This window comes from Mycobacterium sp. TY815, assembly GCF_030755135.1.
Lineage (GTDB): Bacteria > Actinomycetota > Actinomycetes > Mycobacteriales > Mycobacteriaceae > Mycobacterium.
Window position 1 is genome coordinate 3,275,590 of sequence record NZ_JAUFRX010000001.1, and the last position, 113,506, is coordinate 3,389,095.

Here is a 113,506-nt window from a genome sequence, read left to right on the forward strand (position 1 = left end):
CGGCGGTACCGACGCTCGGCACGGGCCAGCATTGTCTCCGAGATCTCGACACCATGGACCAGGCCCTCCCGGCCGACACTGTCGAGCAGGAACCTCAGCCCGACCCCACCGCCGAAACCGACGTCCGCCACCTCAGTTGCCGGCCGAGGCTGGAGCGCCTGCACCGCGGCGTTCACAAAGGCCCGGTTGCCACGGTTGAGGAGCATGCCGACGAACCGCCCGTGCAGCCCACTCGGGTGACCGAGCTGCTTAGCGATGCCTGCCATGACGGCGTCCCGGACAGCCATCTACCGAACGTACCGCCACGGTCACGACAGTTCGAGCCCGCGCCATGGGCTTTCCCGCAGCTTGCCAACACCTGACGCAATTACTAGGATATGCAAGTATCCTCCAGACCTGACCTTGGGACAACCATGACCACGCAGATTCCGCATTTCATCGACGGGCAGCGCACCACCGGCTCGTCCACCCGCTCCGCCGACGTCCTCAACCCGAGCACCGGCGAGGTGCAGGCCACCGTCCCGATGGCCAGCCAGGCCGACATCGATGCCGCGGTCGCTTCGGCCGCAGAGGCCCAAAAGGGCTGGGCTGCTTGGAATCCGCAGCGCCGCGCGCGCGTGCTGATGAAGTTCGTCGACCTGGTCAACAAGAACATCGACGAGCTCGCCGAGCTGCTGTCCCTGGAGCACGGCAAGACGCTACCGGACGCACGAGGCGACATCCAGCGCGGCATCGAGGTGATCGAGTTCTGCATCGGCATCCCGCACCTGCTCAAGGGCGACTACACCGAGGGCGCGGGGCCCGGCATCGACGTCTACTCGCTGCGCCAGCCGCTGGGCGTGGTAGCGGGCATCACCCCGTTCAACTTCCCGGCCATGATCCCGCTGTGGAAGGCCGGGCCTGCCCTGGCTTGCGGGAATGCCTTCGTACTCAAGCCGAGCGAGCGCGACCCCTCGGTTCCGGTGCGCCTCGCTGAGTTGTTCCTCGAGGCGGGCCTGCCGCCCGGGGTCTTCCAGGTGGTGCACGGCGACAAGGAAGCGGTCGACGCGATCCTGCATCACCCTGACATCCAGGCGGTGGGCTTCGTCGGCAGTTCCGACATCGCTCAGTACATCTACAGCCATTCAGCCGCCACCGGAAAGCGTTCCCAGTGCTTCGGCGGCGCCAAGAACCACATGATCGTCATGCCGGACGCCGACCTCGATCAGGCCGTCGACGCACTGATCGGCGCCGGTTACGGCAGCGCCGGCGAGCGCTGCATGGCCATCAGCGTCGCCGTCCCGGTCGGCGAGCAGACCGCAGACCGGTTGCGCGCCAGGCTGGTCGAGCGAATCAACGGCCTGCGCGTCGGACACAGCCTGGACCCGAAGGCCGACTACGGCCCGTTGGTCACCGAGGCCGCACTCAACCGGGTACGTGACTACATCGGCCAGGGCGTGGAAGCCGGTGCCGAACTGGTCATCGACGGACGCGAACGCGCCAGCGACGACTTGACTTTCGGCGACGCCAATCTCGAAGGCGGTTTCTTCATCGGACCGACGTTGTTCGATCATGTCACTCCGGACATGTCGATCTACACCGACGAGATCTTCGGGCCCGTGCTGTGCATCGTCCGCGCCCACGATTACGAAGAGGCACTGCGGTTGCCGTCCGAGCACGAGTACGGCAACGGCGTGGCGGTCTTCACCCGTGACGGCGACACCGCGCGCGACTTCGTCGCCCGGGTGCAGGTCGGCATGGTCGGCGTCAACGTGCCGATTCCGGTTCCGGTGGCCTATCACACCTTCGGCGGCTGGAAGCGGTCCGGTTTCGGCGACCTCAACCAGCACGGTACGGCGTCGATCCAGTTCTACACCAAGGTCAAGACCGTCACCTCCCGCTGGCCCTCCGGCATCAAAGACGGTGCCGAATTCGTCATCCCCACAATGAATTAGCGACATGTTTACCCTCAACGACGAAGAACGGGTGATCACCGAGACGGCGGCAGCCTTCGCCGACAAGCGGATGGCGCCCTACGCACTGGAATGGGATGCCACCAAGCACTTCCCCACCGACGTGCTGCGCGAAGCCGCCGAGCTCGGGATGGCGGCGATCTACTGCCGCGACGACGTCGGCGGCAGCGGACTGCGCCGCCTCGACGGGGTGCGCATCTTCGAGCAGCTGGCTATCGCCGACCCGGTCACCGCGGCGTTCCTGTCCATCCACAACATGTGCGCCTGGATGATCGACCGCTACGGCACCGACGAGCAACGCAAGGCGTGGGTGCCGCGGCTGGCGAGCATGGACGTCATCGCCAGCTACTGCCTCACGGAGCCCGGCGCGGGCTCCGACGCCAGCGCGTTGAGCACGCGGGCAGTGAAGAACGGCTCGGATTACGTGCTCGACGGGGTCAAGCAGTTCATCTCCGGCGCCGGGGCATCCGACGTCTACGTCGTGATGGCGCGGACGGGCAGCGAGGGCCCGCGCGGCATCTCCGCCTTTGTCATCGAAAAGGACACGGCGGGGCTGAGTTTCGGCGCGCTCGAGGAGAAGATGGGTTGGCATGCCCAACCCACCGCGCAGGTGATCCTGGACGGCGTGCGGGTGCCGGCGGACGCCATGCTGGGCGGGACCGACGGCGAGGGCACCGGATTCGGCATCGCGATGAACGGCCTCAACGGCGGACGGCTCAACATCGCCGCCTGCTCGCTGGGGGGCGCCCAGTCCGCCTTCGCCAAGGCGGGCGGCTACGTCCGCGACCGTCAGGCATTCGGCTCCGCCCTGCTCGACGAACCCACCATCCGGTTCACCCTGGCCGACATGGCCACCGGACTGGAGACATCGCGAATGATGTTGTGGCGGGCGGCAAGTGCGCTCGATGAAGATGCCGCCGACAAAGTCGAGTTGTGCGCGATGGCCAAGCGCTACGTCACCGACACGTGCTTCGAGGTGGCCGACAAAGCGCTCCAGCTGCACGGCGGCTACGGCTATCTGCGCGAGTATGGTCTGGAAAAGATCGTCCGCGACCTGCGGGTGCATCGGATCCTGGAAGGGACCAACGAAATCATGCGGGTGGTCGTCGGCCGAGCCGAGGCCGCGCGCTTCCGGGCCAGCGCCTAGAAGGGCACTATGACAACACGTCTCGCGATCGCGTTCTTGGGGCTCGGCAACATGGGCGGGCCCATGGCGGCGAATCTTCTTGGCGCGGGCCATCTCGTGCGCGGCTACGATCCGGTACCCGCAGCCGCCGCCGCAGCGGCCGACAAGGGCGTGACCCTGTTCGACACCGCACCCGAAGCGGTAGCCGACGCAGACGTCGTCATCACGATGCTGCCCAGCGGCGAGGTGGTCAAACGTTGCTACGCCCAGGTGCTGCCGGCCGCACGCCACGGGGCGCTGTTCATCGACAGCTCCACCATCTCCGTCAACGATGCCCGCGAGGCGCACGCGCTGGCCGGGTCGCACGGAATGCAGCAACTCGACGCACCGGTCTCCGGTGGGGTGAAGGGCGCGACGGCCGGCACGCTGGCGTTCATGGTCGGCGGTGAATCCGACGCCCTGGAACGTGCCCGCCCGGTGCTGGAACCCATGGCGGGCAAGGTCATTCACTGCGGAGCCGCCGGCGCCGGCCAGGCCGCCAAGGTCTGCAACAACATGGTGCTGGCGGTAGAGCAGATCGCGATCGGCGAGGCGTTCGTCCTGGCCGAGAAGCTCGGCCTGTCGGCGCAGTCGCTCTTCGACGTCATCACCGGGGCAACCGGCAACTGCTGGGCGGTGCACACCAATTGCCCGGTGCCAGGCCCGGTTCCGACATCACCGGCCAACAACGATTTCAAGCCCGGCTTCGCGACGGCTTTGATGAACAAGGACCTGGGCCTGGCCATGGACGCGGTGGCCTCCACCGGTTCGGCTGCTCCGCTGGGCACCCACGCCGCCGAGATCTACGCTCGATTCGCCACCGACCACGCCGACAAGGACTTCAGCGCGGTCATCGAAATGCTGCGCAACGGCTGAGTCAGAAGTCACCGGCGTTGCGGCGCAACGTCTCGATGGACGACACCAACGCGCTGGACTCGGAAGCGTCCATACCGATATCGGCGAACACCTGCTCGTTGAGGGTCACAGTGGCATCCTCGACCGTCGAGCGGCCCAGTTCGGTGATCTCCACCAGCGTGGTGCGCCCGTCGGTGGGGTGCGGCGCCCGCCGTACCAGTCCATCGGATTCCAGCCGCCGGATCGCATGCGTGACGCTGGTGACGTGCACCTGCAGGCGATCCGATGCCTTGGTGATCGGCAGCGACCCGGTCCGGCTGAACGCGAGCAAGCGCAGCAACTCGTAGCGGGAGAAGCTCAGATCGTAGGGACGCAGCGCGGTCTCGACGCGGGCCAGCAGGATCTGGTGCGCGCGCATCACTGACGTCACCGCGACCATGCCCTGCGAGACATCGCCCCATCCGGCGCGTTCCCAGTTGGTTCGCGCCACGGCGATCGGATCGCGCTTGTGAGAGTCGGCCACGCCCTTTCTTACCGCACCGGGCAAGCTAGATCGAACGCTCGAGCAGAACTTGGCCGCTGTCGGCGGCGACCACCCGCACCGAGGCGATCTGATCCATCGGCGTCGAGATGCTGCCCGCCGGGGTGGCCATATGGCCGGGTTCGGCCACCCAGGTCGCCAGCCGGGTCTGGCTGCCGTCTCGACCCACCACCACCATGGCCAGCGTGTCGTGATGGGCATCCGGCGGAGCCAGGCAGAAGCACTGCAGGTTGATGAAGGTGCCCCAGTGCTCGTTGGACAGTGACACCGTCGAGGTCAGCATCTTGGTGCCCACCTGCGCCATCGGCTGCGCCGCGACGGCCACCGGCTGCGACTGCGTCCCGACATAGGTGTTGACCCCCACCAACACACCGATACCCAGTACGACGGCCGCCGCAGCGGAGGCCAGCCAGGTCAGCCGGGTACGGCGACGGCGCCAGCGCACCGCCTCCAGCAATGACGGCACTAGCTCCGGTGTCCTCGGCGCCGGACCGGGCTCGTTGATCGCGACCACGTCTTCGCGGCTCAGCTGCGACAGCAGCGCCGGTACCCCGCTGAGTTCGGCGACGGCTTCGCGGCACGACGCGCAATCCGCCAGATGCGTTTCGAATTCCCGCCGTTCGGCAGCCGACAGCGACCCCAGCACATAGGCGGCATCCCACGTCGCGTAGCGGTGCGGGTCGCCGGGCTGATCGTGTCTCACCTGTCCCGTCATGTCATCCACCTCCTGTCACGCTCAAGCTTGGGGAGCCGCGTCATCGCGTGACTCCCAGTTCCTGCAGAGTGAGCCGCAGCGCGCGCACGGCATAGTGCAGGCGCGACTTCACGGTTCCCTCTGCGATTTTCAAATCTGCCGCAATCTGGGCGGTGGTCCAGCCACGGTAGTACGACCGCTCGATCACGGCGCGGTGCTCGACCGACAGCTGGGCCATCGCCTCGGCGATCAGCAGCCGGTCCAGCGCCGCATTGACCTCGTCCGGCGTGGACTGTTCCGGCGTGCCCTCTTCGTCGGTCGAGCCGACGACGTTGCGGTACCGGGCGCTGCGGCGATCGTCGATGATCATGTTGCGGGCAACGGTGAACAACCATGCCCGCGCCGAGCGCTCGGTATCGCCGATGACCTCCGGATGCTGCCAGGCCCGCAGCAGCGTCTCCTGGACGACGTCCTCGGCTTGACTGGCGTCTCCGGTCAATCGCAACGCATACCGCCACAACACCGCAGCGTGTTCGTCATAGAGCGCTTTCATCAGAGCGGCCTCAGCAGCCCCGGTGCCGGCCACACGAGCCACCTGATCACCTCCCGCTACTCACACGAGTCAAGAAGGCGGTTAGTTCAAAAGCGTAAGAACACGCGGGCCATCTTCTGTCACGGCCACGGTGTGCTCCCAGTGCGCGGCGCGGGAGCCGTCGACGGTGGTGACCGTCCACTTGTCGTCGAGGACGACGGTCTTTCCAGTTCCCAGCGTCAGCATCGGCTCGATGGCCAGCACCGAGCCCACCGCCAGCGCGGGACCCCGGCCGGGCGCTCCCTCGTTGGGCAGGAAAGGATCCATGTGCATCTGCCGGCCGATACCGTGGCCGCCGTAACCTTCGACGATGCCGAATGCGCGGTCGTAGCGGGCCGCGGCGGCATGGGTACCGGTTTCGATGGCATGCGCGACGTCGGTCAGCCGGTTACCGACGACCATCGCGGCGATTCCGGCCTCCAGCGATTCCCTGGTCGCCTGCGACAACGCCGCGTCGGCGGGGATCAGGTCGCCGACGCCGAATGTGACTGCCGCGTCGCCGTGCCAGCCGTCCAGCACCGCCCCGCAGTCGATCGACACCAGGTCGCCCGGTACCAGAACCTCGGCAGCGGACGGGATGCCATGCACGACACGGTCATTCACGGACGAACAGATAGACGCCGGGTAGCCGTGGTAGCCGAGGAACGACGGGATGGCGCCGGCTTCGCGTATCACCGACTCGGCGATCTCGTCGAGACTCAGCGTGGAGACACCCGCTACCGCAGCCGCTTGAACGGCCTTCAGCGCGGCGGCGACAACAGCGCCGGCCGCGGCCATCGCATCGAGCTCACCGGCGGTCCGCTGCGGTACCACTTTGCGGCCCCGCAGCCGTGCCAGGGCGCCCACGATTACTTGCCGAGAGCTTGGAGCGCGCGGGCGAACACCTCATCCAAGCTACCGACGGCGTCGACAGTCTTCAGCTCGTCGCTGTAGTAGTCCAACAACGGGGCGGTCTCTTCCCGGTACACCTTCATCCGGTTGCGGATGACCTCTTCGGTGTCGTCGGCGCGGCCACGGCCCGTCAGCCGGGTCAGCAGCTCGTCCTCGGAGACCCGGAATTCCACCACCGCGTCGATGTCGGTGCCGCGGCGCTCCAGCATCTCGTGCAGCGCCTTGGCCTGTTCCACCGATCGCGGGTACCCGTCGAGGATGAAGCCGTTCGCGGCGTCCGGGTCATTGAGCCGGTCGTCGACGAGTTCGTTGGTCAGCGAGGAAGGCACCAGGTCGCCGGCGTCCAGATAACGCTTGGCCTCGACGCCGAGCTTGGTGCCTTCTTGGATATTGCTGCGGAACAGTTCGCCGGTCGAGATGTGCGGAATCCCCAGCTTTTCGGCCAGCTTCTCTGCTTGCGTCCCCTTGCCCGCCCCAGGCGGTCCCAGCAATACCACTCTCACTTGAGGAACCCTTCATAGTTGCGCTGCATGAGCTGACTCTCGATCTGTTTGACCGTATCCAACCCGACGCCAATCATGATCAGAACCGCGGTACCCCCGAAGGGTAGATTCTGTATCCCACCGCTGTTGCCGATCTGCAGGAACAGGTTGGGCAGCACGGAGATGACACCGAGGTAGATCGAGCCGGGCAGGGTGATCCGGCTCAGCACAAAGCGCAGATAATCGGCGGTCGGGCGCCCGGGACGAATGCCGGGAATGAAGCCGCCGAATTTCTTCATTTCATCGGCACGCTCATCGGGATTGAACGTGATCGACACGTAGAAGTACGTGAAGAAGATGATCAACCCAAAATAGATGCTGATGTACACCGGGCTACTCGGGTCGGAAAGGTAGCTTCCGACGAATTTGTCCCACCAACTGTGACCGCCACCGCCACTGCCACTGCGGACCAGCTGGGTGATCAGATTCGGAATGTAAATCAGCGAGGACGCGAAGATGACCGGGATGACGCCGGCCTGGTTGACCTTCAGCGGAAGATAGGTCGAGGTGCCGCCATACATCCGCCGGCCCACCATCCGCTTGGCGTACTGGACCGGGATGCGCCGCTGGCCCTGCTCGACGAACACCACGCCGACGATGATGACCAGCGCGGCCGCACAGACGGCCGCGAAGATCATGCCACCCCGGCTCTGCAGGATCTGATTGCCCTCGGCGGGAATGCGGGCGGCGATGCCGACGAAGATCAGCAGCGACATGCCGTTGCCGATACCGCGCTCGGTGATCAGCTCGCCCATCCACATCACCAGTGCGGCGCCGGCCGTCATCACCAACACGATGACGATCTCGGAGAAGATGGTCTGGTTGGCCAGGATGTCCAGGGAGCAGCCCTGCAGCAGCCCGCCGTTGGCGGCCAGCGCCACGATGCTGGTGGCCTGCAGGACGGCCAGCGCGATCGCCAGGTAACGCGTGTACTGCGTCATCTTGGCCTGCCCGGCCTGGCCTTCCTTGCGCAGCTCTTCAAAACGCGGGATCACCACGGTGAGCAGCTGCACGATGATGCTCGCGGTGATGTAGGGCATCACCCCCACCGCGAAGACGGTGAGCTTCAGTAGCGCTCCGCCGGAGAACAGGTTGATCAGCGAGTAGATCTGACCGGCCTGGCCACCACTGGCTTCCTTGATGCACTGCTGCACGTTGGGGAAGTTCACGCCGGGTGAGGGCAGCGCGGCGCCGACGCGGTAGAGAACGACGATGCTCAGCGTGAAGAGGATCTTCCGTCTCAGGTCGGCTGTCCGCAGCGATGAGATGAAAGCCGAAAGCACTCTTCCTCCTGCGCAGCCGAACTCTGGTCGCGGCATGCCAACCGGGACTGGCCGGCTGGTTCCAATGTCTGACGTTGTCTAGGTCTGATACTTCCTGGGTTCATCCCGCGTCACGTGCCCAACACCAGCAGGCCAGGACGTACGGCCTGCAAGATCCAAGCGCGTCAAACCGTGTACGAGACTAACAGCTGGTGCGCGCCGGTCCGTCCAGGGTGGCCTCCGCTTACCGAAGCGCGCCGGTTTCCGCGTGACGACGATGCACGGCGCAGCCGTGCGGAGGAGTCGCGCAATCCAGCTTCCGCGTGACGACGATGCACGGCGCAGCCGTGCGGAGGAGTCGCGCAATCCAGCTTCCGCGTGACGACGATGCACAGCGCAGCCGTGCGGAGGAGTCGCGCAATCCGACCGAAGCGTACAGTCTGGGTAGTTCGTTATATTTGCTAAGTATCAGATCGCACTTCGGGAGCAGGTAGATGACCCAGACGGGCAGCGCACGATATGAGGGCGACACCTGGGACCTGGCGTCCAGCGTCGGTCTGACGGCCACCATGGTCGCGGCGGCGCGTGCCGTGGCAGCCAGGGATCCGCACGGTGCAGGGGCGGTGGCCTCGGACTCGTTCGCCGAGCCGCTGGTGCGCGCGGTGGGCGTCGACTTCTTCTCCCGGCTGGCCAGCGGCGAGCTGGAACTGGCCGAACTGGACGAAGAAACGGCGACCGGCACGGTCCACTTCGCCAACGCGATGGCCGTGCGAACCCGGTTCTTCGACGACTTCTTCACCTCGGCCACGCAGGCCGGCATCCGGCAGGCCGTCATCCTGGCCGCGGGCCTGGACTCGCGTGCCTACCGGTTGCCCTGGCCGCCGGGCACCACCGTGTTCGAAGTCGATCAGCCCCAGGTGATCGAGTTCAAAACCGCGACGTTGTCCGGCCTGGGCGCGCAACCGACCGCGGACCGGCGCACGGTGGCGGTCGACCTGCGCGAGGACTGGCCGGCGGCGTTGCGTGCGGCCGGCTTCGACCCTTCGCAACGCACCGCATGGATTGCCGAGGGGTTGCTGGGCTACCTGCCCGCGGACGCCCAGGATCGGCTGCTGGATCAGATCGGTGCGCTCAGCATCCCGGGAAGCCGATTCGCGACCGAGGGGCTGTTGGACATCAACAAGCTCAATCAGGACGAACTGCGCAGCCGGATGAAGCGTCAGAACGAGCGGTGGAGCCGTCACGGTCTCGACTTCGACATGGCCGCGCTGGTGTATTTCGACGATCGCACCGACGCCGGCACCTATCTGTCCGCTCAGGGCTGGCAGACCACCAGCATGCGTAACTCGGAATTGTTCGCCAAGCACGGTTTGGAGCCGGCCTCCGGCGACGATGCCCCGTTCGGCGAGGTGGTCTACCTCAGCGCGGAGCGGCTTGCGGAAGGAACGGGCCATGGCGAGCACTGAGCGATCCGCCGGGGACACCTGGGACCTGGCCTCGAGCGTGGGCGCAACGGCCACGATGGTCGCGGCCGCCCGCGCGGTGGCTTCCGCGCAGGACAACCCGATCATCAACGACCCCTTCGCGGCGCCACTGGTCCGGGCGGTGGGCCTGGATTTCTTCACCCGTCTGGTCGACGGCGACCTGCCGATAGAGCAGTCGCTGCCGGACGCGGCCGACGGACGTGACCTCCAGTTCGAGACAGACTCGATCGCGGTCCGTACCCGCTTCTTCGACGACTTCTTCCTCGACGCGACCCGCGTCGGGGTGCGGCAGGCCGTGATCCTGGCCGCCGGCCTCGATGCCCGCGCCTACCGGCTGTCCTGGCCGCGCGCCACCGTCGTGTACGAGGTCGACCAGCCCGAGGTCATCGCTTTCAAGAACTCCGCGATGACGGCGCTGGGCGCCACACCCTCGGCGCACCGCAAGGCGGTCAGCATCGACCTGCGCGACGACTGGCCGGAAGCCTTGCGTAACAATGGATTCGACCCCACCAAGGCGACCGCCTGGAGTGCCGAAGGTCTGCTGATGTACCTCCCGCCGGAAGCTCAGGACCGGCTCTTCGACAACATCACCGCGCTCAGCGGACCAGGTAGCCGGATTGCCACCGAATACCACCCGGACTCGGGCGTGCCGATGAGTCAGCGTGCCCAGCAGTTCAATCAGCGCTGGGCCAACCTCGGCTGCGACATCAACCTGTCGAACCTGTTCTACGACGGTGAACGCAACAACGTCGTGGACTATCTGGACGCGCACGGCTGGACGGTGACCACCCGGCCGCGGCGGGAGTTCTACACCGACTACGGGCGCGTCTTCCCCGACGACCCCGATTCGGCCACGATGCGCAACATCGTCACGGTTATCGCGACGCGCTGAAGCCGTAGAGGTCGAAGCCGTGCGGCAGCGGCTTCGCCGGATTCAGCCGATCCCCCGACAGACTGGTGGCGCCGGCGTCGATCAAGTGGGCCAGCACCGTCTGACCCAGGAAAATCGACAGGTCCGCCCCGGGACAGACCTGCGGTCCGTGGCTGAAGAAGTTGTATGACCAGTCGCTGCCCGCATCTCCGCTGACCCACTCGCCCGGTGAGAACCGGTCGGCGTATGGAATGCGCTGCCGGTTGCGGTGATTGAAGACGTTGTAGATCAGCACCTGGGTTCCCTCGGGCAGCACGGCACCGCTGGGGAACTCGACGTCCCGGGCGGTGACCCGGCCGAACAACTGGGTGGTGGGCCACAACCGCATCGTTTCGAACAGGCACCCTGCCAGATACTCCAGCGAGGCGATGCCGGTGGCCGAGCCGATGTCCGCATCGGCCATCTCAACCTTGACCTCACGCAGCTGCTCGTCATGGCTCGCCAGCACGCCGAGCGTACGGAAAGTGTTGGCCGCCAGGGTGTCTCCCATTGCGAACATCCAGTGCACCAGCTGGCCGGCCGGGGCGGAGCCGGGGTCCGGCGCCTGCGGGATCAGTGCGGCCAGACTGCCTTCCGCGGGACTGTCGAGATAGCCCGCTATCCGTGCGATGAACTCGTCGTACTGGGGCGCCGGCTCATCGGGCATTTTATTGCCGGCCGACATCATCTCGCTGAGCGTCTCGGTGAGTGCCTCATCGTCGGCCGCGGGATCGCCGAAAAGCACCCGCCGGGTCATCCGTTGAAAAGCCTTGTTCGCCGCCGGCCAGTCGATCTTGTCGCCGGCCAGCTCCCGTGCGGTCTGGGCTGCGACATCGACGAACGGCTGCGCCAGCCGGTGTACCGGTTTGCCGGTATCCAGCACTGCTTCGGCGAAATTGCGCCGCTGCTGCCACTCCTGCCCCCGCGAGAGGGTCAGGGCCTCAGGCTGAAACGCCTTCATCCCCTTACGTTTCGCCTCCGGGTCGGAAGCGAACGGGTCCGGGGAGCCGCCCAGCACGAAGTGCAGATCGTCGGGATGGTGCACCAGCAGGGCCTCGTCCTTGGCGACTCGCACGTAGAACGGCGCCGGGCCGTAGCTCCGCACCATGCCCTCCACCAGCCGGTAGCCGAGGTAGTCGGCCCCGACGGTGGAGGCGACCCGGCTGGGCAGCTGCCGCTTGTTGAACAGCCCCAGCACAACATTGGGAACCGCGACCTGGGCCGTGAACCTGATGCCTTCCAGTGTCGATGCGTGCTTGAAATCCTCACCCACGGATCAGGACCCCCACGGAATGTAGGCACGGACGGTGTCGGCGAGCTGCACCACTCGGCGCTTCTTTCCCTCGGCCGGCGCACCCAGCTTGGGCCACGGCGCGAACACCCGCTCCACGTCGCCGATCACCGTCTCGAGCTCCGGATAATGGCGCAGCAGAACGTCTTTCATCGTGGTGTGGTTCACCCAGTCATAGCCGATTTGGGTGTACACCTCGGGCCGGAAGTCCTTGGTGAAGAACCGGTCGCTCTTCAGCCGCCGCGACGCCATCAGGATGAAGATGCGGAACGCGGTGTCGGAGAAGCCGAAGCCCTTAGGCGGCTGCTCGGCCTGCATGCCGATCTGCAAATCCACCGCATCGACGTCGCCGTTGTAGACCTCGTTGATCTCTTTGGCCCACTGCTTGTTCGGAGTGATGTCGTCGATGGTCTTGCGCCTGGGCATCCGCAGCGCTTCCCGGAAGTCGTTGTAGCGGGGCACCCCCCGTTCCCGGTCGCGCACGATGTCCAGCGTCGCGAGGTCGGTGATCTGGCCGTCTACCCGGGTCAGCTGCCGTAACGCGTTCGGATAGTTGTGCAGGCACACCGCTCCCGCGCTGGCCAAACCGAACGAATACCACATGTCGCCGAATTCCATCCGGTCCATGAAGTCGCGGGTGAAACGTCCCTGCAGTTCCGTGAATTCGCGCTTCTCCAGGTGCTCTCCGGATGCCAGCGAGAAGAAGTTCCAGTCGTCGGGGATCAGCGGGTGCATGCGGTAGACCGAGACGAATTCCTCGGTCAGGGAGAACGGCGCGGAGTGGTGATCGGTGGGCGAGCCGATGATGCCCGACAACGCTTCGCTGTCTCCGACCCGACCGATGCGGTCACGGAACGTCTCACCCAGGGCGCCGTACCAGTTGGCATTCATGCCGATCTGCAGTGCGGGGTGGCGCAATACGCACGTGGTCCATTCGACCGTGTGGATCTTGGCGATCAGCGCGGAGACCACCAGGACTCCGAGTTCGAAGAGGCGCTGGTCGTCGAAACTGGGGTAGGCCTTCTTCAGGGCGTCGCACACGGCGTTGTGCTCGCGGGCAAAGAGGGTGTGCAGGATGCCCACCCCGACCCACCAGTTCTCCCGCATGCCGGTGAGGTCGATCCCGGGGATGTCACTCTTGGGCAGCCGGCCGTCATCGCCGACCTTGATCTTGCCGTCGACGAAGGTTCGCACCTCGGCCTGGCGTTCCTTGCCGCTGCCATAGATCTGCGATCCGTCCCACCAATGCGTTTCGACGTTGTTGAACACCGGCGCCGGGCAGCCGTCGATGATCTCTCCGCGCGGCGGGATGGTGCAGCGGATCCGCATCGGATCCTCGGGGAACTCGTCACCCTTGCGCAGTGGTATATCGATTGTCTTGTCCGCCAGTCCATCGCCGTGGAAGAACCAGTTGTGGTTTTCGAACTGCAGCCACGCGGCGGCCAATGCGTTGATGATTCCCGCGGGCTTGAATTCGTCGCGCGCCATCAGCCGCCGGCTGATGAGCCGCGGGTCCGGGTCGAGCAATCGCTTGGTGTGGGTGACAGTGTTCGCCAGCGGAACATTGCGGCCGAAACCTGTTCCCTTTGCCCCCATCCACGGTTCGGAGAGGTCGTTCCACGTGCCGTCCGGGGTGCGGGCCCGCTTGACTTCCTCGGTCGCTTCTCCGAGATCATCTTTGGGACGGATTCCATCACCCTCGAACAGGTTGTGGTCGCGCAGATCATTGCGTAGGCCGGCCAGCGCCTTGAGCTGCAGAACCAGCGAGGGATGCTCATACCACTGACGACTCACCTGATCCACCGTTCTGTAGAGTTTGCCGCGGCCCATTGAAAACGCACAGAAAACACAAGTGGCATAACGGATTTGGCGCCGATCGGGCATCTGGGCTCAACCGATGGCACATAACCCCCCGCCAGTGGGCTGGGACGGTAACACGGACGGCTCGATCTTAAGCGCGTGTGACGAGCGTGTAAAGGACCTGGAAAAAGACCCCGCGCGGCGTCAGCCGCAGCGGGGTCTTTGTCCAGCCGGAAATTACTCGGGATTCGCGGCGGGCGCCCGGACCACCATCGGCACCGCCGGGAAGGCCCAGGCCATCTCCGAGCGCGACTTACGCAGCGCCGCGGTGCCGTAACCCTTCTTGCGGTGCTCCGGGTGGATCCAGATCCGCACGTTCACCTCACCGTGCAGGAGTTCGCCGAACACCATGCCGACCTTCTCTCCGGAATCGACGGCCACGAACCAGACCGCCTCTTCGTCGTGCAGGCGCTTGAGCGCCTTGCTGATTTCGTCGTCGATGCTGCCGGCGGGAGCGCCGGATCCATCACCGGCAGCCTTGATCTCTTCGGTACGGGTGGTGAAGATGTCGCGGTCCTGGGCAGCGGCGAAGGGCCGCAACTCGAGGGTCTCCCCCGAACTTGCCGGCCGCTCGCTGAGGGTGAAGCTCAGTTGCTTGTTCAGGTCGTCGAGCTCCGCGAGGATCTTCGCGCGCGCGTCCTGGGTCAGTTGATCGAACGACATACTCATCACGGCTTCGGCAGCAAGATGAGAGGTACCGAGCAATTGCACGATCGCCTCGACGGCGGCGGGCTTGTTCTTGGCCTCGACTATGGCATCGGCGACCTCATGCCGGCGTTCCAACGCGGCAAGCAAAGCGTCTGCGATCTCTCGACGGGCTGCGGTCTGGTCGTGGTCAGTCATTGCACTAGCGTAGAACGACAGAGCACTCACCGCGCCACCAGGCGGAGCCCAATTAGGGCGACCCGCAGCCCCCGGCCCACGCCCGCGCTTGCGATCGCGGCTAAGCCAATCTGGAGCCACTCAGCTCCAAGAAGCGGCGGTACCGATCCTTGGTCGGCCCCACCCACGCGGAGCGGGGTTCGACGACCCGCTCCACCGCGGCCCAGCGGGACGCGTCGGTGATCACCGATTCCAGTCCCACCGCCATCCGGGCGAGGAAGGCGGCGCCCAGTGCCGCCCCCTCGGCCACCGCAGACACCTCCACGGGCCGCCCGGTCGCATCTGCGATGGCCTGCATCCAGGGCTGCACGCGGGTTCCGCCGCCGGAGGCGACGATGCGGCGCACCGGCGCACCGCTCAGCTCGAGGATCTGCCGTACGACGAAACCCGACGCTTCGTAGGCCGCCCGCCGCACCGACGCGGCGTCCTGGGTGAGGTCCACACCATGTAGCGCCGCACGCCGGTCCGGATCGTGGAACGGCGTGCGTTCACCGCGGATGTAGGGCAACCACACCGGCACCCGCCTCGGGTCGGCGCCCAGCGGATCCGCTTGCGCGACAACACGATCCACCCAGCCCAGGAACATACCGCCGGCGTTGCTGGCCCCACCGATCTGACTCTTGCCGACCGCGGTGTGCGGGATCGTCCACAACCCGGGCACCTGCCGGGCCTCGGCAACGGTGATCCACACAATCAGGGTGGTGCCACACAAGACCAGGACGTCGCCCTCGTGATCCGCTCCCGCGACGATCTGTTCGCACAGGGCGTCGATCGCGCCGGTGGCCAGCACCGCCGACGAACCGCGGACCTGCCCGACCGGTCTCCCGAACGTCTCGACCCGCGGCATCTGGTCGACGGTGGCGCCACGGTCGGCGAGGGCGGCCGCATTCCAGCCCGCGCCGTCGAACAGCGGGAGCGAGGTGATCGCGGTGGCGAAGTCGATCACCGCCTCCCCTGCCAGCGCGTGATTGGCGACGGCCGGCGCCGGCCAGTAACCGGCCGCACCCGGCGCCTCGGCCGCCGTCCACCGCAGGAACTCGGCGGCCTCGCCGACCGCGGGCACCGGCTGCTCGGCGGCGTCGGGTACCCGGCCGCGACTGTCGCCGTACAACAGCCCCGGCGTGATGGGACTGCCTTCGGAGTCGACGGCCGTCAACGACGGCACCATCGACGACACGGCCACCGCTTTGGCATCCGGCCGGTTCAACCGGCCGAGGGCGGTGACGGGTCCCTCGCGCCACGCCTCTTCGGCGTTGTGTTCCAGCCGGTCGGGGGCCGGCACCAGCAGCTGATGCGGAATCCGCGCCCGCGCGTGCACCCGGCCGCTCTCGTCGACCGCGACCGCCTTGGCCGCCGTAGTGCCGACGTCGATGCCGATTGTGACGTCTTCACGTGACACGGGCGCCACGGTACGCCAGCATGGAGTTTCGTGACGTCCCGACCACGCGCCCTGGTGACGGCCCCACTCCGCGGCCCGGGTTTCGCCAAGATCCGCCACCTGGCCGACGTGGTCTACGACCCCTGGATCGACCAGAGCCCGCTGCGCATCTACAACGCCGAGCAACTGGCCGACCGGATCAGCACGGAATCGGCCGAGATTGTTGTGGTGGAAAGTGATTCGGTCAAGGGCCCGGTGTTCGAGCTGGGGCTGCGTGCCGTTGCGGCCACTCGCGGCGACCCCAACAACGTCGACGTCGCCGCGGCCACGGCGGCCGGCATCCCGGTGCTGAACACCCCGGCCCGCAACGCCGACGCGGTCGCCGAGATGACCGTCGCCTTGCTGCTGGCCGCCACCCGGCGCCTGGTGGCGGCCGACGCGGATGTCCGCAGCGGCAACATCTTTCGCGATGGCACCATCCCGTATCAGCGGTTCCGCGGCTGGGAGATCGCCGGACTCACCGCCGGGCTGGTGGGACTGGGCGCGGTCGGCCGGGCAACCCAGTGGCGGCTGGCCGGCCTGGGCCTGCGGGTCATCGCACACGACCCCTACTGTGCCGACGCCCACCACACCCTCGAGCAGTTGCTGGCCGAATCCGACGTCGTCTCCCTGCACGCACCGGTCACCGACGACACCGTCGGGATGATCGGGTCCGAACAGTTCGCCGCCATGCGTGACGGCGTCGTGTTCCTCAATTCCGCACGGGCCCAGCTGCACGACGTCGACGCCCTCGTCGACGCACTGCGGACCGGCAAGGTGGCCGCCGCCGGCCTGGACCATTTCGCCGGCGAATGGCTGCCCACCGACCACCCGCTGACCGCGATGCCCAATGTCGTGCTCACCCCGCATATCGGCGGCGCCACGTGGAACACTGAGGCGCGGCAGGCACAGCTGGTTGCCGACGACCTGGAGGCGCTGCTGTCCGGCGGGAGGCCCGCCCATATCGTCAACCCGGAGGTGCTGGGCTCATGAAATTCGTTGAGAATGCTGAAGACGCCGTGCTGGCGGCCGCCAAGGACATGCTGCGTCGTGGTCTGGTGGAGGGTACCGCGGGCAACATCTCCGCCCGGCGCTCCGACGGCAACCTGGTGATCACGCCGTCGTCCGTCGACTACGCCGACATGGCCCTCGACGACCTGGTGCTGGTCGATCCGGACGGCGCCGTACTGCGGGCCAGGGACGGCCGCATGCCCTCGACCGAGATGCAGCTGCACCTGGCGTGCTACCAGGCGTTCGACGACATCGGCAGCGTCATCCACAGCCACCCGGTGTGGGCCACCATGTTCGCCGTCGCGCACCAGCCCATCCCGGCCTGCATCGACGAGTTCGCGGTGTACTGCGGCGGCGACGTGCGCTGCGCCGAATACGCCGCGTCCGGTACCCCCGACGTCGGTGCCAACGCGGTCAAGGCGCTGGAAGGGCGGGGGGCCGCGCTGATCGCCAACCACGGCCTGGTGGCGGTGGGACCACGGCCGGACAAGGCCATGCATATCACCGCGCTGGTCGAGCGCACAGCGCAGATCGCTTGGGGCGCAAAGGCCCTCGGTGGATACGTGCCGGTTCCCGAGGAAGTGAACCGGAACTTCGCCGGTGTCTACACCTACCTGCGCGGCCGGTGAGAGCCCGCGCCGACTGTGAAGTTTTCCACGCGACACGCGGCGGACACGTCGGGTAATTCACGCTCGGCGAGGAGGACGTAATGGATGCCGTCGAGCTGGGACGCGCCAGACTGACCCGGGTACTGGAGCTGCGCTTCGACCTGCCGACCCGGGTCTTCCCGCACACCCCGGCAGCCGGATGGCGCGACAACGCGGACCTGTTGGCACCGGACTTCTTCGATCCGGGCACCGATCAGTTGCATATCGCGATCCAGAGCTGGGTGATCGAAGTCGACGGACTGACCGTCGTCGTGGATACCGGCGTCGGCAACGACCGGACGCGCCCGCAGATGCCGCCGCTGGACCAGCTGAACACCGGTTACCTCGCGGCGCTGCAATCGGCCGGCGTCGACCGCAATGCCGTCGACGTGGTGGTCAACACCCACGTCCACTCCGATCACGTCGGGTGGAACACCATGCTGCACCACGACGCGTGGTTGCCGACGTTCCCGAACGCCCGGTACCTGGTGCCGCAGGCTGACTACCGCCACTTCCACCCCGACGGGGCAGCGGCACAACAGGATCCGCGCGCCGAGGAGGAAGCGCTGCAACAGCTCGGTAACCGGCTGGTGTTCGAGGACAGCGTCCTGCCGGTGGATGCGCAAATCGTCCAATGGTCAGACGACTACGAGATCAGCCCTGCCCTGCGATTACGCCCCGCGCCCGGGCACACCCCCGGCTCCTCGGTGCTGTGGCTCGACGCGGGCCGGCCTGCGGTCTTCGTCGGCGATCTGACCCACAACCCGATACAGGTGCGCCGCCCCGACGACCCCTGCGCCTTCGACATCGACCAGGCCGCCGCTGCGGTCACCCGCCGCCGGATCTTCGCCGAAGCCGCCGCGGCCGGGGCGGCCGTCGTACCCGCGCACTACCCGGGTCACGGAGGAGCGACGCTGCGCGCTGTGGACGACCGATTCGAGGTCGATCGCTGGCTGGACATCGAGCCGATCTAGCGCAGGGTCACCGGCACTGATTCGTACACGGTCATGTTGTTGGCCAGGTGCGGCAGCCGCAGCCTGGGTTCGCCGAGTTCGATCGTGTTGGTAGGCAACAGAATTTCGTCGAGGGCCGCCCTGACCTCGGCGCGGGCCAGCATTGCACCCAGACAGTGGTGGGCACCGCCACCACCAAAAGACTGATGCGGGTTGGGATCACGGCGGACGTCAAAGCGGTAGGGGTCGGCGAAGACGTCCTCATCGCGGTTCGCCGACCGCAGCATGGTGACCACGCGGGCACCCTCGGGAATCAGGGTGTCGCCCAGCGTCACATCCTTCGTCGCCCCGCGTACCCAGAAGATGATGGGCGTGGAGTAGCGGATCACCTCTTCCACCGCGGTGGCGCGTGCCTGCGGATCGTTCCGGTACAACGCGATCTGGTCTGGGTTGGCGACGAACGCCCGGATGCCGTCGCACAACGCGTTGCGTGTGGTGTCAGCGCCGGCCAGGCCGAGGATGAAGAAGAAAATCTCCAGCTCATTGGCCGGCAGCAGGAAGCTCTCCCCCGAATCCGCGGTGATCTCGGTGGTGCACAGCGCACTCCAGATGTCATCCACGGGATGGTCACGCTTGTGGGTGGTCAGCTCACTGGCGTACTGGAACAACTCCAGGAAGGGCATCAGGTCGTCACCGTCGGGAACCGACATCTGCCCGCCCGCGGTCTTCAACACTTTGTCGATGAGTGCGAACACACGCGGCCGGTCGGCTTCGGGAATCCCGACGATATCGCCGATTACCGAAATCGGAAGTCCCGCAGCAAGATCTACGAATTCGCCGCCACCGTCGCGTAACAATGCGCCGGCCATCGCCTTGGCGCGGGCGCGAATGCCGTCCTCCAATTTCGCCACGGCCCGCGGCGTGAAGGCACGGGTGATCACCCTGCGGCGGATGGTGTGATCCGGCGGATCCAGACTCACGATGGCCGGGTACGCGTCGAACAGGGGCACATCCTGAATCAGTGGCCCGCGAGTTGCCGTGAACGATTCATAATCGCGATGCACACGGGCGACGTCGGCATGCCTGGTGCAGACCCAGAATTCCCGGCCTACCGCGGATTTGACGTCATCGGTGAGTTTCTGGTGGAAGACCGGCGTACGGGTCCGCAACTGCTCAAACAGCTCGTCGGGGAACTCCGAAGCCCACAACCCGGGCTCGGCCAAGTCGACCGCGGTGTCCGTCACGATCCCCCCTGTATCTCGTTGCGCAGGCCGCTGAGGATCAGGCGCAGGCCATAGGAGAACTTCTCATCGCTGGGCCCGTCGTCGGTGCGGCGCAGGTGCTCAAGCTGCACCGAGCCCAACAGGTGGACATACAACGCAGCGTGCGCCGCCTCGAAATGCTCGGCGCGCAAACTCGATTCATGCAGGATGCGGCGAGTGGCACGATCCATCTCGGTCGCCGCCGCGGTGTGCGGGTGTCCCTGCAGCAGGCCGGCGATCCCCGGAACCTCGACGAGCACCTGCCACGCGTTCATATAGAGCGCGACCAGTCGGGATTCCCAGTCGCCGTGCAGTGGCACCACGATCTGCGCCAGTACCGATTCGATCAGCAGATCGAGCAGTTCGGACTTGTCGCGCACGTGGTAGTACACCGACGACGGCCGGGTGCCTGCTTCGGCCGCCAGCTCCCGCATCGTCACCTTATGCACACCGACTCGCTTGGCCAACTGCCACAGGTGCTTGGTGAGGTGGTCACGATCCAGTGCGCCGTAACGCAGTACCGGCGCGTCCATTCCTGCCCCCGTTTCGAACAACGTTCTGATTAGAACAGTGTTCGAGTCGGGCTGTCAACGGTTACCGTGGGGCATGCGGCGCGTGGTGCAATGGTCGACCGGCAATATCGGCAAGCGGGCACTGGGCATCCTGCTCGAGCGCGACGACTTCGACGTCGTGGGAGTCCATGCATTCGGCGGGGACAAAGTGGGTTGCGACGCCGGGACCCTGGCCGACCGAGAACCCTTGGGGCTGAACGCGACCGACGACGTCGACGCACTGCTGGATCTGGCCCCGGACTGCGTCAACTATATGCCGCGGGTCATCGACTTCGAGCTGGTGGCCAGGATGCTCCGCCAGGGGATCAACGTCGTCACGACGGGAGATTTCCTGACCGGCACCCACCACCCGGCCGAGCGTGCGGCGCTCGAGACGGCGGCCCGGGCCGGCGGTGCCACGTTTCTCGGCACCGGTTTCGAGCCCGGATTCATCAACGTGGTGGCCGGCTTCCTCACCGGTGCATGCCGCCGGGTGCACAGCGTCAAGCTGGTGGAGACGCTGGACTGCACCACTTATCCGGTGCGGGACGCCTGGCGGGTGCTGGGTTTCGGCAAGCCCCCCCGCCAGCGGATTGTGCCGATCGACCCCGCCGCCCAACGCTTCGGCCTGGGTTACTTCGAAACGCTGGACATGGTGGCCGCCATGCTGGGCGCCGAGCTCGAGGCCAAAGAGGCGTTCGTGGAGAACGCGGTGGCCAAAGAGGATGTGGAACTCGGCTGGATCACCTACGAAGCCGGCACCGTCGCCGGTCAGCGCCGAACCTACCGCGGGCTACGCAATGGAAAGACGGTGGTCGAACTGGCCATCTGCTGGACCATGAGCAGTGACGGGCTCGATCCGCAATGGAACGATCCCGAAGGCTTCAGCATCGTGATCGACGGGCAGCCATTCGTCGACGCGACGATCCGCTTCGGACGTGCCGGGCAGGACGCGATGACCGTGTTGATGGACAGCACCGCCGTGGCGGCCGTCAACGCCATCCCGTTCGTCTGCGACGCCGCCCCCGGCGTCATCACGCCGATTGACCTGCCTGTCACCGGATCCTACGGGGCCCTGGGCTAACCCCCGTTGGGGCCGCCCTGCGCCCAGCCCCTGTGCCCAGCCCCGGTGCCGCCGACTGTGAATCTCAAGACGCGACACGCCCGTATCGCGTCGGGCATTTCACAACCGGTGCGCGTGGCCGGCACGCCACTGACGGGGCGAGCCGCCGTGCGCCCTGCTGAAGAGCCGGCTGAAGTATCCGGCGTCCGCTATGCCGACACGCCTGGCGACCTCGCCAACGGGGAGATCGGTCTCGGCCAACAGGTCACGCGCTTCGGCCATGCGCCGCTCGATGATCCACTCCTGCACCGTCCGTCCGGTGCGACGGCGGACGACCGTCGTCAGGTGACCCGGCGTCATGCCGACTTCGCCGGCCACATCGCGCAGCGACAGCGGTTCGCCGATCCGGCGGTCGATCACAGCGAAGACATCGGCCAACAACGGTTCGCCGCTGCGCCGCAGATCGCCGACGATGTCGCCGGCCACGCGGGCAAGTTCGATCAGCAGCAGCGTCAGGTGCGCGAGTGCGGCCTGTCGATAGCTTTCCTGACGCCCGGTCACTTCGCTTTCGATGGACCGGATCGTGCCTTCCCACAGTGTCTTACGATCGTCGCGCACCTGCAGGCGCAGCACCCCGCCGCTTTCTCCGTGCAGGAACGGAAACAGCAGCGGATGTGTCCGCCAAGCCGGCCAGGGCGATCGCCCGTCCTCGCCGAGGGCAACCGGATCGAAGAAGACCGCGATCCCATCCCCGACCGGAAAAACCTGCTTCGGGTCCAGCACCTTTCCCGGGGCGGCCACATAGACCACGGCCGCCGCCGGCACGTACCAGAGCGCGGGGAAGTCGTGGATATGCGGCCGGCCTTCAGCGAACTCGTGATAGCGAACCACCGACACGGGGGGTATCTCGGGGTCGGTCCGGTAACCGTAGACCGGCACGCCATCACGGTGCCGGCGGAGCCGGGTGGCTTGGGTCATACTGCCAAAGATAATCCAAGTTGAGGCAATGATCACCCAATCATGCTGTCGAACAACGCGTAAATATGGTCCTTATGACCAATCATCATCCAAATGATTTTCTGCCTGCGACCGGTCACCAGGCGCTGCTGCCCGCATATGACCTAATGTCCCGCTTGCTGGGCTTCACCAGCGTCTATCAACGGCTTATCGAGCAGGCCGAACTCGCCGACGGACAGCGCGTACTGGAAATCGGTTGCGGCACCGGGAATGTCATCATCAAAGCCAAGCGATCTCGGCCTGGGATCGACGCGGTCGGGTCCGATCCCGACCCCCGGATCCTCGACCGGGCACAGCGAAAGGCAGCCGGTCTGACCGGAATTCGGTTCGATGCCGCCTATGCGCAGCGTTTGCCCTACGCCGATGGCGAGTTCGACCGGGTGCTGTCGTCGATGATGCTTCACCACGTTGGCGCAGACGCCAAAGCCGCTGTGGCCGCCGAGGCGTTCCGCGTGCTGCGGCCGGGTGGACGCCTGCACCTCGTCGACATCGCCGGCGGCGCGCACACTCACCACGGTCTGCTTGCACGACTGGTAAAGCGAAATCCACATTTCAGTGACAACATCGGCGACGCGATTCCGCGGCTGCTGAACGAGGCCGGGTTCGAATGCAGAGAGGTTGCCCGGCAGACGCAGCGTGCGGTCGGACAGCTCGCGTACTACCAGGCCATCCGCCCTGCCTAGGCGCCTCGCGCATCCGGCGCTGATCGATCGCCACCTTCGGTGTCACACCGTGGGCGAGTGCCCTCACCGTTGCGCCATGCCGGCAATGAATGCGTCGAGATCGGTGTTCTTGGCATCGACCACCGCCTTGAGGTCGGGCAGGTAGTGCTCGAATCGATCACTGTCGATGGCAGCAATGATGCCCTCGGCAACCTCTTCCGGCGTGACCTTGGGGCCGCTGTACTCGGGCGGTTCATTGTCGGGCTGGTCCCAGATCTCGGTGTCCACCGGGCCGGGCTGGATCAACTTCACCGACACCCCGGTGCCCGCCAAGTCGATGGCCATCGCCTCGCTCCAGCCGCAGAGGGCGAATTTGCTCGCGCAGTAGGCGGATTCAGCGGCGATGCCGAGCCGTCCGGCGACGCTCGACACATTGATGATGGTGCCTGCCCGTCTGGCAAGCATGCGCGGCAACAGAGCCAGTGTCAGCCGCATCGGAGCGAGGAAGTTGACCTGCATGACGCTCTCGACCTCGACCGGCTTGAGCGCGGTCACCCTGCGCCGCTTGGGGATTGCGGCATTGTTGACCAGTACGTCGATGCCGCCCATGGCGTGCCAGGCTTGCAGCGCGAGCCTACTGGCGGTAATGCCGTCGGCGAGATCGGCGACCCACATCATCGAATCCGGTGAGCCGCGAAGGCAGTCAGCCAGGACCTCCGTCAGCCGGTCTTCACGGCGCGCCACCACCCCCACCACTGCGCCCCGGGAGGCCAGTGCCCTGGCCAGAGCCGCGCCGATTCCCGATGAAGCCCCCGTGATGAGCACGCGTTTGCCGTCCACCTTGTCATTTAACAAAGTCGGGTTACTCATCGCTTCAGCGTGCCTTAATTAGACCGTCAAATGGTACCGATTCGGTCCAACTTTCCGGGGGTGGAAATGCCACAGATCGAAGCGGCGTTGTATACACGGCACTAACCCCGACAGATAGGACAGGCATGCCACGGGCTGACGACGACAATTGGGATCTCGCGTCGAGTGTCGGCGCCACCGCGACCATGGTCGCCGCGGGGCGCGCGATGGTGACCATGGCCCCTGACGGCTTGATCAAGGATCCGTTTGCCGAACCACTGGTGCGGGCGGTCGGCGTCGACTTCTTCGTCAAGATGATGGACGGCGAACTCGACCCCGCGGCGTTCGAGAACATCACACCCGAACGTGTCCAGGCGATGATCGACGGAATGGGCGTGCGCACCAAGTACTTCGACGAATACTTCGCCGACGCCACCGGTTCCGGTATCAGGCAGGTCGTGATCCTGGCGTCCGGACTCGACGCGCGCGCCTATCGGCTGCCCTGGCCGGACGGCACAGTGATCTACGAGATCGACCAGCCTCAGGTCATCGAGTTCAAGACCACGGCGCTGGCCGACGTCGGGGCCGAGCCGACCGCGACTCGGCGCACCGTCGCGATCGACCTGCGCGGCGACTGGCCCACCGCGCTCAAGCAGGCCGGCCTGGATACCAGCCAGCCCACCGCGTGGCTGGCCGAAGGGCTGCTGATCTACCTTCCCCCCGAAGCCCAGGACCGGCTGTTCGACAACATCACCTCTCTCAGTGCCCCCGGCAGCACCGTCGCGACCGAATTCGTACCCGGCATCGTCGATTTCGACGTGGAGAAGGCGTCGGAGATGTCCGGCCGATTCCGAGACCACGGCGTCGACATCGACATGGGCTCGCTGGTCTATTCCGGTGCCCGCAATCACGCCGTCGACTACCTGCGCGACAAGGGCTGGAAGGCCGACGGGGTGACGCGGACCGAACTGTTCACCCAGCGCGGGCTGCGCATTCCCGGCCCCGAAGACGATGACCCGCTGGGCGAGATCGTCTACATCAGCGGCCGCTTCGAAAGCTAGCGGCGCACGCTCAGAAGCGCGCCTGGCCCAACCACTGCACGCGGGCACCGGTCACCGTCTGCTCGACGTGGTCGACGATTCCGGCCACCGAGCGGGTGAGCAGCGCGCCGACGGCTTCGGACAGCGAAGCAGCGCCCGGTTGTGACGACGCCCGCGGCCGCAGCATGTCCAGCAGCGACGAGCCGGGGTAACTCAACACGCGCACCTCGGTGTCCGGGTCCAGCCCGGCCAGCACCTTGGCGCGGCGCACCGCGGCGCGGAAACCACCGAGCTCGTCGACCAGACCGCGCTCAAGCGCGTCGGCGCCCGTCCAAACCCGCCCGCGCGCAACGATATCCACGTCCTTGGTGGTCATGTTGCGGCCGTCGGCGACACGCTGCACGAAGTCGGTGTAGAACAGGTCGGCGTCGGCCTCCTGCCTGGCCTGCTGCTCCGGCGTGAACGGGGTGTCGATCGACCAGGCATCGGCGTTGGCGTTGGTGCGGACCGTGTCCGAGGCCACCCCCAACCGGTCTTTGAGGTCGCGCACCACCAACTTCCCGGTGATGACCCCGATGGAACCGGTGATCGTGCCCGGGTTGGCGACGATCGCGTCGGCAGCCATCGAGACGTAGTAACCGCCGGACGCGGCTACCGAGCCCATCGACGCCACGACCGGCTTGCCGCGCTCGCGAGCTCGTTTCACCTCCCGCCAGATGGTCTCCGATGCCGTGACCGAGCCGCCGGGACTGTCCACCCGGACCACGATCGCCGACACCGAATCGTCGGCGGCGACCTCGCGCAGTGCCGCCGCGATGGTGTCCCCGCCGGCATTCGACGGACCGAGAGGCAGGCCCTGCGGACCGCCCCGGCCGTTGACGATCGTTCCTTCGACGGTGACCACAGCGATGGTGGGCTTCGCCCGGCGCCCAGGAATTGCGGGCACCGGCGGTGCCAGACGCGGCCGGGCCGCACCCGCATAGCGCGCCAGATACATCCGCGGCGGCTTCTCCTCGGCGTCGACGTCACCGTTCGACGAACCGTCCCCGACGCCGACCAACTCCGCCACGCGGGAGTATGCCTCGTCCCGGAATCCGATCCGATCGACCAGCCCGGAAGCCAGCGCGTCGTCGCGCATCAGCGGCGCGCGGTCGGCCATGGCGTCGAGCGACTCAACGGCGATCTTGCGTGATTCGGCCACCGCCTGCCACACCTGACTCTGCAGGCTCTCGAGCATGCGGGTGACCGCCTCGCGGTGCGCATCGGTGAAGCCGTCTTCGGTGAAAAGGTTTGCCGCAGATTTGTATTCGCCGCGGGCTACGAACTGAGCCTCGATGCCCGCCTTGTCCAGCGCATCGCGCAGAAACATCGCATTGGCCGCGAAACCGATCAGCCCGACTCCCCCGGACGGCTGCATCCAGATCTCCCGGAACGCCGACGCCAGGTAGTAGGACAGCGTGCCCGGGTAGGTTTCCGCCCATGCCACGGACGGCTTGACGGCGCTGAACGCCGCAATGGCGTCGCGCAGTTCCTGGACCGCCCCGATCGGCGAGGGCGGCAGCTGCACCCGGGCGATCATCCCCGCCACCCGCGGGTCCTCGGCGGCGCGGTGAATCGCGGCGACCGTCTCCCGTAGCGACATCTGACGGCCGCCGCCGGTGATGATGGTGAACGGGTCGAAGCCGGTGGACTCCGGTGGCGTGCTGCGCAGGCTCAACTCCAGCACGCAACCATTCGGCACGCCGTGGTGGCGAGCGGTGTCCACCCGGTCGAAAAGGGCACGGACTTCGCCGGCGCCGGGCAGCGTAGGTAAAAACGCGAACATCTTTGAAGCCTACCGATCGGCGCCGGCCCGGCCCGTACGGTGGAGCCCGTGAGGTACTCCATCGCTATCCCTCAACTCGTTCCGGGCGACTTCGACGCCGAAGGGCTGCGCTCCTATCTGGCCCGCGCCGAGCAACTGGGGTTCGAGGGTGGCTGGGTGCTCGAACAGATCATCGGCGCCTCACCGCTGCTGGCTCCGCTGGAACTGCTGGCGTATGCGGCGGCGTGTACGACGCGACTGCGCCTGGGCGTCGCGGTGCTGGTGACGTCGCTGCATGATCCGTTGCAGCTCGCTTCGTCGATCACCGCGGTCGACCGCCTCAGCCACGGCCGGCTCGACATCGGGGTCGCACCCGGTGGCGGCCGCCGCAAGTTCGCCGCCTTCGGCGTCGAAACCGATTCCTACATAAGCTATTTCACCGAAGGCCTGCAGCTCATGAAAGCGGCGTGGTCCGACGAGCCGCGGGTGACGTTCCACGGCAGGTTCCGCGATGTCGACGACCTGCCCATCCAGCCCAAGCCGGTCCAGCGGCCCCACCCGCCGCTGTGGTTCGGCGGCACCGCACCCAAGGCGCTGGCCCGGGCGGTCCGGCACGGCGACGCCTTCCTCGGCGCCGGTTCGTCATCCACGTCGGACTTCGCCCAGGCGGTGCAAACCGTGCGTCGCGAACTCGCCGAACAACAGAAGGACCCGGCGGGCTTCACCATCGGCAAGCGCGTGTACCTGATGGTCGACGACGACGCCGACCGTGCCCGCGAGCGGGTGCTGGCCGGGTTGCGTCGCATCTACGGGAGCATGGCCGGGATCGAGACGGTCCCGGTCTACGGCACACCGTCCGATGTCGTCCGCGGACTCCGCGAAGTGATGTACGCGGGCGCGCAGATGCTGCTGTTCAATCCCGTCGGCGAAAATGTCGCGGAGGACCGGGAGCAGATGGATCGCCTTGCCGCGCAGGTCATTCCGCGGTTGAGTTAGGTTGCGCGAGCTGGGGGCACCGCCCGCTTGCGGCGGAACGTAAAAGCTCCCGACACGCCGGGCGTGCGGGAGCTTTTACGTCTGCTCGCGGTATGAAAGCTCGCGGTGTTACAGCTCGGTGGCGCTGCCGCCGGCAGCGGTGATCTTCTCCCGAGCGCTGCCACTGAACTTGTGCGCGGTCACATCGACGTTGACGGTCAGCTTGCCGTCGCCGAGCACCTTGACCAACACGTTCTTGCGAACCGCGCCCTTGGCCACCAACTCGTCGATACCGACCGCGCCGCCCTCGGGGAACAGCCGGTTGATGTCGCCGACGTTGACCACCTGGTACTCGGTGCGGAACCGGTTGCGGAAGCCCTTCAGCTTGGGCAGCCGCATGTGGATGGGCATCTGCCCACCCTCGAAGGTCGACGGGACGTTCTTACGGGCCTTGGTGCCCTTGGTGCCGCGGCCCGCGGTCTTACCCTTGGAACCCTCACCGCGGCCGACTCGGGTGCGCGCGGTCTTCGACCCGGGCGCAGGCCGCAGGTCGTGCAGCTTGATGGTCACTTGGCCTCCTCCACCTCAACCAGGTGGCTCACCACGGAAATCAATCCACGCGTCTGCGCGTTGTCTTCGCGGATCACCGAGTGGCGAATCTTGCGCAGACCCAGCGTGCGCAGGCTCTCGCGCTGCTTCCAGCGCGCACCGATGGTGCTGCGCACCTGGGTGATCTTCAACTGACTCATTGTGCTGTTCCCTCTCGCGCTGCCCCCGCATTCAAGCTAGCGGCCAGCGCGTCACTTTCGCGGCGGGCCTTGAGCATCCCGGCCGGAGCGACGTCCTCGATGGGCAGGCCGCGCCGAGCGGCGACCTCTTCGGGACGCTGCAGCATCTTCAGCGCGGTCACGGTCGCATGCACCACGTTGATCGCGTTGTCGCTACCCAGCGACTTCGCCAGGATGTCGTGCACGCCAGCGCATTCCAGCACCGCGCGGGCCGCACCACCGGCGATCACACCGGTACCCGGGCTGGCCGGGCGCAACAGCACGACGCCGGCTGCGGCCTCGCCCTGGACCGGGTGCGTGATGGTCCCGCGGATCAGCGGCACCCGGAAGAAACCCTTGCGGGCCTCCTCGACGCCCTTGGCGATCGCGGCGGGAACCTCTTTGGCCTTGCCGTAGCCGACGCCGACCATGCCGTTGCCGTCGCCCACGATGACCAGGGCGGTGAAGCTGAATCGCCGACCACCCTTGACCACCTTGGAGACACGGTTGATCGCGACGACCCGCTCCAGGTAGTTGCTCTTGTCGCCGTCGCGATCGCGGTCGCGTCCGCCCCGGCCACCGCCGTCGCGGCGGCCCCGTCCGTCACGCGAGTCGCGGCCGCCGTCACGGCTGTCGGGGCCCTGACCCCCAGCGGATTGTTCCGCCATTATGCGGTCCTTCCGTTCATCGGGCTGCTGCTGCTCATCAGAATTGCAATCCGTTCTCGCGGGCAGCATCGGCCAATGCCGCAATCCGTCCACCGTAGGTGTAGCCGCCGCGGTCGAAAACCACGGAGTCGATGCCGGCAGCCTTGGCCCGCTCGGCGATCAACTGACCGACCCGCACGCTACGGGCTTTCTTGTCCCCATCCAGACCCCGCACGTCGGCTTCGATCGACGAAGCCGCGGCCACTGTGGTGCCAGTCAGGTCGTTCACCAACTGCACGTGAATGTGCCGTGATGACCGGTTGACCACCAGCCGGGGCCGCTCCGCGGTGCCGGAGATCTTCTTGCGCAACCGTGCGTGCCGGCGCAACCGCGAGACCCGGCGGGTCGCGGATACGCTCTGCCCCACGGGCTTTTGCGCTTCAACCTGTGTCTGCGCCATGACTACTTACCTGTCTTTCCGACCTTGCGGCGGATCTGCTCACCCTCGTAGCGCACGCCCTTGCCCTTGTACGGGTCGGGACGGCGCAGACGGCGGATGTTCGCCGAGATTTGGCCGACCTTCTGCTTGTCAATCCCAGAGACCGTGAACTTCGTCGGAGCCTGTACGGCGAACGTGATGCCGTCCGGCGCCTCGATCACCACCGGGTGGCTGTAGCCGAGTGCGAACTCCAGGTTGCTGCCCTTGAGCTGCACGCGGTAGCCCACGCCGTAGATCTCCATCTTGGTGGTGTAGCCCTCCGTCACGCCCGTGACGAGATTCGCCACCAGGGTGCGGGACAGCCCGTGCAGCGAGCGGTTGCGCCGCTCATCGTCCGGGCGGCTGACCACGATTGCGCCGTCGTCGTTGCGCGCCACCGTAATCGGTTCGGCGACAGTCAATTCCAGGGTGCCCTTGGGTCCCTTGACCGAGACGTTCTGGCCCTCGATGGTTACGTCGACTCCCGCGGGAATCGGAACCGGTTGCTTACCAATACGCGACATCGTCTAACCCCTCACCATACGTACGCGAGGACTTCGCCGCCCACGCCTTGTCTGGCTGCCTGACGGTCGGTGAGCAGACCCGAAGACGTCGAAATGATCGCGACGCCAAGGCCTCCCAGCACCCGCGGCAGGTTGGTGGACTTTGCGTACACCCGCAGGCCCGGCTTGGACACCCGCTTCAGACCGGCGATGCTGCGCTCGCGGCTGGGGCCGTACTTGAGCTGGACGACCAGCGACTTGCCGACGCGGGCATCCTCGGTGCGGAAGTCGGTGATGTAGCCCTCGCTCTTGAGGATCTGGGCGATGTTGGCCTTGATCTTGGAGTGCGGCAGGGTCACTTCGTCGTGGTACGCCGAGTTGGCGTTACGCAGACGTGTCAGGAAGTCTGCGATTGGGTCAGTCATAGTCATTGGGCGCTACTCCTCACCAACTGCTCTTCTGCACGCCGGGCAATTCGCCCGCATGCGCCATCTCGCGCAAGCAGATCCTGCACAGCCCGAACTTGCGGAAAACCGCACGCGGACGGCCGCATTTGCTGCAGCGTGTGTAGCCGCGCACCGCGAACTTGGGCTTGCGGTTGGCTTTGTTGACCAGTGCCTTCTTCGCCATCTGCTCAGTTCTCCTTGAAGGGAAAGCCGAGGGCCCGCAACAGCGCTCGTCCTTCGTCGTCGTTAGTCGCCGAGGTGACGACGCTGATGTCCATGCCGCGGACCCGGTCGATCTTGTCCACGTCGATCTCGTGGAACACCGACTGCTCGGCGAGGCCGAAGGTGTAGTTGCCGACACCGTCGAACTGCTTGGGCGACAAGCCGCGGAAGTCACGGATACGGGGCAGCGCGATCGAGGTGAGCCGGTCGAGGAACTCCCACATCCGGTCGCCACGCAGGGTGACCCGGGCGCCGATCGGCATGCCTTCGCGCAACTTGAACTGCGCGATGGACTTGCGCGCCTTACGGATCTCCGGCTTCTGGCCGGTGATCAGCGACAGGTCGTTGACGGCGCCGTTGATCAGCTTGGCGTCACGGGCCGCCTCACCGACGCCCATGTTGACGACGACCTTGGTCACCGTCGGGATCTGCATGACGTTGGCGTAGCCGAACTGCTTGTGCAGCGCGTCCCGAATCTCGTTGCGATAACGCTCTTTTAGACGCGGCAGCGTCTTCTCTGCAGTTGTCATCGTCAGATGTCCTTGCCGTTGCGCTTGGAGATGCGGACCCGCTTGCCGGTCTCCTCATCCACGCGGTAGCCGATGCGGGTGGGCTTGCCGTCGGAGTCGACCACCATCACGTTCGACACGTGAATCGGAGCTTCCTGGGTGACGATGCCACCCGAGCGCGCGCCGCGCTGGTTGGTCGAGACCGCGGTGTGCTTCTTGATCCGGTTGACGCCTTCGACCAGCACCCGGTTGCGATCCGGGTAGGCCTGAATGACCTTGCCCTTGGCACCCTTGTCCTTGCCGGCGATGACCAGCACGGTGTCGCCTTTGTGGACCTTCACCTACAACACCTCCGGGGCGAGCGAGATGATCTTCATGAACTTCTTCTCCCGCAGCTCGCGACCGACCGGTCCGAAGATGCGGGTGCCGCGCGGGTCGTTGTCGGGCTTGATGATCACCGCGGCGTTCTCATCGAACTTGATGTAGCTGCCGTCCGGGCGCCTGCGCTCCTTGACGGTGCGCACCACGACGGCCTTCACGACGTCACCCCGTTTGACGTTGCCGCCGGGGATGGCGTCTTTCACCGTGGCGACGATGATGTCGCCGATGCCGGCATAGCGTCGCGACGAGCCGCCGAGCACGCGGATGCACAAGATCTCCTTGGCGCCGGTGTTGTCGGCGACCTTCAGCCGCGATTCTTGCTGAATCACTCGATCTCCTGACCTGGTGGACGTGTGCGCGGCAGGCTAGGACATGCTTTTTGAGCACCTGACGTGCGCGGTCTTGAAAAACGGTTGTCACCGAAGGGCACGCGGGGCCAGTCTGCACCGGCCGAGGTCTGCCCAAGGCAACCCCTAGAGTCTAGGGGACGGTCCGCTCAGCACCAAATTGCCGCAGACCGCCCGCTGCCGCCGGCGAGTATTTTTGGTCGTATGCGGCTGCGGGGGACCTATTCGGGTTACAGCATCGGCTGCGCGTTGACCTGGGCAGTGGTGCTGACTGTTGTGGCGCTGGCCTACCCCGACCGCCTGTATACCTTCCTGATCTTCGCCGGCGGCTGGCTCATCGGATGGATCTCGGCGACGATCGCCCGATCGGTTTATCCGCCGGCGAAAACCAGGCACTGACTGCCCCGCGCCCTAGTCCCCCTGCCGGTGCCAGGCCAGGATGTAGAGGATCAACGCGGTCGCGAGGCCGATCAGCACCCAGATGACCACGGCCTGGTCCACCCAGGAACCGGCGGGCGGGGAACCGGGCAGGATGTTGCGCAACGGCACCACCGCGAACAGCATCGCGGCGTACCAGGTGGAAAACGGCGGCAGGAACTTGCGCCGGCCGGTCAGCATCTGGATGGCCACGAACAGGGCCAGCGTCGGAAGCGCTACCAGCACCAGGCAGATTCCCAGATCAAAGACCAGTGGCCCCTTGGCGCGCTTGATGGTGATGATCACGTTGTCGGGGCGGTTTGGATCGTGGCTGTCGCGCCCGACCCGGGTCGCCGACACGTCCCAGCCTTCCAGCACGCCGGTCACCTCCACCCGGGCCGGCTTGTACTGACGGCCGTCGCCGGCTCCGACGAGCACGTCAGCCTGGATCGTGTCGGTCGTGTAGGTGTCGAACGGCCAGTCGCCAGGCTCGCCGTGCGCCGGAATGGTGGTCGCCACCTGCGCCGGCGACTTCCCCACCGGGTACTGCAGATCACCCAGGTCGTTCTGCGGGAAAAAGCGCACCGAGGTATCGGTGTTCAACACGTTCAACCGCGGGTCGATCATCGAATCATCGGGTTTGACAAGTACTTTCACGTCCAGACGATGTTCGACGGCGTGCAGTTGCTCGATGCGCACCAAAACCACACTGTTGTCCGTGGTCGTCATGTCGGGCTCCGGCAGCGGTCCGGGCGAGGTGGCCAGCAGGTGGTAGCCGAACAGCGACAGCAGGTAGACGACGACAACGCTCACGACGACGGAGACGTCGAGTACCAGGTGGCGGCGGCGCCCCCTGAGGGCGGCGTCCTCGGGGCTGTGCGCGGGCAACGCGAATGTCTTGGCGATGTCGAACTCCGAATCCGGGCCGAACTCGGAATCCGCGTCTTCGGGCCGAGTCCCCGCCGATGCGAGTTCCCTGTGCACTGTCACTGCGGCAGATTAGCAACAGATTTGTTTGCTAGCAGCCTTTGATACAACGTGCTACACGGCCGTAACATAACCCTTCACCTGGGTTAACACAGCAGCAAAAGGTGCGCCATTAAGGACTTTATGCCCTTGCTCGTCGGCCCTCAGACCCGGTCTCGATACCACGCCACGATGTAGATCACCATGGCGGCGGCCAATCCCAGCAACACCCAGATCACCAACCCTTGGTCGATCCAGGCACCCGTCGGCGGCGAGCCGGGCAGGAAGTTGCGCAACGGCACCACCGCGAACAGCATTGCCGCGTACCAGGTGCCGAACGGCGGCAGGAACGGCCGCCGGCGCGTCACCATCTGGATGGCGACGAACAACGCCACCGCCGGAAGCGTGATGAGCACCAGGCAGATACCGATGTCGAAGATCCGCTGCGCCCTGGTCCGCTTCAGCGTGATGACGACGTCGTTGGGGCTGTCTTCAACCCGGGCCACGTCGATGTCGAAACCGTCCGCCGATCCGTCCACCTCGATCTTGGCGGCTTCGTAGTGGCGGTCGTCGCCGGCACCGACCAGCCACTCCGCCCGGATCGGGTCGGTGGTGTAGGTGTCCAACGGCCAGTTGCGCGGCTCACCGCGCGCCTCGATGGTGGTGTTTTTGGGTTCGGGCGCAGTGTCGAGGTCGTAGGTCACCTCCCCCATGTCGTCCTGCAGGGGGAAGCGCACCGCGGTGCCGGTAGTGAGTCGGCCGGTCTTCTTGTTGACGATCGCTTCGTTCGGCTTGAGCACCAGCGTCACGTCGAGCAGGTTGTCTTTGTTGCGCAGGTTGTCGATGTGCACCTTCACCACGGTGTCCTTGGGGGATCGCAGGTCCACTTTGGGCAGCGGGTGCGGCGCCAGCCACTGATAGTTCAGGAGGGTGAAGGTGTAGAACGCGACGAAGCCGATGAGAATCGACGAGTCGAGCAGCAGGTGCTTTCGCACCGACATGTGTTTGCGTTCGGGAGCTTCCGACTCAGGCGTGGCAGCGTCGGGAGACACGAAGTCAGATGGTAGATCAGTCTCCCTGCCGGACCCAAGCGACGATGTACAGGCTCATCGCGGTCACCAGCGCGATCAGCACCCACTGCACGATGGCCTGGTCGATCCACGAGCCCGGTGGCGGAGCGCCCGGAAGGATGTTGCGCAGCGGGACGATGGCGAACAGGTTTGCGGCGTACCAGGTTGCGAACGGCGGCAAAAACTTCCTCCTGCCCAGAGCCATCGGGACGGCCACCAGCAGGGCCAGGGTGGGCAGCGCGATGAGCACCAGGCAGATGCCCAGGTCGAAGATCAGCGGGCCCTTGGCCCTTTTGAAAGTGATGACGACGTTTCCGTTGTCCATGGCGCGTGAGGTGGGAAGCGCGGCGGGATCATGCACGCGGTTGACGCTGATCTCCCACCCATCGAGCGATCCGGTCACCTCCACGCGGGCAGGCACCTTCTTCAGGTTGTCACCGGGGCCCACGAACGCGTCGGCGGCAATCGGTTCGGTGCGGTAGGAGTCGAAAGGCCAGTTGCCGGGATCGCCGTGGGCTTCCACGGTGGTGATCAGCTGTGCCGGCGCCTTGCCCTTCGGGTAGTGCAGGTCGCCCAGGTCGCTGGTGGGATACAGCCGCACCGCGACGTCGGTGCCCAGCACGTCGAAGCGGTTGTCGTACGACGAAATGCTCGGATAGACAAGCACAGCCACGGTCAGCCGGTTGGCTACCGGCTTCAGCTCCTCGAGGCGCAGCTGCACGATCGTGGCATCGCCACCACCCTGGCTGAGGTCCAGCGGCGGCAGCGGCCCCTCTGACCTCTGCAGGAAGTGAACGCCGACCAGCGAGAGGACATAGAAGATGACGATGACCGTCAGGATGATGATGCCCACCAGGATGCGGGGCTTCTGCTGCTTCCTGCCCGCCGGCTTCTTCTTCTTCTTGGGCGGCTTCTCCGCTGCCGGGGTGGGTTTCTCCGGCGTAGGGGTGGGTGGGGCTTCGGTGGTCACTACGCACCTCCGCTCACCACGCCGCCTCCGTCGAGGCGCAGTCAGATGCTAGCGAACTCACCGAACCCCCGCGCCTCGACTGAATTACGTTCACCCGCAATACATCTGGCGGCAATCCAGGGGCCGGATCCGCTGCCCGCCGCGGCACGCCAGACGTTCATCCAGAGCGGGCTATCGGTTCACCGGGCGTTTGCCTGTAGGCCTATTCCGGCAGTTGTAAATGTCAGTGTGCTCCGACCGTCTGCCGTCAGCCTGCTGGCCACGGGTGCGCTGGTGCTCTCAGCCTGCACCACCGCGCAGGCCACTCTCCCCTACGTCAGCGGGGCCAAGGTGGACTGCGGCGGTAAGCAGACGCTGCTCGCCAGCGGCTCCACCGCACAGGCCCATGCAATGACACGGTTCGTCGATGCCTACCACAAGGCCTGCACCCAACAGACGCTCAACTACAACGCCATCGGCTCCGGCGCCGGGATCAACGAATTCCTCTCCGGCAAGACCGATTTGGCCGGCTCGGACACGCCCCTGTCAGGTGACCAGTACGCCGCCGCCAAAGAGCGGTGCGGCGGGGCCGATGCCTGGAACCTTCCCGTCGTGTTCGGCCCCATGGCCATAACGTACAACCTGGCCAACGTGGACACCCTGGTGCTCGACGGACCCACCCTCGCCAGAATTTTCAACGGCACCATCACGCGCTGGGACGACCCCGCGCTCACCGCGCTGAACGCGTCGATGCCGGCCGAAGACATCCGCGTCGTCTACCGCAGCGACGCGTCCGGCACCACCGACAACTTCCAGTCCTATCTGAACGCCGCGTCGGCCGGCGCGTGGAAACAAGGCACCGGCAAGGCATTCAACGGCGGCATCGGCATCGGCGCCGTCGGCAACAAGGGCACGGCGGAGTTGGTCAAGACCACCGAGGGTGCGATCAGCTACAACGAATTGTCCTTCGCGCTCGAACAAGGTCTCTACGCCGCAGAGATCAAGACACCCGCCAGCCGCCGGTCGCTGCGGCCGGTGCGGATCGGCACCGACACCGTCGGGAAGACCATCAGCGGGGCCAAGATCGTCGGCGAGGGCAATAATCTTGTGCTCGACATCTCGTCGTTCTACAACCCGGCCCAACCGGACGTATACCCGATCGTGCTGGCCACCTACGAGATCGTCTGCTCCAGGTACCCCACAGCCGATGTCGCACTCGCGGTCAAAGCGTTCCTGCAGGCCGCGATCGGGCCGGGTCAGGTCGACCTGAACAGGGTCGGCTACATCCCGCTGCCGCCCGGATTCCAGGCCAGGGTGTCCGAGGCCGTCGACGCGATCGGCGCGGTGGGCGGCTCGCTGCAGGCGGAGTGAAGTCCCGGGGCGGACCTCAGTCCGACTGTTTTCGATAGGCCAGGATGAACAGCGTCATCGCGACGATCAGTGCGAGCAGCACCCACAGCGTGATGGCCTGGTCGACCCATGACCCTTCCGGCGGCTTCCCGGGGAAGATATTTCGCAATGGCACCACCGCGAACAGCATGGCGGCGAACCACGACACGAACGGTGGCAGAAACTTCTTCTTGCCCAACGCCATCGGGATGGACACCCACAGCGCCAGGGCGGGCAGGGCGAGCAGTACCAGCACGATGCCGACGTCGAAGATCAGCGTGCTCTTGGACCGGTGCAAGGTGATGATCACGTTGTCGGGCCGCGGGGAGCTCTGAGTGGATTCACCGACCCGTCGCACGGTCACGTCCCAGCCGCCCACCGATCCGATCACCTCGACGCGCGCGTCCTCGACCGAGCGGTTCTCCCCAGTCCCGCCGAAGACCTGCGCGGAGATGGTGCCGGTGCTGTAGGAGTCGAAGGGCCAGTTGGCCGGATCGCCTTCCGCGTCCAGGTAGGTGGCCTGTTGCGCCGGCGACTTGCCGACCGGGTACTGCAGGTCGCCCAGGTCGTTCTCCGGATACATCCGGACAGTCAGATCCTGGGTCAACACGTGGAACTTCTTGTCGAACTTCGAATCCTCCGGAACGACAAGCACACTCACCTTGAGGCGGTTGTTGACCGTGTCCAGCTCCTCGACCTTGACCTGCACCACGGTGTCGTCGGTGGTGCCGAAGTCCGGCTCGGGAAGTCCTTCGGCCGAGGTGGCCAGCAGGTGCACACCGACCAGCGAGAGCACGTAGACCACAACCACGGCCAGAATCACGCCGAGGTCGATCAGAATGCGCCTGCCCCGCGAGGAAGACTTCGGCGGCGGCGATGCCGGCGCCGACGGGGTGGGCGGTGCCGGGGGTGCGGGCGGCGGGGCCTGGTGGCTCATCGGTCGCGGCCTTTCGGTGACAACACGGGCGAGGTCGGTGAAACTCGTCACACACTAACCGGCGACCAGGCACCGAGCGACACATACACGCATTTGTTCAGTGCGACTTTGAATCCAACACGCACCGGAAGCCGATATGGGTGGTTGCGGTGTCCTGCGATTGCGGCGATCGCGCGGCGGGCCGGTAGCGGTGGCAGTACTCCGGCGCACACAGGTGCGATCCGCCTTTGAGGGTCTGGCTGACTGTCGGATCGGCCGGACCGGTCGGCGTGCAACAGGACTTGGGCGGCTGCGAGATTCGGTGGTGTGCGCTGAACTCGGTCGTCGTCCACTCCCAGACGTTGCCGATCATGTCGACCAGGCCGAAGCCGTTGGCCGGGAACGTCCCCACCGGCGAGGTGCCGATCCAGCCCAGCGCACCGTCGTTGCGATACGGGAACCTGCCCTGCCAGGTGTTGGCCATCAGCCGGCCACCGGGCTTCTCTTCGTCCCCCCATGCGTAAGTCCCCGTCGCTCCGGCGCGGGCCGCGTACTCCCATTCGGCCTCGGTCGGCAGCCGCCGTCCGGCCCAGCGGGCGTAGGCTGCCGCATCGGGATAGGCCACCTGCACGACGGGATGCTCAGGCCGGTCAAGTACATCACTGCCTGCCCCGAACGGCCGGCGCCAGCAGGCTTCCGGAGCCCAGTCCCACCACTGCCGCCAGTCGCGCAGATCGACCGGACCCGCCGTCGGCCGGAACACCATCGCCCCCGGAACCAGGTCCGCCGGGTTGGCGCCGGGATACAGCGCCGGGTCCAGCGCCTGCTCCGCCACCGTCACATAGCCTGTGGCGTCTACGAATTCGGCGAATTGCGCATTGGTCACCGGGTGACGCTCCACCGCGAACGGGGCCACGGTCACGGTGTGGATCGGCGCTTCCTCGGGATAGAAGCTCGTCGACCCCATCCGGAAGGACCCGCCCGGAAGTTCAACCAGCTCCGTCAGCACCACCTCAGGGTATGACGACCGCGAAGTCCTGGGTCAAACTGGACCTCGCCTCCTTGAAACCGGGCGTGCCCACGTGCGCTTGCACATGGATGGTCACCAAATATTGCCTGGTGTTGGTCCAGATGTGGGTGACCCGATCGGCGAAGTCGATTCCGCCGGAGGGCCCTTGCAGTGTGCCGGTGAGTTGCTGACTGCTGTAGCCACAGAACGGCGAACCGGTTATCGAGAACTTCAGCCGCGGCAGGGCACCGCCGGCCGTCGCCGTGTGGCGCAGGAACGCGCTTTCGGGCGTCAGGTCGGTGGCCGCGATGGTCACCGTCGCCGACAGGGTGTCGGGACCGCTCGCCGTCAGTGCCGTGTCACCAGCGCCGGGAGCTGAAGTCCAGCCGCGCGGCACGCTGATCGTGATCCGGGGCGCCTCCGGGTCGGACACCGTCGCCACGGTGGGCTCGCCGTCGCCGGTCGGTGCGACGACGCAGGCCGCGTCGTCCGGCGGTATGCGGTCGGGGTGGGTCGGCGCGATGCCGGGCACCGGTTCGGCTGGGTCCGGATGCGGTGGCGCGGCCCCCGAGCCTCCGCCGTGGGTTTGGCAACCGGTCAGCGCACCCAGCAGGCAAACCAGGGCCACCAGCCGTCTCGCCGACATCTCAGTCGCGCGAAAAGGCAAGCGCAAGATCCTTTTCCACGTCTTCGTAGGGCCGGCCCGACAGGTCGATGGTCACCTCGGCGACGCTGGCCCCGGTGAGCACGAACGGCGCCTTGTACTTGCTGGACACCGCCGAGCCGCCGTTGCGGCCCACCGTGATACCGGCACCGGCCAGCCCGAACGTTCCGGGATGGGTGACGACGTCGGGAAGCGTGCCGACGGGGTGTTCGTCGAAATACAGCGTCACGGTGCCGATCGGCGTATGGCTGTCGGCGACGGTGCCGGTCCGCTCGTAGCGGACACCGAACAGGTGCCGGCCCAACGGAATCGGGCCGTTGGACTGGATCTGCTGGTGGCGTTCGCCGAGGAAGTTGTACACGTATTGCAGGCGGCCGTCCTGGATGAACAGTACGTGCCCGCCGTGCGCTCCGCCCTGTTTGTAGAGCACTCCTTCGGCCCCGGTGGTGTCCACCGTCACGTCGGCCAGCACGGCGAAGGAGCGGCCACGGATCTCCGCGGCGGCGCCGATGCCGACGTCAGCGCAATCGGGGTAGTAGACGTAACTGTCCCGCTCGCCCACCAGGTAGGGCCGCGACCGCATCATGGTTTCCATGATGTTGAGGTCCGACAGCGGCAGTCCGTTGTACTTCTCGGCCTCGGAATACCACAGCGCCTTGAGTTCCTCGAGCTTCTCCGGCTGCTCGGCGGCCAGGTCGTGGCACTGACTGCGGTCGGCTTCGATGTGGAACAGCTCCCAGCGGTCGGCGTCGAAGTGCGACCAGCCGGCCGGGGTGGCGGCGTGGACGGTGTTGGCGAACCATCCCTCATGCCAGATCCCGCGGGTGCCCAGCATCGTGTAGAACTGGGTCTTCTTACCGGTGTCCGCGCGCGAATCATCAAGGGCCGCCTTGAAACTCACTCCGTCCAGCGGCTTCTGCGGAATGCCTTTGACGGTATCCGGCGGCGTCATGCCCAGCAGGTCGTAGACGGTCGGCGTGATGTCGCTGACGTTGACGTAGTTGTCCCGGACCTCGCCGTGCGCGGCGATGCCGTTGGGCCAGGAGATGATTGCGGTGTCCGCGATCCCACCCTCGTGCGAGGCGTAGCGCTTGAACAGCTTGTAGGGCGTGTTGAAGGCCATCGCCCACCCGATCGGGTAGTGGTTGTAGGTCTGCGGTCCGCCGAGCTGATCGAAGAGCTTCATGCTCTCCTCGACGCTGTCGATGTAGCCGTTGAAGAACTTGCCTTCGTTGACCGATCCGTTCGGGCCGCCTTCGCCGCTGGCCCCGTTGTCGGAAATCACCACGATGATGGTGTTGTCGAGCTGGCCGGACTCTTCCAGGTAGTCGAGGATCCGCCCGATCTGCGCATCGGTGTAGCTGAGGAAGCCGGCGAACACCTCGGCCATCCGGCTGAACAACTTTTTCTCTTCGTCGTTCAGGGAATCCCAGGGCCGCACCGTGTCCTGCAGCGGCCACTGCTCGCCGTTGGGCCCCTTGACGTCGAGGTAGGGGTTGATCGGCGACAACTCGGTGTCGGGCGGCACGATGCCCATCGCCTTCTGCTTTTCCAGCGCGATCTCGCGGTACTTCTCGTAGCCCATGTCGAACACACCGTCGTATTTGTCGGCCCATTCGGTGAAGACGTGGTGCGGCGCGTGACCGGCGCCGGGGCAGACGTAGCTGAACCACGGTTTGTCGGGCGCGATCACCTTGGCGTCGCGGATGAACTGAATCGTCTTGTCCGCGAGGTCTTTCGACAGGTGATAGCCCTCCTCCGGGGTGGCAGGCGGGTTCACCGGATGGTTGTCGTACATCAGGTCGGGGTACCACTGGTCGGTCTCGCCGCCCATGAAACCGTAGAAGCGCTCGAAGCCGCGCGAAGTCGGCCAGTGCCGTTTGGTGGCGGCCATGCTGGACTCCTCCAGCGGCGTCAAGTGCCACTTACCCACGCAGTAGGTGTTGTAGCCGTGCTCGGCAAGCACCTCGGAGAGCAATGCGGTATCGGCCGGGATACGCCCGTTGCAGTTGGGGAAGCCGTCGGTGAACTCTTCGATAGTGGCCATGCCGACGGTGGTGGCGTTGCGGCCGGTGAGCAGCGACGCGCGGGTCGGGGAGCACAGGGCAGTCGTGTGGAACTGCGACAGGCGCACGCCGCGCTCGGCGATCCGCGTCATCGCCGGCATCTCCACCAGTCCGCCGAAGCAGTCCCAGGTCGCGATCCCGGTGTCGTCCCATACCAGGTACAGGATGTTGGGCGCATTCTCGGGCGCGGTCGGCGCCGCGTAGGGGCCCCAGTCCGGTTCCGAATCACGAATGTCCAGCTCGATCTTGCCCTGGAATTGACTCGACTGCCCCGTCATATACCGCCAGCCTTACCGTTGTATTGACCACCCGAACGACCGAGGACATTACACGCGCTAGGTAGTAATCGGCTGAGATTCTGCGGGCATCTCCCGGGGTTGGCGTCAGTGCATCCGGACCATCAAACTGCTCAGCCCGTTGCGCCGGTTGCTGCCGACCCACTGCGGCGGCGCTACCACCTCGATGCCCTCGAACCGCGGCAACAGTTCCTCGAAGAACACCCGCAGCTCCAGGCGGGCCAGGGTGGCGCCCAGGCAATAGTGCACGCCCTGCCCGAACCCCAGATGCGGATTGGGCTTTCGGGTGATGTCGAATTCGTCGGCCCGGTCGAACACCCTGGGGTCGCGGTTGGCCGAGGCATCCCAGACCAGTACCTTCTGGCCCGCCTCGATGCGGTGCCCGGCGAGGGTGACGTCACGAGTGGCGGTGCGCCGCTTGGACGGTGACGGAGTCGTCCATCGCACGAATTCCTCGATCGCCGTGGGCAACATGCTGATGTCGTGGCGAAGCCGGCGCCATTGATCGGGCTGTTCGGCCAGGGCGAGCAGGCTGACGGAGGTGACGCTGCGGGTGGTGTCACTGCCCGCGCTGAACAGCTGATGAAAGAACAGATACACCTCTTCGTCCGACATGAACGGCCTGCCGTCGACGGTGGCGTTGGCCACGATCGACAACATGTCGTCGGCCGGCTCGGCCCGCTTGCGCGCGATCAGCTCACGCCCGTATTCGTCGCGCCGGGACTGTGCGTCGGTGCCGTAGATCCATGAGACGAACTCCGTACGGGAGCCGCGGAAGTTCAGGCCGGCCTCGATCTCTTCGAACAGCCAGTGCCGGTCGACCTCGGGCACCCCGAGCAGAATGCAGATCATCTGCGTGGGCAGTTCGGCTGCGACGTCGACGCCGAAGTCGAATACCTCGCCAGGTTTGATCTGATCGAACAACCGGCGCGCCCGGCGACGCAGGTCGTCCTCGATCCGGCCGATCACCCGGGGCCCCAGACCGGAGCTGACCGACCGCCGGATAGCGCCGTGCCGCGGGTCGTCCATCATGTTGATCAGCCGGCCGGACACCGGGAAGTCTTGCAGCAAGGTGCCGCCGAACGGCCGCTTACCGCCGGTCTCTGACGAGTACGTCGTCGAATCACGCAGCACGGCAATGGTTTCGGCGTACGTTGCGACCGACCAGAAGCCTTCGTCATCGGGCGTGTGCTCGGTGGGCTCATGCCAGAACACCGGCGCCTCACGGCGATGGGACTCGAAGATGTCATACGGGAAGCCGTCGGCGAAGTTGTCCGGGTCGGTGAGGTCCACACCGAGCAGGCTGGGCGTTGAGCAGATTGTCATGCAGATCCGTTCGGGCTCGGGCCGAAGCTACCGATGACCCCGACGTGCGCAGGCACCGCCGGGGTCGGTAGCAACCAACTCGGCGTCTCTACTCGCAGACGTCGGTCGCGCTGTAAATCGGCGCCGTGTAGACGATCTCGTGCTCGCCGAACAACATCTCGTGGGACATAACTTCTCCTTCAATTCGCTGGTTGAATCGTGCAATTCGAAACTAACGATTCAACTCCGCCGGCGATGTCCCCTGATGAGCCGTGGATGGGGTGGTTTCTGCTGTCCCCCGATCGGTGGACGGGTTCTACACCCCGCCCGCGAAATGCTGTGTGAGAGAAGCAAAAACCCCCGTTTCGCCGCTGAAACGGGGGCTTGTGCGTCTGCTCGCGAGAGCTACTTGGCCTTCTCGAGGATCTCGACGAGGCGCCAGCGCTTGGTCGCCGAGAGCGGCCGTGTCTCCATCAGCGAGACGCGGTCGCCGATGCCGGCGATGCTGTTCTCGTCGTGGGCCTTGACCTTCTTCGTCGTCCGAATGATCTTGCCGTACAACGGGTGCCGCACACGGTCCTCGAGCTCGACAACGATGGTCTTCTGCATCTTGTCGCTCACCACGTAGCCGATGCGGGTCTTGCGACGACCGCGCGGCTTGGGGTTGGCCGGAGTGTGCTTGGGGCCCTTGTCTTTTGCGGGGGCGTCCGCTTTGGGAGCCGCTTTCTTCGCCTCTGCCATCACGATTCCTTACCGTCAGACCCATCGGGGCCGCTAGCCAGACCCAGTTCTCGTTCCCGCAGCACCGTGTAGACGCGCGCGATCTCCTGACGCACCGTGCGGAGCCGGCGGTTGTTGCTCAGCTGGCCGGTCGCCATTTGGAAGCGCAGGTTGAACAGCTCTTCCTTCGATTCGCGGACCCGCTCCTGCAGCTCCTCGTCGGTGAGCTCGCGCAGTTCGCCAGGGGAAATTCCCACTGCCATCAGAACTGCTCCTCTCGGGTAACAATGCGTGCCTTGATCGGCAGCTTGTGGATCGCTCGGGTGAGCGCCGCACGGGCGATCTGCTCGTTCGGGTAGCTCAGCTCGAACAGCACTCGTCCGGGCTTGACGTTCACCACCCACCACTCCGGCGAACCCTTACCCGAACCCATTCGGGTCTCGGCGGGCTTCTTGGTCAGCGGCCGGTCGGGGAAGATGTTGATCCACACCTTGCCGCCACGCTTGATGTGCCGGTTGATGGCGATACGAGCGGACTCGATCTGCCGGTTGGTGACGTAGGCGTGTTCGAGCGCCTGGATGCCGTAGTCGCCGAAGTTTACCGCGGTGCCGCCACTGGCGATACCGCGCTGGCGCGGGTGGTGCTGCTTGCGGTGTTTAACCTTGCGGGGAATCAACATGATTCAGCTCTCCGTGCTCTGCGCTTCTGCGGGTGCCGCAGTTCCGGCGTCGGCCGGAGCCGCGGCTTCGTCGCCGCCGGCTGCCCGGCCCGCGTCGGTACCGGTCGCCGTGGTGCCCGAGGCGCCGCTGCGGCGCGGACGGGTGCCCGACGGCCGCTCACGCCGCGGACGGTCGGCGGCCGGCGCGGCAGCGGCCAATTCGCGCTTGCCTCCGACGATGTCGCCCTTGTAAATCCAGACCTTCACGCCGATCCGGCCGAAGGTGGTCTTGGCCTCGTACAGGCCGTAGTCGATGTCCGCCCGCAGGGTGTGCAGCGGAACGCGACCTTCGCGGTAGAACTCCGAGCGACTCATCTCAGCGCCGCCGAGACGGCCCGAGCACTGCACCCGGATGCCCTTGACGTTGGGCTGGCGCATGGCCGACTGAATGGCCTTGCGCATCGCCCGGCGGAACGCCACCCGGTTGCTGAGCTGCTCTGCGACGCCCTGAGCCACCAATTGTGCTTGCGACTCCGGGTTTTTCACCTCGAGGATGTTCAGCTGGACCTGCTTCTTGGTCAGCTTCTCCAGGTCGGCGCGGATGCGGTCAGCCTCGGTGCCACGGCGGCCGATGACGATGCCCGGCCGTGCGGTGTGGATGTCGACCCGGACCCGGTCGCGGGTCCGCTCGATCTCCACGTCGGCGATGCCGGCCCGCTCCAGACCCGACGACAGCAGCCTCCGGATCGCCACATCCTCCTTGACGTACTCGGAGTACTGCTTGTCGGCGTACCAGCGGGACTTCCAGTCGGTGGTGATGCCCAGGCGGAAGCCGTGCGGATTGATCTTCTGGCCCACTAGTCTGAGCCTCCCTTCGCTTCAGAAGCCTCAGCAGTCTTTGCGGGTGCCTTCTTGGCGGGCGCTTTGGCCGCCGCTTTCTTGGCGGGTGCCTTGGCGGCGGCCTTACTGCCCTCGGCCCGCCGGGTGCGCGACGACTTCGAGGAACGCTCGTCCTTGCTCGGCCGGCTCTCGACGATCACCGTGATGTGGCTGGTGCGCCGCCGGATCCGGAACGCACGGCCCTGCGCGCGGGGGCGGATCCGCTTGGCGGTCGGGCCCTCGTCGGCATACACCGTGGCCACCACCAGGGTGGTGGGGTCCAGACCGTTGTTGTTCTGCGCGTTGGCCGCGGCACTGGCGATCACCTTGGCCACGGGCTCGCTGGCCGCTTGCGGCGCCCAGCGCAGGATGTCGAGGGCGTCAGCCACCGAACGGCCACGCACCAGGTTGATGACGCGGCGCGCTTTCGTGGGCGACACCCGCACGAACCGCGCCACCGCGGTCGCCGACGGATATTCAGTGGTAGTACTCATCGCCGCTTACTCTTCCGGTCGTCCTTGATGTGTCCCTTGAAGGTGCGGGTGGGCGCGAACTCCCCCAGCTTGTGACCCACCATCGATTCGGTGACGAACACCGGCACGTGCTTGCGGCCGTCGTGCACCGCGAACGTGTGGCCGATGAAGTCCGGAATGATGGTCGACCGTCGCGACCAGGTCTTGATGACCTGCTTGGTGTTCTTCTCGTTCTGCACGTCGACCTTCTTGAGCAGATGGTCGTCGACGAACGGACCCTTCTTCAGGCTGCGTGGCATGGTTGGTTACTCCTACCGGCCGTGCTTCTTGCCGGTACGCCGGCGTCGGACAATGAGCTTGTTACTGGCTTTGTTCGGATTGCGGGTACGGCCCTCGGGCTTGCCCCACGGGCTGACGGGGTGACGACCACCGGAGGTCTTACCCTCACCACCACCGTGCGGGTGGTCGACCGGGTTCATCACCACACCACGGACGGAGGGGCGCTTGCCCTTCCACCGCATACGACCGGCCTTGCCCCAGTTGATGTTCGCCTGCTCGGCGTTACCCACCTCGCCGACCGTCGCGCGGCAGCGGACGTCGACTCGGCGGATCTCACCGCTGGGCATGCGCAACGAGGCGTAGGTGGCTTCCTTGCCTAGCAACTGGATGCTCGAGCCGGCCGAACGCGCCAGCTTGGCACCGCCGCCGGGCCGCAACTCCACCGCGTGCACCAAGGTGCCGGCCGGGATGTTGCGCAACGGCAGGTTGTTGCCGGGCTTGATGTCGGCGTTGGCGCCCGACTCGACGATGTCGCCCTGCGAGAGACCGTTCGGCGCAATGATGTAGCGCTTGTCCCCGTCCAGAAAGTGCAGCAGCGCAATCCGGGCGGTGCGGTTCGGGTCGTACTCGATGTGCGCGACCTTGGCGTTGACGCCGTCCTTGTCGTTGCGACGGAAGTCGATCACCCGGTAGGCGCGCTTGTGGCCGCCACCCTGGTGACGGGTGGTGATCCGCCCGTGCGCGTTACGGCCGCCCTTGCTGTGCAGCGGGCGAACCAGCGACTTCTCCGGAGTCGATCGGGTGATCTCGGAGAAATCCGACACGCTGGCGCCGCGACGACCCGGGGTCGTCGGCTTGTACTTGCGAATTGCCATGTCTAATCAGATCTTTCTCTCGCGCTCGGCCCTAGGCCGGGGCTCCGAACAGGTCAATCTGCTTGCTGCCCGGTGCCAGGGTGACGATGGCGCGCTTGGTGCTCTTGCGCGTCCCGTAACCGGACCGGGTGCGCTTGCGCTTGCCCTGCCGATTCGCGGTGTTCACCGAGGCGACCTTGACGGCGAAGATCTTCTCGATAGCGATCTTGATCTGCGTCTTGTTCGAGTCGGGGTGCACCACGAACGTGTACACGTTGTTGTCCAGCAGCCCGTAGGACTTCTCGGAGATGACCGGCGCCAGGATGATGTCGCGGGGGTCAGCGATGGTCGCCATCAGGCCGAAACCTCCTCGGAAGACGCCGCATTGGCGGTGTTGGCGGTATTGCTCGCGATGTAGGCGTTCAGCGCCTCGACGCTGAACACCACGTCGTCGGCGCGCAGCACGTCATAGGTGTTCAGCTGGTCCGGCGGCAGGATATGCACACCGGGCAGGTTGCGCACACTCTTCACGCCGGCCTCGTCGGCCCGGCCGACGACCACCAGAACCTGCTTGCGATCGGTCAGGGTGCCCAGAAACGCCTTGGCGCTCTTGGTCGACGGGGTCTGCCCCTCCACCAGCTCGGTGACCGCGTGGATGCGTCCGTTGCGGGCCCGGTCCGACAGCGCCCCGCGCAGCGCGGCGGCGATCATCTTCTTGGGCGTGCGCTGGCTGTAGTCGCGCGGCTTGGGACCGTGCACCACGCCACCACCGGTGAACTGCGGGGCCCGGGTCGAACCCTGGCGGGCCCGGCCGGTTCCCTTCTGCCGGTACGGCTTGCGGCCTCCACCGCTGACATCACCGCGGGTCTTCGTCGAGTGCGTACCCTGACGTGCCGCGGCGCGTTGCGCCGTGACCACCTGGTGCATCAGTGCGATGTTGGCCGGTGCGTCGAACAGCTCGGCGGGCAGCTCGATCGAGCCGTCGACCTTGCCTGCCGGCGTCTTCACGTCAATCTTGAGAGTCATTACTTCTCACCTCGCTTGATCGCGGTGCGGACCACGACCAGTCCACCGGTGCGGCCGGGGACCGCGCCCTTGATCAACAGCACGCCGTTGGCGGCGTCGACCTTGTGCACCACCAGGTTCTGCACGGTCACCCGGTCGTTACCCATCCGGCCGGACATCCGAGTGCCCTTGAACACCCTTGCCGGAGTGGCACATCCGCCGATGGAACCCGGGCGGCGGTGCACTGCCTGGGCGCCGTGGCTGGCGCCCTGCCCGCGGAAACCGTGCCGCTTCATCGTCCCGGCGAAGCCCTTGCCCTTGGAGGTGCCGGTGACGTCGACGTAGGCGCCGTCGGCGAAGATCTCCGCCGTCAGCTCCTGGCCGACCTCGTACTCGGCCGCCGCCTCCGCGTCGTCCAGCCGCAACTCCGCCAGGTGCCGGCGCGGGTTGACACCCGCGGCCGCGTACTGGCCGGTGACCGGCTTGTTGACCTTGCGTGGGCTGATTTCGCCGTAAGCCAGTTGCACGGCGCTGTATCCGTCACGCTCCGGGGTACGCACGCGGGTCACCACGTTCGGCCCGGCCTTGACGACAGTCACCGGCACGACTCTGTTGTTCTCGTCGAATACCTGCGTCATGCCCAGCTTGGTACCCAGAATGCCTTTTCTCGCCATTGCTGCCCAAGCTCCTACTGGATGTTGACGTCGACGCTGGCCGGAAGATCGATGCGCATCAATGCGTCAACGGTCTTCGGCGTCGGGTCGAGGATGTCGATCAGACGCTTGTGTGTACGCATCTCGAAGTGCTCCCGCGAGTCCTTGTACTTATGCGGAGAGCGGATGACGCAGTACACATTCTTTTCCGTCGGCAGCGGCACCGGTCCTACGACGCTGGCCCCGGTACGGACGACGGTCTCGACGATCTTGCGCGCCGACGCGTCAATAGCCTCATGGTCGTAGGCCTTGAGCCTGATGCGGATCTTTTGTCCCGCCACGCTTCTCCTACCTCTTCTCCCACACTGTCAGCCCGTGATCGGACTTCGAGCCTCGAACTGTGAGTCCTGTATCGGACCCGGTGCCCCCCGGCGCGCGGATCGACCACCCTCGCCGAGGGCCGATCTAGCGTTGCGCCGGATACTGCGCCGCTGTTTACCTGTCGTGGTTCAACCGCTCCCCGCGGTCGGGTGTGTCACCCGCACGCAGCCTTGTAGGCGGCCGAAATAGTCGCGCTCCAAGGTGGGGACCGGACGCGCCCATGGTGGGCGCTGGTCGTATGCCCGGCCAGGGGTAAACCTGGCGCAAGGCAACCTGAACAGTATGCCTCAGATCACCGCGTCGGCCAAATCCCGGGTCGTGAACGCCGGCCGGCCTGCGGTGCAGCGCCCCCGGTCTGCGCCGGACGGTCCAGACCCGTCGCCGCCAGCGACCCTACCAGCGCTTTTCCCTGCCGCTCCCCGGTCTTCTGACAGCACCGGCAGGCGGGCGTAGGCTGCCAGGCCGTGACGGGACCGAATCCGGGAGAACCTGACGCCGCCCAACCCATGATCGACTGGATCAACGGCGCACCACCGGCCGAATTGGCCGCTGAACTCATGGCAGCCTTCGGTCCCGACGCACCCAGGCGTGTTCCGGCCCTCGCGTTGTCCGACTTCAGCGAGTGGATGTTCCGCGGCTTCCCGCCCCTCAGGGGTCTGATCAGGCCGGCCCGTCCGGTGCGGGAAGCGCTGTTGGAAGCCATTCAGCTGTTGGAGCATTCGGAACTGGCGTACGTCCGATGGATCCTCGAGAACGAATTCCAGTGGAGCGCCACCCGCCTGGGCCTGGCAACACTCGAGGAAGGCAAGGCCGCGGTGCGGCAGCGGATCAGGGACCGGACCGGCCTGTAGTGCCGGGGCTCACGCCCCAGTCGATTCGATGTCCGGGCCCGGGCCCGCGCCGCGCCGGCACTGGACTTCGAGGAAACCGTCGACCGCGGCGCGCGCCGTCTCGCGGTAGTCGAAGTCAGGCAATGTGCTCAGCCGGCCCAGCACCAGTGGTCCGATCAACAGGGCGATGGCGCTGGACCGGTCCACCTCACCCAGTTCGGCAGCGTGCGGGCCGTCGAACAGAGCGTCGAACGGGGCGGCGTACTGCTGGGCGATGCGCTCACGCAGGCCGGTGATCGCGTTCTGCGCGCCCAGTGAACGGCCGGGCGCGGGCAGCTGCTGCAGGTCGGGGCCCAGCGCCAGCCACGCCATCGCAGTCAGCACCGCGGGGGCTTCGGCGATGAGGTCGGCCTGTGCCAGCACGAGGGCCAGCAGCCGGTCGCGCAGCGATCCTTCGGCCGGAGGCATCGGCGCGGCCGGGATGAGACTGCTGAATGTTGCTGCGAGCAAATCATTTCCGCTGGGGAAATGGCGGTAGAGGGTGGCCCGGGCGACATTGGCGGCACGCGTCACCGCGTCGACGGTCACCGCGCTGGGTCCCCCGCTGCGCAGCAATGCCGCGGCGGCTTCCAGCAAACGGGCCCGCGACCGTGCCGGACGGGGGTCCCGGTAACTGCCCTCAGAGATTGTGATGCACCTCCGTGTTTGGAAACGAGATCAATGGTCTACCTACGAGACCATTAGTCTCGGTCACTACTTCGCCACCAAGAGGGGGCGCCGCACATGGTCCAGACCCTAGTCCGAACCGACGAGCGCAGGAACGAAGCCGGTCCCAGTACCCGGGCGCAGCGCTGGACGCTGACCGTCGCGTGCCTGGGCGTCTCCTTGGTGGTCGCCTCGATGACGGCGCTGAACACCGCCCTCGGGGACATTGCCGTCGCCACCTCGGCCACGCAGACGCAACTGACGTGGGTCGTCGACGGATACACCGTGGCGCTGGCCTGCCTGTTGCTGCCCGCCGGCGCCGTCGGTGACCGGTATGGCCGCCGGGGCGCGCTGCTCGCGGGCTTGACGATCTTCTCGCTGGCCTCGATCGCGCCGGCGCTGCTGCACTCCCCGACCCAGATCATCGCCGGACGCGCCCTGGCCGGTGTGGGCGCCGCGTTCGTCATGCCGGCCACGCTGTCGCTGCTGACGGTGGCCTATCCAAAAGAGCAGCGGCTCAGGGCAGTTGGCATCTGGGCCGGCACCGCGGGATCCGGCGGGGTGGTCGGCATGCTCGGTTCCGGCCTGCTGCTCCGGTTCTGGGAATGGCATGCCATCTTCTGGTCGCTGGGTGCGGGCGGTCTGGTGATCTTCGCTATGGCATGCACGATCTCGTCCTCCCGCGACGACGACGCACCCCGCGTCGACTGGTGGGGCGCGGCACTGATCGGCGCGGCCGTCGCGATCGGAGTGTTCGCGATCCTGCAAGCGCCGACACGGGGCTGGGACGACATCCAGGTATGGGGCGGGCTCATGCTCGGGACGGCCATCGCCGCGCTGTTCGCCGTGGTCGAATTCCGCAAACGGCACCCGCTTCTGGACGTACGCCTGTTCGGCGACGCGAGTTTCGCGACCGGGGTGGCAACCATCGTGGTGCTGTTCGGGGGCACCTTCGGCTTCTTCTTTCTCGCCATGCAGTACGTCCAGCAGATCATGGGGTACTCGCCCCTGATGACCGCGGTGGCGCTCGGGCCGTTCATGGTGCCGCTCGGTATCTGCTCGGCGCTGTCGTGGTGGTACGTACCGAAACTGGGTCTGCGTCTGGTCTTGTTCCTGGGCACGCTGATGATGGCGGTGGGCTTCCTGTGCATGCTCGTACTCGACCTGCACTCGTCCTACCTCGATTTCGCCTGGCCCACGCTGATCCTGAGCACCGGCATCGGTTTGTGCACGGCCCCCACGACGTCGGCGATCATGGCTGCCGTTCCGGACGAGAAGCAGGGGGTGGCCTCTGCCGTGAACGACACCGCGCGCGAACTGGGCGGGGCCCTGGGCATCGCCGTGGCCGGCTCGATACTCGCCGGGCGCTACAGCCGCGAGTTGCTGCCCACCCTGACGGCGTTCCCCGAACCGGTGCGCGGGCCGGCCGCGGATTCACTGGCGACGGCCGTCGAGGTAGCCAAAAAGCTTGGGCCTCAGGGTGATTCTTTGGCGGCGCTGAGTCAGCGGGCTTTCCTGGACGCCATGCACGCGTCGACGGTCACCATGGCTGTCATCGTCGCCGTGACCGCCGTGCTGATCGGGTTCTGGGCTCCCGGGCGCGACGGGCGCCAACTGCGGCTGGCTCGGCGAATCCGGGCCGGCCGCACACGGGCCGGATCCCGCTGAGCGAAAACGCCGCGGCCGGCGCCCGGTAGGGCTACCATGCAGAAAGGGGGAAGGTCGTAACGGGCGTCGAACACGATCCATCCTTGGCTGGGGGGCCATATGTCGTATGTAATCGCTGCGCCGGAGTACGTGGCCGCGGCAGCAACGGATCTGGCGAACATCGGCTCAGCGATCAGTGACGCCAACGCCGCGGCCGTACTTCCCACCACGGGTGCGTTCCTCCCCGCGGGCACCGACGCGGTGTCGACGGAACTCGCGGCGCTGTTCGGTGCACACGCCGAGGCTTTCCAGGCGCTCAGCGCGCAGGCGGCGGCCTTTCACGACCAGTTCGTGCAGCTGATGAATCTGGGCTCCCAGTCCTACGCGGTCACCGAGGCGGCGAACGTGTCGGCCGTTCAGACCGAGGCCGTCAACGTGCCGCAGCAGACGCTCGGACGCTCGGTCCTGAGCGACAGTGTCCATGCGGTGCCGGCGGCCGCGGTGGCGGCGCAGACGATGGCCATCGGTTCGGCGGCAGCAGCCGCACCGGTGAGCTCGGCGATGGCGCCGGCGGTAACCCCGGTGGGATCGGTGGGGGCGGCAGTAGCGGCGGGGGCGGTGCGCCCGGCGGGTCCGGCGACCCGTCCAGCCTCGCCGGCCGTGAGCCACGCACAGCCCGTCGACATCGAGGAGACGGCGACGGTGTCGGCACTGCCGGCGCCGCTGGCCGCACGGGCGGTACCGGCAGCCGCGCTGACGCCCGCTCCGGTGGCTCGCGTGCAGGAAGCCGGGGAAGCCGCCCCGGCGTCGAGCTGATCGGGCACCCGCTCACCGGACGAAGTCGGCCGCGCGGTGGCCGAGCATGACGATGGTGGCGTGCGGTCCGCGACTGGGGATCACCGGCAAGATCGATCCGTCTATTACCCAGAGGTTTTCGAAACCCATTACACGACACTTGTTGTCCACCACTGCATCCTGATCACCTACTGCACCCATCGGAGCACTGCCACACAGATGTTGTGATGTCGACCAGACCGCAGGACCTGTTGCGCTGCCGCAGAATTCACGAGCCAGCTCGCTTCCGGCACGCAGGTCCGCGACGTCGTCCGGCTCACTGTCATAGCGATGCTCGATGCGCGGCGGCGTGTCGGGATCCGCAGACATCAGGGAGATACGCCCCCGCGATCGGGGGCGCATCAGCGCCACACCGATGTGCGGCCAATCCTTATGTCCGGCAGTGCCATCGCCGGTCATAGCTACGAATCCCCCTGTGTATGGCCGTATCTCGATGCCATCGGCGGTGCTGAGCACCACCTCCAGCACCGGATGGTCCGACGCCACTTCCCAGCTGGTCGGCATCACCCATTCCGGATGATCGCTGCACCGCAACCCAACCGGAAGTGCCGCAGCAACTTTCACGCCGACGGTGCGCAGCATTGTGGGATCGCCGATGCCCGAGAGCATCAAAAGATGTGCTGATCGAATTGCGCCTGCGCTCAGTATGATTCGGTCTGCCGTGAGCTCCACCGGGCCATCCGGCCCCACCGCCTGCACACCTAGGGCGGTGGCGCCGTCCAGGCGGAGCCGCATCACCCGGGTTCGGGCGAGCAGCCTCAGATTGGGGCGCTGCAGCGCGGGCAACAGGAATGCCGCCCCGGAGCCGGTACGGACTCCCTCGACGATGTTGAGCGGCACGGCGCCCACCCCCGCGGGCAGTTCGGGTCCGACGTCGTTGAGGTCGGTGACCCAGCTGAAGCCTGCCCGGCTGCTGGCGGCGACAAAGGCTTCGGTGACGCCGGTCAGGTCGCGCGTGCGACGCACCGGGATCCGACCGGTAGCGCCGTGCGCGGGGGTGGCGAAGTCGAGATCGGTCTCGATGGCCCGGAAGTGGTCGAGCACGTCGGCCCATGCCCATCCGGGGATCGCCATGCGCTCGAAGTCGCCCGGCAACCCCCGGCAGAAGTAGCCGCCGTTGACGGCGCCGGACCCTCCGACAGTGCTGCCGCGCACCAACGACACCTGCCGGGCGGGATGGTCGGTGAGCGTGCTGAGGTAACGCTCGGCCAACGGGCTGCCGGCACCGATCGGCAGCTGCAGACCGTTGCGGGTTCGCGCCAGCAGGTCGGCGTCGGCCAGTCCGGGACCTGCTTCCAGCACCGTGACAGTGCGGCTGGGATCGACGGAAAGGCGTTCGGCGACAACCGAACCGGCACTCCCGGCACCGACGATCAGCACATCGCTGTGCGGGGCGGCTGCGGACAAGGTGGCGGTTACGTCCGGATCTGTGGCTTGAGCGCGCCGATGTTGCGTTCGCGCAGCACTCCGTACCACAGGCCGATTCCGTAGGCCAGGTCGTCGATGCGCTTGAGCAGCAGGAAGGTCAGCAATCCGATCGGTTCGGCGTCCTCGCCGACGGCGTCCCGGCGGCGCAACCAGTCGGCCACCCCGTCCACGATCGCCGCGACCACCACGACGTGCCGGCAGTGCCGTGACAGCATCGCCGCCAGCAGGGCCACCGGCCAGTAGTGCCGGCAGATCGCCGATGCCAATTGCAGCGCCGCCGACCACAGTCCCCGGGTGGCGATCACGACCACGTCCCACAGGGAGGTCTCGACGGGTGAGTCGGCACCACGCAGGGCCTTGGCGATCCGGCGGCCGGTGAGGACGGCTATGACGACCGAGGCCAGTTGGGCCAGGCCGGTTCCGAGCGACATGAGGATCCAGGCCGTCAACGCCCAACCGGAGATCACCACCGGAGCGGTCTTGTCGGGATGCCGTACCGACAACGGCGCCGCCGAGCCCCCGTAGAACGCCTTGCGCGCGATCCAGTCCCGCAACTCGGTCCGGTGGTCGTGGGCAACCAGCGCGATGGGTTCGTACCGTAACCGGGCGCCGGCTTCGACCAGTCGCCAGCACAGGTCGACATCCTCGCCGGAGTGCATGGTCTCGTCGAACCCGCCGACCCCCCGGATCGCGGACGTCCGGCACACGATCGCCGCGCTGGGAACATAGGACACCGCGCTGTGCGGCAACACCGGCGCCTCGCGCAGACCCAGATCCAGTGACGAGTGCACCGCCTCGTAGCGGGCGATCACGTTCTCATCCTGCGCCAGGCCGACGATGCGGGGCGCCACCAGTGCAACCGTGGGATCACAGAAGTGGCCGAGCAGCGCTTCGAGCCAGCCGCGGCGTGGTGCCACATCGGAATCCAGGAACGCGACGAAATCAGTGGTGCACGCCGCCAGACCGGTGTTCCGGGCCGCCGCCGGACCCTTGTTGCGCACGTGGTGCAGCACCTCGATGTCGCAATGCGCTCCGGCGAAGTCTTCCAGTTCGATCGGGGTCGCAGACCCGTCGTCCACCACGATGACCCGCAGCCCACGCAGTGAGGCGACCAGCCGCCGGACGCCGGTTATGTTGTCCCGCACCGGGATAACGACCGTGACATCGCGGTGGGACGGGCCGGTGGCCGGGCGCGGGTGGGCCACCGTGGCGTCCAGCAGGGTGCGGGCCAGCTGGGCGCTGACCTCGTCGCGAACCTTCAGACGGCCGTCGCAGAGCATGCCCTGAGCGGCAGGCGCCAGCCGCAGCAGGCGGGTCGGCGAACCACCGAGCAGAGCCTTGCCGTCGCCGAGCACCCGCACGCGACGATCGACCTGCACGGCGAATCCATCCGGAAGCCGGGTCATCGGCGCGGTCACGTCAACATCCCGTCCGCACCAGGGGCCCACCGGTCGATGCGCCGGACACAGTCGTCGACCATCTCGGCGAAGATCCGCTTCCCCTCGGCCGCGGTGGCCGTGGTCGGATCCCCCAGCACTCCGATGCGACTGACCGCGGCGACCCCGCCCCGTTGCATGGACGGCAACAACTCGCGCAGCGGCGCTTCGTTTCCGGCGAGCATGCGGTCGGTGTGCACGGCGCCCGGCGAGATGTGGAGCAACACGGAGGTTTCGGTGTGGCCGGCATGCGCATCGCCGCCAGCGCAGGCGCAGGCGCACCAACCGGCATCGCGGCCCTCGGCACGCAACCGGCCGACCGCCGTCCGCAACGCACTGACGTTGCCACCGTGACCGTTGACGAACACCAGCCGCTGGGCCCAGCAGGTGGCCGACCTTCCGTACTCCAGCAACAGCATGGTCAAGGCGTCGGTGCCGATCGAAATCGTTCCGGCGAAACTCTGGTGCTCACCGCTGGCGCCGTAAGCGATCGCGGGAGCCAACAGCCAGTCGAGACACTCACCCACGGCGCGGGCGACAGCCGCGGCGATCCGAGTGTCGGTGTCCAAAGGCAGGTGCGGACCATGCTGTTCGGTAGCCCCTAGCGGAATCAATATTGACGGCGATGCGGATATGGATAGTTGGCTCGACGTCGAATCCCCCAGTTCGCCGTGTACAGGCACCCGCCGATGGTAAGACGAATTCACCTGGCGTGCACCGATTGTTGCCCTATCTATCGATTTTTTTTTCCGCGATGTTGATCGATAGGCGAAATCGCTGCTCGTTTGCCACGACTGCAACGCCAGCACCAGATTCGGGCAACTGACCATTCCCGGGGCGCCGTCTCTGTGGTAGAGCGCAGCGCACGGAAAAGGCGGCTTCGCAATACGGCCAGACAATGCGTAATCCGGCCGATTACGGCGCGGTCAGCGCACGCCCAACTCCCGGGTGAACCCGGACGGGATCAAGATGTCGTCGGCGGTGAGGTCATGAATGGAGGAATGCCCGAGGCCCATCAGCGCGGAGTCGATACCGCCGCGCAGGATGTCTAGCACGTTCTCGACGCCGGCCTGGCCGGCCGCCGCCAGACCCCACAGGTAGGCCCGCCCGATCATCACCGCTCGGGCGCCCAGCGCCACGGCCTTGACGACATCACTCCCCCGGCGGATGCCGCCGTCGAGCAGCACCTCGACCTGGTCGCCGACGGCCTCGGCCACAGCGGGCAGCGCGCGGATCGACGCGGGCGTGCCGTCCAGGTTGTTGCCGCCGTGGTTGGAGACCGAAATCGCCGAAACACCGGCGTCCACCGCTCTTTTGGCGTCGTCGACGCGCATCACGCCTTTGAGCATGAAGGGACCGCCCCACAGTTCCCGCAGCCAGGCGATGTCCTCCCAGGTGGGCGGGGGTGTGCCCATCCATTCGCCGTACGCGGCGAAGAACGGTGGGCCCGGCTCGCCGCGGCGGCCCTGGTTGGGCACCCGCAGGTCCGGCGGCCGCATGGTCTTGCCGAAGTTCCACAGCCAGCGCGGTTTCGTGATCGCCTCCGGCGACAGCTTCAGGATGGTCTTCAGGTTCATCTCTTCGGGGATCTTGGGGCTGCCCCAATCACGCCCGTGCGAGAACGTCCAGTCGGTGGTGACGATCAATCCGACCGCACCCGCCGCCCGCGCCCGCTCCGCGCGCTCGGCGATCGCGTCCCGGCCGCCGAGCCAGTAGATCTGGAAGAAGATCTTGGGATTGGCGGCCACCACCTCCTCGATCGGCTTGCTGGCAAACGAGGACAGCCCCATTGCCGTGCCCCGGGCCGCGGCGGCGCGCGCGACGGCGACCTCGCCGTCCGGATCGACCGCTTGCACGCCGGTCGGTGAAATAAGCACCGGCATCGAAATGTCCTGGCCCATAACCGTGGTGGAGAGGTCGCGTTTCGCGCTCGCCCCGATTACGTGCGGGGCGAATCCGAGTTCACTGAATGCCGCCACATTGTCGGCAACAGTCACGCCTTTTTCGCTGGCGGAAATAAGCGACGAATAGACGGATTTCGGCAGCCGTCGCTTAGCGCGTTGTTGGGCAATCGCGACGGTTTCAAACCATTGGTCTGCCATGGTTATACGGGGCTTTCATTGCACAGCCGCGATGGCGGCCTCATGGACAGGGTCAACGGCACCGGGGCGCTGAGCCGCTTGCCGCGGGAGTGGTCGACGCGCGGCCGTGGCGTCTCACGCTCGGCTTCCAGCGCCGGCGCACCGTGGCCCTGTACGCACTCCGGGTCCGGGCCGTCCAGCGGCAGGCCGGTGAAGAACTTGGCAGCCATGCAGCCGCCGCGGCAGCTGTCGTAGTGCCCGCAACTGCCGCACGCTCCGGCGGACTGCGGCTCGCGCAGCTCCCGGAACAGTGGGGCGTTCTTCCAGACGTTTTCGAAACCCGTCCCAAACCCTGAGTCGGACAACACGTTTCCGGCCAGGAAGCGGTCATGGATGGCGAACGGGCAGGCGTACACGTCGCCCACCGGGTCGATGAGGCACACCACCCGACCGGCACCGCACATGTTCAGCCCGGCCAGCGCGCCCGGCGAGCCCAGCGGTGCCAGATGGAAGAAGGAGTCGCCGGTCAGCACCCCCTCGCCCTTGGCCACCAGCCAGTCGTACAGTTGCACCTGCTGGTCGGAGGTGGGGTGCAGGTCCTCCCAGACGTCAGCGCCCCGCCCCGACGGCCGCAGTCGCGTGATGCGCAAGGTGGCACCGTAACGGCTTGCCAGCTCGGCAAACTCGTCGAGCTGATCGACATTGTGCCGGGTCACCACCACCGAGATCTTCGCGTCGCGGAACCCGGCGGCGGCGAGATTCTCCAGCGCCCGCACCGCCATGGCGAACGAGCCCGGACCCCGGACGGCGTCGTTGACTTCAGCAGTGGCGCCGTCCAGAGATATCTGGACATCCACGTAGTCGCTGGCCGCCAGCCGCGCCGCCACCTCCGGGGTGATGCGCACCCCGTTGGTGGAGAACTTCACCCCGACGTGGTGTTCGGTGGCGTAATCCACCAGCTCCCAAAAGTCCGGCCGCACAGTGGGTTCGCCGCCGCCGATGTTCACATAGAACACCTGCATGCGTTCGAGCTCGTCGATGATGTCCTTGCACTGACGGGTGGACAGCTCACCCGGGTCGCGCTTGCCTGACGAGGACAGGCAGTGCACGCACGCCAGGTTGCAGGCGTACGTCAGCTCCCAGGTCAGGCAGATCGGCGCGTCGAGCCCGCGCTCGAACTGCTCGATCAGTGCGGGGACTCTGGCTGCGGTGGTCATTGTGCCTCCCGGGGTACCAACATGGTCGAACGGGCCAGCACGTCCAGTGCGTGCAGGTACGGGCCCTGGTCGGGGTCGTCAACTCCGGCGGCACGGCACGCGGACCGCACGTCCGGGTGGTCGGCCAGTGACCGCACCACGGTCAGAATGGTGCGGTTCTTCAGGAACGACAGTTTGCGGGTGCCGAAGTGATACAGCAGCGCCCCAAAGGGTTCCGGCCGGATCGCCACCTGCGGATGCAGGCGCCAGCCAGTGTCCGGGTCGAACTGCGCGCTCTCCCGGGCCGGCGCGGGCGCGGCCACCGTCAGTAGACCCCGCACATGCCGTCGATGGAAACCTCTTCCACCAGCGTCTCGGTGACGAGTTCGGTCTCAGTCTGGTTTTCGTTGTCCATGACGATTGCCTTTCATCGAAGGGGTTCGACAATGATGGGTGGTGCCGGTCACAATCACGATCGTGGGTCAGAATATGGCATCGAGTGCCGAAATGGAAGGGCAGGGTCTGATGCTGCAGGGAACGCGAGTGGGCAGGCGCCGCTCGACGACACCGCTGCACATCACCGACGTCGCGATCGACCTGTTCGCCGCGCGCGGATTTGCCGAAGTCAGCGTCGACGACGTCGCCCATGCCGCCGGGATCGCACGCCGGACCCTGTTCCGCTACTACGCCTCCAAGAACGCGATCCCGTGGGGCGACTTCGACGCCCACCTCGAACAGCTGCAGGAACTGCTCGATGGCGTGGATCCACAGGTGCCGTTACGCGAGGCGTTGCGGGGGGCGCTGCTCGCGTTCAACACCTTCGACGAATGCGAGTCGGTCCGCCATCGCCAGCGCATGCGGGTGATCCTGGAAACTGCTGAACTGCAAGCATATTCGATGACAATGTATGCCGGTTGGCGGGAAGTGATCGCCGGCTTCGTGGCGCGCAGGTCGGGTGCCAGAGCGACGGACCTGATGCCGCAGACCGTCGCCTGGACGATGCTCGGGGTCGCGTTGAGTGCCTACGAACACTGGCTGCGGGACGAATCGGTTTCGCTGCCGCAGGCCCTCGGGAACGCGTTCGACGTGGTCGGCGCGGGCCTGGACTCACTCGAGTGAGCAACTCCGAACACCTGCTGCACACCCTGCGGTCGCAGGGCAGATTCTGCGCGCGATCCGGTTCGGCGATGTACGGCGAACTCTTCGACCTGGTGGCCGGCGACGTCGAAAGCGGCGGAGTGTTCGCGACGATCCTGGCCGGCCACGAGGACGCCTCATCGGGTCAGGCGGTGCCACTGCGGTTGCTCGGCGGGTTGCACCGGATGGTGCTCGACGGCCGGGCAGGGCAGTTGCAACGCTGGTATCCCAGTGCGGGCGGAAGCTGGGACGCGCAGCGGGCCTGGCCCGAGATCTTGCTCGTCGCGGCTGAGCGAGCCGAGGAATTGCGTGCGGCGCTGCAGCACCCGCCGCAGACCAACGAGGTGGGCCGCTCAGCGGTGCTGATCGGCGGCCTGCTGCACCTCAACGGCGAGTCACGGCTTCCGATAAGGCTTTTCGAGATCGGCACCAGCGCGGGACTCAATCTGCGCGCCGACCATTACCACTACCGGTATGCCGGCAACCGCTGGGGACCGTCCGACTCTCCGGTGCTCATCGACGACGCCTGGCACGGCCAGCTTCCCCCTGGTGGCCCGCTGCAGATCGTCGAGCGGCGCGGGTACGACATCGCGCCTATCGACGTGACCGAATCCGGCGGGGAGCTGACCGTGCTGAGCTATGTGTGGCCCGACCAGCACGCCCGGTTGAAACGGTTGCGCGGCGCCATCGCGGTGGCCCGCCAGGTACCGGCCCAGGTGGAACGCCGGACGGCGGCCGACGCCGTCACCGGGCTCACCCTCGCCGACGGAGCGCTGACCGTGCTGTGGCACTCGATCGTCTGGCAGTACCTCTCCCCGGACGAACGCGCGACGGTGCGGGCCGGAATCGATGCGCTGGCGGCGCAGGCCGACACGCGCAGACCGTTGGCGCACCTGACACTCGAGCCGGCGCGCCAGGGTCCGGAGGGCACGCTGAAGTTCCTGGTGCGGGCCACCACATGGCCGGATGGCGAGGAACGGGTGCTGGCCGAGTGCCACGCCCACGGCGCACCGGTGCACTGGCAGTGATGGCAGTGCGGAAAAAATCTTCGGTCAGCCCGTCGGAGTTCGGTCCGCCACAACGACGTATAAGGATGTGAGCGCCCAACAGCACCGCCAGCGCGACGCCGCGAGCGCGCTGCTGGAGTTGTACGACGAGGCGCTGCCGGTGGTCTTCGGGTACTTTCTTCGCCGCTGCGGCGATCGCGGAACCGCGGAGGATCTGACCTCGGAGACCTTTCTGTCCGGGCTGCAAACAGCGCGCGCCGCGGCACGTGACGGTGACCCGCCGCCGATCGCCATGCCGTGGCTGATGGGGGTGGCGCGGCACAAACTGGCCGACCACTATCGGCGCCGGCGTGACCCGGTGCCGGTCGCCGATCCGGCGGAGCCGCTGGAGTCAGCCGCGGTGAACAGCGGGGACTGGGACGCCGAACTGGACAGGTTGGTCGCCGAGAGCGTGCTGAGCAGGCTGAGCGACTCACATCGCGCGGTGCTCGTCCTGCGCTACATGGACGACTGCAGCGTCGGCGAATGCGCCGCACTGCTCGGGCGCACCGTGCACGCCACCGAGGCGCTGCTGGTTCGCGCCAAGAAGGCGTTCCGCAAAGAGTATCCGGAAGGGGGCACGTCATGAGTCAGCGCGATCCGCTCGACGTGCTGCACACCGAAGACCTTCCGGTGCAACCCGATCCGGGCTTCGCCGCGCGGCTGCGCAGACGGCTGGAGTCCGCACTGTCACTACCCGAAGGAGTTCTGATGAGTGGCACCACCACAACCGTTTCCGGATTGAACCAAGACTCCGCCGCGCCGCCTCGTCCGGCCGCACTCCCCTACCTGAGCGTGCGGGACGCCCGCGCCGCGATCGATTGGTACGCCGCGGCATTCGGCGCCGTGCTGGTCGGTGAAGCAATCGTGATGGACGACGGGCGGATCGGGCACGCCGAACTCGAAATTGGCGACGGTGTGCTGTACCTGGCCGACGAGTATCCCGAGTTGGGCCTGCGGGGTCCCGCGCCGGGAGCGGTGTCGGTCAGCCTGATGCTGCATGTCGGCGACACCGATGCGGCGTTGCGGCGCGCTCGCGAGCACGGCGCGACGGTGCAGCGGGAGATCTATGAAGGCCACGGCGCGCGCAACGCGACCATCGTCGACCCGTTCGGCCACCGCTGGATGCTGAGCGGACCGATGAGCACCCCCGGTATCAGGCAGGGTGACCTCGGCTTCATCTCGCTGTCGGTTCCCGACGTCGAGCGCGCCGCTGCCTTCTACTCCCACGTGCTGGGGTGGACCGTCGACGCCGCCTCGCACCGGGTGACCAACACCGAGTTGCCAACCGACATCCGCGCCGGCGCCGCGCCGGGCTTGTTCTGCTGCTACGCCGTCACCGACCTGGCGGGCGCGCGCGAGGCGATCACCGGCGCGGGCGGCAGCGTCGGCGAAACCCGTCGCACCGAGCACGGCACCACCCTGGACGCCACCGACCCGCAGGGCGCGTCTTTCGCGGTGTACGAGCCGGTCGCGGGCCGGGAACGCCCGGCGCTCAACGGATCTGGCCCTGGCGAGCTCTCCTACGTGACCTACGACGTGACCGACTCCGCCGGCTTCCGCGACTTCTACGGGCGGGTGCTGGGCTGGACATTCGAGCCGGGCCGCGTCGCCGACGGATGGCAGGTGCAGGACGCCCATCCGATGTCGGGCGCGGCGGGCGGCAGTCCGCGACGCGTCACGGTGCCGATGTGGACCGTGGACGACATCGACTCGGCGGTGGCCCGGGTGCGCGAAGCCGGCGGCACCGTGCTGGACGAACCGTCACGTCAGCCCTACGGCCTGTCTGCCGAATGCACCGACGACCAGGGTTCCCGGTTCTATCTGGGGCAGTTCTAACCCTCTGCGCCCAACATCTCCGAAATCGGCACCGCTGCGGCCACTTTGGCCCGCACCTTCATCACCTTGCCGGGCAACCCGCCACCGACAACTCCGACCAGGGCGCCGTCGCGTTCGTAGTACGCCAGGAACTTGCGGCCGTCGTCCTCGACGATGTGCACGGTGTCGTCGGCTTCGGGCTCGCCGAGGCACTGGATCTTGACGTCGTACTGGTCGCTCCAGAAGTACGGAACCACGACCGCCGAGGGCACCTCGCGGCCCAGCAGTGCGGGCACCACGACCCGGGTCTGGTCGGCCACGTTGCTCCAATGTTCCACGCGCACTTGGTGTCCCGCGGCATCAAGCCAGGAGGCGACGTCACCGAGCGCCCAAACGTGCGGCGCGCTGGTACGCCCGGCCTCGTCACAGACGACGCCGTTGTCGACCTCGATACCGCTGCCTTCGAGCCAGCTCGTGGCCGGGTGCGAGCCGATGCCGACCACCACCAGGTCGGCCGGCAGTTCCGTGCCGTCGGTGAGGACCACAGTCTGGACATGGCCGTCGCCGCGGACCTCGGCCACCCCGACGCCGGTGCGCACGTCGACGCCCTCGTCCCGGTGCAACCGGGTGACCAGCGCGCCGATCTGCTCGCCGAGCACCGACGCCAGCGGTGTCGGCTGCGGTTCCACCAGGACCACGTCCACACCGAGACCACGCAGGCTGGCCGCCACCTCGCAGCCGATGAAGCCCGCACCGATCACCACCGCCTTCTTGGCGGAGGACGCGTGGCTGCGCAACGCCATGCACTCGTCGAAGGAACGCAGCACCCGGATGCCCTCCAGGTCCGGAAGGCTCGGGATCCGCCGTGGCACCAGACCGGTAGCGATGACGAGTTCGTCGTAACCCAACGAGGTTCCGTCAGCCAGCGTCACCGTCTGTGCCGCGGTGTCGACACCGGTGGCCGCTTGGCCCAGACGCAGGGTGATGTCCTTCTCGTCGTACCACTCGCGTGGCTTGAGGGCCGTGTCGTCGATCTCGCTGCGCAACACCTCTTTGGACAGCGGCGGCCGGTCGTAGGGCAGGTGCACCTCGTCGCTGACGATGGTGACGGGGCCGGCGTACTCCGCGCGGCGTAGTTGCTCGGCAGTCCGGGCGGCAGCCAGCCCGCCGCCGACGATCACGATTCCGTGTGTGCTCACGTGGAGTTCATAGCACGGACGACAATCAGTACTTCAACGCGCCCTTGTCGACCGGGATCTGAGTGCCGGACAGGGTGCCCGACCCGTCACCGGCCAACCAGACGACGACGTCGGATACCTCGTCGGGTGACATAAAACCCTTGTACTGCATGGGCATTGGCGGGAAGGCGTGCACGAATCGGGGATGCTTGGCGAACACCTGCATCATCGCCTCGGGCTCGATCATCGGGGTGTCGACCGAATACGGGTGGATGGAGTTCACCCTGATGCCGTATTCGCCCAGTTCGAGCGCCAAGGTATTGGTCAGGGCGGTCAGGCCGAACTTGCTTGCCGCGTAGTGGCCGTTGCCGGGCGTCGCCTTGAGGCCGGCGGCGGAACTGACCACCACGATCGAGCCGCCGTTGCCGGCCTCGATGATGGCGGGGATGGTGGCCCGCAGGGTGCGCCAGGTGCCGGTCAGGTTGACTCCGATGACGGTGTCCCACTGCTCGTCGGTGAGTTCCCAGACCCGGCCCCAGCCCAGCACCCCGGCGTTGGCGACCACGATGTCGAGGCGGCCGAACTGTTCGACCCCGTCGGCCACCAACTGGCGCACCGCCGCGTCGTCGCGCACATCGACCTGGCGGGCCAGCACTTTGCGACCTTCGGCCTCGACCGCGCGGACGGTCTCGGCAAGATCCTCCGGCGTCGCCGGCGGGTAGGTCAGGGTGCCTGACACCGGCCCGCAGATGTCGGAGGCGATGATGTCGGCCCCCTCCCGGGCGAGCCGGATCGCATGCGAACGTCCCTGGGCACGCGCGGCTCCGGTGATGAAAGCCACCCGCCCTTGAAGTGAATCAGCCACTGGTCCCCTTTCGCCGCTTGCCAGGCTAGCAGCGAAACTGAAACGTGTTCTAGTTAGGTAGCCCGATGGCTCGGTGCCGATCGGCGCTCGGTCAGATCTCGGCGTCAGATCTCGGCGATGATCTGGGCGCGCCGGCTGGCGTACTCCTGGTCGTTCACCACGCCGCTGGCGCGCAGCGAGTCCAGCTCCTGCAGCCGGTCGGCGATCGAGGCCTGCGGCGCCGCGGACGGGGCGGCCTGGCCCGCCTGCTGCTGACCGGCCCTGCGCACGACGGCGTGAATCTGCTGACGCAGACCCGGATTCGACCTGATGTCGACGATGCGGTTGAGCGGAATCCCGTTCGCCTTGAGCAGTTGCAGGATCTCCATCAACGGGCCCGCCTGGCCGCTCAGGTCGTAAGTGCGGTTGTCCTCCTCGACGGTGAACTGAGCCGGCACCAGCCCGTTGACCAAAGCGCTTCGCTCCCAATCGATTCGGTATTCGTTGGTGGTGGGGTCGACTAGGACGACAAGCTTGCGGGCCGTCAGGTTGCCCAGCCGCGTCACGCTCGCGATCACCCGGTCCTCGCTGTCGAACGGCGCGATCCCGGGCCCCGATACGTGCAGCTGCACCTTGACCACCGGCTGCTCGTTGATCCGGGTGCCCGTCTCGGCCAGACCGGTGATCTGGGCCAGGGCCAGCACCCCGGACTGTTCGAGCGCTTCGTTCTTGGCGGCGTTGTTGACGCTCCAATACGTCAACGCGATCGCCACCAGCACGTCGGCGACGGTGATCAGCAGACCGACGTAGAACATCCACGACAGCAACTGACCGAAACCGAGGGTGAAGTAGACGACGAGGAAGATCGGTCCGACCAGGCCGCCGCACAACAGCACCAGCAGCTGCATCTTGATGTACCGCGCGAGCATGTGCATTCTCCCCTCACTGTGCTCGGGTCAGGCGCCCGAAAAGGTGATGACAGAGTAGCGCCGCGCGGCCTATACCGATCACAAGTTAGCGCGCCCAAAAGACGCAAAATCCCCCGAAAACCGCGGTTTTCGGGGGATTTTGCGTCTGGTAGCGCGGTGAGCGCTACTTGATGATCTTGGTGACCCGGCCGGCGCCGACGGTGCGGCCACCCTCACGGATCGCGAACCGCAGACCGTCGTCCATGGCGACGGGCTGGATCAGCTTCACCGAGATGTTGGTGTTGTCACCGGGCATCACCATTTCGGTACCCTCCGGCAGCGTCACCACACCGGTCACGTCAGTGGTGCGGAAGTAGAACTGCGGACGGTAGTTGTTGAAGAACGGCGTGTGCCGACCGCCCTCATCCTTGGACAGGATGTAGACCTGGCCCTCGAACTCGGTGTGCGGGGTGGTGGTGCCGGGCTTGATGACGACCTGGCCGCGCTCGACGTCCTCACGCTTGACACCACGCAGCAGCAGACCGACGTTGTCACCGGCCTGACCCTGGTCGAGCAGCTTGCGGAACATCTCCACACCGGTGACCGTGGTCTTTGTGCTGGTGGGCTTGATGCCGACGATCTCGACTTCCTCGTTCACGTTGACCACGCCGCGCTCCACACGACCGGTGACGACGGTGCCACGGCCGGTGATGGTGAAGACGTCCTCAACGGGCATCAGGAACGGCTTGTCGGTGTCGCGCACCGGGTCCGGGATCGACTCGTCAACCGCGTCCATCAGGTCCTCGACCGACTTCACCCAGGTCGCGTCACCCTCGAGCGCCTTCAGCGCCGAGACCCGGACCACCGGGGCTTCCTCGTCGAAGTCCTGGGCGGCCAGCAATTCGCGGACCTCCAGCTCGACGAGCTCGAGCAGCTCCTCGTCGTCGACGGCGTCGGACTTGTTCAGCGCCACGAGGATGTAGGGCACGCCCACCTGACGGGCGAGCAGCACGTGCTCACGCGTCTGCGGCATCGGGCCGTCCGTCGCGGCGACCACCAGGATCGCGCCGTCCATCTGGGCGGCACCGGTGATCATGTTCTTGATGTAGTCGGCGTGGCCGGGGGCGTCGACGTGCGCGTAGTGACGCTTCTCGGTCTGGTACTCGACGTGCGCGATGTTGATCGTGATACCGCGCTGACGCTCCTCAGGCGCGTTGTCGATCTGGTCGAACGCCTTGGACTCGTTCAGGTCCGGGTACTTGTCGTGCAGGACCTTGGTGATAGCCGCGGTCAGGGTGGTCTTGCCGTGGTCAACGTGACCGATGGTCCCGATGTTGACGTGGGGCTTGGTCCGCTGGAACTTCGCCTTCGCCACTTTGTTGTCCTCCTGGACTGTTGGTGCTTAAAAAAGCAGTGTTGATTTTTCTTTGGTTTGCCGCGGTGCTAACCGCGTCAGCTTACTCGTCGGGGTTTTCGCTTATTCGCCGGTTGCCTTGGCGATGATTTCCTTCGACACGTTCGCCGGAACTTCGGCGTAGGAGTCGAACACCATGGAGTAGTTCGCCCGGCCTTGCGTCTTGGACCGCAGGTCGCCGACATAGCCGAACATCTCCGACAACGGCACGTGCGCCTTGACGACACGCGCCCCTGCCCGCTCCTCCATGGCCTGGATCTGGCCACGGCGGGAGTTCAGGTCGCCGATCACATCACCCATGTAGTCCTCGGGTGTGGTGACCTCGACGGCCATGATCGGTTCCAGGATCACCGGCTGTGCTTGTGCCGCAGCCTTTTTCAGCACCTGGGAACCGGCGATCTTGAACGCCATCTCGGACGAGTCGACCTCGTGGAAGGCGCCGTCCAGCAGGGTGAGCTTCAGGTTCACCAGCGGGTAGCCGGCCAGCACGCCGTACTGCATGGCGTCCTGCGCACCGGCGTCCACCGACGGGATGTACTCCCGCGGGATGCGTCCACCGGTGACCTTGCTCTCGAACTCGTAGGTCGCGCCGTCCTCGCTGACGAACGGCTCCAGGCTGACCTGGACCTTGGCGAACTGACCGGAGCCACCCGTCTGCTTCTTGTGGGTGAACTCGACGTTCTCCACCTTGCGGCGGATGGTCTCCTTGTAGGCCACCTGCGGCTTGCCGACGTTGGCCTCGACCTTGAACTCGCGGCGCATGCGGTCCACCAGGATGTCCAAGTGCAGCTCGCCCATGCCGCCGATGACGGTCTGGCCGGTCTCCTGATCCAGATGCACCTTGAAGGTGGGGTCCTCTTCGGCGAGCTTCTGGATCGACAGGCTCAGCTTCTCCTGGTCGCTCTTGGTCTTGGGCTCGATGGCCACCTCGATGACCGGGTCCGGGAACGTCATGGACTCGAGCACGATCTGGTTGTTCGGGTCGGCCAGCGTGTCACCGGTGGTGGTGTCCTTGAGACCGATCACCGCGTAGATGTGGCCCGCCGACGCCGTCTCCACCGGGTTTTCCTTGTTGGAGTGCATCTGGAAGAGCTTGCCCAGACGCTCCTTCTTGCCCTTGGTGGCGTTGATGACCTGCGAACCGGAGTCGACCTTGCCCGAGTACACCCGGACATAGGTGAGCTTGCCGAAGAACGGGTGCGTGGCGACCTTGAACGCCAGCGCGGAGAACGGCTCGTCGGTCGACGGCTTGCGCACGATCTCCTCGTCCTCTTTGCCGGGCGGGTGGCCGACGGCCGGCGGCACGTCCAGCGGCGAGGGGAGGTAGTCGATGACGGCGTCCAGCATCGGCTGCACGCCCTTGTTCTTGAACGCGCTGCCGCACAGCACCGGGTAGGCCTCGGAGGTGATCGTCAGCTTGCGGATCGCGCCCTTGATCTCGGCGACCGTGAGCTCTTCCCCGCCGAGGTACTTCTCCAGCAGCTCCTCGTCGGTCTCGGCGACCGCCTCGATCAGCTTGGTGCGGTACTCCTCTGCCTTCTCCTGCAGATCGGCGGGGATGTCGACCACGTCGTACTTCTCGCCCAGCTTGGCCTCGGCGCTCCACACCTTGGCCTTCATCTCGACCAGGTCGACGACGCCCTCGAAGTCACCCTCGGAGCCGACCGGCAGCTGGATCGGGATGACGTTGGCGCCCAGCCGCTCCTCCATGGTGCGCACGGAGAAGTAGAAGTCGGCGCCGATCTTGTCCATCTTGTTGACGAAGCAGATGCGCGGGACGTCGTATTTGTCGGCCTGCCGCCACACCTGCTCGGACTGGGGCTCGACGCCCTCCTTGCCGTCGAACACCGCGACGGCGCCGTCCAGGACACGCAGCGAGCGCTCCACCTCGACGGTGAAGTCGACGTGGCCGGGGGTGTCGATGATGTTGATCTGGTTGTCGTTCCAGAAGCAGGTGGTTGCCGCGGAGGTGATGGTGATCCCGCGTTCCTGCTCCTGCTCCATCCAGTCCATCGTGGCCGCGCCGTCGTGCACCTCACCGATCTTGTAGCTGATACCGGTGTAGTACAGGATGCGCTCAGTCGTCGTGGTCTTGCCGGCGTCGATGTGCGCCATGATGCCGATGTTGCGGACCTTCGTCAGGTCGGTCAGCACGTCCTTCTGTGCCACAGAAGTCTTCCCACTCTTTCGTTGCTCAGTTAGCTATCGGATGCGCCAGCGGGTTCCGCTGGAAGCCGTCACCAGCGATAGTGCGCGAAGGCGCGGTTGGCCTCGGCCATCTTGTGGGTGTCCTCGCGTCGCTTGACGGAGGCCCCCAAGCCGTTGCTGGCGTCCAGGATCTCGTTGGCCAGACGCTCGACCATCGTCTTCTCCCGGCGCTGCCGCGAGAAGCTGACGAGCCAGCGCAGTGCCAGCGTGGTGGACCGGTCCGGGCGCACCTCGACGGGCACCTGGTAGGTGGCGCCACCGACGCGGCGGCTACGCACCTCGAGGGCGGGCTTGACGTTGTCGAGCGCGCGCTTGAGGGTGATGACGGGGTCGGTGCCGGTCTTGTCGCGGGCCTGCTCGAGCGCACCATAAACAATGCGCTCAGCCAGCGATTTCTTCCCCTTCAGCAGAACTTTGTTCACCAACTGGGTGACCAGCTGCGACCCGTAGACCGGGTCGTTGACCAGCGGACGCTTGGGCGCGGGCCCCTTGCGCGGCATTAGCTCTTCTCCTTCTTGGCGCCGTAACGGCTGCGAGCCTGCTTGCGGTTCTTGACACCCTGGGTGTCCAGCGAACCGCGGATGATCTTGTAACGCACACCGGGCAGGTCCTTCACCCGGCCGCCACGCACCAGGACCATCGAGTGCTCCTGGAGGTTGTGGCCCTCGCCCGGAATGTAGGCCGTGACCTCAACCTGACTCGTCAGCTTCACACGGGCAACCTTCCGAAGCGCCGAGTTCGGCTTCTTCGGAGTGGTGGTGTACACGCGGGTGCATACGCCACGACGCTGCGGGCTGCCTTTCAGAGCCGCGGTTTTGACCTTGGCGATCTTGTCGCGACGACCCTTGCGGACCAGCTGCTGGATGGTTGGCATCTACCGGCTTTCTGTGTTGCTGTTCTTGTGGTGCTTGTCGAGTGCGCTGTTCAAAAGTTCCTGTACTGCAGTTATGCCCCTCCGCGGACTAACGTCATTACCCCGCGGCCGGGCGTGTCGCATGCGCTTGCCCGGAAAACATCATCCGTCGCATTGTGGACACGCGAATTGGCCCGGCATTTACGCCCGCTACTTCAGGCGCCGTTAGCCGCCAGGCACGAGGTCCCACAATACCCGCCCGGAGTCTGGCAGGTCAAAAACGGTGGCATCGCCCGCGCGAGCCGCACAGGTCCCCCAGGTGGCGCGACTGTGAAGCTGGCCGCACAGTCGCGTCCGAGCGTGAAGCTGGCCTCACGCTCGCGCCGCCGGCTAGGGCGTCTCCGCTGCCTGGACGGTGCGCCGATCCATGCCCGCCGCCAGCCGCAGCACCATGTCGGTGAACACGGCGTCGGTGTCGATCTCGTCCATGACTCCGGTCATCTCCAGCAGCACGAACCCGTGCATGGCCGACCAGAACTCCAGAGCGGCGTAGAAAGCCTCCTCGCCCTGCAGGCCGTAGGACGACAGCACCGCGATGACGGGGGCTGCCGCTCCCCGCGTCACGGCCGTGTACTCGGGATCGTCGCCGCCGAGCGGCATCCGGGTGAACGCGGAGTACCGACCGGGGTGATGGTGGGCATAGCTGCGGTAGGCGCCGGCCATCACCAGGACGGCGTCGTCGCGGGACCGTCCCTCCCCCACCCGGTTGAGCATCGTGATGATGTCGTCGATGACCCGGATGCGTACGGCACGGCGCAGATCCTCGAGGCTGTCGACGTGGTTGTACAGCGACGGTCCCTTGGTGCCCAGCTGGGTGGCCAGGGCGTTGATGGTCAGCGAATCCCAGCCCTCCCGGTCCAGGAAGGTCAGCGCGCCGTCGACGATGCCCTCGCGGCTCAGCTTCGCTTGACGGGCTCCCGGCTTGCCGGCGCGCGCACGGCCACCACCCGACGGTGGTTCCGGCTGAGCTGCCATGGCGATTCACCCTTCGGTTGGGATGGCCGGCCCCGCGCGCGCGGCGTCAGAGCTAACTAATGACTCTAGTTGACTGCGCCGTAGTCATCGGGTGCGGCGCTCCGTGGTCGCGCCGGCGCCGCGGCTTTGGCGAATAAATGCCCACGGGGCTGTCGTCACGCAGTTAAATGCACGTAATCTCAATCGAGGTCTGATCGAGCAGACCACCCACCCAACGAAGGGGGGCCCGCAGTGAAATGGACAGCCGCCGTGGGGACGCTGGCAGCCTGCGCCGCGACCGTGGTCGCCCTACCGGCCGCGCCGGCTCCGGTTGCGCACGCGAAGAACGGCGACACCCATATCACCGGGCAGGGCGTTGAGACGACGATCGACTGCGGCGACGCCACGCTCTTCGTCAACGGCACCAACAACATCGTCACCGCAAAAGGCAGCTGCTGGGCGGTCACGATGATGGGGACGGGCAACACGGTCATCGCCGACACCGTCGTCAACGACATCACCGTGTACGGGTACGACGGGACCGTGTTCTACAAGAACGGTGACCCGGTCGTCTGGGATCGCGGCCGCGAACTGGGCATGGTCAACCGAATCCAGCGTGTTGGGCCCTGAGCGAGTGTGACAGTTCTTTTTCACGGGAGGAATCGAGTAACCATGCGCGCCAAGGGAACTGCCAAGACATTCCGGGTGGCCGGACTTGCCCTGTCGGCGGCGGCCATCGCCGCGGCCGTCGGGTTGGCCGGCTGCAGTTCGACCGCCGGGCCGCCCGCGAGCAGCAGTTCGTCCTCGACGAAGTCGTCGACGACCACCAGCAGCGGGAGCGCGGAGACGACGTCGACCACCGGTGGCGGCCCCACCATCAGCACCTCGGTGCAGGTGGGCGACACCGTTGTCTACGCCTACGTGGGGCAGACCGCCACCATCTCCTGCGAAGAGGGCAAGTCGCTGAACGTGACCGGCTCTGACAACACGCTGACCGTCAACGGCAACTGCGAGACGGTGAGCGTCGGCGGCACCAAGAACAAGATCACCCTCGACAAGGTCAACAAGCGCATCACGGTGCTGGGGATGGACAACACCGTCACCTACAAAGACGGCGACCCGGAGATCAACAAGATCGGCCCGAACAACACCGTCACCAAGGGTTAACTCGCCGGGGCGCCGTGCCGGCCGGCTCCGCCGGCGAAGCGCCCGGCGCCCTCCAGCGCCTCGGCGGAGACCCGGGAGATGCTCGCGAACTCCAGGTCCATCGCCGCGGACTCGGGCAGGCCCCACTGGTGCAGCGCCGACAGCCGGTCCGACCGCAGACACTGCTGCGGCAGCGCGGCGAGTTCGGCCGCCAACTCCTGGGCGGCCTGGCGCGCTTGGCCTTTGGGCACCACCCGGTTGGCCAGACCGATCGCCAGCGCCTCGTCGGCCTTGACGCCGCGGCCGGTCAGGATCATGTCCATCGCGCGGCTGTGCCCGATCAGGCGCGGCAACCGCACCGTTCCGCCGTCGATCAGCGGAACGCCCCAGCGCCGGCAGAACACCCCGAACACGGCGTCCTCCTCGGCGACCCGCAGGTCGCACCACAGGGCGAGCTCCAGGCCGCCGGCCACCGCATAGCCGTCGACGGCGGCGATCACCGGTTTGGACAGCATCATGCGCGACGGTCCCATGGGGCCCGGGCCGGTGCGGTGCACCGAGTTGGCCTGCGGTGTGCCGAAGGCTTTCAAATCGGCTCCGGCGCAGAACGTTCCGCCCTCGCCGCACAAGACCCCCACCGAAGCGCTGTCGTCGCGATCGAACCGTTCGAACGCGGCGTACAGCGCGGCCGCCGTCGGGCCGTTGACGGCGTTGCGTGCCTCGGGCCGGTTGATGCAGACCGTGGTCACCGGGCCGTCGCGCTCCACCCGCACCACATCGCTCATGTCGCCTCCTGGAGTTGGGTCGTGTCACGCAGTTCCGCCAGTTCGGTGGCGAAGTCGTGGTAGGCCGCCCGCAATTGGGCACCGGGCCAGTCCGCGGGCAGCAGTTCGTCGGGCAGGATGGGGTCGGTATTGAGGTGACGCACGATGGCGGCGGCCACAACGAACCGCCCGGGCACGTCGGTCGCACGGTCCATCTCCGCCAGCAACCCGCGGCCCACGTCGGCCCACTGCGTCAGGTCCCACAATTGCCGGGCCAGCGCGGCCGGCGCGTCGTCGCGCGCCCGCAGCACCCGCACCCGGGCGGCGACATCGGGCGCCAAGTCCAGGCCGAGGTTGTCCGGACGCATCCAGACACCTTCCCGCAACTCGCTGAACCGCTTGTCGTGCATGGTGTTTCGCAAAGCCGCCCGGGTTCGCGGGTCGGTGCCGACACTGGTGACGACGACCACGTGCCAGTGCCCGCGCCAGGCGCGGGTACGCGGGCGCATCGCCTCGTCCTGCCGCCGCTGCCGGGCCAGCAGGCGGTCGGAGAGCCGATACCCGTCGGCTGACCGAATCAAGTCACCGGCGCTGACCATCCGGGTCAGCGCCACCCGTATCGTCGCCTCTTTGATACCGAAATCTGTTGTCAGCCTTATCAAGTCGCTGGCGGTGGCCCACGCGGGGTGGGCACCCAGCAGCACGCTGAGCACCACGGACCGGGCGGTCATCTTGCGCACGGCGCTACACCTGGGACGCTTTCCGGCCGTAATCACCGAAGGGTTCGTCGCGGTGTTTGACCGCGTCACGGAAGCCGTGCTCGACCGCATCCGCGACGAACGCGTGCCCTTCCGGCGTGTGCCGCGCCACCCCGTCGAAGACGGTGCTGACCATCCGGCTGGTGGCGACGCCCTGCTGCAGGAGCGGGGCATTGAGCGCGAGCTTGATCATGATCAGCTGATTGACCGGCAGGGCGGCGATCCTGGCCACCAGGCGTTCGGTGCGTTCGTCGAGCTCTGCCGGATCGGGCGCCTCGACCGCCAGTCCCCATTCGGCGGCCTGCGCGCCGGTGATGCAGTCACCGGTGAACAGCAGCCGTTTGGCCCGCTGGTCACCCAGGCGGTGCGCCCACAGGCCCGCAGCCGGAACACCCCAGACCCGGGTCGGCGGATAGCCGATCTTCGCGTCGGCGGCGGCGATCACCTGATCGGCGTGCAGCGCGATGTCGGTGCCGCCGGCCACACAGTAGCCGTGGATCTTCACCACCGTCGGCTTGTCGGCGTGCATCAGACTGGCGAACCCGCGCACGAACCGGCTCATCATCTGGTAGTCGATCATCGGGTCCCACGGCTGGTTCGGCAGGTGGTTGACCGCCTGCGTCTTGCCGTCCAGGACCGTGCCGTGATACCCGCCTTCCTGGCCCGACGAGCCGGTCCGGTCGGCGTAAGCGGACAGATCGAAACCGGCGCAAAAGCCTTCGCCGCGACCGGAGACCAGGATGACGTGGACGTTCGGGTCGAGGTCGGCGCGTTCGACCAACGCCGAGAGCTCCAGCGGAGTGTCGGCGACGATCGCGTTGCCCTTCTCCGGCCGGTTGAAGGTGATGCGCGCAACCCGGTCGGTGACCTCGTAGGTCATCGTCTTCAGGTTGTCGAAGTCGACCGGCCTGATCGAGTGGGTCATCCCTTGACCAGCGCGCGCTCGATGATCGGCGCCAGGTCAAGGCCGCTCGGCATGGTGCCGAACGCGCCACCCCACTGGCCGCCCAGTCGGGTGGCCAGGAAGGCTTCGGCGACGGCCGGGTGGCCATGGCGCACCAGCAGCGATCCCTGCAGCGCCAGGCAGATGTCCTCGGCCACCTTGCGGGCCCGGTACTGAATGGTCTCCAGGTCGGCCAACTGCTCGCGCAACCGTTCGACGTGGGCGTCCTGCCTGGCGTCCTGGCCCGCCGTCTGGGCCAGTTCGTCGAACAGCACCTCGACCGACTCGGGCCGAGTTGCCATGGCGCGCAACGTGTCCAGTGCGCTGACGTTGCCCGAGCCCTCCCAGATGCCCATCAGCGGGGCCTCCCGGTAGAGCCGCGGCATGCCGGAATCCTCGACGTAGCCATTGCCGCCCAGGCATTCCAGCGCTTCCGCGGCGTGGGGGGTGGAGCGCTTGCAGACCCAGTACTTGCTGGCCGCCAGTCCGATGCGGCGTAACAGCGCCTCCCGCTCGTCACCCCGGACGGCCTTGTCGGTGGCGCCGGCCATGCGCATCGCCACCATGGTGGCGGCCTCGGCCTCCACCGCCAGGTCGGCCAGCACGTTGCGCATCAAGGGCTGGTCAATCAGATAGGCGCCGAACGCCTTTCGGTGTTGCGCGTGGTAGGTGGCGCGGGTCAGCCCGGTGCGCATGCTGGTGGCGCTGCCCAACGTACAGTCCAGCCGGGTGAGGTTGACCATTTCGATGATGGTCGGGACGCCGCGCCCCTCCTCGCCGACCAGCCACGCTGTGGCGTCGTCGTACTCGACCTCACTGGACGCGTTGGCATGGTTGCCGAGCTTGTCCTTGAGCCGCTGCAGGAATATCCGGTTGCGGGACCCGTCGGGCAGGATGCGCGGCAGCATGAAGCAGGACAGGCCGCCCGGCGCCTGGGCCAGCACCAGGAAGATGTCGCACATCGGCGCCGAGGTGAACCACTTGTGGCCCCGCAGACTGTAGGTGCCGTCCCCGTTGGGCGACGCCTGGGTGGTGCCGGCGCGCACGTCCGAACCGCCCTGCTTCTCGGTCATCGACATGCCCGCGGTGATGCCGGCCTTGGTGGCGGCGAGCTTCAGCTCCGGGTCGTACTCGCGGCTGGTCAGCAACGGCTCGTACACCGCCGCCAGTTCGGGGTTGAACCGCAGCGCGGGCACCACGGCGTACGTCATCGAGATCGGGCAGATGTGACCCGCTTCCACCGTCCAGACCGACGTCTTGGCGGCCCGCACCACGTGAGCGCCGGGCCGTTCGTCCGCCCATGGGGCGGCATGCAGTCCATGGGCGATCGCGGTGCGCATCAGTTCGTGATAGGCGGGGTCGTACTCCACCTCATCGACCCGGTGCCCCACCGTGTCGTGGGTGTGCAGGACGGGTCGGTTGCGGTCGGCCAGCTCACCCCAGCGCTGCGCCTCGCGGCTACCGGAGATGGCTCCCAGCTCGTTGACCTCGTCCAGACCCCACTGGCCGCCCTCCCGGATCAGCGCCTCGATGAGGACGGGAGAGGAAGCCGGGTTGTGATTCTCGAGTGGCGGAACCTGGTTGGTGACGACGTGCGTGTCTGGCATGGCACCAATGTTACATTTCTCCGACAACCGCACAAGACGTGTAACGCCGCGTCGTCCCGGCTAGGCGACCCGGTCGCAGAACGCGCCCACCACCTCCACCGTTTCGCGCGGGGCCTCGAAGGGCCAGAAGTGCCCGGTGTCGAACAGATGCAGGCCGCTGCCGGGTGGCAGCATGGCCAAAATGGTTGGGTCTTCGTAGAATTCGCGCGGCTGCAGCGGATCGTGGGCGCCCTGGAGCAGCAGCACCGGAGTGGTCCAGGACCGAATCAGCCGGGTGCGCCGGTCCACCCATTCCTGGCGAAAAGACGACGAGTGGAAGTAACGGGGCACCGCGATCGCGATGCCGGGGTGGCTGAATTCTGCGAAGGTGCGCAGCAGGTCCTCCCGGGCGACCGGCCGTTCGGTGAGCCAGTCATAGGCGGTTGCGGCGAAGCGGCGGGCCTCGCCGAGCATTGCCGGCGCATCGGGCGACTGCATCATCGACTGCTGCGGGTGCAGACTCGGATGCAGATGCCAGAAGTGTTGCTGCCCACGGGCATATCCGCGTACTCGATCGCCCATCGCCGCGACGAGATGGTCGCCGACCGGAGTACCCCGGTCATGCGTGACGAGGGTGAATTCGCCGACGCGCAGGGTGTCGAGCAGGGCGCCGAGCTGCTCGGCGACGCCGGCCTGCCGGTAGTCACCGCTGCGTTTGTCCGACTGCCCATAGCCTTTGAGGTCGATGGCCAGACAGTGGTAGCGCGTGCTGAGGCCTTCCAGCGCGTAGTGCCATTGCCACCACGAGTCGGGCAGACCGTGCAGGAGCACCACGGTATGCGCGGACGGCGCACCGGCTTCCACGACGTGCCATCGCACCGTTTCGCTGTCACCCGGCGCGTCGACGAACCTGTGTACGACAGTCACCTCGCCGAGCCGTTCCGTCTCGCCGTCGTCATTGCACCGGGCAGGTGGCATCTCGCCAAGCTCCGTGACGAGTTGCTCGGCAGCGAGCACCGCGGCGGTCAGTCCGTCTTGGATGTGCGTAACCCGTTGCGGCGGTTCGGTATACGCCAGATCCGCGATCGCTGTCATGATGCCGCGGATGGGGTTTGCCTGGAAACAGGTCGTTGCGCGTCGTCGTACATCATCGTGCGCCTCCTTTATTGAAGATATCTTCACTTACGAGGGATTTGTCAGTCAAGTGATAACTGAATAAATCTTCAGATTCGAGGTAAGATTCGACGAAACCCTCTCAGGACTGGAGCACAACGCGTTGGAGCCCGCTGGCACGCCGCCCAATCGCATTGAACGGCGCAAGCAGCGCACCCGCGCGGCGCTCATCTCCGCCGCGCAGGGCTTCATCGCCGACGGCACTCTGCAGGTGCCGATCCAGGACATCTGTCAGGCCGCCGACGTCGGGGTGGGTTCGTTCTACAACCACTTCGAGAGCAAAGAGCAGTTGTTCGACGCCGCCATCGACGCCGCCCTCGACGCGCACGGCGCACTGCTCGATGCGCTGACGGCGTCGACCGACGATCCCGCGGAAGTATTCGCTGTCAGTTTCCGGATCACCGGGCGCATGTTCCGCCGGCCGGAGAGCCGTATGGTTCTCAATCACGGGCTGGAACTGATCACCGCGGACCGGGGGCTGGCGCCGCGCGCCAGGCGCGACATCGCCGCGGCGACCGAGTCCGGAAGATTTCAGGTGGCCGACCCCAGACTCGCCATGGCGATCGCCGCCGGGGCGTTGCTGGGGCTGGGGCAACTGGTGCAGGCAGAACCGGAGCGCGACGCCGCCCAGACCGCCGACCAGGTCACGGAGGACCTGCTGCGGATGTTCGGGCTCCCGGCCGACGAGGCGCGCGAGTTATGCAGCCGACCAATGGATCTCGGGTGGATGGAGGCCGTCGAGCCGCCCGGCCGGCGCGTCACGAACTAGCCGGCCGCAAGCCCTCAGGCGACGATGTTGTCGCGCAAAAACGCAATGTCATCCTTGCGGCCCTCTTCGGCCGTCTCGCAGATGACCGGGGCGTCCGCGGCCTTGACGACGGCCACCAGCAACTCGGGGTCGATCTGGCCGGTGCCGAAGTTGGCGTGCCGGTCGGCCCCGGAGCCGGCGGCATCCCGGGAGTCGTTGCAGTGCACCAGGTCGATGCGGCCGGTCAGCGCCTTGATGCGGTCGACGGCGTCGATGAGCGCCTCACCGGCCGCCCAGGCGTGGCAGGTATCCAGGCAGAAACCGATTCCCTTGTCGCCGATGCGATCCCACAGCCGGCCGATGGTGTCGAAGTAGCGGGCCATCGCGTGGTCGCCGCCCGCGGTGTTCTCCAGATAGACCTGCATGTCGGTTTCCAGATAGTCCAGCGCCTTGGCCCAGCGTTCGAAGCCGGCCTCCATGTCGTTGTCGTCGGCGTGACCGCCATGCACGATCACCGCTGTGGCGTTGATCGCCGCCGCGGCGTCGCACGTGTCCTGCAGGATCTTGCGTGACGGAATCCGGATCCGGTTGTTGGCCGACGCGACATTGATCAGGTACGGGGCGTGCACATACAGCGGCAGGCTGGACGATTTCAGCGTTTCGGCGTCCTCGCGCGGCTTCGGCTTTTTCCAGCTCTGTGGATTGCCGAGGAAGAACTGCACCACGTCGGCGCCGTCTGCCTGAGCGGCGGCCAGGGGGTCATCTTGGTGGACATGTGAACCGATGAGCACTCGACCAGTCTAGTGAGGCCGGCGCGCGGGAGTCGCAGCATAAGGTGTTGAGCGTGACGGACGAGGCAACGCTTGTGGCGGGACTTTCGGTGGGGCTCTCGGTGGGCAGAGGCATCTCAGATATCACCGGCGAGGCCGCCGAATGCGGCATGCTCGGCTACGGCAAGACCGGTCAGCGCACCGCGGGAATCCATCTTCGGCTGCGGTCACGTGCATTCGTCTTCGCCGAACCCGGCGGCGCCCGGGTTCTGCTGGTGATAGCCGAATTGCCGCTGCCGATGCAGAACGTCACCGACGAGGTGCTGCGGCGGTTGGCGACGTCCTACGGCGACACCTATAACGCGCAGAACACGCTGATCACCACGACGCACACCCACTCCGGTCCCGGCGGCTACTGCGGACATCTGCTGTACAACCTGTCGACCAGCGGGTTCCGGCCGGCGACCTTCGCGGCGATCGTAGACGGGATCGTCGAATCGGTGCGGTACGCCCACGACGATCTGGCCCCGGCACAGGTGGCACTGTCGCACGGCGAATTGCACGGGGCGAGTGTCAACCGCTCCCCCGCCGCCTTCGACCGCAACCCGGCCTCCGACCGAGAGTTCTTCCCCGGCCGCATCGACCCGCACACCACGCTGCTGCAGATCGATCGCGGCGAAAAGACCGTCGGCACAATCCATTTCTTCGCCACGCACGGCACCAGCATGACCAACCGCAACCTCCTCATCTCCGGAGACAACAAGGGCTTCGCCTCCTATCACTGGGAGCGCACCCGCTGCGGCGCGGACTACCTCGCCGGCCAGCCCGACTTCATCGCCGCGTTCGCGCAGACCAACCCGGGCGACATTAGTCCGCACGTGGACGGGCCGATCGATTACGGGCCGTCCAGAGAAGACGAGGAACTCGAGAACACTCGCCGGATCGGTCTGTCCCAATTCGAGGATGCGTTCGGGCAGCTCGGCACGGGGATCCCGATCGGCACGAGCGTCGACTGCAGAGTCACCTACCTCAACCTCAGCGACGTAGAGGTGGGCGGGCAGTACACCCCCGACGGTCAACAGCGCCGCACCGGGCGGCCGACGATCGCCGCCGCGATGTTCGCCGGGACCGACGAGGGCGAGGGCTTTCCGGGATTTCAGCAAGGCCAGGGGCGAAACCCGTTCTGGGACAATGTCTCCCGCGGCATCTACCGGCTAGCCGGGAAGGTGCGGGCGGCCCAGCAGCCCAAAGGCATGGTGATACCGGCCCACCTGCTGAACAGGCTGCAGCCCTTCATCCAGGAGGTCGTTCCCGTCCAGCTGCTGCGGATCGGGCGACTGTATCTGATCGGCATCCCCGGCGAACCCACGATCGTGTCCGGTTTACGGCTGCGCCGGACGGTGGCGTCGATCGTCGGCGCCGACCTCGATGACGTGCTCTGCGTGGGGTACTGCAACGCCTATATCCATTACGTGACCACCCCCGAGGAGTACCTGGAACAGCGGTACGAGGGCGGCAGCACCCTGTTCGGCCGGTGGGAGTTGCCGGCGTTCATGCAGACCGTCGCCGGACTGGCCGAAGCCATGCGCGACGGCCGTCCGATGCCACCCACGGCACGGCCGAAGTCCCACAAACCCCGAAGCTGGCTGCGCGCCGCTCCCGCGGACACCGGCTCCTTCGGTGCGCTCCTCGACGAACCGAACGCGACCTACCGTCCGGGCGACTCCGCGGAGGCCGCGTTCGTCAGCGCGTTTCCCAACAACGACGTCCACCGCAACCGCACCTTCCTCGAAGTGGTCCACCTCGCCGGCAACGAGTGGGTGCGGGTGGCCGACGACGGCGACTGGTCGACCACCTTCCAGTGGCAACGCGAAGGGCGCAGCGGCTCACATGTCCGCATCCGTTGGAACATCCCGGAGGATGCGGCGCCCGGGCACTATCGCATCGTGCATCACGGGATGGCCCGCGACACCCACGGCAGGCTCGAACCGTTTCAGGCCACCACGCACGAGTTCACCGTGCGCTGAGTTCGGCCCGGGCTGGGGCACCACCCGCTTGCGGGCGACGCAAAGGCCCCCACTTCCATCGGAAATGGGGGCCTTTGCGTCTGGTCGCGCTAGTTACCGGTAGTCGGAGTATCCGTAGTCGTCCAGCGGAACCGCAGCACCGGTCGCCTGGCCGAAGTCCGGGCTGTAGTACTGGTCCTCGTACGACGGGATCGTGTACGCGGCGGCCCGGGCCTCCTCGGTGGGCTGCACCTGGATGTTCCGGTAACGGTTGATGCCGGTACCGGCCGGGATCAGCTTTCCGATGATCACGTTCTCCTTCAGACCCTGCAGCTTGTCGCTGCGGCAGTTGATCGCCGCATCGGTCAGCACACGCGTGGTCTCCTGGAACGACGCCGCGCTCAGCCACGAGTCGGTGGCCAGCGACGCCTTCGTGATACCCATCAGCACCGGACGGCCGGCAGCCGGCTCGCCGCCCTCGGCCACCACCCGGCGGTTGGACGCCTCGAACTCCGCACGGTCGATCAGCGAGCCGGGCAGGAACTCCGTCGAGCCCGAGTCGATGATGGTGACCCGGCGCAGCATCTGGCGGACGATCACCTCGATGTGCTTGTCGTGGATCGACACACCCTGGGCCCGGTAGACCTCCTGGACCTCGCGGACCAGGTGGATCTGCACCTCACGCGGGCCCTGCACGCGCAGCACCTCGTGCGGGTCGGCCGAGCCTTCCATCAGCTGCTGGCCCACCTCGACGTGGTCGCCGTCGGCGAGCACCCGCTCGGAACCGTCCTCGTGCTTGAACACCCGCAGACGCTGACGCTTGGACAGCTTGTCGTAGACCACTTCCTCGCCGCCGTCGTCGGGAACGACGGTGATCTTGTAGAAGCGCTCGCCGTCCTCGAGGCGCACCCGGCCGGTGACATCGGCGATCGGTGCCTTCCCACGCGGGATCCGGGCCTCGAACAGCTCCTGGACACGCGGCAGACCGCCGGTGATGTCCTCACCCACACCACCCTGGTGGAAGGTACGCATGGTCAGCTGCGTGCCGGGCTCACCGATGGACTGGGCGGCCACGATGCCGACCGCCTCACCGATGTCCACCAGCTTGCCGGTGGCCATCGAGCGTCCGTAGCAGGTGGCGCAGACGCCGGTACCGGTGGTGCAGGTCAGCACCGAACGCACCTTGATCTGCGTGATACCCGCGGCCAGCAGGGCCTCGATCGACGGGTCGCCGAGGTCCTCGCCGCGCGCGACGATGACATTGCCGGCCTCGTCCACCGCGTCGGCGCCCAAAGTCCGTGCGTACGCCGAGGTTTCGATGTACGGGTCACGGATCAAGGTGCCGTCCGGCTGACGCTCGGCCAGCTCGACGACGATGCCGCGCTCGGTCTGGCAGTCGTGCTCGCGCACGATCACGTCCTGGCTGACGTCCACCAGACGACGGGTCAGGTAGCCGGAGTCGGCGGTACGAAGCGCCGTGTCCGCCAGACCCTTTCGAGCACCGTGGGTGTTGATGAAGTACTCCAGCACGGTCAGGCCCTCGCGGAACGACGACTTGATCGGACGCGGGATGAACTCACCCTTCGGGTTGGTCACCAGACCCTTCATGCCGGCCAGCGTTCGGGTCTGGGTGAAGTTACCGGTGGCGCCCGACTCCACGATCGTGATGATCGGGTTGTCGCTCGGGTAGTGCTCCCGCAGCGCCTGGCCGACCTCGTCGGTGGCTTCCTTCCAGATCTCGACCAGGGCCTCGTTGCGCTCGTCGTGGTTCAGAGCACCACGCTGGAACTGCTTTTCGACCTTCTCCGCGCGCTCTTCGTAGGCGTCCAGAATCTCCTTCTTGCGCGGCGGCACCAGCACGTCGGCCATCGAGACCGTGACACCGCTGCGGGTCGCCCAGTAGAAACCGGCGTCCTTGAGCTTGTCCACGGTCTGTGCGACCACGATCATCGGGTAGCGCTCGGCCAGGTCGTTGATGATCGAGGCCTGCACCTTCTTGTGCATCTGCTTGTTCACGAACGGATAGCCCAGCGGCAGCAGCTCGTTGAACAGCACCCGGCCCAGCGTCGTCTCGGCCACCCAGGCGTCACCCGGCTGCCAGCCGTTGGCACCGAACAGCTCGGCCTCGCGCTCGGCGGGCGGACGCAGCTGGGTCAGCCGCACCTTGATCTTGGCCCGCACCGAGAGCACCCCGCGGTCGGCGGCCATGATGGCCTCCGCCGGCGAGGAGTAGACGCCGCTCTCCGACTGGTCCGTCGCGGCGGCCTGGAACTCGCCCTTATCGCCGGGAACCTCGGTGGTCAGGAAGAACAGCCCCGTCACCATGTCCAGACGCGGCATGGCCAGCGGCCGGCCGGAGGCCGGCGACAGGATGTTGTTCGACGACAGCATCAGGATGCGTGCTTCGGCCTGCGCCTCGGCGCTCAGCGGCAGGTGCACGGCCATCTGGTCACCGTCGAAGTCGGCGTTGAACGCCTCACACACCAACGGGTGCAGCTGAATAGCCTTGCCTTCCACCAGCATCGGCTCGAAAGCCTGAATGCCCAGCCGGTGCAGGGTAGGTGCACGGTTCAGCAGCACCGGGTGCTCGGCGATGACCTCTTCGAGCACGTCCCACACCTGCGGACGCTGACGCTCCACCATCCGCTTGGCGCTCTTGATGTTCTGCGCGTGGTTGAGGTCGACGAGCCGCTTCATCACGAACGGCTTGAACAGCTCGAGCGCCATCAGCTTGGGCAGACCGCACTGGTGCAGCTTGAGCTGCGGGCCGACCACGATGACCGAACGGCCGGAGTAGTCGACACGCTTGCCGAGCAGGTTCTGGCGGAACCGGCCCTGCTTGCCCTTGAGCAGGTCGGACAGCGACTTCAGCGGACGGTTACCCGGCCCGGTGACCGGACGGCCACGGCGGCCGTTGTCGAACAGCGCGTCCACTGACTCCTGAAGCATGCGCTTCTCGTTATTGACGATGATCTCGGGCGCGCCGAGGTCGATCAGCCTCTTGAGCCGGTTGTTGCGGTTGATCACGCGGCGGTACAGGTCGTTGAGGTCCGAGGTGGCGAACCGGCCACCGTCGAGCTGCACCATCGGACGCAGTTCCGGCGGGATCACCGGGACGGCGTCGAGCACCATGCCCATCGGCGAGTTGCCCGACTGCTGGAATGCGGCGACCACCTTGAGGCGCTTGAGAGCACGAAGCTTCTTCTGCCCCTTGCCACTGCGGATAACCTCACGCAGGTTCTCGGCCTCGGCGTCGATGTCGAAGGTCTCGATCAGCTTCTGGATCGACTCCGCGCCCATGGCCCCGGTGAAGTACTCGCCGTAGCGGTCCTGCAGCTCGCGGTACAGGTTCTCGTCGACGATCAGCTGCTTGGGAGCCAGCTTGGTGAAGGTGCTCCAGATGTCCTCCAGCCGGTCCAGCTCGCGCTGAGCCCGGTCGCGCAGCTGACGCATCTCGCGCTCGCCGCCGTCGCGAACCTTGCGCTTGGCGTCGGCCTTGGCGCCCTCGGCCTCCAGCTCGGCCAGGTCGGCCTCGAGCTTCTGGGCGCGGGCCTCCAGGTCGGCGTCACGCTGGTCCTCGACCGCCTTGCGCTCCACCATCATCTCGGCCTCGAGCGTGGACAGCTCGTTGTGCCGCATCTCGTCGTCGACCGCGGTGATCACGTACGCGGCGAAGTAGATGATCTTTTCCAGGTCCTTGGGGGCCAGGTCCAGCAGGTACCCCAGGCGCGACGGCACACCCTTGAAGTACCAGATGTGAGTGACCGGAGCGGCCAGCTCGATGTGGCCCATCCGCTCACGGCGCACCTTGGCGCGGGTCACCTCGACGCCGCAGCGCTCACAGATGATGCCCTTGAAGCGCACCCGCTTGTACTTGCCGCAGTAGCACTCCCAGTCGCGAGTCGGCCCGAAGATCTTCTCGCAGAACAGGCCGTCCTTCTCGGGCTTGAGCGTGCGGTAGTTGATGGTCTCCGGCTTCTTTACCTCGCCGTAGGACCACTGACGGATGTCCTCCGCAGTCGCCAGGCCGATTCGGAGTTCATCGAAGAAGTTGACGTCTAACACGTAACTCCCTTTCCCCTTGCGGGATTAGTGACTGAAAATCTGATTCAAGAAGATCAGGCAAGATCCTCGACAGACGCGGATTCGTTGCGCGACAAGTTGATTCCCAGGTTGGCCGCCGCCCGCTCAAGGTCTTCGTCCTCGCCCTCGCGCAGCTCGATGGCCGCACCGTCGGACGACAGCACCTCAACGTTGAGGCACAGCGACTGCAGCTCCTTGAGCAGCACCTTGAACGACTCGGGGATGCCCGGCTCGGGGATGTTCTCGCCCTTGACGATGGCCTCGTAGACCTTGACCCGGCCGACCGTGTCGTCGGACTTGATGGTCAACAGCTCCTGCAGCGTGTATGCCGCGCCGTAGGCCTGCATGGCCCAGCACTCCATCTCACCGAACCGCTGGCCACCGAACTGCGCCTTACCGCCCAGCGGCTGCTGGGTGATCATCGAGTACGGGCCGGTGGAGCGGGCGTGAATCTTGTCGTCGACAAGGTGGTGCAGCTTCATGATGTACATGTAGCCAACCGTCACCGGGTACGGGAACGGTTCACCGCTGCGTCCGTCGAACAGCACGGCCTTGCCGTCGCCGTTGACCATCACGTCGCCATCGCGGTTGGGCAGCGTGCACGACAGCAGGCCCTGCAGCTCCTCTTCCTTGGCGCCGTCGAACACCGGGGTCGACACGATCTGGTTCGGCTGAGCATGCCGGAGGTCCTCCGGCAGGTTGGCCGCCCAGTCCGGGGTGCCCTCGATGTTCCAGCCGGCCTTGGCCACCCACCCGAGGTGGGTCTCCAGGATCTGGCCGATGTTCATCCGTCGCGGCACACCGTGGGTGTTCAGGATGATGTCCACCGGGGTGCCGTCCGGCAGGAACGGCATGTCCTCCACCGGCAGGATCTTGCCGATGACGCCCTTGTTCCCGTGCCGTCCGGCCAGCTTGTCACCGTCGGAGATCTTGCGCTTCTGAGCGACGTAGACCCGGACCAGCTCGTTGACGCCGGCGGGCAGTTCGTCGTCGTCCTCGCGGGAGAACACCCGGATGCCGATGACCTTGCCGGACTCACCGTGCGGCACCTTCAGTGAGGTGTCGCGGACCTCGCGGGCCTTCTCACCGAAGATGGCGCGCAGCAGCCGCTCCTCCGGGGTCAGCTCGGTTTCACCCTTCGGGGTGACCTTGCCGACCAGGATGTCGCCGTCACGGACCTCGGCACCGATGCGCACGATGCCGCGCTCGTCCAGGTCCGCCAGCACCTCGTCGGAGACGTTCGGGATGTCCCGGGTGATCTCCTCGGCGCCCAGCTTGGTGTCGCGGGCGTCGATTTCGTGCTCTTCGATGTGGATCGAGGTGAGCACGTCCTCTTCGACGAGGCGGTTGGACAGGATGATGGCGTCCTCGTAGTTGTGACCCTCCCACGGCATGACGGCCACCAGCAGGTTCTTGCCCAGGGCCATCTCACCGTTCTCGGTGCAGGGGCCGTCGGCGATCACCTGACCGGCCTCCACCCGGTCGCCGGCGTCCACGATCGGCGACTGGTTTGCGCAGGTGCCGTGGTTGGAGCGGGCGAACTTGCGCATCCGGTAGGTGCGCCGGGTGCCGGCGTCGTGCATGACGGTGATGTAGTCCGCCGACACCTCCTCGATGACGCCGGCCTCTTCGGCCACGACGACGTCACCGGCGTCGATCGCCGCACGCAACTCCATACCGGTGCCCACCAGCGGTGCCTCGCTGCGCACCAGCGGAACCGCCTGGCGCTGCATGTTGGCACCCATCAGGGCACGGTTGGCGTCGTCGTGCTCGAGGAACGGAATCATCGCGGTGGCCACCGACACCATCTGGCGCGGCGAGACGTCCATGTAGTCCACCTCGGACGACGGGACGTACTCGACCTCGCCCGCCTTGCGGCGGACCAGAACGCGCGGCTCGGCAAACCGGCCGCTCTCGTCGATCGGCGAGTTGGCCTGCGCCACCACGTGGCGGTCCTCCTCGTCGGCGGTCAGGTAGTGGATCTCATCGGAGACCACACCGTCGACCACCTTCCGATAAGGCGTCTCGATGAAGCCGAACGGGTTGACCCGCGCGTACACCGACAGCGAGCCGATCAGGCCGATGTTCGGGCCTTCCGGGGTCTCGATCGGGCACATCCGGCCGTAGTGCGACGGGTGGACGTCACGGACTTCCAGGCCGGCGCGCTCACGTGACAGACCGCCAGGCCCCAGCGCCGACAGACGACGCTTGTGAGTCAGACCCGACAGCGGGTTGTTCTGGTCCATGAACTGCGACAGCTGGCTGGTGCCGAAGAACTCCTTGATCGCGGCGACGACCGGCCGGATGTTGATCAGGGTCTGCGGCGTGATCGCCTCGACGTCCTGAGTGGTCATCCGCTCGCGGACGACGCGCTCCATGCGGGACATGCCGACCCGGATCTGGTTCTGGATCAGCTCGCCGACGGTACGCAACCGGCGGTTGCCGAAGTGGTCGATGTCGTCGGTCTCCACCGGCACCTCGGTGCCGCCGGGGACGGTCATCGTGTGCTGGCCCTCGTGCAGGCGGACCAGGTACTCGATGGTGGCGACGACGTCTTCCTCAGTCAGCGTGGAGCTGGTGATCGGATCGCCGACGTGCAGGCCGAGCTTCTTGTTGACCTTGTAGCGGCCCACCCGGGCCAGGTCGTAACGCTTCTCCTTGAAGAACAGGTTCTCCAGCAGGGTCTGCGCGGACTCCTTGGTGGGGGGTTCGCCCGGCCGCAGCTTGCGGTAGATGTCCAGCAGCGCCTCGTCGGTGCCGGCGGTGTTGTCCTTCTCCAGCGTGCCCATCATGATCTCGGAGAAGCCGAACCGCTCGTGGATCTGCTCGTTGGTCCAGCCGAGGGCCTTGAGCAGCACGGTGACGGGCTGGCGGCGCTTGCGGTCGATACGCACGCCGACGGTGTCGCGCTTGTCGACGTCGAACTCCAGCCAGGCGCCACGGCTGGGGATCACCTTGACGCTGTGCAGCATCTTCTCGGTGGACTTGTCGATCGTCTCGTCGAAGTACACACCGGGCGAACGGACCAGCTGGCTCACGACGACACGCTCGGTGCCGTTGATGATGAAGGTGCCCTTCTCGGTCATCATCGGGAAGTCACCCATGAACACCGTCTGGCTCTTGATCTCGCCGGTGTTGTTGTTGATGAACTCGGCCGTGACGAACAGCGGAGCCGCGTACGTCATGTCCTTGTCTTTGCACTCGTCGACGGGCGCCTTGACCTCGTCGAAGCGAGGGTCGGAGAACGACAGCGACATCGAGCCGGAGAAGTCCTCGATCGGTGAGAGCTCGTCGAGCACCTCTTCGAGGCCGCCCTTGGGGCTGACCTCGCCGCGCTCCAGCGCGCGCTCTCGCCAAGCCTGCGAGCCGATCAGCCACTCGAATGAGTCGGTCTGAACGTCAAGCAGCCCCGGAACCTCGAGCGGTTCACGGAGCTTGGCGAATGAAACGCGGTTCGGCGCCCCAGGTACGGAGTTGTTTGAGCTCTGGCGGAAATCAGCCAAGATGCATCCTTCCAGCACCTCGTGCGACTAACGAGAGCTAGAAGTGAAAGCCGGTGCGACCCGGTGCCCACCAAAGCCTGTTCGCCGCAGATAATTGTGTCGGTTCGGCTGGCGGACGAACTGTCCGGATCTCACGCACGCACGTAGCTGAGCCGCGGTTTGGGGCTCAGGCTAAGACTGCGGTGTCTTTAGCGGCCAAGAGGCGATTGTGAGGTGGGCAGGAAGTAGCCAGCGCAACGTCCAACAATAGCGCAGACGCGCGCATTCCTCAAATACCCACAACAACTAGCGGTCATACGCCGTCCCCGGATCTTATGACGACCGATGGCGCTGGCTGGCGACCTCGAGTTGCCCAAGGACAGATACGACACATGCTGCCCAACAGATTGACCCGTTTAGGCCCCGTCGTCAAGGGGTGCACGCGGCAAGTTGTGGGAAGTTGTGGTTAATTCCCCGACGGCCGCCCACCAGGTGAACAGCGCAAGGCAGCAGGGTATTGCAGTCTTCGCGAACCCCGCCCGCAGGACAAAAATCCCGCCGAGGGCAATTCGTCAGGGGAGCCAGTCCCCCGGGCTCAGGACGTTCGCTACGGGATCAGAATTCGTGCGACTGGTACTTGTGCGTGCCCTCGAGGTCGTCGAGGATCGCCGCCTGCGCGTCCTTGGGGAGCGTGTGCAGCATCGCCCGCACCCGGGCCTGACGACGGGCGACCGCCTTGCGCTCCGGCATCCCGGGCGACGCGACGATCTGCGGCGGCACGCCCTCGATCTCCTCCACACCGCCGGCGTGCTGACCGGCGTCGAGCGCGGCCTGCTCTTCGGCCATGGTGGCCTCGTCCTTCTCCTCGGACATACCGATCGGCCCGATCCGGCGGCCGTTGAGGAACTGCCGCACCACGGGTTCGTCGCTGGTCAGCAGCACCTCGCGGGGCCCGAACATGACCAGGTGCTTACGGAAGAGCATGCCCATGTTGTCCGGAACGGTCCGGGCGATGTTGATGTTGTGCGTCACGATGAGGATGGTCGCGTCGATCTGGGCGTTGATGTCCATGATCAGCTGGCTCAGGTAGGCGGTACGAACCGGGTCCAGACCGGAGTCCGGCTCGTCGCAGAGGATGATCTGCGGGTCCAGCACCAGGGCCCGGGCCAGGCCGGCACGCTTGCGCATACCACCGGAGATCTCACCGGGGAACTTCTTCTCGTCGCCGCCGAGACCCACCATCGTCAGTTTCTCCATGACGATGTCGCGGATCTCCTTTTCCTTCTTCTTGGTGTGCTCACGCAAGGGGAAGGCGGTGTTGTCGTACAGGTTCATCGAACCGAACAGCGCACCGTCCTGGAACAGCACGCCGAACAGGGTGCGGATCTCGTACAGCTCTTTCGCCGAGCACTCGATGATGTCGGTGCCGTCGATGATGATCGAGCCGCGCTCCGGGCGCAGCAGACCGATCAGGGACTTCAGGAAGACGGACTTGCCGGTACCCGACGGGCCCAGGAGAACGCTGACCTCCCCGGAGGGAATCTCGAGCGTGACGTCTTCCCAGATCCTCGAGGATCCGAAGGACTTCGTGAGTCCGTTGACCTCGATGCTGACGCCCATGGGAAATCCTTCCGTCAACGCGCAAATTCGCCACCAGGCCCCGTGTGGCTTGAGTCACTGTAGCGCACGCCCGGTACGCCGTAGCAGGGTTGCAAAGATAACAATCTGCGGCAGCTCAGGATCAGCCGCGTCAGCCCGCCGGCGCCCAGTTGCCGTGGAACCCCATCGGGACCCGCTGGGGCAGGTGCACGGTGGCGACCGACTCCAGCGTTTGGGCGTCCAGCAGCAGCAACTGACCCTCGTCCCTGCCGCGGTGGTAGCCGTACCCCATCAGGACCCCGTCGTCTTCCGCTTGGCCGCCGGTGCCGTCAGACGGGTTGGGCACAAATGACATCTCACCGATCACAAGTTCGGGGTCCAGCGACGCGACCTCACTCGAGCCGGTCGCGTAGTCGTGCTTGTACAGCGCGGTCACCATCGGCATGCCCTGCTGCTCGGCGAGATAGCCGTCGTCGACCCCGACGGCGTAGCCGAACCGGTGCCGGGCGCCCGTCAGGGTCTCGTTGATCCGGGGGAACTCCTGTGGCCGGTCGTCGCGACGTTCGGTGGACACCGATCCGGTGGCCAGGTTGATGGTCCAGCGCTCCAGCATCGGTTGGGTGTCTCCGGGACCGCGCCGGTCGTGGTCGAACATCCGCTCGTAACTGACCACGTCGAGCACCAGGTATTCCGAGCCGTTGCGGATTTCGGAGTAGGCGTTGAGCGGGTGATAGACGTAGCAGGGCGCGATATCGAACCAGCGCACATCACGGTCGGACCCCTCCCTCGGCATCACCCCGACGCGCGCGGGATACGACGTGTTCCACGCATACGGCATCCGGTCGGTCGGTTTGGGATTGCTGTTCAGCCGCGCCGCGATCGGGCCCGGTATCCGCAGGCGGCCTACCAGCGACTGCATCACCAGCTGTGCAGGCACGCTCAGCCAGCGGGGCACCTTGACCGGGAGCACCTGCCCCGGGTCGAACGTGACCGGCAGGTCGTAAATGACCACATATTTGTCGGTAAGCGAGAAGTCATGCATCATCGGCGATCCGCTCACGCGGATGTCGACGGTGCGACGGGCCCGTCCCTGGGTGTCGATCACCGAGTACTGCACCGTTCGCCCGCGGGCGAACGAGTAGGAGACGGCGTGCAATTCGCCGGTGTGCGGGTCGCGGTGCGGGTGGGCGGTGTAGCCGCCGTACAGCGTCCCGTCGAAGTCACACGTCCCGACCGTGTCGAGTTCCTCGGTGAGCTCGTAATTGGCGACGCCGCCCTCCACCAGCGCCAGCGTGCGGCCGGCGTGCTCCAGCACGCTGGTGTTGGCGCCCAGAGCCAGCAGGCCCGCCCTCGGGTCCAGCCGGGCCGGGGCCGGCTCCCCGAGCTTGGCGGCCACCGATGCACTGCGCACCCAGCGGTTGCGGTACCAGCGGGCCTGCCCGTCCCGCAGTGACACCCCGTGGACCATCCCGTCGCCGCTGAACCAGTGATAGGTGGCCGGATTGACCTCCGCGGCGGGATTCGGCCCGTTGCGCAGGTAACGCCCGTCCAGATGCTCGGGTATCCGCCCGGTCACCCGCAGATCGGTGGCGGTGACTTCGGCCTTCACGGGCGCCAGAAAGTCCTCGAGGTAGGGGTTCCGGATTTCGGCCGTCTGCGTCACCGTCATGTCTGAGCTCCTATAACATTGTTATTTCAGCGTTATCGAAACCGTACGCCGCTGATCGTCCGATGGCAATATTGTGTGGCGAGATGACTACCGACCCGACCACCCGCAGCGTCCGCGACGACCTGCTGCACGCAGCCGTGGGGCTTCTCAACGACCACGGGCCCGACGCGCTGCAGACCCGCAAGGTGGCCGGCGCCGCGGGAACGTCGACGATGGCCGTCTACACCCACTTCGGCGGCATGCGTGAGCTCATCGCCGCGGTCGCCGAAGAGGGTTTGCGGCAGTTCGGCACCGCGCTGACCGTCGCGCAGACCGACGATCCGGTGGCAGACCTGATGGCCGTCGGCGCCGCGTACCGGCGTTACGCGATCGAGCGGCCGCACATGTACCGGTTGATGTTCGGCAGCACCAGTGCGCACGGCATCAAGGCGCCGGCGGGCAATGTTCTGACGCTCACCCTCGACGAGATCGAAAAGCAAGAATCCAGCTTCACGCATGTGGTGCGCGCCGTGCACCGGTCGATGCTGGCCGGCCGCATCACCGCCTCGGCCGCAGACGACGACGCCGCCGTGGTGGCGACCGCGGCCCAGTTCTGGGCGTTGATCCACGGCTTCGTCATGCTCGAGCTGGCCGGGTTCTACGGTGACGACGGGTCGGCACTGTTGCCGGTGCTCGCCGGTATGACGACGAATCTGCTTGTGGCTCTAGGTGATTCACCCGAGCTGGTGCACCGGTCCCGGCAGGCGCTGATCGCCGCCCGCTGAGTGGCTCCGGGCACGCAAACGCCCCCGGGGCCGGTGGGCTCCCGGGGGCGTTTGTGCACTGCGTTTGTGCAATGACTACTTGACGGTGACGCTGGCGCCGGCGGCCTCGAGCTTGGCCTTGGCCTCGTCGGCGGCCTCCTTGGAGACCTTCTCGAGCAGCGGCTTGGGGGCGCTGTCGACCAGGTCCTTGGCCTCCTTGAGGCCCAGACCGGAGACGATCTCACGCACCACCTTGATGACGCCGATCTTCTTCTCACCGGCGCCCTCGAGGATCACGTCGAACTCCGACTGCTCCTCGGCGGCCTCGGCGGGGGCACCGCCACCGCCACCACCGGCTGCCGCGACGGCGACCGGCGCGGCCGCGGTGACCTCGAAGGTCTCCTCGAACTTCTTGACGAAGTCCGACAGCTCCAACAGGGTCATTTCCTTGAACGCGTCGAGCAGGTCGTCGCTGGAGATCTTTGCCATGGTTTTTTCCTCCTGAGTTTCTCGGGTTTTTGGGTTTATGGGTTATTCGGCGGCTTCGGGGGTTGCCTCGGCGGCCTCGGCGGCAGGAGCCGCGGTGGTCGCGGGGGCTTCGGTGCCCTTCTTTTCCTGGAGGGCGGCCAGCAGGCGGGCCATCTGCGACGCGGGTGCGTTGAACAGCCCGGCAGCCTTGGCGAGGTTGCCCTTCATCGCGCCGGCCAGCTTGGCCAGCAGCACCTCGCGGGATTCCAGGTCCGCGATGCGCTCGACTTCGGCGACGGTCAGCGGGTGGCCGTCCATGTAGCCGCCCTTGATGACCAGCGCCTTGTGCTCCTTGGCGAAGGTCTTCAAAGCCTTGGCGGCGTCCACCGGCTCACCGGTGACGAACGCGATGGCCGTCGGGCCGGCGAACAGCTCGTCGAGGCCCTCGATTCCGGCCTCCGACGCAGCGCGCTTGATGAGGGTGTTCTTGGCCACCGCGTAGGTGGTCGACTCCCCCAGCGACCGGCGCAGCTCGGCCAGGTTGGCCACGGACAAGCCGCGGTACTCGGTGATGACCGTCGCCGTCGATGCCTTGAAGTGCTCTGTGATGTCTGCGACGGCGGTGGCCTTGTCAGCCCGGGCCATGCATACCTCCTACAAGTGTGGTGGCCACCGGAGGAACGACGAACGCCCCGGCGCAGGATGCGGCCGGGGCGTGAAATGCACCGGCGAGTGCGCCGGTGATGGTGCCTCGTCCTCCTGCGTGGGCCGCCGGGATGTTCCCGGACCTTCAACCGATTGCTCGGTGACCGACGGTCTTTGGTGGATCGGCACCACAATAGCGTGGGTCCCCGCGATCAGCCAAAACGCGTCCGGCCGCCTACAGCCCGACCAGTCGCGCGGCACCGATCAGTCCGGCGTCGCCCCCGAGGTCGGCCGGCACCACCCGCAGGCCGGCCAGGAAATCCAGGCGCGCGTACTCGGCCAGCGCACTGCGCAGCGGGTCGAACAGCAGGCCGCCGGACTTGGCCACTCCCCCGCCGATGACGACCAGGTCCAGGTCGCACACCGCAGCAACCGAGGCGATCATCGCGGCCAGCGCGCGGGTGCCGCGGGCGAAGGCCTGCAAGGCCACCTCGTCTCCGGCCGCGGCCGCCGCAGACAGTTCCCGTGCGCCGGCGCCCGCCGCTGCAGACCAGCCGTTGGCCCGCGCCCACCGCGTCATCGAGGGACCCGAGGCGATCGTCTCCACACAGCCGCGGCCGCCGCACGCACACGGCAGCCCGTCCCGATCGACCACCATGTGACCGACATGGCCGGCGTTGCCGGTGCGGCCGGTGTACGGCACCCCGTCGAGCACCAGGCCGCCGCCGACGCCGGTGGACACCACCATGCCCAGCAGGAAACCCGCGCCGCGGCCGGCGCCGATCCAGTGCTCCCCCAGTGCCATGCAGACGCCATCGCCGCCCAGCCGGACCGGCACACCCGGCACCGCTGCCGCCACCCGGTCGCGCAGCGGGAACCCGCGCCAGGCCCGGATGTTGACCGGGCTGACGGTTCCGGTGGCCAGGTCGACGGGGCCGGCCGAGGCGATACCCACCCCCGCCACCGTTCCCCCGGCCGCACGCAACGCCTCGCCGACCATGGTGGCCACCGCATCCCACACCTGTTCTGCGCCGGCGCCGGACGGGGTGGGACAGGTGGCGTTGTAGACCAGCGTGCGGGTCGGGTCGGCGAGGGCGGCGGGGTCGGCGAGCCCGGCGGCGATCTTGGTGCCGCCGATATCGAGGCAGAGGGTGAGCATCAGTGTCGGTGGGTGTTGTCGGGCTGGCGCGGGTCGCCAGGATGTTCGTAGCCCGGTGCCAGCTGTACCAGCGCGGCGCGGCGGGCGTCCAGCCACACCCGGAATGCGCGCCGGCGCGCCGCTGCCAACAGATGATGGCTGATGGCCGACCGCACCTCCTCCAGCGGCGGCGCGGCGTCCGGGGGGACGCGCCAGCCGTGACTTCCGGCCTGCGATCGCGCGAACCGCAGTGGGTTGCGGGCGTGGTAGGCCGCGACGTCGTCGGCGCTGACCTCGACACCGGCGGTCACCTCGGCGAATAGAGCGCGTGCCCGCGGCTCGGCCAGCGCCGCCGCCGCGATGCTGCCGATCTCGAGCCGGGCGGTCACATCGGGCAGCAGATCGTCCTCGGGCGGGGCGCCGGTGCCGTCAAGACCACGGGCTGCGGCCTCCGCGGCAACCACCCGCTCGGTAACGAGCAGCTGCGTCAGCCAGCGCCGCAGCTGGCGGCCCTCGCTGGTGCCGGGTGCGGGCAGCGCGTTGGCCTGGGGGCCGCCGCGCAGCCGCGCCTCACGCGCGTCGACGTCGGCGACGACGACCGGAACGCCGGCCACGGTCGCTACAGATCGCATGTCACCATCACTTTCACCGCCGGGGAGTAGATCAGTCGGCCCGCGCAGCCGACCCGGACCAGAGCCCACCACTGCCCCGGATCCAGCCAGGCCGGCGGGCAGACATCGAAGACGAGTTCGACGTCTCCCAGCGCGGGCAGCTCAGCGCCGAGCACGGCCGGCCCCATCCACTCCCACGTTCCCCAGGGGCTGATCAAGTGCGCTTCGACGGCAAGGCCGGCCCGGGCACGGCTGGCGACGGTCACCGACAGCCGCGCCGTTTCCCCGGCGGCCACCGCTACCTCGGCGGGACCGTCGACGAGATACACGACGTCACCGCCGTCGTCACCGACATCCACAAACGCGACATCCTCGACCACCTGGCGCCACGCGGCCGGCACGTCGTCGTCGGTGACGCGCAACTGGGCCCGGATCGGGTACCGCCCGGCGGGCGCGTGGCCCGGGATCCCGACCACGACGTCGGTTTCCAGGTGGGCTCCGGGCTCCAGCGTGAACGGCGACGCCACCGGGTCGACCGACCAGCCGTCCGGACCCACCACGTCGACAGCGCCGCCGAGCGCGGCGTCGGTGCAGTCGCTGGCAACGGTCAGGCGCAACGTCACCTCACGAAGGTCCACGCCGGTGTCGACACTCACCTGCTGCGGGCGCAGGTGAGCCACCACCGGTAGCCCGCCCAGCGGCGCGGGACCGCGATTGTGCAGCCAATAGCGCGCGTACAGCGGCTGAGCCGGTTCGGTGTGCGGGGCCAGTGCCACCGGGTCGACGGGCACGGCCGCGACGTCGAGGCGTGCCAGCACGGTCGCGACCTGGTAGCCGTGCAGATCGATGCGGCGTTTGCGCCGTTCGGCCTCCTCCAGCAGGTTCGCCTCGGCGAGCCCACGCAGCGGGCCGAGGTCCGAGCCGACCACCACCCGCGCAGCGGCGCCGGTCGATTCCACGAGTCGCAGCGCGACGTCGCCGGGTGAGACGGGCCGGGCACTGCCGGCGGCCAGCGGGTTGCCGGCGGCCTTCAACGCCCCCACCTGCACCGCGTCGGCCGGCTCGACATGCAGCAGGGATCCGTTCGCCGGCAACAAGCCGCGCTGTTCGCTAGGGGTGAGTGCCAGCAGCGGATTGGAGAACTGTGCGCTGCGGGCCGGGAGCCCGATTCGGCGCCAGTCGCCGTCGCCGCAGATCAGCGCATAGTCGAAATGGTGCGTCCAGTGCTGCAACTGGAAGTTGGAGCCGTCGGGCGCCGTGCGGCGCGGTTCGTCGATCCAGGTTCCGGACGGCCAGCCGGTGCAGGACCGCATCAGGGCAGTGTGCAGCGTGCCGTCGACCTCCACCGCAAAGCTCGGCACGCCCCGGTTGAGCAAGGCGACGGTGTAATCCTCGAAAGGATCCGCTTTTGACGGAACCTGCTGCACGACAACAATTTCGGCGTCTGCAAGGTCCTCGGCGACGGCCGCGATCGCGGCGGCCAGGTTCCGTGCGCCGGCGCCGTCGATGATGAGCACCGGCACCGCGTCCGGCTCTCGCAGGTCGGCGTCGGGAACCCAGACGGCCGCCAGTCCCGTCGCCGCCGGCACCCACACCCGGGCCTGACCGCTCTGTGCGAGCTGCCGCTCGAGTTCGGCGGTGTAGGCGGGGTCGGCGGCGGCCAGTACCGCCCGGGTGAACGCATTGCGGGCGGGCCCGCCCAGGGCAATACGCGCGTCCGGCAGGTTGGAGTCGACGTCGAGATTGCCGTAGCGCGGCCTGTCGGCGCCGCTGCTGGTCGCCGTCACGCCGGCGCGCACCAGCGCGACCATGAGCTCGCGTGCCATCGGACCGGTCGCCGGCTCCGAGGGCGCCACCACCTCGGCGACCGATATCGCCCGGGTGGCACTCCCCACGCGGACGCGGGCCGCCGTGGACAGCCCGAACCATCCGTACGCCGGGTTGTCCAGCGTCCAAAGATGTTCGGCGGTATCCACGGACTGCTCACCGTCATGCAGCAAGGCAAAGCCGCGCCCGACGACGGCGTCCCCGACCTCGCTGACCGGCATGGCGCCGGACACCGGACAGGGCCAGCGCAGCCGCACCAACCGGTCCTCGCCCACGAATTCGTCGATGGTGGTGCGACAATCGACACGGTCGGTGCCGTGCCACAGCGTCAGGGTCTGGGTGTAGCGCAGCAGGTCGCCGATCCGGCCGCCGATCACCAGTCGCTCACCGAGTGGTCCCCGGTACGCCTGCACGGTTGCCGTGAATTCCGAGCTGCACACCACCGGCCCGCGCGGCAGCAGATGCCAGGGGCCCTCACCCTGCGTCGGGTGCGATGCGTATTCCTCGTAGACCGCGAGCTCGTTGCCCACCCGGCCGGCGGCGATCAACTCCCGGCCGTCGCGAACGAGCGACGCCACCGACCCGCCGCGTTGCGGATCGACGGCGAGCCGGTAGTACTCGTTGCCGATCCGGGCGCCGGCCACCGCCTGCCACCCCGCGGCGTGGTCGGTGGGCACCAGCCGGTAGGCCCGCCAGCCCAGCGATGGCACGTCTGTTGCCAGCCACGTCACCGATCGGCCGTCGTGCTCGACGTGCACGGGCAGCTCAGCGCCGTCGGAGTCCAGCACCCGTACGCCGGCAACCGGGGGATCCAGCCGGACCGTGACGACATCGCTGCGCCGCTGTGTCACCGGGTTCCACACCACCACCGAGTGCGCGGCATCGGCCACCAGACCGGACAGCAGCTCAAGTGCGGTGTCGCGGCAGGTGCTGCCCAGCTCCCACGCGTCGCGCCAGCCGGTGAGCAGGTCGAGATAGACCTGGTCGGATTCCGAGCCGGTGATGGCGTCGTGGTGAGCTCCGTACGCCAGCTGTACCCACGCCTTGGCAAACGCGGCCTGCGGGTACTGCGACCCGGTCAGCACCCCGGCGAACACCGCGAAGCGCTCGGCGTCCAGCACCGCATTCTCGGCGGCCCGGTTCGCCTGCTTGGTGTCGATGTAAGACACGTCCTTGCCGGTGTAGATCGGGTTCATGTCGCGGGTCTGCGGCGATGCGACCACAGAGCGTTCGGCGAGTTCGGCACGCACCGCCGCGAAGAACTCCCGGGGCAGCCCGCACACGAACCGCGGCCACGTGTAACGCGCTGCCCAGTCGCGGTGGATCTCGGTGACCCATTTGTTCGGCGGCGTGTAATCGGTGCCGACGGGCAGCAGCACGTTGCGGGTCAGCGCGACCTTCTTCAGCTGGTCGAACAGCGCGTAAGTGGCCTCCTCCGCCTCGGCCAGCGTGGTCGACGAGTCCATCCACCAGCCGGCCGAGTAGTGCGCCGGCATGTAATGGGTGAGCAGGCCCCGGCCGGACGGCGAGATCCATTCGAACTCGCTGGAGAACTGCATGCGGTCCACGTCGCCGCCGGAAGCCGGCCCCCACTGATGGTGCGGGCCCCGCGCCCACGAACTCGATGTCAGGCCGGCGTCAGCGGCCATGCCGGGGAACTGCGGGTCATGCCCGAAGACGTCGAGCTGCCAGGCGGTGGCCGGGTCGGCGCCGAGCACGTCACGCTGAAACCCGATGCCGTGCACCAGGTTCCGGATCGTGGTCTCGGGGCTGGTGAGGTTGGTGTTGGGTTCGTTGTAGGTGCCGCCCATCACTTCGAGCCGGCCCTGCGCCAGCAAGCGGCGCAGGTCGGCACGGTCCTCCGGGCGGGTGTCCCAATACGGCTTGAGGTAGTCGACCTCGGCGAGCACGAACTTGTACTCCGGGTCGCGGCGCGCCATCTCCAGGTGCGCGTGCACCAGTTCGAAGCCATTGGTCTGACGGGCTCGCCCGGGCGGGTCTTCGTGCCACTCGCTGGTGTAGGCGGCCTGGGTGTTCCACCAGACGGGGTCGTAGTGGAAGTGGCTGACCATGAACATGGTCCAGCCGGGTTCGGCCACCACGAAATCGAAGTCCAGGCTGATGCCGCCGGCCTGCACGCGCGCGGCGCGACGGCCACCGGCAACCGGGCCGTCCACCACGACCGGCACCTCGACCACCTCTTGGCCGGCCGTCGCGACCGCCGCACCACGCAGGCCGTCACCGTCCACGCGCAGCGTCGTCGCCCGGTCGCACCCGGCGACGCCGATGCGGGCCAGCTGCAGGGGCTGGTCCGGCGGGCCGACGAACAGCTCGGTCGATGCCGCCGAAACCAGTTGCATGACCGCACCTTACGGTGCGCCGCCCGCGCGACGAAGACGTTTGCCCACCGCACGCGCCGCCGTCCGCACCTCGTCGGGCTCCAGCACCTCGAAATCGGTGCCCACCATCGCGAAGTACACCACCATCCGCTGCGGGTCGTCACCTCCCGCCGTCACCACGCAGGCCTCGTCCCCGTCGGGCTCGACGGTCATCGACTGCGGCGAGAAGTGGCGCGCGACGACGGAGGCCGGGACCGGGTACCGCACCCGGGCAACGTAGCGATAGGGCGCGGCGCTGATCGCGTGCCGGAGGAATTCGCGCGCGTCCGGCGCCTGCCGCGGGGTGAAGGTGCTGCCCGCCGCCTGCGTCGCGCCCATCCGGTCCAGCCGCAGGGTGCGCCAGTCGCTGCGGTCGCGGTCGTAGGCCAGCAGATACCAGCGCCGGCCGGTGGTCACCAGTTGATAGGGCTCCAAGCGACGCTTGCTGGGGGCACCGTCGCGCGCGGTGTATTCGGCCGTGACGTGCTCATGATCGCGGCATGCGCGGGCCAGCGTCATCAAGGTGTCCGGATCCACCGGGCTGTCCACCGAATCCGGCGTCAGGGTGACGGTGGCCTCGTGCACCGCGGCCACCTGGGAGCGCAGGCGCGCCGGCAGCACCTGGTCCAGCTTGCTGAGCGCTCGCAGCGCGGAATCCCCCACCCCGGCCACGCTGCCGCCCGCGGCCAGCCGCAGACACACCGCCACCGCCACCGCCTCGTCGGGATCGAGCAGCAGCGGCGGCAACGCCGCGCCGGCACCGAGCCGGTAGCCACCCCCGGCGCCTTTGCTCGCTTCCACCGGATAACCCAGCTCACGCAGCCGTTCGACGTCGCGCCGCACACTGCGGCCGGTCACCGATAACTGCCGGGCCAGTTCCTGCCCGGTCCACACCCGGCGCGACTGCAGCAGCCCCAGCAGCTGCAGCACACGACTCGTGGTCGCCGTCATGCCGCCAAGTCTGCCCCATGTTTAGGACCAAAACTGTCCGCTATTGCTGAAATGCTCGCAGGCATGGCAGACCTGATCACCCAGTTGGCCGACCAACTCGACTGGCACTGGAACACGCAAATGCGCCCGCGCCTGGACGGCCTGACCGACGACGAATACTTCTGGCGACCGGTGCCGGACTGCTGGACCGTCCATCCGAACGGTTCGGTGGACTTCAGTTACCCCAGCCCCAGCCCGGTGCCGTTCACCACCATCGCCTGGCGGCTGGCCCACGTGATCGTCGGAGTTTTCGCCATGCGCAACCACCACCACTTCGGTGGCCCGCCCGCCGACTACCAGAATTGGCAGTACGCCACCGACGCCGCGAGCGCCCTGCGGCAACTCGACGAGGAGTACGCGGCGTGGATCCGCGGGGTGCGCTCGCTGTCGGCCACCGACCTGGACCGGCCGTGCGGTCCGGCTGAGGGACCCTACGCCGAGCACACACTGAGCGAGCTGATCCTGCACATCAACCGGGAAGCCATCCACCACGGCGCCGAAATTGCTTGTCTGCGCGACCTTTACCTCCACACCCGAAAGGACTGATCATGCCCGCCCTCGCCCCCCCGGTCACCGACGAACGCAACGCCCTGCGCGAGTTCCTCGCCTACCACCAGAGCGCGTACTTCGCGGCGTCCTACGGCCTGACCGACGAGCAGGCCCGGTCGACACCGTCGGCCGGCTCGCTGTCGATCGGCGGCCTGATCAAACATGTCACCGGTATGCAGAAGATGTGGATGGCCAGGGTGGCCGCTGCCCCGGATGTTCCGCCGGCCGACTCACGCTCGTTCGAGGAACGCTCTGCGCAGTACGCCAACGAGTTCGTGATGCTGCCCGGCGAAACTCTGGCGGGGCTGCTCGAGGCGTTCGCCGCGCAGAACGCCGAAACCCTGCGGCTGGCCGACACCGCCGACCTCGATGCCGCGGTGCCGGTGCCGCGTGACGCTCCGTGGTTCCCCAAGGATGTCGCCGCCTGGTCGGTTCGCTGGGTGCTGCTGCACGTGATCAACGAATTGGCCCGTCACGCCGGGCACGCGGACATCGTCCGGGAAAGCATCGACGGCGCCACCATGTACGAGCTGATCGCCGCCTCGGAGAACTGGGAGCCGCAGGCCTGGCTGACGCCCTGGCAACCCGAATAGGGGCCTGCACATCCTCCGTTGGCCGGGCTTTTGCGACAGGTGAGGCGGCTCACGCAAATTTTCAATCGGCTCCCCCGATTTGGCACACTGCAGAAATGAGTTCCACTAAACACCGCGATGTGGCCAAGCTTGACCGGGTGCCGCTACCGGTCGAAGCGGCCCGGGTAGCTGTCACCGGTTGGCAGGTCACCCGCACCGCAGCTCGTGTGCTCACCAAGCTGCCGGGCAAGGGGCCGTGGCAACAGAAGGTCATCAAAGAAGTCCCGCAGACGTTCGCCGACCTGGGCCCGACGTATGTGAAATTCGGGCAGATCATCGCGTCGAGTCCGGGCGCGTTCGGCGAATCGCTGTCCCGCGAATTCCGCGGCCTGCTGGACCGGGTGCCGCCCGCCGACACCGACGAGGTGCACAAGCTCCTCATCGAGGAACTCGGCGACGAGCCGGCCAATCTGTTCGCCTCGTTCGAAGAGACACCCTTCGCGTCGGCGTCGATCGCGCAGGTGCACTACGCGACCCTGAAGACCGGCGAGGACGTCGTCGTCAAGATCCAGCGGCCGGGTATCCGGCGCCGGGTGGCCGCCGACCTGCAGATCCTGCAGCGCTTCGCTCAGGCCGTGGAGCTGGCCAAGCTGGGCCGCCGGCTGTCTGCACAGGACGTGGTCGCCGACTTCTCCGACAACCTCGCCGAGGAGCTGGACTTCCGGCTGGAAGCGCAGTCGATGGACGCCTGGGTCTCGCATCTGCACGCGTCTCCGCTCGGTAAGAACATCCGGGTGCCGCAGGTGCACTGGAATTTCACCAGCGAGCGGGTGCTGACGATGGAGCGGGTGCAGGGCATCCGCATCGACAACGTCGCGGCCATCCGCAAGGCCGGCTTCGACGGCACCGAGCTTGTCAAGGCGCTGCTCTTCAGCGTGTTCGAAGGCGGGCTGCGGCACGGGCTGTTCCATGGAGACCTGCATGCGGGCAATCTCTACGTCGACGACGAGGGCCGCATCGTGTTCTTCGACTTCGGGATCATGGGCCGCATCGATCCGCGCACCCGCTGGTTGCTGCGCGAGCTGGTGTACGCCCTGCTGGTCAAGAAGGACCACGCCGCCGCGGGCAAGATCGTGGTGCTGATGGGCGCCGTCGGCACGATGAAGCCGGAGGCCGAAGCCGCCAAGGACCTCGAGAAATTCGCCACCCCGCTGACCATGCAGTCCCTGGGCGACATGTCCTATGCCGACATCGGCCGTCAGCTGTCGACGCTTGCCGATGCCTACGACGTCAAGCTGCCCCGCGAGCTGGTGCTGATCGGCAAGCAGTTCCTTTATGTCGAGCGGTATATGAAGCTATTGGCGCCCAAGTGGCAGATGATGTCAGACCCGCAGCTCACCGGTTACTTCGCCAACTTCATGGTCGAGGTCAGCCGGGAGCATCAAGCCAACCCGCAAGCCAACGAGGTGTAGTGACGTGGATGTTCGCAGTGGCACCGCGGTATCGGGTGATCTGAAGCTGTACTACGAGGACATGGGTGACCCCGACCATCCACCCGTGCTGCTCATCATGGGCCTGGGCGCTCAGATGCTGCTCTGGCGAACCGAGTTCTGCGAACAACTCGTCAGCCGGGGCCTGCGGGTCATCCGCTACGACAACCGCGATGTCGGGCTGTCCACCAAAACCGAGCGGCATCCCGATCCGCAACCGCTGCCGACGCGGATGGCCCGCTCGTTCCTCGGGTTGCCCAGCCGGTCGGCCTACCGGCTGGAAGACATGGCCGACGACGCCGCAGCCCTTCTCGACCACCTCGACATCGACGCGGCACACATCGTCGGGGCGTCGATGGGCGGCATGATCGCGCAGGTCTTCGCCGCCCAGCACGCGCACCGGACCCAGACGCTGGGGGTGATCTTCTCCAGCAATAACCACCGGTTCCTGCCGCCGCCGGCGCCGCGCGCGCTGCTGTCGCTCATCAAGGGTCCCCCGCCGAACTCGCCGCGCGAGGCGATCATCGACAACTCCGTGCGGGTCAGCAAGATCATCGGCAGCCCGCAGTACCCGACACCCGAGGAACAGATGCGCGCCGAGGCCGCCGAAGCCTACGACCGCAACTATCACCCGTGGGGTATTTCCCAGCAGTTCAGCGCCATTATGGGCAGCGGTAGCCTGCTCCACTACGACCGGCGCATCAGCGCCCCGACTGTCGTGATCCACGGCACGGCGGATAAACTTATGCGCCCCTTCGGCGGCCGCGCGGTCGCGAAGGCGATCAACGGTGCCCGATTGGTGTTGGTCGACGGTATGGGTCATGATCTGCCCAAGCAGTTGTGGGGTCGCGTCATCAACGAGCTGACTAGCAACTTCGATGCCGCCGGTTGAACCCACAGCCGACGGCTCCGTGAGGCCCCTCAAGGGGTGTCACGCAAAAACTAGAGATGCAACGGTGTGCGCTGGAGGTGGTCCGATATGGCCGAACTAAGACCGTATTACGAAGAGTCGCAAGCGACGTACGACATTTCGGATGACTTCTTCGCGCTGTTCCTGGACCCCAACATGGTCTACACATGCGCCTACTTCGAGCGCGACGACATGACGCTCGAAGAGGCGCAGCTCGCCAAGCTGGATCTGGCCCTGAACAAGCTGAACCTGGAACCGGGCATGACGTTGCTTGACGTCGGCTGCGGCTGGGGCGGCGCGGTGGTGCGCGCTGTGGAGAAGTACGACGTCAACGTCATCGGCATCACGCTCAGCCGCAATCACTACCTGCGCAGCAAGGCCAGGCTGGCGGCGATTCCCACCACACGGCGCGCCGAGGCGCGGCTGCAAGGCTGGGAAGAGTTCAACGAGAAGGTTGACCGGATCGTCAGCTTCGAAGCCTTCGACGCCTTCAAGAAGGAGCGCTGGCCGGCATTCTTCGACCGTTCGTACGAGATTCTGCCCGGTGACGGCTCGATGCTGCTGCACAGCATCTTTACCCACGAGCAGACCTACTGGCGCGACCACGGCATCACCGTGACCATGAGCGATCTGCGCTTCTTCCGCTTCCTGGCCACCGAGATCTTCCCGGGCGGCGGCATGTGCGGCGAGGTCGACATCATCGACAATGCGAAGAACAGCGGATTCTCGGTCGGCGAAATTCAATATCTGCAGCCGCATTACGCGCGCACGCTCGACATGTGGGCGGCCAATCTGGAAGCCAATCGCGAGCAGGCGATCGCTATCCAGTCGGAAGAGGTATACGACCGTTTCATGCGGTATCTCACCGGCTGCGCGAATCTGTTCCGAAAGGGTCTGTCCAATGTCGCGCAATACACGTTGACGAAATAATAAAAGCACCGCTGAACAGCGCAGACGCTGTCGCGGTTTAGTAATGAGGCGCCGCGTCGGATAACATACTTGCGGCATGCACTGGGGGATGCTACGACGCATGCGATCGTGGGCCTCGGCTGGTCCGGAAAGGCAATACCAATGGCTGTGAAGCTGAAGCCGCACTTTGACGATGTGCAGGCACACTACGACTTGTCCGACGACTTCTTCAGGCTGTTTCTGGACCCGACCCAGACATACAGCTGCGCTTATTTCGAGCGCGACGATATGACGCTGGAAGAGGCGCAGATCGCCAAGATCGACCTGGCGCTGGGCAAGCTGGGCCTGCAGCCCGGTATGACGCTGCTGGATGTCGGCTGCGGGTGGGGCGCGACGATGCGACGCGCGATCGAGAAGTACGACGTCAACGTCATCGGGCTGACCCTGTCCAAGAACCAGGCCGCGCACGTACAGCGGACGTTCGACGAGATGAACACCCAGCGCACCAGGCGGGTGCTGCTCGAAGGTTGGGAGCAGTTCGACGAGCCCGTCGACCGCATCGTCTCGATCGGTGCTTTCGAGCACTTCGGCCACGAGCGCTACGACGATTTCTTCGCGCTGGCGCACAAGGTTCTGCCGGCCGACGGCGTGATGCTGTTGCACACCATCACCGCCCTGACCGGTACTCAGATGGCCGAACGCGGCATGCCGCTGACCTTCGAGGGCGCCCGCTTCGCCAAGTTCATCATGACCGAGATCTTCCCGGGCGGACGGTTGCCGTCGATCGAAAAAGTCGAGGAGCACTCCGCCAAGGGCGGCTTCACGCTGACACGCCGCCAGTCGCTGCAACCGCACTACGCCCGGACGCTCGACCTGTGGGCCGCGGCCCTGGAGTCGCGGCGCGACGAGGCTATCGCGATCCAGTCCGAAGAGGTTTACGACCGCTACATGAAGTACCTGACCGGTTGCGCCGATTCGTTCCGGACCGGCTACATCGACGTCAACCAATTCACCCTGGAAAAGTAGTGCGAAGGCGATCAGAGTGACACATGACAGGTCGCCTTCCAATAAATCCCGGCATTGGTGAGTTCAAATGCGAGGGACGGGTCCCAGCGCGTGTAGGGTCCGGAGATGATCACCTCGCGGGGGGTGGGCCTGTCCCATCGGGAGGACATATGTCTAACAACTTAACTCGAGCCAGGAGCCGGCGAGAGAACAACGACGACGTCCAGGCGCACTACGACATTTCCAACGAGTTCTTCGAGCTGTTCACGGATTCGACCCGGACCTACAGCTGCGCCTACTTCGAGCGCGACGACATGACTCTGGAGGAAGCCCAGATCGCCAAGCTGGACCTGGCGCTGGGCAAGCTGGGGCTCGAGCCAGGGATGACCCTGCTCGACGTCGGCTGCGGCTGGGGTTCGACGATGAAGCGCGCCCTCGAGAAGTACGACGTGAACGTCATCGGCGTGACCTTGTCCAAGAACCAGCACGCATACTGCGAGCGGCTGCTCGGCCAGGTCGACACGAACCGTTCGTACCGGGTTCTGCTGAGCGACTGGGCCGAGTTCAACGAGCCGGTGGACCGGATCATCACCATCGAGGCGTTGGAGCACTTCGGTTTCCAGCGCTATGACGACTTCTTCAAGTTCGTCTTCGACGCCCTGCCTGAAGACGGCAGAATGCTGCTGCACTCGATCACCGGTCTGACCGGGGGGCAGATCGTCGAGCGCGGCATGCCGGTGACGTTCGAGATGGCCCGGTTCATCAAGTTCATCGTGACCGAGATCTTCCCGGGCGGACGGCTGCCCTCGATCGAGAAGGTGCACGACCACGCGACGAAGGCCGGTTTCACCGTCGCCCACGTCGAGTCGCTGCAGCTGCACTTCGCCAGGACCCTCGACCTGTGGGCCGAAGCCCTTTCAGCGCACAAGGACGAGGCCATCGAAATCCAGTCAGAAGAGATCTATGAGCGTTACATGAAGTACCTGACCGGTTGCGCCGAGTCCTTCCGGATCGGCTACATCGACTGCCACCACTTCACCTTGCAGAAGTAGACCTCCGCGGGCCCGGCGTGCAACCCTGAGCCGGTCAGCCGGTACCACCGGATCGGGTAGTGTTGCACGTCAAAGGTCTAGGCCCGCGCGCACGACCAGCCAGTGCCACATATTCAGGAGAACACCACAGCAATGGCCGATAAATCGACCGGTGCCATGACGAAGCCGACGCAGTTCGAAGACATTCAGGCGCACTACGACGTCTCCGACGACTTCTTCGCCCTGTTCCAGGATCCGACCCGGACCTACAGCTGCGCCTACTTCGAACCGTGGGACATTTCGCTCGAGGAAGCCCAGATCGCGAAGGTCGACCTCAATCTGGACCAGCTGGATCTCAAGCCGGGCATGACGCTGCTGGACATCGGCTGCGGCTGGGGCACCACCATGAAGCGCGCGGTCGAGAAGTACGACGTCAACGTCATCGGCCTGACCCTGTCCAAGAATCAGCACGCCCGCTCCCAGCAGGTGCTGGACGCGATCGACACCGATCGCTCCCGGCGGGTGCTCCTGCACGGCTGGGAGGACTTCAACGAGCCGGTTGACCGGATCGTCTCCATCGAGGCGTTCGAGCACTTCGGGCACGAGAACTACGACGACTTCTTCAAGCGCTGTTTCGACATCATGCCCGACGACGGCCGGATGACCGTCCAGAGCAGCGTGAGCTACCACCCGTACGAAATGGCGGCCCGGGGCAAGCGGATCACCTTCGAGACGGTGCGCTTCATCAAGTTCATCGTGACCGAGATCTTCCCCGGCGGCCGGCTGCCGTCCACCGAGATGATGGTGGAGCACGGCGAGAAGGCCGGCTTCGTGGTCCCCGAACCGATCTCGCTGCGCCCGCACTACATCAAGACGCTGCACATCTGGGGCGACACCCTGGAGTCCAACAAGGAGAAGGCCGTCGAGGTGACCTCGCTCGAGGTCTACGAGCGGTACATGAAGTATCTGCGCGGCTGCGAGCACTACTTCGACGACGAGATGCTCGACGTGAGCCTGGTGACCTACCTCAAGCCGGGGGCGGCCGCCTAGCGCTACCGCGCACCGGGTCGGTCGGATCCGGGCTGCGCCGTTCGTCGAACCGGTAGAGACTGGAGCACAGGGCTTCGCTCGCTACGGGTGGAGACGACGAATGCAGTATTTCGCTCTGTTGATCAGTCACGAGCGCGATTTGACGCCCACGGAACGCGCGGCCGAGATGGACGCCTACCAACGCTTCCATCACAGCGCGGCGGCCGCCATCACGGCCGGTGACGCTCTGCTTCCCGGTGCCGCCGGCGCGCGGGTGGACGGCGGCACGGACACCATCACCGACGGCCCGTTCGCCGAAGGCGCCGAGGTGGCATGCGGCTACTACCTGTTCGAAGCGGAGAATCTCGATGAGGCCCTCTCCTTCGCCCGCAACATTCCGGTGGCCACGCACGGCGCGGTGGAGGTGTGGCCGACCGTCCACTCGATCGAACCGACCCGCAAGCTCGAGGGCACTGACTGGCTTGCGCTGCTTGTGGAGCCGCCCGGCTCTGCCCACACTCCGGGCACGCCGGAATGGAATGCCGTGGCGGCCCGCCATGTCGAGTTCGCGGCAGCCGCGGGCGATCACATCGTCGGGGGCGCCGCCTTGCACGACCGCTCGACGGCGACAACCGTGCGGGTTCGCGACGGCGAGGTTCTCGTCACCGACGGCCCCTATGCGGAAGGCGCCGAGGTCGCCAACGGCTTTTATGTCCTCACCGCGGCAGATCGCGACGAGGCCGCCAAGCTGGCGTCGATGATTCCGGCATCCGCGGTGCAGCTACGGCAACTGGCCGGCATCTCCGGGCTGTAGCCACCGGATGACGACCCTGGACGGCGTCTTTCGGCGGGAATGGGGACCCGCCGTCGCAACCATCGCACGATGGTCGGGCGACCTCACGATTGCCGAGGATGCCGTCCAGGAGGCGTGCGCCGAGGCGCTGCGCAGCTGGCCCCGCAACGGCATGCCGGATCGTCCGGGCGGGTGGCTGATCACGGTCGCGCGCAATCGCGCCCGTGATCGGCTGCGCCGCGAATCCATCCGTCCAGAGAAGGAATTGGCGGCATTCGTGGAAGATTCCGGCTCTCCCGATCCGCACCAGGTGCGTGACGACGAACTGCGGATGATGTTCACTTGCGCGCACCCCGCGCTGGACCGCCGGTCACAGCTGGCACTCACACTGCGGCTGGTATCCGGATTGACGGTCACCGAGATCGCCCGTGCCCTGTTGCAAACCGAGGCCGCCATCGGCCAACGAATCACCAGGGCCAAGTACAAGATCCGGCACGCGAACATCCCGCTGCGGGTCCCGCCCGCCGAGCTGCTGCCCGAGCGCACGCCGCACGTGCTCAGCTGCATCTATTCGGTGTTCACCGAGGGGTACTGGTCCACGGGGGGACCGTCGGCGATCCGCGACGAGCTGTGCGACGAGGGGGTGCGGCTGGCCGGTGAGCTGTGCACGCTGATGCCCCATCCGGAGGCGCACGCGCTGGCCGCCCTGGTGCTGCTGCACGATTCGCGACGGGCGACCCGGCTGGACGGCGACGGAGCCCTGGTGCCGCTGGACGAGCAGGACCGGCGCCGGTGGGACCGCGACCGGATCAACCGCGGCCTGAACCGGTTGCGGCAGGCGCAGGGATCGACCGGTCCGTATCTGCCGCAAGCGGTGATCGCCGCGATACACGCGACAGCACCGTCCTGGGAGCAGACCGACTGGGCCGCGATATGCGCGGCGTACGACCGGTTACTGCAATTGACCGACTCGCCGGTGGTGCTGGCCAACCGCGCCCTGGCGGTCGGTTTCCGCGACGGACCGGACGCAGGCCTGACCGCCCTCGACAAAGTGGCGCACGACCCGCGGCTGACGCGGTCGAATCTCGTCCCGTCGGTGCGCGCGGACCTGTTGCGACGGGCCGGACGCGCCGACGAAGCCGTCATCTGGTATCGAAAAGCGTTGGAGGTCAACGCTTCTGAGCCGGGCCGCGCATTCCTGCGGCGGCGCATCAGCGAATGCGGCGGCTAGGTGGCCAAGTGGCCGGCTTGGGGCTCGCCTCGCGCCGACAGTGAATCTGACGACACGACACGCCGGTGGCGCGTCGCAGAGTTCACAGTCGACGTTCGCGGGGCTTACTGGCGCCGCTTACTCCGCCTCGGCGGCGAAGTTGCGGGTGATCGACGGGTCGACCGGGATACCCGGACCGGTCGTCGTGGAGACCGTCACCTTCTTCAGGTAGCGCCCCTTGGACGACGACGGCTTGTGCCGCAGCACCTCATCCAGCGCGGCGCCGTAGTTCTCCGCGAGCTTCTTCTCGTCGAACGATGCCTTGCCGATCACGAAGTGCAGGTTGGCCTGCTTGTCGACACGGAAGTTGATCTTGCCGCCCTTGATGTCGGCGACGGCCTTCGCGACGTCGGGGGTGACGGTGCCGGTCTTGGGGTTCGGCATCAGGCCACGCGGACCTAGCACCCGGGCGATCCGGCCGACCTTGGCCATCTGGTCGGGAGTGGCGATCGCGGCGTCGAAGTCCAGGAATCCACCCTGGATCTTCTCGATCAGGTCGTCACTGCCGACGACGTCGGCTCCCGCGGCCACGGCGGCGTCGGCCTTCTCGCCGACGGCGAAGACGGCCACGCGGGCGGTCTTACCGGTGCCGTGCGGCAGGTTGACCGTGCCGCGGACCATCTGGTCGGCCTTACGCGGGTCGACGCCGAGCCGGATAGCGACCTCGACGGTCGCGTCCTGCTTGGTGGACGAGGTCTCCTTGGCGAGCCGGGCGGCCTGCAACGGGGTGTAGAGGTTGTTGCGGTCCACCTTCTCGGCGGCGGCGCGGTATGCCTTACTCGTCTTGCTCATTTCGTATCCAATCTGGTGTTGGGTTCGTGGTGATGCGGGCCGCAGCTGGCCCTCCCACGCGTTCTCGGTCTGTGTTGTCGGACTCCTCCTCGGGCCGGAAGCGACCCGCATCGTGGTCCGACGGGGTGGAACTACTCGACCGTGATGCCCATCGACCGGGCAGTGCCGGCGATGATCTTGGCGGCCGCGTCGATGTCGTTGGCGTTGAGGTCCGTCTTCTTGGTCTCGGCGATCTCGCGCACCTGGTCCCAGGTCACCTTGGCGACCTTGGTCTTGTGCGGCTCCGCCGAGCCCTTGCCGACGCCGGCAGCCTTGAGCAGCAGCTTGGCGGCCGGGGGGGTCTTCAACGCGAAGGTGAAACTGCGGTCCTCGTAGACCGTGATCTCCACCGGGATGACCTGCCCGCGCTGGCTCTCGGTCGCGGCGTTGTACGCCTTGCAGAACTCCATGATGTTGACGCCGTGCTGGCCGAGCGCGGGGCCGACCGGCGGCGCAGGGTTGGCCTGACCCGCGGTGATCTGCAGCTTGATCAGCCCGGTGACTTTCTTCTTCTTCGGGGCCATGAGTTTGTCCTACATTCCTTCCTAGTCTTGCAAAGTGCTGGGGTGCAAAGTTCTGCGATGCCCTGGGGCTAGATCTTCGAGACCTGGCTGAAGGTCAGCTCCACCGGAGTTTCGCGGCCGAAGATCGAGACCAGCACCTTGAGCTTCTGCTGTTCGGCGTTGACCTCGTTGATGGTGGCCGGCAGCGTCGCGAACGGTCCGTCCATCACCGTCACCGATTCGCCGACCTCGTAGTCGACCTCGAGAACGGGACGCTCCAGGCCGCCGGTCTCTGCCGCCGCAGCGGTGCTGGCCGCACCCTTGGTCGCCTTCTTCGCCGCGCCCGGCGGCAGCAGGAACTTCACCACGTCATCGAGCGAGAGCGACGACGGGCGTGACGTCGCGCCGACGAATCCGGTGACTCCCGGGGTATTGCGCACCGCGGCCCACGAGTCGTCGGTCAAGTCCATGCGGACCAGGATGTAGCCGGGCAGCACCTTGCGATTGACCTGCTTGCGCTGGCCGTTCTTGATCTCGGTGACCTCTTCGGTGGGGACCTCCACCTGGAAGATGTAGTCGCCGACGTCGAGGTTCTGCACCCGGGTCTCGAGGTTGGCTTTCACCTTGTTCTCGTAACCCGCGTAAGAGTGGATGACGTACCAGTCACCCGGCTTGCTGCGCAGCTCAGCCTTGAGCGCAGCGGCGGGGTCGACATCTTCAGCGGGGGCCGCCGCCGCGTCCTGCGGGGCGTCCGCTTCCTGCACATCGACCGCCTCACCCGCGGACGGTTCACCGTCGAACGTCGTCACGGTTCTCAGTCCTCTCTATCGCTCTCAAGTCTCAGCCGAACACCAACAGCACGAGCTTGCTCAGACCCAGGTCGGCGCCTCCTACCAGCGCCACCATGAACGCCAGGAAGACCAACACCACCGACGTGTAGGTCAGCATCTGCTTGCGGTTGGGCCAGATCACCTTCCGCATCTCGGCTACAACCTGCTTGAGGTAGTTGTAGACGAACACGAACGGATTGATCGAGCTGGATGAACCGGCTTTCTTCGGCTTCTTCGC

117 protein-coding genes and 1 pseudogene (2 of these 118 running past the window's edge) are annotated in these 113,506 nt (G+C 66.7%); 37 read left to right on the forward strand and 81 right to left on the reverse strand.

What is annotated here, in order from left to right:
• Positions 1-287: the 5' portion of a class I SAM-dependent methyltransferase gene (locus QXK92_RS14030; protein ID WP_306242195.1), read on the reverse strand. 358 nt of this gene lie to the left of the window's left edge; 287 of the gene's 645 nt are visible here — the first part of the coding sequence; its start codon is at positions 285-287; its stop codon lies off the left edge, out of view.
• 126 nt (positions 288-413) lie between these two features.
• Between QXK92_RS14030 and QXK92_RS14035 the strand changes: the two genes are divergently transcribed.
• The 3 genes from QXK92_RS14035 to mmsB are packed head-to-tail and all read left to right on the forward strand — an operon-like array spanning position 414 to position 3,993.
• Positions 414-1,934, forward strand: coding sequence for a CoA-acylating methylmalonate-semialdehyde dehydrogenase (locus QXK92_RS14035; protein WP_306242197.1), 1,521 nt, complete (start codon positions 414-416; stop codon positions 1,932-1,934).
• Positions 1,935-1,938: 4 nt separating this feature from the next.
• A complete protein-coding gene (locus QXK92_RS14040; protein WP_306242198.1) occupies positions 1,939-3,099 on the forward strand; it encodes an acyl-CoA dehydrogenase family protein in 1,161 nt (386 codons plus the stop codon).
• Between the two features lie 9 nt (positions 3,100-3,108).
• Complete coding sequence (gene mmsB / locus QXK92_RS14045) at positions 3,109-3,993, forward strand: 3-hydroxyisobutyrate dehydrogenase (RefSeq protein ID WP_306242199.1); 885 nt, start codon at positions 3,109-3,111, stop codon at positions 3,991-3,993.
• Position 3,994: 1 nt separating this feature from the next.
• Here the strand turns inward: mmsB and QXK92_RS14050 are convergent, their stop codons facing one another.
• Genes QXK92_RS14050 through secY form a run of 6 tightly spaced genes read right to left on the reverse strand, consistent with a single transcriptional unit; the run spans position 3,995 to position 8,515 of the window.
• On the reverse strand, positions 3,995-4,495 hold the full coding sequence (locus tag QXK92_RS14050; protein ID WP_306242200.1) for a MarR family transcriptional regulator: 501 nt from the start codon (positions 4,493-4,495) through the stop codon (positions 3,995-3,997).
• A 25-nt stretch (positions 4,496-4,520) separates the two neighbouring features.
• Entirely contained in the window at positions 4,521-5,228 is a 708-nt protein-coding gene (locus tag QXK92_RS14055; RefSeq protein WP_306242201.1) for an anti-sigma factor, read from the reverse strand.
• 40 nt (positions 5,229-5,268) lie between these two features.
• Positions 5,269-5,802 carry a sigma-70 family RNA polymerase sigma factor gene (locus QXK92_RS14060; RefSeq protein WP_306242202.1) on the reverse strand — a complete coding sequence of 178 codons (534 nt, stop codon included), beginning with the start codon at positions 5,800-5,802 and terminating at the stop codon, positions 5,269-5,271.
• A 39-nt stretch (positions 5,803-5,841) separates the two neighbouring features.
• Positions 5,842-6,645 carry a type I methionyl aminopeptidase gene (gene map / locus QXK92_RS14065; protein WP_306242203.1) on the reverse strand — a complete coding sequence of 268 codons (804 nt, stop codon included), beginning with the start codon at positions 6,643-6,645 and terminating at the stop codon, positions 5,842-5,844.
• A 2-nt stretch (positions 6,646-6,647) separates the two neighbouring features.
• Positions 6,648-7,193, reverse strand: coding sequence for an adenylate kinase (locus QXK92_RS14070; RefSeq protein WP_306242204.1), 546 nt, complete (start codon positions 7,191-7,193; stop codon positions 6,648-6,650).
• Complete coding sequence (gene secY, locus QXK92_RS14075) at positions 7,190-8,515, reverse strand: preprotein translocase subunit SecY (protein ID WP_306242205.1); 1,326 nt, start codon at positions 8,513-8,515, stop codon at positions 7,190-7,192. Before secY ends, QXK92_RS14070 begins: the two co-directional genes overlap by 4 nt.
• 473 nt (positions 8,516-8,988) lie before the next feature.
• On the opposite strand from secY, the gene QXK92_RS14080 reads away from it, so the two are divergent.
• Positions 8,989-9,960, forward strand: coding sequence for a class I SAM-dependent methyltransferase (locus QXK92_RS14080; RefSeq protein WP_306242206.1), 972 nt, complete (start codon positions 8,989-8,991; stop codon positions 9,958-9,960).
• Positions 9,947-10,870, forward strand: a complete 924-nt coding sequence (locus QXK92_RS14085) for a class I SAM-dependent methyltransferase (protein ID WP_306242207.1) — start codon at positions 9,947-9,949, stop codon at positions 10,868-10,870. The genes QXK92_RS14080 and QXK92_RS14085 overlap by 14 nt, the downstream gene beginning before the upstream one ends.
• On the opposite strand, the gene QXK92_RS14090 is transcribed toward QXK92_RS14085, so the two are convergent.
• The 4 genes from QXK92_RS14090 to QXK92_RS14105 form a co-directional block, all read right to left on the reverse strand.
• Positions 10,854-12,161, reverse strand: a complete 1,308-nt coding sequence (locus QXK92_RS14090; protein WP_306242208.1) for a cytochrome P450 — start codon at positions 12,159-12,161, stop codon at positions 10,854-10,856. The genes QXK92_RS14085 and QXK92_RS14090 overlap by 17 nt on opposite strands.
• Before the next feature lie 3 nt (positions 12,162-12,164).
• Positions 12,165-13,973 carry a peroxidase family protein gene (locus QXK92_RS14095; RefSeq protein WP_306242209.1) on the reverse strand — a complete coding sequence of 603 codons (1,809 nt, stop codon included), beginning with the start codon at positions 13,971-13,973 and terminating at the stop codon, positions 12,165-12,167.
• Between the two features lie 243 nt (positions 13,974-14,216).
• Positions 14,217-14,882 carry a GNAT family N-acetyltransferase gene (locus QXK92_RS14100; protein WP_306242210.1) on the reverse strand — a complete coding sequence of 222 codons (666 nt, stop codon included), beginning with the start codon at positions 14,880-14,882 and terminating at the stop codon, positions 14,217-14,219.
• Between the two features lie 100 nt (positions 14,883-14,982).
• On the reverse strand, positions 14,983-16,320 hold the full coding sequence (locus QXK92_RS14105; protein WP_306242211.1) for an FGGY-family carbohydrate kinase: 1,338 nt from the start codon (positions 16,318-16,320) through the stop codon (positions 14,983-14,985).
• Positions 16,321-16,350: 30 nt separating this feature from the next.
• On the opposite strand from QXK92_RS14105, the gene QXK92_RS14110 reads away from it, so the two are divergent.
• The 3 genes from QXK92_RS14110 (at position 16,351) to QXK92_RS14120 (ending at position 18,970) form a co-directional block, all read left to right on the forward strand.
• Entirely contained in the window at positions 16,351-17,331 is a 981-nt protein-coding gene (locus tag QXK92_RS14110) for an NAD(P)-dependent oxidoreductase (RefSeq protein WP_306242212.1), read from the forward strand.
• A complete protein-coding gene (locus tag QXK92_RS14115; protein WP_306242213.1) occupies positions 17,328-17,978 on the forward strand; it encodes an L-fuculose-phosphate aldolase in 651 nt (216 codons plus the stop codon). The genes QXK92_RS14110 and QXK92_RS14115 overlap by 4 nt, the downstream gene beginning before the upstream one ends.
• Positions 17,979-18,058: 80 nt before the next feature.
• The gene (locus QXK92_RS14120; RefSeq protein ID WP_306242214.1) at positions 18,059-18,970 is read left to right on the forward strand and encodes an MBL fold metallo-hydrolase; all 912 of its coding nucleotides are present in this window, start codon (positions 18,059-18,061) and stop codon (positions 18,968-18,970) included.
• On the opposite strand, the gene QXK92_RS14125 is transcribed toward QXK92_RS14120, so the two are convergent.
• Both QXK92_RS14125 and QXK92_RS14130 read right to left on the reverse strand, forming a co-directional pair.
• Entirely contained in the window at positions 18,967-20,193 is a 1,227-nt protein-coding gene (locus QXK92_RS14125) for a cytochrome P450 (RefSeq protein WP_306242215.1), read from the reverse strand. The genes QXK92_RS14120 and QXK92_RS14125 overlap by 4 nt on opposite strands.
• Positions 20,190-20,744 (reverse strand): TetR/AcrR family transcriptional regulator, encoded by a 555-nt coding sequence (locus QXK92_RS14130; protein WP_306242216.1) that lies wholly within the window; start codon positions 20,742-20,744, stop codon positions 20,190-20,192. Before QXK92_RS14130 ends, QXK92_RS14125 begins: the two co-directional genes overlap by 4 nt.
• 73 nt (positions 20,745-20,817) lie before the next feature.
• Here QXK92_RS14130 and QXK92_RS14135 point away from each other — a divergent pair, with 73 nt between their 5' ends.
• Positions 20,818-21,846: a dihydrodipicolinate reductase gene (locus tag QXK92_RS14135; RefSeq protein WP_306242217.1), complete on the forward strand. Its 1,029-nt coding sequence runs from the start codon at positions 20,818-20,820 to the stop codon at positions 21,844-21,846.
• Positions 21,847-21,945: 99 nt separating this feature from the next.
• On the opposite strand, the gene QXK92_RS14140 is transcribed toward QXK92_RS14135, so the two are convergent.
• Positions 21,946-22,803: a helix-turn-helix transcriptional regulator gene (locus tag QXK92_RS14140; RefSeq protein WP_306242218.1), complete on the reverse strand. Its 858-nt coding sequence runs from the start codon at positions 22,801-22,803 to the stop codon at positions 21,946-21,948.
• 74 nt (positions 22,804-22,877) lie between these two features.
• Between QXK92_RS14140 and QXK92_RS14145 the strand changes: the two genes are divergently transcribed.
• A complete protein-coding gene (locus QXK92_RS14145) occupies positions 22,878-23,525 on the forward strand; it encodes a class I SAM-dependent methyltransferase (RefSeq protein ID WP_371934514.1) in 648 nt (215 codons plus the stop codon).
• Positions 23,526-23,588: 63 nt separating this feature from the next.
• Here the strand turns inward: QXK92_RS14145 and QXK92_RS14150 are convergent, their stop codons facing one another.
• On the reverse strand, positions 23,589-24,374 hold the full coding sequence (locus QXK92_RS14150) for an SDR family NAD(P)-dependent oxidoreductase (protein ID WP_371934515.1): 786 nt from the start codon (positions 24,372-24,374) through the stop codon (positions 23,589-23,591).
• Between the two features lie 125 nt (positions 24,375-24,499).
• On the opposite strand from QXK92_RS14150, the gene QXK92_RS14155 reads away from it, so the two are divergent.
• Positions 24,500-25,414: a class I SAM-dependent methyltransferase gene (locus QXK92_RS14155; RefSeq protein WP_306242220.1), complete on the forward strand. Its 915-nt coding sequence runs from the start codon at positions 24,500-24,502 to the stop codon at positions 25,412-25,414.
• A gap of 10 nt (positions 25,415-25,424) precedes the next feature.
• Here QXK92_RS14155 and sppA read toward each other — a convergent pair whose 3' ends face one another.
• On the reverse strand, positions 25,425-27,218 hold the full coding sequence (gene sppA / locus QXK92_RS14160; RefSeq protein ID WP_306242221.1) for a signal peptide peptidase SppA: 1,794 nt from the start codon (positions 27,216-27,218) through the stop codon (positions 25,425-25,427).
• Between the two features lie 48 nt (positions 27,219-27,266).
• On the opposite strand from sppA, the gene QXK92_RS14165 reads away from it, so the two are divergent.
• Positions 27,267-28,193: an LLM class flavin-dependent oxidoreductase gene (locus QXK92_RS14165; RefSeq protein ID WP_306242222.1), complete on the forward strand. Its 927-nt coding sequence runs from the start codon at positions 27,267-27,269 to the stop codon at positions 28,191-28,193.
• 108 nt (positions 28,194-28,301) lie between these two features.
• On the opposite strand, the gene rplO is transcribed toward QXK92_RS14165, so the two are convergent.
• The 10 genes from rplO to rplN are packed head-to-tail and all read right to left on the reverse strand — an operon-like array spanning position 28,302 to position 32,454.
• Positions 28,302-28,742 carry a 50S ribosomal protein L15 gene (rplO, locus tag QXK92_RS14170; RefSeq protein WP_065164104.1) on the reverse strand — a complete coding sequence of 147 codons (441 nt, stop codon included), beginning with the start codon at positions 28,740-28,742 and terminating at the stop codon, positions 28,302-28,304.
• Positions 28,739-28,921, reverse strand: a complete 183-nt coding sequence (gene rpmD / locus QXK92_RS14175) for a 50S ribosomal protein L30 (RefSeq protein WP_306242223.1) — start codon at positions 28,919-28,921, stop codon at positions 28,739-28,741. Before rpmD ends, rplO begins: the two co-directional genes overlap by 4 nt.
• Complete coding sequence (rpsE, locus tag QXK92_RS14180; RefSeq protein WP_306242224.1) at positions 28,918-29,607, reverse strand: 30S ribosomal protein S5; 690 nt, start codon at positions 29,605-29,607, stop codon at positions 28,918-28,920. Before rpsE ends, rpmD begins: the two co-directional genes overlap by 4 nt.
• Before the next feature lie 37 nt (positions 29,608-29,644).
• On the reverse strand, positions 29,645-30,013 hold the full coding sequence (gene rplR / locus QXK92_RS14185) for a 50S ribosomal protein L18 (protein ID WP_306244428.1): 369 nt from the start codon (positions 30,011-30,013) through the stop codon (positions 29,645-29,647).
• A 35-nt stretch (positions 30,014-30,048) separates the two neighbouring features.
• On the reverse strand, positions 30,049-30,588 hold the full coding sequence (rplF, locus tag QXK92_RS14190; RefSeq protein WP_306242225.1) for a 50S ribosomal protein L6: 540 nt from the start codon (positions 30,586-30,588) through the stop codon (positions 30,049-30,051).
• A gap of 11 nt (positions 30,589-30,599) precedes the next feature.
• A complete protein-coding gene (rpsH, locus tag QXK92_RS14195) occupies positions 30,600-30,998 on the reverse strand; it encodes a 30S ribosomal protein S8 (RefSeq protein ID WP_065137374.1) in 399 nt (132 codons plus the stop codon).
• A gap of 13 nt (positions 30,999-31,011) precedes the next feature.
• Positions 31,012-31,197 carry a type Z 30S ribosomal protein S14 gene (locus QXK92_RS14200; RefSeq protein WP_055580333.1) on the reverse strand — a complete coding sequence of 62 codons (186 nt, stop codon included), beginning with the start codon at positions 31,195-31,197 and terminating at the stop codon, positions 31,012-31,014.
• Positions 31,198-31,201: 4 nt separating this feature from the next.
• Positions 31,202-31,765, reverse strand: a complete 564-nt coding sequence (gene rplE, locus QXK92_RS14205) for a 50S ribosomal protein L5 (RefSeq protein WP_306242226.1) — start codon at positions 31,763-31,765, stop codon at positions 31,202-31,204.
• Positions 31,766-31,767: 2 nt separating this feature from the next.
• The gene (gene rplX, locus QXK92_RS14210; RefSeq protein WP_065043583.1) at positions 31,768-32,085 is read right to left on the reverse strand and encodes a 50S ribosomal protein L24; all 318 of its coding nucleotides are present in this window, start codon (positions 32,083-32,085) and stop codon (positions 31,768-31,770) included.
• Entirely contained in the window at positions 32,086-32,454 is a 369-nt protein-coding gene (rplN, locus tag QXK92_RS14215) for a 50S ribosomal protein L14 (RefSeq protein ID WP_055580336.1), read from the reverse strand.
• A 222-nt stretch (positions 32,455-32,676) separates the two neighbouring features.
• Here rplN and QXK92_RS14220 point away from each other — a divergent pair, with 222 nt between their 5' ends.
• A complete protein-coding gene (locus QXK92_RS14220) occupies positions 32,677-32,871 on the forward strand; it encodes a hypothetical protein (protein WP_306242227.1) in 195 nt (64 codons plus the stop codon).
• A gap of 12 nt (positions 32,872-32,883) precedes the next feature.
• Here QXK92_RS14220 and QXK92_RS14225 read toward each other — a convergent pair whose 3' ends face one another.
• The 3 genes from QXK92_RS14225 to QXK92_RS14235 form a co-directional block, all read right to left on the reverse strand.
• On the reverse strand, positions 32,884-33,795 hold the full coding sequence (locus QXK92_RS14225; RefSeq protein WP_306244430.1) for a DUF4436 domain-containing protein: 912 nt from the start codon (positions 33,793-33,795) through the stop codon (positions 32,884-32,886).
• 224 nt (positions 33,796-34,019) lie between these two features.
• Positions 34,020-34,907: a DUF4436 domain-containing protein gene (locus QXK92_RS14230; RefSeq protein WP_306242228.1), complete on the reverse strand. Its 888-nt coding sequence runs from the start codon at positions 34,905-34,907 to the stop codon at positions 34,020-34,022.
• Between the two features lie 16 nt (positions 34,908-34,923).
• The gene (locus tag QXK92_RS14235; RefSeq protein ID WP_371934516.1) at positions 34,924-35,895 is read right to left on the reverse strand and encodes a DUF4436 domain-containing protein; all 972 of its coding nucleotides are present in this window, start codon (positions 35,893-35,895) and stop codon (positions 34,924-34,926) included.
• 228 nt (positions 35,896-36,123) lie between these two features.
• Between QXK92_RS14235 and pstS the strand changes: the two genes are divergently transcribed.
• Positions 36,124-37,245, forward strand: coding sequence for a phosphate ABC transporter substrate-binding protein PstS (gene pstS / locus QXK92_RS14240; protein ID WP_306242230.1), 1,122 nt, complete (start codon positions 36,124-36,126; stop codon positions 37,243-37,245).
• Positions 37,246-37,261: 16 nt separating this feature from the next.
• On the opposite strand, the gene QXK92_RS14245 is transcribed toward pstS, so the two are convergent.
• The 16 genes from QXK92_RS14245 to rpsJ all read right to left on the reverse strand — a co-directional run bounded on the left by QXK92_RS14245 (position 37,262) and on the right by rpsJ (position 49,381).
• Positions 37,262-38,200 (reverse strand): DUF4436 domain-containing protein, encoded by a 939-nt coding sequence (locus QXK92_RS14245; protein ID WP_306242231.1) that lies wholly within the window; start codon positions 38,198-38,200, stop codon positions 37,262-37,264.
• Between the two features lie 97 nt (positions 38,201-38,297).
• Positions 38,298-39,188 (reverse strand): formylglycine-generating enzyme family protein, encoded by an 891-nt coding sequence (locus QXK92_RS14250; protein WP_306242232.1) that lies wholly within the window; start codon positions 39,186-39,188, stop codon positions 38,298-38,300.
• A gap of 4 nt (positions 39,189-39,192) precedes the next feature.
• Positions 39,193-39,855, reverse strand: a complete 663-nt coding sequence (locus QXK92_RS14255; protein ID WP_306242233.1) for a hypothetical protein — start codon at positions 39,853-39,855, stop codon at positions 39,193-39,195.
• The gene (locus QXK92_RS14260) at positions 39,836-42,196 is read right to left on the reverse strand and encodes an arylsulfatase (protein ID WP_306242234.1); all 2,361 of its coding nucleotides are present in this window, start codon (positions 42,194-42,196) and stop codon (positions 39,836-39,838) included. Before QXK92_RS14260 ends, QXK92_RS14255 begins: the two co-directional genes overlap by 20 nt.
• Before the next feature lie 105 nt (positions 42,197-42,301).
• A complete protein-coding gene (locus tag QXK92_RS14265) occupies positions 42,302-43,534 on the reverse strand; it encodes a cytochrome P450 (protein WP_371934555.1) in 1,233 nt (410 codons plus the stop codon).
• Positions 43,535-43,924: 390 nt separating this feature from the next.
• Positions 43,925-44,260 (reverse strand): 30S ribosomal protein S17, encoded by a 336-nt coding sequence (rpsQ, locus tag QXK92_RS14270; RefSeq protein ID WP_205876466.1) that lies wholly within the window; start codon positions 44,258-44,260, stop codon positions 43,925-43,927.
• Positions 44,260-44,502 (reverse strand): 50S ribosomal protein L29, encoded by a 243-nt coding sequence (gene rpmC, locus QXK92_RS14275; RefSeq protein WP_065137386.1) that lies wholly within the window; start codon positions 44,500-44,502, stop codon positions 44,260-44,262. The genes rpsQ and rpmC overlap by 1 nt, the downstream gene beginning before the upstream one ends.
• On the reverse strand, positions 44,502-44,918 hold the full coding sequence (gene rplP, locus QXK92_RS14280) for a 50S ribosomal protein L16 (RefSeq protein ID WP_055576361.1): 417 nt from the start codon (positions 44,916-44,918) through the stop codon (positions 44,502-44,504). Before rplP ends, rpmC begins: the two co-directional genes overlap by 1 nt.
• 3 nt (positions 44,919-44,921) lie before the next feature.
• On the reverse strand, positions 44,922-45,755 hold the full coding sequence (rpsC, locus tag QXK92_RS14285; protein ID WP_306242237.1) for a 30S ribosomal protein S3: 834 nt from the start codon (positions 45,753-45,755) through the stop codon (positions 44,922-44,924).
• The gene (rplV, locus tag QXK92_RS14290) at positions 45,755-46,270 is read right to left on the reverse strand and encodes a 50S ribosomal protein L22 (RefSeq protein WP_306242238.1); all 516 of its coding nucleotides are present in this window, start codon (positions 46,268-46,270) and stop codon (positions 45,755-45,757) included. The genes rpsC and rplV overlap by 1 nt, the downstream gene beginning before the upstream one ends.
• Complete coding sequence (gene rpsS, locus QXK92_RS14295) at positions 46,267-46,548, reverse strand: 30S ribosomal protein S19 (protein WP_011739061.1); 282 nt, start codon at positions 46,546-46,548, stop codon at positions 46,267-46,269. Before rpsS ends, rplV begins: the two co-directional genes overlap by 4 nt.
• A 12-nt stretch (positions 46,549-46,560) precedes the next feature.
• A complete protein-coding gene (gene rplB, locus QXK92_RS14300; protein WP_306242239.1) occupies positions 46,561-47,403 on the reverse strand; it encodes a 50S ribosomal protein L2 in 843 nt (280 codons plus the stop codon).
• A 31-nt stretch (positions 47,404-47,434) separates the two neighbouring features.
• Entirely contained in the window at positions 47,435-47,737 is a 303-nt protein-coding gene (rplW, locus tag QXK92_RS14305; RefSeq protein ID WP_055576365.1) for a 50S ribosomal protein L23, read from the reverse strand.
• On the reverse strand, positions 47,737-48,408 hold the full coding sequence (gene rplD / locus QXK92_RS14310) for a 50S ribosomal protein L4 (protein ID WP_306242240.1): 672 nt from the start codon (positions 48,406-48,408) through the stop codon (positions 47,737-47,739). Before rplD ends, rplW begins: the two co-directional genes overlap by 1 nt.
• Positions 48,408-49,061: a 50S ribosomal protein L3 gene (gene rplC / locus QXK92_RS14315; RefSeq protein ID WP_306242241.1), complete on the reverse strand. Its 654-nt coding sequence runs from the start codon at positions 49,059-49,061 to the stop codon at positions 48,408-48,410. The genes rplD and rplC overlap by 1 nt, the downstream gene beginning before the upstream one ends.
• A gap of 14 nt (positions 49,062-49,075) precedes the next feature.
• A complete protein-coding gene (gene rpsJ / locus QXK92_RS14320) occupies positions 49,076-49,381 on the reverse strand; it encodes a 30S ribosomal protein S10 (RefSeq protein WP_003873519.1) in 306 nt (101 codons plus the stop codon).
• Positions 49,382-49,544: 163 nt separating this feature from the next.
• Between rpsJ and QXK92_RS34110 the strand changes: the two are divergent.
• Together QXK92_RS34110 and QXK92_RS14325 are read left to right on the forward strand one after the other, a co-directional pair.
• Positions 49,545-49,760, forward strand: a pseudogene (locus QXK92_RS34110) (hypothetical protein); the annotation flags it as partial.
• Between the two features lie 125 nt (positions 49,761-49,885).
• The gene (locus QXK92_RS14325; RefSeq protein ID WP_306242242.1) at positions 49,886-50,272 is read left to right on the forward strand and encodes a hypothetical protein; all 387 of its coding nucleotides are present in this window, start codon (positions 49,886-49,888) and stop codon (positions 50,270-50,272) included.
• Positions 50,273-50,281: 9 nt separating this feature from the next.
• On the opposite strand, the gene QXK92_RS14330 is transcribed toward QXK92_RS14325, so the two are convergent.
• Positions 50,282-50,944 carry a TetR/AcrR family transcriptional regulator gene (locus QXK92_RS14330; protein WP_371934556.1) on the reverse strand — a complete coding sequence of 221 codons (663 nt, stop codon included), beginning with the start codon at positions 50,942-50,944 and terminating at the stop codon, positions 50,282-50,284.
• Between the two features lie 90 nt (positions 50,945-51,034).
• Between QXK92_RS14330 and QXK92_RS14335 the strand changes: the two genes are divergently transcribed.
• Both QXK92_RS14335 and QXK92_RS14340 read left to right on the forward strand, forming a co-directional pair.
• Positions 51,035-52,624 (forward strand): MFS transporter, encoded by a 1,590-nt coding sequence (locus QXK92_RS14335; protein WP_306242243.1) that lies wholly within the window; start codon positions 51,035-51,037, stop codon positions 52,622-52,624.
• Between the two features lie 99 nt (positions 52,625-52,723).
• Positions 52,724-53,419, forward strand: coding sequence for a PE family protein (locus QXK92_RS14340; RefSeq protein ID WP_306242244.1), 696 nt, complete (start codon positions 52,724-52,726; stop codon positions 53,417-53,419).
• 12 nt (positions 53,420-53,431) lie between these two features.
• Here QXK92_RS14340 and mftG read toward each other — a convergent pair whose 3' ends face one another.
• The 7 genes from mftG to mftA all read right to left on the reverse strand — a co-directional run bounded on the left by mftG (position 53,432) and on the right by mftA (position 60,014).
• Positions 53,432-54,865 (reverse strand): mycofactocin system GMC family oxidoreductase MftG, encoded by a 1,434-nt coding sequence (gene mftG, locus QXK92_RS14345; RefSeq protein ID WP_306242245.1) that lies wholly within the window; start codon positions 54,863-54,865, stop codon positions 53,432-53,434.
• 8 nt (positions 54,866-54,873) lie between these two features.
• Entirely contained in the window at positions 54,874-56,292 is a 1,419-nt protein-coding gene (gene mftF, locus QXK92_RS14350) for a mycofactocin biosynthesis glycosyltransferase MftF (RefSeq protein WP_371934557.1), read from the reverse strand.
• Positions 56,293-56,300: 8 nt separating this feature from the next.
• Positions 56,301-57,029 (reverse strand): mycofactocin biosynthesis peptidyl-dipeptidase MftE, encoded by a 729-nt coding sequence (gene mftE, locus QXK92_RS14355; protein WP_306242247.1) that lies wholly within the window; start codon positions 57,027-57,029, stop codon positions 56,301-56,303.
• Positions 57,030-57,248: 219 nt separating this feature from the next.
• Complete coding sequence (gene mftD, locus QXK92_RS14360) at positions 57,249-58,424, reverse strand: pre-mycofactocin synthase MftD (protein ID WP_306242248.1); 1,176 nt, start codon at positions 58,422-58,424, stop codon at positions 57,249-57,251.
• Between the two features lie 2 nt (positions 58,425-58,426).
• Positions 58,427-59,620: a mycofactocin radical SAM maturase gene (gene mftC / locus QXK92_RS14365; RefSeq protein ID WP_306242249.1), complete on the reverse strand. Its 1,194-nt coding sequence runs from the start codon at positions 59,618-59,620 to the stop codon at positions 58,427-58,429.
• Positions 59,617-59,940, reverse strand: coding sequence for a mycofactocin biosynthesis chaperone MftB (mftB, locus tag QXK92_RS14370; protein ID WP_306242250.1), 324 nt, complete (start codon positions 59,938-59,940; stop codon positions 59,617-59,619). Before mftB ends, mftC begins: the two co-directional genes overlap by 4 nt.
• Complete coding sequence (mftA, locus tag QXK92_RS14375; RefSeq protein WP_036352637.1) at positions 59,925-60,014, reverse strand: mycofactocin precursor MftA; 90 nt, start codon at positions 60,012-60,014, stop codon at positions 59,925-59,927. The genes mftB and mftA overlap by 16 nt, the downstream gene beginning before the upstream one ends.
• Positions 60,015-60,124: 110 nt before the next feature.
• Between mftA and mftR the strand changes: the two genes are divergently transcribed.
• The 4 genes from mftR to QXK92_RS14395 all read left to right on the forward strand — a co-directional run bounded on the left by mftR (position 60,125) and on the right by QXK92_RS14395 (position 63,621).
• Positions 60,125-60,718: a mycofactocin system transcriptional regulator gene (gene mftR / locus QXK92_RS14380; RefSeq protein ID WP_306244434.1), complete on the forward strand. Its 594-nt coding sequence runs from the start codon at positions 60,125-60,127 to the stop codon at positions 60,716-60,718.
• A complete protein-coding gene (locus QXK92_RS14385; RefSeq protein WP_306242251.1) occupies positions 60,715-61,764 on the forward strand; it encodes a DUF2332 domain-containing protein in 1,050 nt (349 codons plus the stop codon). The genes mftR and QXK92_RS14385 overlap by 4 nt, the downstream gene beginning before the upstream one ends.
• Before the next feature lie 67 nt (positions 61,765-61,831).
• Entirely contained in the window at positions 61,832-62,371 is a 540-nt protein-coding gene (locus tag QXK92_RS14390; RefSeq protein ID WP_306242252.1) for an RNA polymerase sigma factor, read from the forward strand.
• Positions 62,368-63,621 (forward strand): VOC family protein, encoded by a 1,254-nt coding sequence (locus QXK92_RS14395; RefSeq protein WP_306242253.1) that lies wholly within the window; start codon positions 62,368-62,370, stop codon positions 63,619-63,621. Before QXK92_RS14390 ends, QXK92_RS14395 begins: the two co-directional genes overlap by 4 nt.
• On the opposite strand, the gene QXK92_RS14400 is transcribed toward QXK92_RS14395, so the two are convergent.
• The 8 genes from QXK92_RS14400 to QXK92_RS14435 all read right to left on the reverse strand — a co-directional run bounded on the left by QXK92_RS14400 (position 63,618) and on the right by QXK92_RS14435 (position 72,040).
• Positions 63,618-64,799, reverse strand: coding sequence for an NAD(P)/FAD-dependent oxidoreductase (locus tag QXK92_RS14400; RefSeq protein WP_306242254.1), 1,182 nt, complete (start codon positions 64,797-64,799; stop codon positions 63,618-63,620). The two genes, QXK92_RS14395 and QXK92_RS14400, sit on opposite strands and share 4 nt — an antisense overlap.
• A 25-nt stretch (positions 64,800-64,824) precedes the next feature.
• Entirely contained in the window at positions 64,825-65,643 is an 819-nt protein-coding gene (locus QXK92_RS14405) for a mycofactocin-coupled SDR family oxidoreductase (protein ID WP_306242255.1), read from the reverse strand.
• A 104-nt stretch (positions 65,644-65,747) separates the two neighbouring features.
• Entirely contained in the window at positions 65,748-66,551 is an 804-nt protein-coding gene (locus QXK92_RS14410) for an SHOCT domain-containing protein (RefSeq protein WP_306242256.1), read from the reverse strand.
• A 163-nt stretch (positions 66,552-66,714) separates the two neighbouring features.
• Positions 66,715-67,905, reverse strand: coding sequence for an elongation factor Tu (gene tuf, locus QXK92_RS14415; RefSeq protein WP_055578873.1), 1,191 nt, complete (start codon positions 67,903-67,905; stop codon positions 66,715-66,717).
• Between the two features lie 102 nt (positions 67,906-68,007).
• Complete coding sequence (gene fusA / locus QXK92_RS14420) at positions 68,008-70,113, reverse strand: elongation factor G (RefSeq protein ID WP_306242257.1); 2,106 nt, start codon at positions 70,111-70,113, stop codon at positions 68,008-68,010.
• A gap of 68 nt (positions 70,114-70,181) precedes the next feature.
• Entirely contained in the window at positions 70,182-70,652 is a 471-nt protein-coding gene (gene rpsG / locus QXK92_RS14425; protein ID WP_036352615.1) for a 30S ribosomal protein S7, read from the reverse strand.
• Positions 70,652-71,026: a 30S ribosomal protein S12 gene (gene rpsL / locus QXK92_RS14430; protein WP_007167812.1), complete on the reverse strand. Its 375-nt coding sequence runs from the start codon at positions 71,024-71,026 to the stop codon at positions 70,652-70,654. The genes rpsG and rpsL overlap by 1 nt, the downstream gene beginning before the upstream one ends.
• A 369-nt stretch (positions 71,027-71,395) precedes the next feature.
• Positions 71,396-72,040, reverse strand: coding sequence for a TetR/AcrR family transcriptional regulator (locus QXK92_RS14435; protein WP_306242259.1), 645 nt, complete (start codon positions 72,038-72,040; stop codon positions 71,396-71,398).
• A 231-nt stretch (positions 72,041-72,271) separates the two neighbouring features.
• Here QXK92_RS14435 and QXK92_RS14440 point away from each other — a divergent pair, with 231 nt between their 5' ends.
• Both QXK92_RS14440 and QXK92_RS14445 read left to right on the forward strand, forming a co-directional pair.
• Positions 72,272-72,649, forward strand: coding sequence for a DUF3060 domain-containing protein (locus QXK92_RS14440; protein WP_371934172.1), 378 nt, complete (start codon positions 72,272-72,274; stop codon positions 72,647-72,649).
• A gap of 42 nt (positions 72,650-72,691) precedes the next feature.
• The gene (locus tag QXK92_RS14445) at positions 72,692-73,186 is read left to right on the forward strand and encodes a DUF3060 domain-containing protein (RefSeq protein ID WP_306242260.1); all 495 of its coding nucleotides are present in this window, start codon (positions 72,692-72,694) and stop codon (positions 73,184-73,186) included.
• Here the strand turns inward: QXK92_RS14445 and QXK92_RS14450 are convergent.
• From QXK92_RS14450 to QXK92_RS14470, 5 genes are read right to left on the reverse strand one after another with little or no spacing between them, the layout of a single operon-like run.
• Positions 73,183-73,950, reverse strand: coding sequence for a crotonase/enoyl-CoA hydratase family protein (locus QXK92_RS14450; RefSeq protein ID WP_306242261.1), 768 nt, complete (start codon positions 73,948-73,950; stop codon positions 73,183-73,185). The two genes, QXK92_RS14445 and QXK92_RS14450, sit on opposite strands and share 4 nt — an antisense overlap.
• Positions 73,947-74,669, reverse strand: a complete 723-nt coding sequence (locus tag QXK92_RS14455) for a PaaX family transcriptional regulator C-terminal domain-containing protein (protein ID WP_306242262.1) — start codon at positions 74,667-74,669, stop codon at positions 73,947-73,949. Before QXK92_RS14455 ends, QXK92_RS14450 begins: the two co-directional genes overlap by 4 nt.
• 4 nt (positions 74,670-74,673) lie before the next feature.
• On the reverse strand, positions 74,674-75,612 hold the full coding sequence (locus tag QXK92_RS14460; protein WP_306242263.1) for a crotonase/enoyl-CoA hydratase family protein: 939 nt from the start codon (positions 75,610-75,612) through the stop codon (positions 74,674-74,676).
• Entirely contained in the window at positions 75,609-77,237 is a 1,629-nt protein-coding gene (locus QXK92_RS14465) for an acyl-CoA dehydrogenase family protein (protein ID WP_306242264.1), read from the reverse strand. The genes QXK92_RS14460 and QXK92_RS14465 overlap by 4 nt, the downstream gene beginning before the upstream one ends.
• Positions 77,238-77,297: 60 nt before the next feature.
• Complete coding sequence (locus QXK92_RS14470; RefSeq protein ID WP_306242265.1) at positions 77,298-78,233, reverse strand: alpha/beta fold hydrolase; 936 nt, start codon at positions 78,231-78,233, stop codon at positions 77,298-77,300.
• 259 nt (positions 78,234-78,492) lie between these two features.
• Here QXK92_RS14470 and QXK92_RS14475 point away from each other — a divergent pair, with 259 nt between their 5' ends.
• Positions 78,493-79,158, forward strand: a complete 666-nt coding sequence (locus tag QXK92_RS14475; protein ID WP_306242266.1) for a TetR/AcrR family transcriptional regulator — start codon at positions 78,493-78,495, stop codon at positions 79,156-79,158.
• A gap of 14 nt (positions 79,159-79,172) precedes the next feature.
• Here QXK92_RS14475 and QXK92_RS14480 read toward each other — a convergent pair whose 3' ends face one another.
• Positions 79,173-79,928, reverse strand: a complete 756-nt coding sequence (locus QXK92_RS14480; RefSeq protein ID WP_306242267.1) for a deoxyribonuclease IV — start codon at positions 79,926-79,928, stop codon at positions 79,173-79,175.
• A 53-nt stretch (positions 79,929-79,981) separates the two neighbouring features.
• Here QXK92_RS14480 and QXK92_RS14485 point away from each other — a divergent pair, with 53 nt between their 5' ends.
• Positions 79,982-81,934, forward strand: a complete 1,953-nt coding sequence (locus QXK92_RS14485) for a neutral ceramidase (protein ID WP_306242268.1) — start codon at positions 79,982-79,984, stop codon at positions 81,932-81,934.
• Positions 81,935-82,027: 93 nt separating this feature from the next.
• On the opposite strand, the gene QXK92_RS14490 is transcribed toward QXK92_RS14485, so the two are convergent.
• The 4 genes from QXK92_RS14490 to QXK92_RS14505 form a co-directional block, all read right to left on the reverse strand.
• Complete coding sequence (locus tag QXK92_RS14490) at positions 82,028-85,978, reverse strand: DNA-directed RNA polymerase subunit beta' (protein WP_306242269.1); 3,951 nt, start codon at positions 85,976-85,978, stop codon at positions 82,028-82,030.
• A gap of 53 nt (positions 85,979-86,031) precedes the next feature.
• The gene (locus tag QXK92_RS14495; RefSeq protein ID WP_371934173.1) at positions 86,032-89,517 is read right to left on the reverse strand and encodes a DNA-directed RNA polymerase subunit beta; all 3,486 of its coding nucleotides are present in this window, start codon (positions 89,515-89,517) and stop codon (positions 86,032-86,034) included.
• Positions 89,518-90,093: 576 nt separating this feature from the next.
• Positions 90,094-91,098: an ABC transporter ATP-binding protein gene (locus QXK92_RS14500; RefSeq protein ID WP_306242271.1), complete on the reverse strand. Its 1,005-nt coding sequence runs from the start codon at positions 91,096-91,098 to the stop codon at positions 90,094-90,096.
• 130 nt (positions 91,099-91,228) lie between these two features.
• Positions 91,229-92,746, reverse strand: coding sequence for a carotenoid oxygenase family protein (locus QXK92_RS14505; RefSeq protein ID WP_306242272.1), 1,518 nt, complete (start codon positions 92,744-92,746; stop codon positions 91,229-91,231).
• Between the two features lie 83 nt (positions 92,747-92,829).
• On the opposite strand from QXK92_RS14505, the gene QXK92_RS14510 reads away from it, so the two are divergent.
• Positions 92,830-93,510, forward strand: coding sequence for a TetR/AcrR family transcriptional regulator (locus QXK92_RS14510; protein WP_306242273.1), 681 nt, complete (start codon positions 92,830-92,832; stop codon positions 93,508-93,510).
• 75 nt (positions 93,511-93,585) lie between these two features.
• Here QXK92_RS14510 and rplL read toward each other — a convergent pair whose 3' ends face one another.
• The 6 genes from rplL to QXK92_RS14540 all read right to left on the reverse strand — a co-directional run bounded on the left by rplL (position 93,586) and on the right by QXK92_RS14540 (position 101,507).
• A complete protein-coding gene (gene rplL, locus QXK92_RS14515) occupies positions 93,586-93,978 on the reverse strand; it encodes a 50S ribosomal protein L7/L12 (RefSeq protein ID WP_306242274.1) in 393 nt (130 codons plus the stop codon).
• A 42-nt stretch (positions 93,979-94,020) separates the two neighbouring features.
• Entirely contained in the window at positions 94,021-94,602 is a 582-nt protein-coding gene (gene rplJ, locus QXK92_RS14520; protein ID WP_306242275.1) for a 50S ribosomal protein L10, read from the reverse strand.
• 235 nt (positions 94,603-94,837) lie between these two features.
• Positions 94,838-95,761: an ROK family protein gene (locus QXK92_RS14525; protein ID WP_306242276.1), complete on the reverse strand. Its 924-nt coding sequence runs from the start codon at positions 95,759-95,761 to the stop codon at positions 94,838-94,840.
• The gene (locus QXK92_RS14530) at positions 95,761-96,372 is read right to left on the reverse strand and encodes a malonyl CoA-ACP transacylase (protein WP_306242277.1); all 612 of its coding nucleotides are present in this window, start codon (positions 96,370-96,372) and stop codon (positions 95,761-95,763) included. Before QXK92_RS14530 ends, QXK92_RS14525 begins: the two co-directional genes overlap by 1 nt.
• The gene (locus QXK92_RS14535) at positions 96,360-100,538 is read right to left on the reverse strand and encodes an NEW3 domain-containing protein (protein ID WP_306242278.1); all 4,179 of its coding nucleotides are present in this window, start codon (positions 100,536-100,538) and stop codon (positions 96,360-96,362) included. Before QXK92_RS14535 ends, QXK92_RS14530 begins: the two co-directional genes overlap by 13 nt.
• Positions 100,539-100,547: 9 nt before the next feature.
• Positions 100,548-101,507, reverse strand: a complete 960-nt coding sequence (locus QXK92_RS14540) for a YafY family protein (protein WP_306242279.1) — start codon at positions 101,505-101,507, stop codon at positions 100,548-100,550.
• A 63-nt stretch (positions 101,508-101,570) separates the two neighbouring features.
• On the opposite strand from QXK92_RS14540, the gene QXK92_RS14545 reads away from it, so the two are divergent.
• The 10 genes from QXK92_RS14545 (at position 101,571) to QXK92_RS14590 (ending at position 111,065) form a co-directional block, all read left to right on the forward strand.
• Positions 101,571-102,092: a DinB family protein gene (locus QXK92_RS14545; RefSeq protein WP_306242280.1), complete on the forward strand. Its 522-nt coding sequence runs from the start codon at positions 101,571-101,573 to the stop codon at positions 102,090-102,092.
• A 2-nt stretch (positions 102,093-102,094) separates the two neighbouring features.
• On the forward strand, positions 102,095-102,688 hold the full coding sequence (locus tag QXK92_RS14550; RefSeq protein ID WP_306242281.1) for a DinB family protein: 594 nt from the start codon (positions 102,095-102,097) through the stop codon (positions 102,686-102,688).
• Positions 102,689-102,783: 95 nt separating this feature from the next.
• The gene (locus tag QXK92_RS14555) at positions 102,784-104,139 is read left to right on the forward strand and encodes an AarF/ABC1/UbiB kinase family protein (RefSeq protein ID WP_306242282.1); all 1,356 of its coding nucleotides are present in this window, start codon (positions 102,784-102,786) and stop codon (positions 104,137-104,139) included.
• A 4-nt stretch (positions 104,140-104,143) separates the two neighbouring features.
• Positions 104,144-105,049: an alpha/beta fold hydrolase gene (locus tag QXK92_RS14560; RefSeq protein ID WP_306242284.1), complete on the forward strand. Its 906-nt coding sequence runs from the start codon at positions 104,144-104,146 to the stop codon at positions 105,047-105,049.
• An 87-nt stretch (positions 105,050-105,136) separates the two neighbouring features.
• Positions 105,137-105,997, forward strand: coding sequence for a cyclopropane mycolic acid synthase family methyltransferase (locus QXK92_RS14565; RefSeq protein ID WP_306242286.1), 861 nt, complete (start codon positions 105,137-105,139; stop codon positions 105,995-105,997).
• Positions 105,998-106,138: 141 nt separating this feature from the next.
• Positions 106,139-107,002 carry a cyclopropane mycolic acid synthase MmaA2 gene (gene mmaA2, locus QXK92_RS14570; RefSeq protein ID WP_306242288.1) on the forward strand — a complete coding sequence of 288 codons (864 nt, stop codon included), beginning with the start codon at positions 106,139-106,141 and terminating at the stop codon, positions 107,000-107,002.
• Positions 107,003-107,151: 149 nt separating this feature from the next.
• A complete protein-coding gene (locus QXK92_RS14575; RefSeq protein WP_306242289.1) occupies positions 107,152-108,033 on the forward strand; it encodes a cyclopropane mycolic acid synthase family methyltransferase in 882 nt (293 codons plus the stop codon).
• Positions 108,034-108,165: 132 nt separating this feature from the next.
• Positions 108,166-109,062, forward strand: a complete 897-nt coding sequence (gene mmaA4 / locus QXK92_RS14580) for a hydroxymycolate synthase MmaA4 (RefSeq protein ID WP_306242291.1) — start codon at positions 108,166-108,168, stop codon at positions 109,060-109,062.
• Between the two features lie 100 nt (positions 109,063-109,162).
• A complete protein-coding gene (locus tag QXK92_RS14585; RefSeq protein WP_306242292.1) occupies positions 109,163-109,855 on the forward strand; it encodes a YciI family protein in 693 nt (230 codons plus the stop codon).
• 7 nt (positions 109,856-109,862) lie between these two features.
• Entirely contained in the window at positions 109,863-111,065 is a 1,203-nt protein-coding gene (locus QXK92_RS14590) for an RNA polymerase sigma factor (protein WP_306242294.1), read from the forward strand.
• A 117-nt stretch (positions 111,066-111,182) separates the two neighbouring features.
• Here the strand turns inward: QXK92_RS14590 and rplA are convergent, their stop codons facing one another.
• From rplA to secE, 4 genes are all read right to left on the reverse strand, one after another.
• On the reverse strand, positions 111,183-111,896 hold the full coding sequence (gene rplA, locus QXK92_RS14595; protein ID WP_306242295.1) for a 50S ribosomal protein L1: 714 nt from the start codon (positions 111,894-111,896) through the stop codon (positions 111,183-111,185).
• A gap of 131 nt (positions 111,897-112,027) precedes the next feature.
• Entirely contained in the window at positions 112,028-112,459 is a 432-nt protein-coding gene (rplK, locus tag QXK92_RS14600; RefSeq protein WP_306242297.1) for a 50S ribosomal protein L11, read from the reverse strand.
• A 68-nt stretch (positions 112,460-112,527) separates the two neighbouring features.
• Positions 112,528-113,247, reverse strand: a complete 720-nt coding sequence (nusG, locus tag QXK92_RS14605; protein ID WP_306242299.1) for a transcription termination/antitermination protein NusG — start codon at positions 113,245-113,247, stop codon at positions 112,528-112,530.
• Positions 113,248-113,278: 31 nt separating this feature from the next.
• Positions 113,279-113,506, reverse strand: the final stretch of a protein-coding gene (gene secE / locus QXK92_RS14610) for a preprotein translocase subunit SecE (RefSeq protein ID WP_306242301.1). 234 nt of this gene lie beyond the right edge of the window; the window shows 228 of its 462 coding nt (coding positions 235-462); the start codon falls outside the window, past its right edge; its stop codon occupies positions 113,279-113,281.

Bases quoted from the DNA above. Each gene is read 5' to 3' on its own strand.
- QXK92_RS14445 (WP_306242260.1), top strand. From the start codon at position 72,692: ATGCGCGCCAAGGGAACTGCCAAGACATTCCGGGTGGCCGGACTTGCC.
- QXK92_RS14435 (WP_306242259.1), bottom strand. From the start codon at position 72,040: ATGGCAGCTCAGCCGGAACCACCGTCGGGTGGTGGCCGTGCGCGCGCC.
- rpmD (WP_306242223.1), bottom strand. From the start codon at position 28,921: ATGAGTCAGTTGAAGATCACCCAGGTGCGCAGCACCATCGGTGCGCGC.
- QXK92_RS14130 (WP_306242216.1), bottom strand. From the start codon at position 20,744: ATGGACGCGCCGGTACTGCGTTACGGCGCACTGGATCGTGACCACCTC.
- mftF (WP_371934557.1), bottom strand. From the start codon at position 56,292: ATGACCCGGCTTCCGGATGGATTCGCCGTGCAGGTCGATCGTCGCGTG.
- QXK92_RS14555 (WP_306242282.1), top strand. From the start codon at position 102,784: ATGAGTTCCACTAAACACCGCGATGTGGCCAAGCTTGACCGGGTGCCG.
- rplV (WP_306242238.1), bottom strand. From the start codon at position 46,270: ATGAGTACTACCACTGAATATCCGTCGGCGACCGCGGTGGCGCGGTTC.
- QXK92_RS14145 (WP_371934514.1), top strand. From the start codon at position 22,878: ATGACCAATCATCATCCAAATGATTTTCTGCCTGCGACCGGTCACCAG.
- mftR (WP_306244434.1), top strand. From the start codon at position 60,125: ATGCTGCAGGGAACGCGAGTGGGCAGGCGCCGCTCGACGACACCGCTG.
- QXK92_RS14035 (WP_306242197.1), top strand. From the start codon at position 414: ATGACCACGCAGATTCCGCATTTCATCGACGGGCAGCGCACCACCGGC.
- mmaA4 (WP_306242291.1), top strand. From the start codon at position 108,166: ATGGCCGATAAATCGACCGGTGCCATGACGAAGCCGACGCAGTTCGAA.
- sppA (WP_306242221.1), bottom strand. From the start codon at position 27,218: ATGTTCGCGTTTTTACCTACGCTGCCCGGCGCCGGCGAAGTCCGTGCC.
- rpsG (WP_036352615.1), bottom strand. From the start codon at position 70,652: ATGCCGCGCAAGGGGCCCGCGCCCAAGCGTCCGCTGGTCAACGACCCG.
- rpsL (WP_007167812.1), bottom strand. From the start codon at position 71,026: ATGCCAACCATCCAGCAGCTGGTCCGCAAGGGTCGTCGCGACAAGATC.
- QXK92_RS14115 (WP_306242213.1), top strand. From the start codon at position 17,328: ATGAAATTCGTTGAGAATGCTGAAGACGCCGTGCTGGCGGCCGCCAAG.
- QXK92_RS14510 (WP_306242273.1), top strand. From the start codon at position 92,830: ATGACTACCGACCCGACCACCCGCAGCGTCCGCGACGACCTGCTGCAC.
- mmaA2 (WP_306242288.1), top strand. From the start codon at position 106,139: ATGGCTGTGAAGCTGAAGCCGCACTTTGACGATGTGCAGGCACACTAC.
- QXK92_RS14550 (WP_306242281.1), top strand. From the start codon at position 102,095: ATGCCCGCCCTCGCCCCCCCGGTCACCGACGAACGCAACGCCCTGCGC.
- rplC (WP_306242241.1), bottom strand. From the start codon at position 49,061: ATGGCGAGAAAAGGCATTCTGGGTACCAAGCTGGGCATGACGCAGGTA.
- QXK92_RS14590 (WP_306242294.1), top strand. From the start codon at position 109,863: ATGACGACCCTGGACGGCGTCTTTCGGCGGGAATGGGGACCCGCCGTC.
- rplA (WP_306242295.1), bottom strand. From the start codon at position 111,896: ATGAGCAAGACGAGTAAGGCATACCGCGCCGCCGCCGAGAAGGTGGAC.
- QXK92_RS14040 (WP_306242198.1), top strand. From the start codon at position 1,939: ATGTTTACCCTCAACGACGAAGAACGGGTGATCACCGAGACGGCGGCA.
- QXK92_RS14200 (WP_055580333.1), bottom strand. From the start codon at position 31,197: ATGGCGAAGAAGGCACTGGTCAACAAAGCCAACCGCAAGCCCAAGTTC.
- QXK92_RS14100 (WP_306242210.1), bottom strand. From the start codon at position 14,882: ATGACTGACCACGACCAGACCGCAGCCCGTCGAGAGATCGCAGACGCT.
- rplP (WP_055576361.1), bottom strand. From the start codon at position 44,918: ATGTTGATTCCCCGCAAGGTTAAACACCGCAAGCAGCACCACCCGCGC.
- QXK92_RS14220 (WP_306242227.1), top strand. From the start codon at position 32,677: ATGCGGCTGCGGGGGACCTATTCGGGTTACAGCATCGGCTGCGCGTTG.
- QXK92_RS14575 (WP_306242289.1), top strand. From the start codon at position 107,152: ATGTCTAACAACTTAACTCGAGCCAGGAGCCGGCGAGAGAACAACGAC.
- rplE (WP_306242226.1), bottom strand. From the start codon at position 31,765: ATGACAACTGCAGAGAAGACGCTGCCGCGTCTAAAAGAGCGTTATCGC.
- QXK92_RS14460 (WP_306242263.1), bottom strand. From the start codon at position 75,612: ATGACCCACTCGATCAGGCCGGTCGACTTCGACAACCTGAAGACGATG.
- QXK92_RS14150 (WP_371934515.1), bottom strand. From the start codon at position 24,374: ATGAGTAACCCGACTTTGTTAAATGACAAGGTGGACGGCAAACGCGTG.
- mftC (WP_306242249.1), bottom strand. From the start codon at position 59,620: ATGACCACCGCAGCCAGAGTCCCCGCACTGATCGAGCAGTTCGAGCGC.
- rplB (WP_306242239.1), bottom strand. From the start codon at position 47,403: ATGGCAATTCGCAAGTACAAGCCGACGACCCCGGGTCGTCGCGGCGCC.
- rpsE (WP_306242224.1), bottom strand. From the start codon at position 29,607: ATGGCGGAACAATCCGCTGGGGGTCAGGGCCCCGACAGCCGTGACGGC.
- QXK92_RS14450 (WP_306242261.1), bottom strand. From the start codon at position 73,950: ATGAGCGATGTGGTGCGGGTGGAGCGCGACGGCCCGGTGACCACGGTC.
- rplK (WP_306242297.1), bottom strand. From the start codon at position 112,459: ATGGCCCCGAAGAAGAAGAAAGTCACCGGGCTGATCAAGCTGCAGATC.
- rplD (WP_306242240.1), bottom strand. From the start codon at position 48,408: ATGACTCTCAAGATTGACGTGAAGACGCCGGCAGGCAAGGTCGACGGC.
- mftD (WP_306242248.1), bottom strand. From the start codon at position 58,424: ATGGCAGACCAATGGTTTGAAACCGTCGCGATTGCCCAACAACGCGCT.
- QXK92_RS14395 (WP_306242253.1), top strand. From the start codon at position 62,368: ATGAGTCAGCGCGATCCGCTCGACGTGCTGCACACCGAAGACCTTCCG.
- QXK92_RS14465 (WP_306242264.1), bottom strand. From the start codon at position 77,237: ATGCCAGACACGCACGTCGTCACCAACCAGGTTCCGCCACTCGAGAAT.
- QXK92_RS14585 (WP_306242292.1), top strand. From the start codon at position 109,163: ATGCAGTATTTCGCTCTGTTGATCAGTCACGAGCGCGATTTGACGCCC.
- QXK92_RS14155 (WP_306242220.1), top strand. From the start codon at position 24,500: ATGCCACGGGCTGACGACGACAATTGGGATCTCGCGTCGAGTGTCGGC.
- rpsH (WP_065137374.1), bottom strand. From the start codon at position 30,998: ATGACTATGACTGACCCAATCGCAGACTTCCTGACACGTCTGCGTAAC.
- QXK92_RS14500 (WP_306242271.1), bottom strand. From the start codon at position 91,098: ATGGGCGTCAGCATCGAGGTCAACGGACTCACGAAGTCCTTCGGATCC.
- QXK92_RS14565 (WP_306242286.1), top strand. From the start codon at position 105,137: ATGGCCGAACTAAGACCGTATTACGAAGAGTCGCAAGCGACGTACGAC.
- QXK92_RS14135 (WP_306242217.1), top strand. From the start codon at position 20,818: ATGCGGCGCGTGGTGCAATGGTCGACCGGCAATATCGGCAAGCGGGCA.
- rplL (WP_306242274.1), bottom strand. From the start codon at position 93,978: ATGGCAAAGATCTCCAGCGACGACCTGCTCGACGCGTTCAAGGAAATG.
- QXK92_RS14530 (WP_306242277.1), bottom strand. From the start codon at position 96,372: ATGCGATCTGTAGCGACCGTGGCCGGCGTTCCGGTCGTCGTCGCCGAC.
- mftA (WP_036352637.1), bottom strand. From the start codon at position 60,014: ATGGACAACGAAAACCAGACTGAGACCGAACTCGTCACCGAGACGCTG.
- QXK92_RS14055 (WP_306242201.1), bottom strand. From the start codon at position 5,228: ATGACGGGACAGGTGAGACACGATCAGCCCGGCGACCCGCACCGCTAC.
- QXK92_RS14340 (WP_306242244.1), top strand. From the start codon at position 52,724: ATGTCGTATGTAATCGCTGCGCCGGAGTACGTGGCCGCGGCAGCAACG.
- QXK92_RS14085 (WP_306242207.1), top strand. From the start codon at position 9,947: ATGGCGAGCACTGAGCGATCCGCCGGGGACACCTGGGACCTGGCCTCG.
- QXK92_RS14260 (WP_306242234.1), bottom strand. From the start codon at position 42,196: ATGACGGGGCAGTCGAGTCAATTCCAGGGCAAGATCGAGCTGGACATT.
- rplW (WP_055576365.1), bottom strand. From the start codon at position 47,737: ATGGCGACCATCGCTGACCCCCGCGACATCATCCTGGCGCCGGTCATC.
- QXK92_RS14245 (WP_306242231.1), bottom strand. From the start codon at position 38,200: ATGAGCCACCAGGCCCCGCCGCCCGCACCCCCGGCACCGCCCACCCCG.
- rplJ (WP_306242275.1), bottom strand. From the start codon at position 94,602: ATGGCCCGGGCTGACAAGGCCACCGCCGTCGCAGACATCACAGAGCAC.
- rplF (WP_306242225.1), bottom strand. From the start codon at position 30,588: ATGTCGCGTATTGGTAAGCAACCGGTTCCGATTCCCGCGGGAGTCGAC.
- QXK92_RS14505 (WP_306242272.1), bottom strand. From the start codon at position 92,746: ATGACGGTGACGCAGACGGCCGAAATCCGGAACCCCTACCTCGAGGAC.
- QXK92_RS14535 (WP_306242278.1), bottom strand. From the start codon at position 100,538: ATGCAACTGGTTTCGGCGGCATCGACCGAGCTGTTCGTCGGCCCGCCG.
- rpmC (WP_065137386.1), bottom strand. From the start codon at position 44,502: ATGGCAGTGGGAATTTCCCCTGGCGAACTGCGCGAGCTCACCGACGAG.
- QXK92_RS14120 (WP_306242214.1), top strand. From the start codon at position 18,059: ATGGATGCCGTCGAGCTGGGACGCGCCAGACTGACCCGGGTACTGGAG.
- rpsQ (WP_205876466.1), bottom strand. From the start codon at position 44,260: ATGGCAGAGGCGAAGAAAGCGGCTCCCAAAGCGGACGCCCCCGCAAAA.
- QXK92_RS14080 (WP_306242206.1), top strand. From the start codon at position 8,989: ATGACCCAGACGGGCAGCGCACGATATGAGGGCGACACCTGGGACCTG.
- mmsB (WP_306242199.1), top strand. From the start codon at position 3,109: ATGACAACACGTCTCGCGATCGCGTTCTTGGGGCTCGGCAACATGGGC.
- rpsS (WP_011739061.1), bottom strand. From the start codon at position 46,548: ATGCCACGCAGCCTGAAGAAGGGTCCGTTCGTCGACGACCATCTGCTC.
- QXK92_RS14410 (WP_306242256.1), bottom strand. From the start codon at position 66,551: ATGCTCGCGCGGTACATCAAGATGCAGCTGCTGGTGCTGTTGTGCGGC.
- QXK92_RS14540 (WP_306242279.1), bottom strand. From the start codon at position 101,507: ATGACGGCGACCACGAGTCGTGTGCTGCAGCTGCTGGGGCTGCTGCAG.
- QXK92_RS14335 (WP_306242243.1), top strand. From the start codon at position 51,035: ATGGTCCAGACCCTAGTCCGAACCGACGAGCGCAGGAACGAAGCCGGT.
- QXK92_RS14140 (WP_306242218.1), bottom strand. From the start codon at position 22,803: ATGACCCAAGCCACCCGGCTCCGCCGGCACCGTGATGGCGTGCCGGTC.
- QXK92_RS14525 (WP_306242276.1), bottom strand. From the start codon at position 95,761: ATGCTCACCCTCTGCCTCGATATCGGCGGCACCAAGATCGCCGCCGGG.
- QXK92_RS14545 (WP_306242280.1), top strand. From the start codon at position 101,571: ATGGCAGACCTGATCACCCAGTTGGCCGACCAACTCGACTGGCACTGG.